This window comes from Rhodococcus sp. AC861 (assembly GCF_979256035.1).
The window spans coordinates 1-113,978 of sequence record NZ_CEEDMW010000007.1 but is presented as its reverse complement, the minus strand read 5'-3'; the positions used below and the strand labels follow the sequence as shown (position 1 = coordinate 113,978).

The 113,978-nt window shown below is 65.6% G+C and carries 105 protein-coding genes and 1 pseudogene (1 of these 106 running past the window's edge); 50 read left to right on the top strand and 56 right to left on the bottom strand.

Features of this window, described 5'->3' with window-relative positions:
- Both AC0IX4_RS20795 and AC0IX4_RS20790 read right to left on the bottom strand, forming a co-directional pair.
- Positions 1–713, bottom strand: the 5' portion of a protein-coding gene (locus tag AC0IX4_RS20795; RefSeq protein ID WP_471830855.1) for an SDR family NAD(P)-dependent oxidoreductase. It extends 157 nt beyond the left edge of the window; 713 of the gene's 870 nt are visible here — the first part of the coding sequence; its start codon is at positions 711–713; its stop codon lies off the left edge, out of view.
- Complete coding sequence (locus tag AC0IX4_RS20790; RefSeq protein WP_471830853.1) at positions 714–1,535, bottom strand: alpha/beta hydrolase; 822 nt, start codon at positions 1,533–1,535, stop codon at positions 714–716. It lies immediately after the preceding gene.
- 230 nt (positions 1,536–1,765) lie between these two features.
- Here AC0IX4_RS20790 and AC0IX4_RS20785 point away from each other — a divergent pair, with 230 nt between their 5' ends.
- The 3 genes from AC0IX4_RS20785 (at position 1,766) to AC0IX4_RS20775 (ending at position 4,968) form a co-directional block, all read left to right on the top strand.
- Positions 1,766–2,794 carry a ferredoxin--NADP reductase gene (locus AC0IX4_RS20785; RefSeq protein WP_056074296.1) on the top strand — a complete coding sequence of 343 codons (1,029 nt, stop codon included), beginning with the start codon at positions 1,766–1,768 and terminating at the stop codon, positions 2,792–2,794.
- 8 nt (positions 2,795–2,802) lie between these two features.
- On the top strand, positions 2,803–3,243 hold the full coding sequence (locus AC0IX4_RS20780) for an SRPBCC family protein (protein WP_471830851.1): 441 nt from the start codon (positions 2,803–2,805) through the stop codon (positions 3,241–3,243).
- Between the two features lie 144 nt (positions 3,244–3,387).
- On the top strand, positions 3,388–4,968 hold the full coding sequence (locus tag AC0IX4_RS20775) for an alpha/beta hydrolase (protein ID WP_471830989.1): 1,581 nt from the start codon (positions 3,388–3,390) through the stop codon (positions 4,966–4,968).
- Here the strand turns inward: AC0IX4_RS20775 and AC0IX4_RS20770 are convergent.
- Genes AC0IX4_RS20770 through AC0IX4_RS20750 form a run of 5 tightly spaced genes read right to left on the bottom strand, consistent with a single transcriptional unit; the run spans position 4,878 to position 9,174 of the window.
- Positions 4,878–5,600 (bottom strand): DUF998 domain-containing protein, encoded by a 723-nt coding sequence (locus AC0IX4_RS20770; protein ID WP_471830849.1) that lies wholly within the window; start codon positions 5,598–5,600, stop codon positions 4,878–4,880. The two genes, AC0IX4_RS20775 and AC0IX4_RS20770, sit on opposite strands and share 91 nt — an antisense overlap.
- 21 nt (positions 5,601–5,621) lie before the next feature.
- Positions 5,622–6,965: a DUF2254 domain-containing protein gene (locus AC0IX4_RS20765; RefSeq protein ID WP_471830848.1), complete on the bottom strand. Its 1,344-nt coding sequence runs from the start codon at positions 6,963–6,965 to the stop codon at positions 5,622–5,624.
- Between the two features lie 33 nt (positions 6,966–6,998).
- Complete coding sequence (locus tag AC0IX4_RS20760; RefSeq protein WP_027504901.1) at positions 6,999–7,400, bottom strand: RidA family protein; 402 nt, start codon at positions 7,398–7,400, stop codon at positions 6,999–7,001.
- Complete coding sequence (locus AC0IX4_RS20755) at positions 7,397–8,161, bottom strand: IclR family transcriptional regulator (protein ID WP_471830846.1); 765 nt, start codon at positions 8,159–8,161, stop codon at positions 7,397–7,399. The genes AC0IX4_RS20760 and AC0IX4_RS20755 overlap by 4 nt, the downstream gene beginning before the upstream one ends.
- The gene (locus tag AC0IX4_RS20750; RefSeq protein WP_471830844.1) at positions 8,158–9,174 is read right to left on the bottom strand and encodes a sugar kinase; all 1,017 of its coding nucleotides are present in this window, start codon (positions 9,172–9,174) and stop codon (positions 8,158–8,160) included. Before AC0IX4_RS20750 ends, AC0IX4_RS20755 begins: the two co-directional genes overlap by 4 nt.
- A 127-nt stretch (positions 9,175–9,301) precedes the next feature.
- Between AC0IX4_RS20750 and AC0IX4_RS20745 the strand changes: the two genes are divergently transcribed.
- Genes AC0IX4_RS20745 through AC0IX4_RS20730 form a run of 4 tightly spaced genes read left to right on the top strand, consistent with a single transcriptional unit; the run spans position 9,302 to position 14,283 of the window.
- Positions 9,302–10,573 carry a type III PLP-dependent enzyme domain-containing protein gene (locus tag AC0IX4_RS20745; RefSeq protein WP_471830842.1) on the top strand — a complete coding sequence of 424 codons (1,272 nt, stop codon included), beginning with the start codon at positions 9,302–9,304 and terminating at the stop codon, positions 10,571–10,573.
- A 2-nt stretch (positions 10,574–10,575) separates the two neighbouring features.
- Positions 10,576–12,186 (top strand): N-acyl-D-amino-acid deacylase family protein, encoded by a 1,611-nt coding sequence (locus AC0IX4_RS20740; RefSeq protein ID WP_471830840.1) that lies wholly within the window; start codon positions 10,576–10,578, stop codon positions 12,184–12,186.
- Positions 12,183–12,815: a bifunctional 4-hydroxy-2-oxoglutarate aldolase/2-dehydro-3-deoxy-phosphogluconate aldolase gene (locus AC0IX4_RS20735; protein ID WP_471830838.1), complete on the top strand. Its 633-nt coding sequence runs from the start codon at positions 12,183–12,185 to the stop codon at positions 12,813–12,815. Before AC0IX4_RS20740 ends, AC0IX4_RS20735 begins: the two co-directional genes overlap by 4 nt.
- A gap of 28 nt (positions 12,816–12,843) precedes the next feature.
- Positions 12,844–14,283: a GntP family permease gene (locus AC0IX4_RS20730; RefSeq protein ID WP_042575601.1), complete on the top strand. Its 1,440-nt coding sequence runs from the start codon at positions 12,844–12,846 to the stop codon at positions 14,281–14,283.
- A gap of 109 nt (positions 14,284–14,392) precedes the next feature.
- Here the strand turns inward: AC0IX4_RS20730 and AC0IX4_RS20725 are convergent, their stop codons facing one another.
- Genes AC0IX4_RS20725 through AC0IX4_RS20710 form a run of 4 tightly spaced genes read right to left on the bottom strand, consistent with a single transcriptional unit; the run spans position 14,393 to position 18,427 of the window.
- On the bottom strand, positions 14,393–15,715 hold the full coding sequence (locus AC0IX4_RS20725) for an LLM class flavin-dependent oxidoreductase (RefSeq protein WP_471830837.1): 1,323 nt from the start codon (positions 15,713–15,715) through the stop codon (positions 14,393–14,395).
- Positions 15,716–15,727: 12 nt separating this feature from the next.
- Positions 15,728–16,552 (bottom strand): ABC transporter permease, encoded by an 825-nt coding sequence (locus AC0IX4_RS20720; RefSeq protein ID WP_471830835.1) that lies wholly within the window; start codon positions 16,550–16,552, stop codon positions 15,728–15,730.
- Positions 16,545–17,348: an ABC transporter ATP-binding protein gene (locus AC0IX4_RS20715; RefSeq protein ID WP_471830834.1), complete on the bottom strand. Its 804-nt coding sequence runs from the start codon at positions 17,346–17,348 to the stop codon at positions 16,545–16,547. Before AC0IX4_RS20715 ends, AC0IX4_RS20720 begins: the two co-directional genes overlap by 8 nt.
- Positions 17,345–18,427: an ABC transporter substrate-binding protein gene (locus AC0IX4_RS20710; RefSeq protein ID WP_471830833.1), complete on the bottom strand. Its 1,083-nt coding sequence runs from the start codon at positions 18,425–18,427 to the stop codon at positions 17,345–17,347. Before AC0IX4_RS20710 ends, AC0IX4_RS20715 begins: the two co-directional genes overlap by 4 nt.
- Before the next feature lie 165 nt (positions 18,428–18,592).
- Here AC0IX4_RS20710 and AC0IX4_RS20705 point away from each other — a divergent pair, with 165 nt between their 5' ends.
- The 4 genes from AC0IX4_RS20705 (at position 18,593) to AC0IX4_RS20690 (ending at position 21,832) form a co-directional block, all read left to right on the top strand.
- A complete protein-coding gene (locus tag AC0IX4_RS20705) occupies positions 18,593–19,249 on the top strand; it encodes a response regulator (protein WP_471830832.1) in 657 nt (218 codons plus the stop codon).
- Positions 19,213–20,430, top strand: coding sequence for a sensor histidine kinase (locus AC0IX4_RS20700; RefSeq protein ID WP_471830831.1), 1,218 nt, complete (start codon positions 19,213–19,215; stop codon positions 20,428–20,430). The genes AC0IX4_RS20705 and AC0IX4_RS20700 overlap by 37 nt, the downstream gene beginning before the upstream one ends.
- A complete protein-coding gene (locus AC0IX4_RS20695) occupies positions 20,427–21,443 on the top strand; it encodes a hypothetical protein (RefSeq protein ID WP_471830830.1) in 1,017 nt (338 codons plus the stop codon). The genes AC0IX4_RS20700 and AC0IX4_RS20695 overlap by 4 nt, the downstream gene beginning before the upstream one ends.
- A 146-nt stretch (positions 21,444–21,589) precedes the next feature.
- Entirely contained in the window at positions 21,590–21,832 is a 243-nt protein-coding gene (locus tag AC0IX4_RS20690) for a response regulator transcription factor (RefSeq protein WP_471830828.1), read from the top strand.
- Between the two features lie 85 nt (positions 21,833–21,917).
- Here the strand turns inward: AC0IX4_RS20690 and AC0IX4_RS20685 are convergent, their stop codons facing one another.
- From AC0IX4_RS20685 to AC0IX4_RS20665, 5 genes are all read right to left on the bottom strand, one after another.
- Positions 21,918–22,685, bottom strand: a complete 768-nt coding sequence (locus AC0IX4_RS20685; RefSeq protein ID WP_471830827.1) for a DeoR/GlpR family DNA-binding transcription regulator — start codon at positions 22,683–22,685, stop codon at positions 21,918–21,920.
- 9 nt (positions 22,686–22,694) lie between these two features.
- Positions 22,695–24,860, bottom strand: a complete 2,166-nt coding sequence (gene pdxA, locus AC0IX4_RS20680) for a 4-hydroxythreonine-4-phosphate dehydrogenase PdxA (protein ID WP_471830826.1) — start codon at positions 24,858–24,860, stop codon at positions 22,695–22,697.
- A gap of 76 nt (positions 24,861–24,936) precedes the next feature.
- Positions 24,937–25,620: an SDR family NAD(P)-dependent oxidoreductase gene (locus AC0IX4_RS20675; RefSeq protein ID WP_471830825.1), complete on the bottom strand. Its 684-nt coding sequence runs from the start codon at positions 25,618–25,620 to the stop codon at positions 24,937–24,939.
- Positions 25,608–26,789, bottom strand: coding sequence for a sialidase family protein (locus tag AC0IX4_RS20670; protein ID WP_471830823.1), 1,182 nt, complete (start codon positions 26,787–26,789; stop codon positions 25,608–25,610). Before AC0IX4_RS20670 ends, AC0IX4_RS20675 begins: the two co-directional genes overlap by 13 nt.
- Before the next feature lie 14 nt (positions 26,790–26,803).
- Complete coding sequence (locus AC0IX4_RS20665) at positions 26,804–28,381, bottom strand: ABC transporter substrate-binding protein (RefSeq protein ID WP_471830821.1); 1,578 nt, start codon at positions 28,379–28,381, stop codon at positions 26,804–26,806.
- 242 nt (positions 28,382–28,623) lie between these two features.
- Here AC0IX4_RS20665 and AC0IX4_RS20660 point away from each other — a divergent pair, with 242 nt between their 5' ends.
- From AC0IX4_RS20660 to AC0IX4_RS20630, 7 genes are all read left to right on the top strand, one after another.
- Entirely contained in the window at positions 28,624–29,658 is a 1,035-nt protein-coding gene (locus AC0IX4_RS20660; protein WP_235579565.1) for an ABC transporter permease, read from the top strand.
- On the top strand, positions 29,659–30,600 hold the full coding sequence (locus AC0IX4_RS20655) for an ABC transporter permease (RefSeq protein WP_042575606.1): 942 nt from the start codon (positions 29,659–29,661) through the stop codon (positions 30,598–30,600).
- A 1-nt stretch (position 30,601) separates the two neighbouring features.
- Entirely contained in the window at positions 30,602–31,429 is an 828-nt protein-coding gene (locus AC0IX4_RS20650; RefSeq protein WP_471830819.1) for an ABC transporter ATP-binding protein, read from the top strand.
- Positions 31,426–32,259 carry an ATP-binding cassette domain-containing protein gene (locus AC0IX4_RS20645; protein ID WP_471830817.1) on the top strand — a complete coding sequence of 278 codons (834 nt, stop codon included), beginning with the start codon at positions 31,426–31,428 and terminating at the stop codon, positions 32,257–32,259. Before AC0IX4_RS20650 ends, AC0IX4_RS20645 begins: the two co-directional genes overlap by 4 nt.
- Positions 32,256–33,218, top strand: coding sequence for an aldo/keto reductase (locus AC0IX4_RS20640; protein ID WP_471830815.1), 963 nt, complete (start codon positions 32,256–32,258; stop codon positions 33,216–33,218). Before AC0IX4_RS20645 ends, AC0IX4_RS20640 begins: the two co-directional genes overlap by 4 nt.
- 10 nt (positions 33,219–33,228) lie before the next feature.
- Complete coding sequence (locus AC0IX4_RS20635; RefSeq protein ID WP_471830813.1) at positions 33,229–33,990, top strand: HpcH/HpaI aldolase family protein; 762 nt, start codon at positions 33,229–33,231, stop codon at positions 33,988–33,990.
- Positions 33,991–34,077: 87 nt separating this feature from the next.
- The gene (locus AC0IX4_RS20630) at positions 34,078–34,503 is read left to right on the top strand and encodes a DUF4262 domain-containing protein (RefSeq protein ID WP_471830812.1); all 426 of its coding nucleotides are present in this window, start codon (positions 34,078–34,080) and stop codon (positions 34,501–34,503) included.
- 39 nt (positions 34,504–34,542) lie between these two features.
- Here the strand turns inward: AC0IX4_RS20630 and AC0IX4_RS20625 are convergent, their stop codons facing one another.
- From AC0IX4_RS20625 to AC0IX4_RS20590, 8 genes are read right to left on the bottom strand one after another with little or no spacing between them, the layout of a single operon-like run.
- Positions 34,543–35,379, bottom strand: a complete 837-nt coding sequence (locus tag AC0IX4_RS20625) for a methylamine utilization protein (protein ID WP_471830810.1) — start codon at positions 35,377–35,379, stop codon at positions 34,543–34,545.
- A 24-nt stretch (positions 35,380–35,403) separates the two neighbouring features.
- On the bottom strand, positions 35,404–35,712 hold the full coding sequence (locus tag AC0IX4_RS20620) for a cupredoxin domain-containing protein (protein WP_042575610.1): 309 nt from the start codon (positions 35,710–35,712) through the stop codon (positions 35,404–35,406).
- Positions 35,709–36,050 (bottom strand): cupredoxin domain-containing protein, encoded by a 342-nt coding sequence (locus tag AC0IX4_RS20615; protein WP_471830808.1) that lies wholly within the window; start codon positions 36,048–36,050, stop codon positions 35,709–35,711. The genes AC0IX4_RS20620 and AC0IX4_RS20615 overlap by 4 nt, the downstream gene beginning before the upstream one ends.
- A gap of 11 nt (positions 36,051–36,061) precedes the next feature.
- Positions 36,062–37,651, bottom strand: coding sequence for a multicopper oxidase family protein (locus AC0IX4_RS20610; protein WP_471830806.1), 1,590 nt, complete (start codon positions 37,649–37,651; stop codon positions 36,062–36,064).
- Positions 37,648–38,958 carry a hypothetical protein gene (locus tag AC0IX4_RS20605; RefSeq protein WP_471830805.1) on the bottom strand — a complete coding sequence of 437 codons (1,311 nt, stop codon included), beginning with the start codon at positions 38,956–38,958 and terminating at the stop codon, positions 37,648–37,650. Before AC0IX4_RS20605 ends, AC0IX4_RS20610 begins: the two co-directional genes overlap by 4 nt.
- The gene (locus tag AC0IX4_RS20600; protein ID WP_471830803.1) at positions 38,955–39,656 is read right to left on the bottom strand and encodes a methylamine dehydrogenase light chain; all 702 of its coding nucleotides are present in this window, start codon (positions 39,654–39,656) and stop codon (positions 38,955–38,957) included. The genes AC0IX4_RS20605 and AC0IX4_RS20600 overlap by 4 nt, the downstream gene beginning before the upstream one ends.
- 35 nt (positions 39,657–39,691) lie before the next feature.
- Positions 39,692–40,306: a thioredoxin domain-containing protein gene (locus AC0IX4_RS20595; protein ID WP_471830801.1), complete on the bottom strand. Its 615-nt coding sequence runs from the start codon at positions 40,304–40,306 to the stop codon at positions 39,692–39,694.
- An 18-nt stretch (positions 40,307–40,324) separates the two neighbouring features.
- Entirely contained in the window at positions 40,325–40,906 is a 582-nt protein-coding gene (locus AC0IX4_RS20590; RefSeq protein ID WP_471830799.1) for a MauE/DoxX family redox-associated membrane protein, read from the bottom strand.
- Positions 40,907–41,232: 326 nt separating this feature from the next.
- On the opposite strand from AC0IX4_RS20590, the gene AC0IX4_RS20585 reads away from it, so the two are divergent.
- Together AC0IX4_RS20585 and AC0IX4_RS20580 are read left to right on the top strand one after the other, a co-directional pair.
- Positions 41,233–42,723, top strand: a complete 1,491-nt coding sequence (locus AC0IX4_RS20585) for an APC family permease (RefSeq protein WP_471830798.1) — start codon at positions 41,233–41,235, stop codon at positions 42,721–42,723.
- 5 nt (positions 42,724–42,728) lie between these two features.
- Positions 42,729–43,481, top strand: a complete 753-nt coding sequence (locus AC0IX4_RS20580) for an IclR family transcriptional regulator (RefSeq protein WP_231568761.1) — start codon at positions 42,729–42,731, stop codon at positions 43,479–43,481.
- 6 nt (positions 43,482–43,487) lie between these two features.
- Here the strand turns inward: AC0IX4_RS20580 and AC0IX4_RS20575 are convergent, their stop codons facing one another.
- Entirely contained in the window at positions 43,488–45,389 is a 1,902-nt protein-coding gene (locus AC0IX4_RS20575; RefSeq protein WP_471830796.1) for a flavin-containing monooxygenase, read from the bottom strand.
- A 174-nt stretch (positions 45,390–45,563) separates the two neighbouring features.
- On the opposite strand from AC0IX4_RS20575, the gene AC0IX4_RS20570 reads away from it, so the two are divergent.
- From AC0IX4_RS20570 to AC0IX4_RS20555, 4 genes are read left to right on the top strand one after another with little or no spacing between them, the layout of a single operon-like run.
- Positions 45,564–46,229: a nitroreductase family protein gene (locus AC0IX4_RS20570; RefSeq protein ID WP_471830795.1), complete on the top strand. Its 666-nt coding sequence runs from the start codon at positions 45,564–45,566 to the stop codon at positions 46,227–46,229.
- Between the two features lie 11 nt (positions 46,230–46,240).
- Positions 46,241–47,803 (top strand): class I adenylate-forming enzyme family protein, encoded by a 1,563-nt coding sequence (locus tag AC0IX4_RS20565; RefSeq protein WP_471830793.1) that lies wholly within the window; start codon positions 46,241–46,243, stop codon positions 47,801–47,803.
- Positions 47,800–48,426, top strand: a complete 627-nt coding sequence (locus AC0IX4_RS20560; RefSeq protein ID WP_471830792.1) for a TetR/AcrR family transcriptional regulator — start codon at positions 47,800–47,802, stop codon at positions 48,424–48,426. Before AC0IX4_RS20565 ends, AC0IX4_RS20560 begins: the two co-directional genes overlap by 4 nt.
- A 56-nt stretch (positions 48,427–48,482) precedes the next feature.
- On the top strand, positions 48,483–48,866 hold the full coding sequence (locus AC0IX4_RS20555; protein WP_042575957.1) for a DUF1801 domain-containing protein: 384 nt from the start codon (positions 48,483–48,485) through the stop codon (positions 48,864–48,866).
- Between the two features lie 17 nt (positions 48,867–48,883).
- Here the strand turns inward: AC0IX4_RS20555 and AC0IX4_RS20550 are convergent, their stop codons facing one another.
- The 7 genes from AC0IX4_RS20550 to AC0IX4_RS20520 form a co-directional block, all read right to left on the bottom strand.
- On the bottom strand, positions 48,884–49,702 hold the full coding sequence (locus AC0IX4_RS20550; RefSeq protein ID WP_328811421.1) for an ABC transporter permease: 819 nt from the start codon (positions 49,700–49,702) through the stop codon (positions 48,884–48,886).
- The gene (locus AC0IX4_RS20545; RefSeq protein WP_042575955.1) at positions 49,702–50,514 is read right to left on the bottom strand and encodes an ABC transporter permease; all 813 of its coding nucleotides are present in this window, start codon (positions 50,512–50,514) and stop codon (positions 49,702–49,704) included. The genes AC0IX4_RS20550 and AC0IX4_RS20545 overlap by 1 nt, the downstream gene beginning before the upstream one ends.
- Entirely contained in the window at positions 50,511–51,320 is an 810-nt protein-coding gene (locus AC0IX4_RS20540) for an ABC transporter ATP-binding protein (RefSeq protein WP_471830790.1), read from the bottom strand. The genes AC0IX4_RS20545 and AC0IX4_RS20540 overlap by 4 nt, the downstream gene beginning before the upstream one ends.
- A gap of 27 nt (positions 51,321–51,347) precedes the next feature.
- A complete protein-coding gene (locus tag AC0IX4_RS20535) occupies positions 51,348–52,364 on the bottom strand; it encodes an ABC transporter substrate-binding protein (RefSeq protein ID WP_307091761.1) in 1,017 nt (338 codons plus the stop codon).
- A 173-nt stretch (positions 52,365–52,537) separates the two neighbouring features.
- The gene (locus AC0IX4_RS20530; RefSeq protein ID WP_231568576.1) at positions 52,538–53,851 is read right to left on the bottom strand and encodes an amidase; all 1,314 of its coding nucleotides are present in this window, start codon (positions 53,849–53,851) and stop codon (positions 52,538–52,540) included.
- Complete coding sequence (locus tag AC0IX4_RS20525) at positions 53,797–55,614, bottom strand: hydantoinase B/oxoprolinase family protein (protein WP_082042838.1); 1,818 nt, start codon at positions 55,612–55,614, stop codon at positions 53,797–53,799. Before AC0IX4_RS20525 ends, AC0IX4_RS20530 begins: the two co-directional genes overlap by 55 nt.
- Positions 55,611–57,692: a hydantoinase/oxoprolinase family protein gene (locus AC0IX4_RS20520; RefSeq protein ID WP_471830789.1), complete on the bottom strand. Its 2,082-nt coding sequence runs from the start codon at positions 57,690–57,692 to the stop codon at positions 55,611–55,613. The genes AC0IX4_RS20525 and AC0IX4_RS20520 overlap by 4 nt, the downstream gene beginning before the upstream one ends.
- Positions 57,693–58,061: 369 nt before the next feature.
- Here AC0IX4_RS20520 and AC0IX4_RS20515 point away from each other — a divergent pair, with 369 nt between their 5' ends.
- The 8 genes from AC0IX4_RS20515 to AC0IX4_RS20480 all read left to right on the top strand — a co-directional run bounded on the left by AC0IX4_RS20515 (position 58,062) and on the right by AC0IX4_RS20480 (position 66,265).
- Positions 58,062–58,796, top strand: a complete 735-nt coding sequence (locus AC0IX4_RS20515; protein ID WP_027504876.1) for a FadR/GntR family transcriptional regulator — start codon at positions 58,062–58,064, stop codon at positions 58,794–58,796.
- Positions 58,797–58,932: 136 nt separating this feature from the next.
- Entirely contained in the window at positions 58,933–59,484 is a 552-nt protein-coding gene (locus AC0IX4_RS20510) for a MaoC family dehydratase (RefSeq protein WP_027504875.1), read from the top strand.
- Positions 59,481–60,695, top strand: coding sequence for a CaiB/BaiF CoA transferase family protein (locus tag AC0IX4_RS20505; RefSeq protein ID WP_042572949.1), 1,215 nt, complete (start codon positions 59,481–59,483; stop codon positions 60,693–60,695). The genes AC0IX4_RS20510 and AC0IX4_RS20505 overlap by 4 nt, the downstream gene beginning before the upstream one ends.
- Complete coding sequence (locus AC0IX4_RS20500) at positions 60,692–62,062, top strand: MmgE/PrpD family protein (RefSeq protein WP_042572948.1); 1,371 nt, start codon at positions 60,692–60,694, stop codon at positions 62,060–62,062. Before AC0IX4_RS20505 ends, AC0IX4_RS20500 begins: the two co-directional genes overlap by 4 nt.
- Before the next feature lie 26 nt (positions 62,063–62,088).
- Positions 62,089–63,252 (top strand): acyl-CoA dehydrogenase family protein, encoded by a 1,164-nt coding sequence (locus AC0IX4_RS20495; protein ID WP_027504872.1) that lies wholly within the window; start codon positions 62,089–62,091, stop codon positions 63,250–63,252.
- Positions 63,249–64,064 carry an HpcH/HpaI aldolase/citrate lyase family protein gene (locus AC0IX4_RS20490; RefSeq protein WP_307091752.1) on the top strand — a complete coding sequence of 272 codons (816 nt, stop codon included), beginning with the start codon at positions 63,249–63,251 and terminating at the stop codon, positions 64,062–64,064. Before AC0IX4_RS20495 ends, AC0IX4_RS20490 begins: the two co-directional genes overlap by 4 nt.
- A gap of 132 nt (positions 64,065–64,196) precedes the next feature.
- Entirely contained in the window at positions 64,197–65,537 is a 1,341-nt protein-coding gene (locus tag AC0IX4_RS20485) for a hypothetical protein (protein WP_471830787.1), read from the top strand.
- Between the two features lie 20 nt (positions 65,538–65,557).
- The gene (locus AC0IX4_RS20480; protein WP_471830786.1) at positions 65,558–66,265 is read left to right on the top strand and encodes an HD domain-containing protein; all 708 of its coding nucleotides are present in this window, start codon (positions 65,558–65,560) and stop codon (positions 66,263–66,265) included.
- Positions 66,266–66,268: 3 nt separating this feature from the next.
- Here the strand turns inward: AC0IX4_RS20480 and AC0IX4_RS20475 are convergent, their stop codons facing one another.
- From AC0IX4_RS20475 to chvE, 6 genes are all read right to left on the bottom strand, one after another.
- Positions 66,269–66,616, bottom strand: coding sequence for a hypothetical protein (locus AC0IX4_RS20475; RefSeq protein ID WP_471830785.1), 348 nt, complete (start codon positions 66,614–66,616; stop codon positions 66,269–66,271).
- Positions 66,613–69,042, bottom strand: coding sequence for an AAA family ATPase (locus AC0IX4_RS20470; protein ID WP_471830784.1), 2,430 nt, complete (start codon positions 69,040–69,042; stop codon positions 66,613–66,615). The genes AC0IX4_RS20475 and AC0IX4_RS20470 overlap by 4 nt, the downstream gene beginning before the upstream one ends.
- A gap of 133 nt (positions 69,043–69,175) precedes the next feature.
- Entirely contained in the window at positions 69,176–70,162 is a 987-nt protein-coding gene (locus AC0IX4_RS20465; protein WP_471830783.1) for a LacI family DNA-binding transcriptional regulator, read from the bottom strand.
- 86 nt (positions 70,163–70,248) lie between these two features.
- Positions 70,249–71,583 carry a multiple monosaccharide ABC transporter permease gene (gene mmsB, locus AC0IX4_RS20460; RefSeq protein WP_042572945.1) on the bottom strand — a complete coding sequence of 445 codons (1,335 nt, stop codon included), beginning with the start codon at positions 71,581–71,583 and terminating at the stop codon, positions 70,249–70,251.
- On the bottom strand, positions 71,580–73,118 hold the full coding sequence (gene mmsA, locus AC0IX4_RS20455; RefSeq protein WP_056074307.1) for a multiple monosaccharide ABC transporter ATP-binding protein: 1,539 nt from the start codon (positions 73,116–73,118) through the stop codon (positions 71,580–71,582). Before mmsA ends, mmsB begins: the two co-directional genes overlap by 4 nt.
- Before the next feature lie 8 nt (positions 73,119–73,126).
- Positions 73,127–74,260 (bottom strand): multiple monosaccharide ABC transporter substrate-binding protein, encoded by a 1,134-nt coding sequence (gene chvE / locus AC0IX4_RS20450; RefSeq protein WP_471830781.1) that lies wholly within the window; start codon positions 74,258–74,260, stop codon positions 73,127–73,129.
- A 290-nt stretch (positions 74,261–74,550) separates the two neighbouring features.
- On the opposite strand from chvE, the gene AC0IX4_RS20445 reads away from it, so the two are divergent.
- Positions 74,551–75,363, top strand: a complete 813-nt coding sequence (locus tag AC0IX4_RS20445; protein ID WP_442971145.1) for an acyl-CoA thioesterase — start codon at positions 74,551–74,553, stop codon at positions 75,361–75,363.
- An 87-nt stretch (positions 75,364–75,450) separates the two neighbouring features.
- Complete coding sequence (locus AC0IX4_RS20440) at positions 75,451–77,076, top strand: long-chain fatty acid--CoA ligase (protein WP_471830779.1); 1,626 nt, start codon at positions 75,451–75,453, stop codon at positions 77,074–77,076.
- An 8-nt stretch (positions 77,077–77,084) separates the two neighbouring features.
- On the opposite strand, the gene AC0IX4_RS20435 is transcribed toward AC0IX4_RS20440, so the two are convergent.
- Positions 77,085–77,837: a hypothetical protein gene (locus AC0IX4_RS20435; protein WP_471830778.1), complete on the bottom strand. Its 753-nt coding sequence runs from the start codon at positions 77,835–77,837 to the stop codon at positions 77,085–77,087.
- Positions 77,834–78,304, bottom strand: a complete 471-nt coding sequence (locus AC0IX4_RS20430; RefSeq protein ID WP_471830777.1) for a 5' nucleotidase, NT5C type — start codon at positions 78,302–78,304, stop codon at positions 77,834–77,836. The genes AC0IX4_RS20435 and AC0IX4_RS20430 overlap by 4 nt, the downstream gene beginning before the upstream one ends.
- A gap of 396 nt (positions 78,305–78,700) precedes the next feature.
- On the opposite strand from AC0IX4_RS20430, the gene AC0IX4_RS20425 reads away from it, so the two are divergent.
- The 3 genes from AC0IX4_RS20425 (at position 78,701) to AC0IX4_RS20415 (ending at position 81,590) form a co-directional block, all read left to right on the top strand.
- Positions 78,701–80,590 (top strand): helicase-related protein, encoded by a 1,890-nt coding sequence (locus AC0IX4_RS20425; RefSeq protein ID WP_471830775.1) that lies wholly within the window; start codon positions 78,701–78,703, stop codon positions 80,588–80,590.
- Between the two features lie 69 nt (positions 80,591–80,659).
- Positions 80,660–81,010 carry a TA system antitoxin ParD family protein gene (locus AC0IX4_RS20420; protein WP_052493090.1) on the top strand — a complete coding sequence of 117 codons (351 nt, stop codon included), beginning with the start codon at positions 80,660–80,662 and terminating at the stop codon, positions 81,008–81,010.
- Between the two features lie 4 nt (positions 81,011–81,014).
- Positions 81,015–81,590 carry a zeta toxin family protein gene (locus AC0IX4_RS20415; RefSeq protein WP_056073380.1) on the top strand — a complete coding sequence of 192 codons (576 nt, stop codon included), beginning with the start codon at positions 81,015–81,017 and terminating at the stop codon, positions 81,588–81,590.
- 4 nt (positions 81,591–81,594) lie between these two features.
- On the opposite strand, the gene AC0IX4_RS20410 is transcribed toward AC0IX4_RS20415, so the two are convergent.
- The 4 genes and pseudogenes from AC0IX4_RS20410 to AC0IX4_RS20395 form a co-directional block, all read right to left on the bottom strand.
- Positions 81,595–82,965 carry a cytochrome P450 gene (locus AC0IX4_RS20410; RefSeq protein ID WP_471830774.1) on the bottom strand — a complete coding sequence of 457 codons (1,371 nt, stop codon included), beginning with the start codon at positions 82,963–82,965 and terminating at the stop codon, positions 81,595–81,597.
- 111 nt (positions 82,966–83,076) lie between these two features.
- Entirely contained in the window at positions 83,077–83,586 is a 510-nt protein-coding gene (locus AC0IX4_RS20405) for a hypothetical protein (protein ID WP_471830773.1), read from the bottom strand.
- A 70-nt stretch (positions 83,587–83,656) separates the two neighbouring features.
- A pseudogene (locus AC0IX4_RS20400) lies at positions 83,657–84,256 on the bottom strand (transposase); the annotation flags it as partial.
- A 94-nt stretch (positions 84,257–84,350) separates the two neighbouring features.
- Entirely contained in the window at positions 84,351–84,662 is a 312-nt protein-coding gene (locus AC0IX4_RS20395) for a putative quinol monooxygenase (RefSeq protein ID WP_042572937.1), read from the bottom strand.
- A 107-nt stretch (positions 84,663–84,769) separates the two neighbouring features.
- On the opposite strand from AC0IX4_RS20395, the gene AC0IX4_RS20390 reads away from it, so the two are divergent.
- A complete protein-coding gene (locus AC0IX4_RS20390) occupies positions 84,770–85,711 on the top strand; it encodes a GlxA family transcriptional regulator (protein ID WP_027504856.1) in 942 nt (313 codons plus the stop codon).
- A gap of 378 nt (positions 85,712–86,089) precedes the next feature.
- Here AC0IX4_RS20390 and AC0IX4_RS20385 read toward each other — a convergent pair whose 3' ends face one another.
- Positions 86,090–86,479 (bottom strand): nuclear transport factor 2 family protein, encoded by a 390-nt coding sequence (locus tag AC0IX4_RS20385; protein ID WP_471830770.1) that lies wholly within the window; start codon positions 86,477–86,479, stop codon positions 86,090–86,092.
- Positions 86,480–86,977: 498 nt separating this feature from the next.
- Between AC0IX4_RS20385 and AC0IX4_RS20380 the strand changes: the two genes are divergently transcribed.
- Positions 86,978–87,661, top strand: coding sequence for a hypothetical protein (locus AC0IX4_RS20380; RefSeq protein ID WP_471830768.1), 684 nt, complete (start codon positions 86,978–86,980; stop codon positions 87,659–87,661).
- A 93-nt stretch (positions 87,662–87,754) separates the two neighbouring features.
- On the opposite strand, the gene AC0IX4_RS20375 is transcribed toward AC0IX4_RS20380, so the two are convergent.
- The 3 genes from AC0IX4_RS20375 to AC0IX4_RS20365 form a co-directional block, all read right to left on the bottom strand.
- Positions 87,755–89,989: an NADP-dependent isocitrate dehydrogenase gene (locus AC0IX4_RS20375; RefSeq protein WP_471830766.1), complete on the bottom strand. Its 2,235-nt coding sequence runs from the start codon at positions 89,987–89,989 to the stop codon at positions 87,755–87,757.
- Positions 89,990–90,163: 174 nt separating this feature from the next.
- Positions 90,164–90,565 carry a type II toxin-antitoxin system VapC family toxin gene (locus AC0IX4_RS20370; RefSeq protein WP_261770176.1) on the bottom strand — a complete coding sequence of 134 codons (402 nt, stop codon included), beginning with the start codon at positions 90,563–90,565 and terminating at the stop codon, positions 90,164–90,166.
- A gap of 307 nt (positions 90,566–90,872) precedes the next feature.
- Positions 90,873–91,355: a hypothetical protein gene (locus AC0IX4_RS20365; RefSeq protein WP_471830764.1), complete on the bottom strand. Its 483-nt coding sequence runs from the start codon at positions 91,353–91,355 to the stop codon at positions 90,873–90,875.
- Between the two features lie 376 nt (positions 91,356–91,731).
- Here AC0IX4_RS20365 and AC0IX4_RS20360 point away from each other — a divergent pair, with 376 nt between their 5' ends.
- The gene (locus tag AC0IX4_RS20360; protein WP_471830763.1) at positions 91,732–93,012 is read left to right on the top strand and encodes a competence/damage-inducible protein A; all 1,281 of its coding nucleotides are present in this window, start codon (positions 91,732–91,734) and stop codon (positions 93,010–93,012) included.
- A 6-nt stretch (positions 93,013–93,018) separates the two neighbouring features.
- Positions 93,019–93,717, top strand: coding sequence for a hypothetical protein (locus tag AC0IX4_RS20355; protein ID WP_471830762.1), 699 nt, complete (start codon positions 93,019–93,021; stop codon positions 93,715–93,717).
- A gap of 62 nt (positions 93,718–93,779) precedes the next feature.
- Here the strand turns inward: AC0IX4_RS20355 and AC0IX4_RS20350 are convergent, their stop codons facing one another.
- Together AC0IX4_RS20350 and AC0IX4_RS20345 are read right to left on the bottom strand one after the other, a co-directional pair.
- Positions 93,780–94,088, bottom strand: coding sequence for a hypothetical protein (locus tag AC0IX4_RS20350; protein ID WP_042572926.1), 309 nt, complete (start codon positions 94,086–94,088; stop codon positions 93,780–93,782).
- An 80-nt stretch (positions 94,089–94,168) separates the two neighbouring features.
- Complete coding sequence (locus AC0IX4_RS20345; protein ID WP_471830761.1) at positions 94,169–95,758, bottom strand: MFS transporter; 1,590 nt, start codon at positions 95,756–95,758, stop codon at positions 94,169–94,171.
- Between the two features lie 118 nt (positions 95,759–95,876).
- Here AC0IX4_RS20345 and AC0IX4_RS20340 point away from each other — a divergent pair, with 118 nt between their 5' ends.
- Genes AC0IX4_RS20340 through AC0IX4_RS20330 form a run of 3 tightly spaced genes read left to right on the top strand, consistent with a single transcriptional unit; the run spans position 95,877 to position 97,085 of the window.
- Positions 95,877–96,473: a TetR/AcrR family transcriptional regulator gene (locus AC0IX4_RS20340; protein WP_471830760.1), complete on the top strand. Its 597-nt coding sequence runs from the start codon at positions 95,877–95,879 to the stop codon at positions 96,471–96,473.
- Between the two features lie 22 nt (positions 96,474–96,495).
- Positions 96,496–96,834, top strand: coding sequence for a DUF2834 domain-containing protein (locus AC0IX4_RS20335; protein WP_471830758.1), 339 nt, complete (start codon positions 96,496–96,498; stop codon positions 96,832–96,834).
- Positions 96,835–96,890: 56 nt separating this feature from the next.
- Positions 96,891–97,085, top strand: a complete 195-nt coding sequence (locus AC0IX4_RS20330; RefSeq protein ID WP_471830757.1) for a hypothetical protein — start codon at positions 96,891–96,893, stop codon at positions 97,083–97,085.
- A gap of 41 nt (positions 97,086–97,126) precedes the next feature.
- On the opposite strand, the gene AC0IX4_RS20325 is transcribed toward AC0IX4_RS20330, so the two are convergent.
- From AC0IX4_RS20325 to AC0IX4_RS20315, 3 genes are read right to left on the bottom strand one after another with little or no spacing between them, the layout of a single operon-like run.
- Positions 97,127–97,942, bottom strand: coding sequence for a sugar phosphate isomerase/epimerase family protein (locus AC0IX4_RS20325; RefSeq protein WP_471830756.1), 816 nt, complete (start codon positions 97,940–97,942; stop codon positions 97,127–97,129).
- On the bottom strand, positions 97,939–99,120 hold the full coding sequence (locus AC0IX4_RS20320) for a dihydrodipicolinate synthase family protein (RefSeq protein WP_471830755.1): 1,182 nt from the start codon (positions 99,118–99,120) through the stop codon (positions 97,939–97,941). The genes AC0IX4_RS20325 and AC0IX4_RS20320 overlap by 4 nt, the downstream gene beginning before the upstream one ends.
- Positions 99,117–100,274 carry a Gfo/Idh/MocA family protein gene (locus tag AC0IX4_RS20315; protein ID WP_471830754.1) on the bottom strand — a complete coding sequence of 386 codons (1,158 nt, stop codon included), beginning with the start codon at positions 100,272–100,274 and terminating at the stop codon, positions 99,117–99,119. Before AC0IX4_RS20315 ends, AC0IX4_RS20320 begins: the two co-directional genes overlap by 4 nt.
- Positions 100,275–100,488: 214 nt before the next feature.
- Here AC0IX4_RS20315 and AC0IX4_RS20310 point away from each other — a divergent pair, with 214 nt between their 5' ends.
- The 5 genes from AC0IX4_RS20310 (at position 100,489) to AC0IX4_RS20290 (ending at position 105,512) form a co-directional block, all read left to right on the top strand.
- Positions 100,489–101,520, top strand: a complete 1,032-nt coding sequence (locus AC0IX4_RS20310; RefSeq protein WP_471830752.1) for a LacI family DNA-binding transcriptional regulator — start codon at positions 100,489–100,491, stop codon at positions 101,518–101,520.
- Between the two features lie 116 nt (positions 101,521–101,636).
- Positions 101,637–102,506, top strand: coding sequence for an ABC transporter permease (locus AC0IX4_RS20305; protein WP_042572922.1), 870 nt, complete (start codon positions 101,637–101,639; stop codon positions 102,504–102,506).
- Between the two features lie 40 nt (positions 102,507–102,546).
- Positions 102,547–103,572 carry an ABC transporter substrate-binding protein gene (locus AC0IX4_RS20300; RefSeq protein WP_027504834.1) on the top strand — a complete coding sequence of 342 codons (1,026 nt, stop codon included), beginning with the start codon at positions 102,547–102,549 and terminating at the stop codon, positions 103,570–103,572.
- Between the two features lie 8 nt (positions 103,573–103,580).
- Positions 103,581–104,390 (top strand): ABC transporter ATP-binding protein, encoded by an 810-nt coding sequence (locus AC0IX4_RS20295; RefSeq protein WP_471830750.1) that lies wholly within the window; start codon positions 103,581–103,583, stop codon positions 104,388–104,390.
- Between the two features lie 216 nt (positions 104,391–104,606).
- Positions 104,607–105,512: a restriction system modified-DNA reader domain-containing protein gene (locus AC0IX4_RS20290; RefSeq protein ID WP_471830749.1), complete on the top strand. Its 906-nt coding sequence runs from the start codon at positions 104,607–104,609 to the stop codon at positions 105,510–105,512.
- 311 nt (positions 105,513–105,823) lie between these two features.
- Here the strand turns inward: AC0IX4_RS20290 and AC0IX4_RS20285 are convergent, their stop codons facing one another.
- From AC0IX4_RS20285 to AC0IX4_RS20275, 3 genes are read right to left on the bottom strand one after another with little or no spacing between them, the layout of a single operon-like run.
- Positions 105,824–109,144 (bottom strand): type I restriction endonuclease subunit R, encoded by a 3,321-nt coding sequence (locus tag AC0IX4_RS20285; protein ID WP_471830748.1) that lies wholly within the window; start codon positions 109,142–109,144, stop codon positions 105,824–105,826.
- On the bottom strand, positions 109,144–110,424 hold the full coding sequence (locus AC0IX4_RS20280) for a restriction endonuclease subunit S (RefSeq protein WP_471830746.1): 1,281 nt from the start codon (positions 110,422–110,424) through the stop codon (positions 109,144–109,146). The genes AC0IX4_RS20285 and AC0IX4_RS20280 overlap by 1 nt, the downstream gene beginning before the upstream one ends.
- The gene (locus tag AC0IX4_RS20275) at positions 110,421–111,971 is read right to left on the bottom strand and encodes a type I restriction-modification system subunit M (RefSeq protein ID WP_471830745.1); all 1,551 of its coding nucleotides are present in this window, start codon (positions 111,969–111,971) and stop codon (positions 110,421–110,423) included. The genes AC0IX4_RS20280 and AC0IX4_RS20275 overlap by 4 nt, the downstream gene beginning before the upstream one ends.
- 1,054 nt (positions 111,972–113,025) lie before the next feature.
- On the opposite strand from AC0IX4_RS20275, the gene AC0IX4_RS20270 reads away from it, so the two are divergent.
- On the top strand, positions 113,026–113,955 hold the full coding sequence (locus AC0IX4_RS20270) for a P-loop NTPase family protein (RefSeq protein WP_471830743.1): 930 nt from the start codon (positions 113,026–113,028) through the stop codon (positions 113,953–113,955).
- Positions 113,956–113,978: the final 23 nt, after the last annotated feature.

Here is a 113,978-nt window from a genome sequence, read left to right as displayed (position 1 = left end):
AGGCGGCCCTTGTCCAGCGCATCGAGGGTGGTCACGGCCACCCGTTCCGGCGTGAACCCGGTCCAGCGCATCAACTTCTGCGCCAGCTCGGAGGATCGTTCGGTGATGCGCCCGTCGACAGCGACGTTGGTCTTGACGAAGGTGGGGCACAGCACCGTCACGCCGACGCCGGAGCCTGACAGTTCGGCGGCAAGAGTTTCCGAGAGGGACATCACGCCCGCCTTGCCGACGTTGTACGGGCCCATCGTCGGGGCCGCGGCGAATCCGGCGGCAGAGGCGACGTTGATGATGCCGCCGCGCCCGGAGGCGCGCATCTGCGGAACGAAGGTCTCGCAGCCGTGCACGACGCCCCACAGGTTGATCCCGAGTGCCCAGTTCCAGTCGTCGAAACCGATGCTGCCGACGGGCTTTCCGCCGATACCGACACCGGCGTTGTTGATCAGCACGGTCGGTGCGCCGCCGAATTCGAGCTCGGCGAACAGCGCGAGATCTTCGACCTGCGATTGCACGGACACGTCGCACTGCACGGCGAATCCCGGGCCGTCGAGCATCCGCACCGTGGCCTCGGCGCGCTCGAGCGAGATGTCGGCGCAGACGACCCGCCCACCGCGACGGGAGAGTTCGACGGCGAACGCGCGGCCGATGCCGCTGCCGGCACCCGTGACGACGGCGTCGGCACCGTGGGTGAGGCGGGGTCTGGTTCGAGTGAACATCTACAGTCTCGTTTCTGATGTGGACGTGACGGCCAAGAGGTCGGCGACGCGGCGGAGCGCTCTGTCGGCTTCGGGTGCGATGCGGGGCAGCGCTTGGAAGACGTGCATCTGGTCGGGCCAGACTTCGAGGGTGCAGTCACCACCTGCGGTGACGAGGATGTCGCGCAGATGCTCGGCGTCCGCGACCAGCATCTCGGCTCCACCGGCCTGAACGATGAAGCGAGGCAGCGTCGTTCCCGCTTCTACGGCAAGCCGGAGGCGCGGCATGTCGGGCTGCTCGTCCCGCGTGTAAAGCGACGTGAGTGCCCTCGCAGCCCTGGCGGAGATCATCGGGTCACGCCGCTGCCGCTCACGGTTCTCCGCGAGCGTGAACGTGAGGTCGATCAGCGGTGAGAACAAGGCAACGGCGCGTGGTTGCGGCAACGACCGGCGCGCGTTGTCCAGGACCAGGTCGAGCGCGAGGTGCCCACCGGCCGAGTCCCCCGCGACCACGATCGAGTCGGCGTCGAATCCGCTCGTCAGCAGCCACCGGTAGGCGGCCTCGACGTCGTCCGCCGCCGCCGGGAAGGGGAACTCCGGCGCCAATCGGTAGTCGACGACGAACACCGGGAGCCCGGTTGCCGCGGACAGCCGCGAGGCGAGTCCGCGGTGAGTGCGCGCCGAGCAGATCGCGTAGGCGCTTCCGTGCAAGTACAGAATCGCGCCGGGCCGACCTGAGCTGCCGGCGTCGACCCATTCCCCGACGACGCCGTCCTCGTCGACGCTGCGCACGGTGGTCCCGGGAGCGAGCCCGCCGCATGCTCGCATCGCGATCTCGACCATGACCCGAGCGACGCGTTCCCCGCCGCGACCGAAGGGGAGTCGGCATGCTAGCGGTCGGAGGGTGAGTGCGGTCGACCGCGCCGCACATCGAGACCGCAGGGATCCGCGGCTCGGGATCGAAGGTGCCGATGTCATGCCGGAAGCGTCACTGACAACCGTGCCATTTGTCAATGGCCTATAGTTCAATGAAACAATCCGTGTTGGTTCATCGAAGGGACCCCGCCGTGACGATCGACTCCGTGGACGTTGCCGTCCACACCGTTCGACTGCAGGTGGACGAGGTGATTCGCGAAACCGCCGACGCCGTCACCCTGGTGTTCTCGACCCCTCTCGACTACCGGCCGGGCCAGTTCCTGACTCTGGAGATCCCGAGTCCGGACGGCGAGCCGGCGGCACGGTGCTACTCGTTGTCCAGCAGTCCGTCCACCAGTGAGCGGGCTGCCATCTCGGTCAAGCGGACCGCCGGCGGGTTCGCGTCCAACTGGATCTGCGACACCGCAGCGGCAGGCATGACGCTGACGTCGCTCCACCCCGCAGGCACCTTCGTGCCGACACGGTGGGACCGTCCACTCGTCCTCGTCGCCGCCGGAAGCGGCATCACCCCGATCATGTCCATCCTGAAGACGGCGTTGACAGCGCACGGAGAACGCGTCGTCCTGCTCTACGCCAATCGCTCCCGCGACTCGGTGATGTTCGCCGACACTCTCGACGAGCTCCTCCGCCGCTTTCCGACGCGGTTGACCGTCGCCCACTGGTACGAGGCGGAGTCGGGACTACCGACCGACGCGGGCCTGCGCGACCTCCTGGACACGTCGGTGGAGAACGCGGACGCGTACCTGTGCGGGCCGGAACCGTTCATGGAGGTCGCTCGCCGCAGCCTCGTGACGTCCGGGGTGTCGCAGGAGAACATCCACCGCGAGGTGTTCGCGTCGCTGACGAGCAATCCGTTCCGCGCGGTAGCCCCGACTCCCACGGGATCCGGCATCGGAACCCCGGTCGAGGCCGAGGTGGAGGGCGAAACGCACTCGTTCCACTGCCCTCCGGATACGGTACTTCTCGACGCGATGCTGAGCGAAGGCATCGACGCGCCGTTCGTCTGCCGCGAAGGCAATTGCGGTGCATGTGCTTTCACCCTCCTGAGCGGTGAGGTGCACATGCACGTCAATGACACGTTGGACGACTACGAGCTGAAGAAGGGAGTCCGACTGGCATGCCAATCAGTGCCCGTATCGGACTCCCTGCGACTGGAAATCGAGTAAGGACAGACATGGCCGTCATCACCAGACACGTCGAGATCGCAGCCTCCGCGGAGGCGACGTTCGACTACCTCTCCTCCCACGAGAACGTTCCGGACTGGATGTTCGGAGTCACCTCGTTCACACCCGTCGGCGAGGTGAAGCGCGCGCTCGGTGACCGCTTCGAGGCCGAGATGAAGCTGGGCCCGAAGACGCTCCGGTCGACAGTGGACATCGTCGAATGGGTTCCGGGATCGGTCATCTCACTGTCCTCGGTGGCAGGTTTCGAGACGAGTTCGCGCTGGATCGTGACCCCTGTCGACGACGATCATTGCGTCGCGGACGTCGAGTTCGGTTACGAGTTCCCCGGCGGACTCACCGGCAAGGCCATGGCAAAGGTGGTCGAGCCGTTCATCAGCCAGGGCATCTCCGTCACGGATCGCACGCTCAGAGCCCGGCTGGAAGCACGCTAGGCCACCTAGACTCTCCTGCACCGGCGTCGGGTTCCCTGTGCCCTCGCACGAGTTGCGGAGGGTGACGTGAGAAGACTCGCGCCGTGGTTGTCGCGCTTCGAGCCGATCGGACTCGTCGTCGGCCTCGTCTTCTACTGCTGGTCGATGTCGCCGTCGCTGCTCCCCCGGCCCTGGTATCTGCAGGCCGTGGCGACGGGACTGTCGGTTGCCTGCGGATACGGCGTCGGCGTCCTGGTGGTGTGGGGTGTCCGCCGGATGGAGCTCACGCGCGAGTGGCCGGATCGCCTGAAGCGCTGGGGGTGGTACGCGATCGCCCTCGCCGCCGTGGTCGTGCTGCCCCTGTTCCTCGTACTGGGAGCGTGGTGGCAGAACATCTCCCGTGACCTGGTGGGTATCGAACCGAGCAGGTCGTGGGACTACGCCGGCGTCTTCGTCGTTGCCGCCATCCTCTTCGTCCTGGTTCTCCTGCTCGCCCGCGGGATCCGATGGGTCACCGACCGGCTGATCACGCTGATCGGTCGGGTTCTGCCCCCTCCCGTCTCGCGCGGTATCGCGGTCGTCGCTGTGGGTGTCGTGCTGGTCTTCGCAGTCGAGGGACTGCTCGCCACCGGGATCGCCCGCATCTCGAACGGCTCTGCTGCGGCGGCGGACACCGGCAGCGCCGAGGGCGTCGTACAACCCACCGCACCGGAGCGTTCGGGCTCGCCCCAGTCGAAAGAGGAGTGGGACAGCCTGGGCAAGGAGGGCCGCACGTTCGTCGCGAGCGGTCCGACGTCGCAGGACATCACCGACCTCACCGGCTCCCCGGCGCTCACACCGATCCGTGTCTACGCCGGACGCAAGTCGGTCGACGCGGACGGCTTGGGCCTCGGGCGGTCGACAGTCGACTCGCTGGCCGAGCGGCTCGTCGCCGAGTTGGATCGCACCGGCGCGTTCGACCGGAAGTACCTGGCTGTCGCCACGACGACCGGCCGCGGGTGGGTCAACAATTCCGTCGCGTCGTCGCTGGAATACCTCACCGGCGGAGACAGTGCGATCGCGGCGATCCAGTACTCGTTCCTGCCCAGCCCGCTGGCGTTCCTGGCCGACCGTGACACCCCGCTCATCGCCGGCCGTGCGGTCTTCGAAGCCGTGTACGAGCGCGTGCGGGAGTTGCCCGAGAACGACCGTCCGAAGTTGCTGGTCTTCGGAGAATCGCTCGGGTCCTACGGAGGACAGGATGCCTTCTCCGGTGTGCAGGACATGTTGGCGCGCACCGACGGAGCGCTGTGGGTGGGGACGCCGAACTTCTCCGAGCAGTGGTCTCGCGTGACCGACTCCCGCGATCCGGGCAGCCCCGAGATCCTGCCGGTGATCTACGGCGGACAGAACGTCCGCTTCGCCGCCGAACCGTCGGATCTCGACGCACCGGGACTGGTCGACTGGGAGAGCCCTCGGGTCGTCTACTGGCAGCACCCCAGCGACCCCATCGTCTGGTGGTCGTTCGACCTGCTGTTCGGCAAGCCCGACTGGTTGAACGAGCCTCGCGGCGTCGACGTCGACAAGGGGATGACCTGGATTCCCCTGGTCACGTTCTGGCAGGTGACGCTCGACATGGCGCTCGCCGCCGAGGTGCCGGAAGGCCACGGTCACGCCTACGGTCCCGATGCCGCCTCGATGTGGGCGTCCGTCCTCGGCGTCGCGGATTCCGCGCTGGTCGAGCGCGTCACCGACGAACTCCGATAGGCACTCGCCCGCACCCACCACGCCACCGAGATCAGGGCGATCACCTCGACGACCACCAGTAGTCGTTCGACGTACCCGAGCGTGACGACGCGATACCACGGCGTGGTCGTCGTCATGCCGATCAGCAGCGCGTACGCGATGGGCAGGACAGCCGCCACGGACAGCAGGCCGAGCGTCATCGTCCGACGTGCGTGGCGTCGCCACTGCGGTGATCGGATCCACGGAGCGGCGAAGGCGATGACTGCCACCGGGATGCTGACGAAGGCCACCGCGGCCCCACCGCGGTGCACGGCGCCGCCGAGGCCGAGCGTTGCGTCGTTGCTCCAGTCCTGCTTCGGCACGGCGACGACTGCGATCAGGCCGACAGTCCACAGGGTCATCGCGACCGCGGCGACCGACGACGCGCGCAGCAACGACTGCCGGACGGCAGCGACGAGAACAGCGCCGGATCCGACGGCGAGGAGCAACACCCCGACCGTGAACACCCATTGCTGCGCCCCCAACCCGTACTCGCTGATGGTGCGGCGCAGATGCGACGGCGACCCGAGCGCGGTGACGACATCGAGGACGACGACCGTCGCGGCGCCGAGCAGGATGGCGAGAAGCCCGAGGGAGGCGAGGCGGGTCTGCACAGGGTCCTTTCGGCAGCGGATCTACGACTCCACTGTGCCTGACGGTGAGCCGGACACGGCGACCGTCAGGAGACGCCCACGCGCGCGGTCGATCTGGTCGAGGCACGAATCCCGCCCGGCCGGATCCGTCATCTCCCGTCTGCACGCCTCGTCGAGGAGGTCGAGGTGGTACCGGACGCGGTCGATCGACGCGGTGTCGGTCGCTGCCGCACCGAGCCGCTCGGCCAACCGGATACCGGCAGCGACCACCATGGGGCTCGCCATCGCGTAGATCCGTACCGCGCCGAGCGCATGGTCGATCAGGTCGACCACGGGCACCCGACGCAGAACGATCCGTACCGTCCCGGCATCGTCGGTCCTGGCACCGCACGGCGGCGGACGGCCGACGAGAGTCACCATCCCGACGGACAGATCGTCGAGAGCGTTGCGCGCCGTGTACGGGTCGTTCGTACCCGAGGACAGAGCCCGCACCGCCATCTCGGCCAGCTGCTCGACGGCGAACTCGATGTCGTGCTGCGGAGTCCTCTCGTCGCCGATCTCGACCGCGGACTCGATCTCGCGCAGGTGTGACGCGGAGGCGGATCCGCTCCACCGTCGTGACTCCGCGATGGCGTCTCCCTCGATCACGTGCTCGCCCGGTCTGCAGAGCAGCACCACGACGGCATCGGCGTCGACGGCCGAGGACAACGCCGCGTCCTCGTCCACGTCGACGACGACACCGGAACGCGGAGCACGCACCGTGTCGACGTGGTCGGGCAGCGTCACGTCGGCATCCGACGCCGCGTCGGCCGGCGGCTCCGTCGGGTAGAGCTCGTCGACAGCGGCGGAGAGTTCGTCCCGCACCCGCGAGGACAGCGTCGCCACCTGGATCGACTGGGCTATGTGGTGGATGAAGTACACCAGGACGCCCACGTCGAGCACCGCGAGGAGCACGGCGACGTTCACCGCGATGTCGGGTACGAAAACGTCCCCGTCCGAGTCGAGCGACCGGATCGAGCGCAGCACCATCAGGGCGTAGAGGAAGGTCGCTCCGAAGATGCCGAGCACCACCTGATTCCCGCGGTCCGCCATGAAGTTCCGCACCAGTCGCGGGCCGTACGTCGAACTGGCCGTCGCGAGAACCGAGATGGTGATGGAGAAGGACGTCGCCGCCACGCCGAGCATCGACCCGCCGATGGCGCCGAGGATGTCCCGGCTGCCACTCGCGCCCACGTGATAGAGCAGCGACCCGCCGATCCCGATGCCCCGATCGAGGAGCCACCGGTCCAGAGCGACCAGGAGTTGAGCCAGGACGACGGCGACGACGCCCAGGACCGCAGGAACGAACCAGAACGTGCCCTGCAGCCGTACCCACCGTCGTCTCATGGGTTCATGGTGCCCTGACGGTGGGTCGACGTGTCAGACCACCGCGATCGCGTCGATCTCGACGAGCATCTCCTCGCGCGGGAGTCCCGTGAAGACCGTTGTGCGAGAGGGCAGGACGTCACCCTTCGTGTGTTCGAGGACGAATGCGCCGTACGCCTCGTTCATGACGGCGAAGTCCTCGCGCTTCGTCAGGTACACCCGCAGCATCACGACGTCGTCGAAGGTCGCACCGCTCGCCTCCACGATGGCCTTGACGTTTGTCAGCGTCCGCGTGGTCTGCGCCGCGACATCGCCGGGGTACAAGTACTCGTTGGTCGCCGGGTCGACGGGTCCCTGCCCGGACACCTGGACGAACGGGCCCTTGCGCACGCCCTGCGAGAAGGTGTGGGCGGGTGCGGGCGCATCGGTCGTGAGGACAGCGATCTTGTCGGTCATGCAGGTTCCTTCGTCGGGGTCGGACTCCAGCCGAGTTCGGCGGAGATGGTCTCGGCCACCGCGCGCACCTGCGGCAGGGTGCCGAGGACGCGGGCGTGGTCGAGCAGCATGTCGGGCACGGACATCGACACCGCGGCGACGATCGAGCCGGTCCCGTCGCGCACCGGCACGCCGATGCAGTTGACGAACGACTCGTGCTCCTCGTGGTCCTCGGCGTATCCCTGACGGGTCACGAGGGCCAGTTCCTCGAGGTAGCGCTCGGGCGTGTCGATGGTGCGGTCGGTGAAGCGGGTGTACTCGATGCGATGGGCGACGCGGACCTGCTCGTCCGCGGGCAGTCCCGAGATCAGGATCTTGCCGACGGCGGTGCAGTGCAACGGTGCCGGGCGTCCGACACGCGAGTACATCCGCACGCTCTGGGTGGCGTCGAACTTGTCGATGTAGACGGCCTCCCCCGACTCGTAGGTCGCGAGGTGGATCGTCTGCTTGGTCTCCGCGTTCAGTGTCACGAGGTACGGCCTCGCCAACGTCCGGATGTCCCGCTGCTCCAACGACCGGTTGGAGAGCTCGAAGAGCGTCGATCCCAGGCGATACCGATGTTCGTGGTCGTGCTGGACGAAGCGCTCCGCCTCCATCGCGCGCAGCAGTCGCAGGACAGTGGTCTTGTGCACGTCGAGGTGGGCGGCCAACTCGTCCAACGATCGCGGACCATCCGCCAGCACCCGGAGCAGGGTGAGCGCGCGGGACACACTCTGACTCATACGGCGATTCCCCTTTCGGCGTCGTAGTCGATGCGCGACCACTCCTCGTCCGAGGATGTCACCAGTGCGTCGAGACGGTGCAGCGGAAGCAGATGGGCCGCGTCGCCGTGCGCGGTGAGAGCGCCAGCCGCGCACAGGTGCCCCAGCCTGATCGCACGCTGCTGATCGTCGCCGCGGAGGACACCGGCCAGGTAACCACCCGCGAACGCGTCTCCCGCACCGATCTTCTCGACCACCGACAACCGCAGAGCCGGGACGTCGACACGCTCGGCGCCGTCGAATCCCACGACCACGTGGGCGTCGTTCTTGATCACGAGGCGGCGCGGCTCGGGGAACAGGGCACGCAGCGCGTCGGGGTCTCCGGTGCCGAACACCTCTTGCGCTTCGTCGGCACCCATCAGCACGATGTCGCTACGCCGGACCTGTTCTCCGAGAACGACATCGGCGCTCCCGGTGGTCCACAGCCGCGGACGGTGGTTGAGGTCGAAACTCAGCAGACCGGGCGACGACGCCAACGCGGCCGCAGCCTCGCGCGCGGTGTCCGACAGGGCGAGCGTGATGCCGCTGACGTGGACGAGGTCGGCCGCCGCGAGCACCGGTGTTGCCCCGACGATGTCGTCGACACACAGCGCACTGGCGGCGGAACCGCTGCGGAAGTACGTCATTCGACTCTCCCCGGCGGGCAGGTCCGACGCGTGACCGCTGCCCGAACCACGTTCCTTGACGTACATGCCGGTGGTGCGGGTCTCGTCGACGATCACCGCCGACGTGTCCACCCCACTCGCGCGCAGCGTCTCCGTCAGGTAGCGGCCGAAGCCGTCGTCACCGACGCGCGAGAGCCAGGACGCGTCGACGTCCAACTGGGCGAGGACCCGGGCGACGTTGGCCTCGGCTCCTCCGGCCGACCGCTCGAACGTGTCCGAGTGTTCGAGGGGGCCGGGCTGCGCGACCATGACGACGAGCCCCTCGCCGACACACGCCACCCGTGGAGTCGCCGCACCGGGTGATCTCACATCAATTCCCTTCGATGTCTTGCGAGTTGTCCCTGTTCGTTGCAGACTAACGACACCGAACACAGTTTGCAATCAGCGTTGCAACATACGCAACGCTACAGCGCCGCATCCGGCGCAGGAGGATTCGATGATCGACAAGGCTGCCGTCGAGGCGCTGCACGACCGCACTCTCGGCCCCGAGTACAAGTCCGTCCCACCTGCCGCGTGGGGTCTGACAGTGCGCGACTATCTGGCGACGGCGCCCACGCTGGCCGACTTCGCGACGCCGGTGGTCACGCTGGATCGCGGCCGCCTCACGTCGAACATCGACGTGATGGCGCGCTGGGCCGATGCGGCCGGCATGCGCCTGGCACCGCACGGCAAGACGACAATGGCGCCGCAGCTGTGGGCGGAACAACTGGAGGCGGGCAGCTGGGGTATCACTTTGGCCACCGGGTGGCAGGTGCAGCTAGCTCGCGCGTTCGGCGTGCAGCGCATCCTTCTCGCCAATGCCCTGATCGACCCGGTGACGCTCCGTTGGATCTCGGCGGACCTCGACGCTCACGACGACGTCGAGTTCGTCTGCTGGGCAGACAGTGTCGACACCGTGGCACGCATGACGGAGATCCTGGGCGCCGTGACACGACCGATCCCGGTGATCGTCGAACTCGGTGGGCCGCACGGCCGCACCGGGGCACGCAGAGTGGACGAGGCACGACGCGTCGCGGCCGCGATCTCCTCGTCGCCGTCGGTCACCCTCGCAGGAGTCGGCGGATACGAGGGCGCGCTGGCCCACGACCGCACACCCGCAGGACTGGACGCCGTGCGCGCCTACCTCGACGAGGTCGCCGCCCTGCACGCCGGTCTCGCCGCCGACGGCCTGTACGAGGGACGAGCGATCGTCACCGCGGGTGGTAGCGCCTACCAGGACCTGGTGGTCGAGCGGCTCTCGTCGGTCGTCGACGAGCACACAGCCGTCGTGCTGCGCTCGGGCGCCTACGTGGTGCACGACGACGGCTTCTACGCCGACATCTCCCCGCTCATCGCCTCCCGCGTCGGCGAGGAGCACCTGTCCTCCGCGATGCACGGCTGGGCGCGGGTGGTGTCGCGTCCGGAACCCGAACTCGCACTGCTCGATGCGGGCAAGCGTGACTTCCCGTTCGACGAGGGGCTGCCGACACCGCAGCGCATCGGCGGCCGGGACGCGGAGGCGGGGCACCACATCTCGGCGCTCAACGATCAGCACGCCTTCCTCCGGACGCCGGGCACGGCCCGCGAAGACGTTCCCGTCGGGACGGTCGCACGGCTCGGCCTGTCGCATCCCTGCACGGCGTTCGACAAATGGCGTCTGCTTCCGGTCGTCGACGACGCCGACGCGGCGAACCCGCGCATCGTCGACCTGATCCACACCTTCTTCTGATCATGGCGGACATCCTCTTTCGCGGCGGTGACGTCGTCGACGGCACCGGGTCCGACCGAGTCCGCGCCGACGTTCTCGTCGACGACCGACGCATCACGCGGGTCGCGGCACCGGCTACCGTCACCGACGCGCAGACCGTCGTCGACGTGCCACGGGGCCACGTCGTCGCACCGGGTTTCATCGACATGCACGCCCACTCCGACCTCGGCCTCCTGACCACACCCGGACACGTTCCGAAGATCACCCAGGGTGTCACCACCGAGGTGCTCGGTCAGGACGGCCTCTCCTACGCGCCCGTCTCCGACGAGACGCTCGCGGTGATCCGCCGTCAGATCTCCGGGTGGAACGGCAATCCCACCGATCTCGACATCACGTGGCGCTCGGTCGCCGAGTATCTGGACCGGCTCGACCGGGGCATCACCCCGAACGCCGCGTACCTGGTGCCGCAAGGAACGCTGCGCTATCTGGCGGTCGGGGCGGATCAGCGTCCTGCGACCGCCGCCGAGGTCGAGCACATGCGAGAGCTGGTGGCACAAGGCATATCCGAGGGCGCAGTCGGCATGTCCAGCGGACTGACCTACACGCCCGGGATGTACGCCGACACGGGCGAACTGCGCGCGCTGTGCGAGGTCGTCGCCGAGTTCGGTGGCTTCTACGCTCCGCACACCCGCTCCTACGGCAAGAACGCTCTCGGCGCATACCGGGAGATGATCGAGCTCTCCCGTGAGACCGGCTGCGCCCTGCACCTGACCCACGCCACCATGAACTTCGGCGAGAACAAGGGCCGCGCCGGCGAATTCCTCGACATGGTCGACGCCGCGATCGCCGACGGGTGCGACATCACGCTCGACACCTATCCCTACCTGCCCGGCGCCACCACCCTGTCCGCGCTGCTGCCCAGCTGGGCGATGTCCGGCGGACCCGACGCGGCGCTGGGCCGTCTCGACGATCCCGACGTGCGGCGCCGCATCACCGACGACGTGAATCGCTACGGCTCGGACGGCTGCCACGGCGTCACGGTGGAATGGGAGACGATCCAGCTCAGCGGCGTCGCGAATGCAGACCTCGACCGCTACGTCGGGAAGACCGTCCTCGACATCGCGACCGAGGAGGGCCGCGCACCCGTCGACGTGTTCTTCGACGTGCTCCAGCGAGATGCGTTGAGCACCACCATCCTCCAACACGTCGGGCACGAGGAGAACGTGCGCGCCATCATGGTGCATCCCCACCACATGGGTGGCAGCGACGCCATCCTGGTGGGCGAGCGTCCGCATCCGCGGGCCTGGGGCACGTTCCCTCGCTACCTCGGCCACTATGTCCGCGACGAGGGTCTGATGTCTCTGGAGGACTGCGTCCATCACCTCACGGGACGGCCCAGTGCACGACTCGGTCTCACCGATCGTGGCCTCGTCCGCGAGGGCCACGCGGCGGATCTGGTGGTCTTCGATCCGGCCACCGTCCGGGACACCGCCACTTTCGACCACCCCAAGCAGCAGGCCGTCGGCATCGCGCACGTTCTCGTCAACGGCTCCTTCGCCGTGCGCGACGGCGTCCCCACCGGGACACTCGCCGGCCGCTCCCTCCGCCGCACCTCTCACGGAAGAACCTCATGACGACCCGATTCGACGACGCACTCGCCACGATCCAGGAGGACCGCGCGCTGGTGGTGGTCCGTGCCCCGTCCATCCCCGATCCCGCCGCGTTGGCGGATGCCCTCGTCGCCGGCGGACTGCGCGCCGTCGAGCTGACCTTCACCACACCGAACGTGCTGGACTGCCTGCGCGCCGCGTCGTCGTCCGGTGCCGTGATGGGTGCGGGCACCGTGATGACGGGTGATCAGGCTCGCGCCGCGATCGACGCGGGTGCACGCTTCCTCGTCACTCCCGGCCTGCGTCCCGACGTCGCCGCGGTCGCTCACGAACGGGACGTTCCCGTCATGATGGGCGCGCTCACGCCCACCGAGATCATGGCGGCGCTCGATCTGGGCGCCGCCGCGGTGAAGGTGTTCCCCGCGAAGCTGTTCGGCCCCAGCTACTTCGGTGATCTCCGCGGTCCGTTTCCCGACGTTCCCCTCGTTCCGTCCGGCGGCGTCAACGCCGACAATGCCGCCGACTACCTCGCCCGCGGCGCCGTCGCCGTCACCGCGGGCACCGACGTCGTTCCACCGGCTGCGGTCGCGGCCGGGCTCTGGGACGACATCACCGCACGCGCCACCTCGTTCGTCCACTCACTCTCCCGCTGACTCTCCACATACTTCGAAAGGCAACCTCATGGGTTCCGTCGTCGACTGGTTGAGGACGTCCACTCCCGGACTCCTCGTTCTGTGCGGTATCGCGATCGCGGTCCTGCTCGTCGTCATCATCAAGGTCAAGCTCGAACCGTTCATCGCCCTCCTCATCGTCGGTCTGGGACTCGCCGTCGCAGCCGGCCTTCCGGTGTCGCAGATCGTGGGTACCGCCATCAAGAGCGGCGACTCGATTCTCGAGACGGGCTTCGGTGGCATCCTCGGCCACATCGCCGTGATCATCGGACTGGGTACCGTTCTCGGTGCCATCCTCGAGAGGTCCGGTGGTGCGCAGGCACTGACCGCCAAGCTTCTCGGCGTCTTCGGTGATCGCGGCGCACCTATCGCGATGGGTCTGCTCGGCCTCATCTTCGGCATCCCCGTCTTCTTCGACATCGGCATCTTCGTTCTCGCCCCGCTCGTCTACGTCGCGGCGCGACAGGGCGGGAAGTCGTTGGTGTTGTATGCACTTCCGATGCTCGCGGGCCTGTCGATGACGCACGCGTTCCTGCCTCCGCACCCCGGCCCCGTCGCGCTGGGCGGCCTGCTCGAGGTCAACCTGGGCTGGCTGATCCTCATGGGCTTCATCTGCGGCATCCCCGGTTTCATCGCGGCCGGTCTCGTGTGGGGCAGCTACATCGGCAAGCGCATCATCGTCGAGGTTCCCGAGGACTTCGTCAACGACGCCGACGACAACGGACCGCACACGTCGGGCGGCACCGCCGTCGAGACGAAGCGACCCGTGGTCACCACTCCCCCGTCCGTCGCGACCATCGGCGCCATCATCGCCGTGCCCCTGGTGCTCATCCTCGGCGCCACGTTCGGCACCATCCTGCTCGACGAGGGCAACCTGCTCCAGGTCCTCACGTTCTTCGGCACCCCCGCGGTCGCTCTGCTCATCGCGGTGCTCATCGCGTTCTACGTCCTGGGTATCCGCCGTGGTTCGACGGTGCAGGAATTGTCCACTCTCACCGGCGAATCGCTCCGCCCGGTCGGCATGCTGCTCCTCGTCGTCGGAGCGGGCGCGTTCTTCGGCAAGGTCATCTCGGCCACCGGAATCGGTACCGCACTCGCGGACACCATGTCCGCGGCGGGACTGCCGATCATCGTGCTCGCGTACATCATCAGCTGTGCGCTGCGTATCGCCCAGGGATCGGCGACCGTCGCCATCGTCACGACCGGTGGCATCGTCGGACCGCTCGTCGCGGCGCAGGACTACTCGCAGATGTCGGTCGCGCTCATCGCCATGGCGATCGCGGCGGGCTCCATCATCCTCAGCCACGTGAACGACGGTGGGTTCTGGATCATCGCCAAGTTCTTCAACCTCACCGTCAAGCAGACGCTGCAGACGTGGACCGTGTTGGAAACCGTGCTGTCGGTCGTCAGCTTCGCCGTGGCAGGGGTGTTGTTCGCGATCGTCAGCTGAGCGCCGTGCGGCCGCGTCGTGGACCGGTGCACGTACAGCCACACTATCGTCCGGAAATGCACCGGATCGCGACATCGGTCGCGCTCCGGTGCATTGTCGTGCATCCCGGTCAGACCCGGCTGGTCGACCTCAGCGGCGCCAGACCGTAGTGACCTCGCAGCGTGGTCTGCGTGTACTCGGTACGGAACAGTCCACGGCGCTGCAGGATCGGGACGACCTGGTCGACGAACACATCGAGACCTTCCGGCAGATACGGCGGCATGATGTTGAACCCGTCCGCGGCACCGCCCTCGAACCACAGCGCGATGTCGTCGGCGAGCTGTTCCGGCGTTCCGGCGAACGTGCGGTGTCCCCGGCCGCCGCCGAGCAACCCGATCAACTGCCGAACCGTCAGGTCCTGCGTTTCCGCGAGGTTCTTCACCAACTGGTATCGACTCTTGTTGCCCTGGATCTCCTCGATGGGCGGCAGCGTCGGCAACAGGTCGTCGAGCGACGTCACCGGGATCTCCACCCCGAGCATGCGGGAGAGCTGCTTCAGCGAATACTCCGGAGAGATGAGGTCGGTGAACTCGGCTTCGAGCACTCGCGCCTCCGCTTCCGTCGACGCGAGATACGGCACCACCCCGGGCAGGATCTTGACGTCGTCCGGCGAACGCCCGTATGCAGCAAGGCGTGACTTCAGGTCGACGTAGAACTCCTGCCCTTCCGCGAGCGTCCGCTGCGCCGTGAACACCGCCTCGGCATAGCGGGCGGCGAAGTCCTTGCCGCTCTCCGACGAGCCCGCCTGCACCAACAGCGGCCGTCCCTGGACGGAACGTGGTGAGTTGAGAGGGCCCTTGACGCGGAAGCGTTTTCCGACATGGTCGATCGCGCGTACCTTGTCGGCGTCGGCGAAGGTGCCGGACTCCTCGTCGAGCACCACCGCGTCGTCGTCCCAGCTGCGCCACAGCTTGTCGGCGACGTCGACGAATTCCGCGGCGCGGTCGTATCGGCCCGCGTGGTCGGGAATGGCGTCGAAGCCGAAGTTGGCGGCCTCGTCCTCACCACCGGAAGTGACGATGTTCCACCCGGCCCGGCCGCCGCTGATGTGATCGAGCGAGGTGAACTTGCGGGCCAGCGTGAACGGGTCGCCGTACCCGGTCGACGCAGTGGCGATGAGCCCCACTCGCTGCGTCACCGTTGCCATCGCGGTCAGCAGCGTGACGGGTTCGAAGATCGCGGGCGCATTGTTGGCGATGCGTGGTCCGGCGGAGAGAGTGTCGGCGAAGAAGACCGAATCGAGAAGTCCGCGTTCGGCAGTACGGGCGAGTTCCTGGAAGTGAGTCACGTCCAACACGCGATGCGCGTCGGTACGTGGGTGTCGCCAGGCCGCCTCGTGATGGCCGACGCCCATGAGGAACGCGTTGAGGTGAAGGTGCCTGTTCTCGGGCATGGAAATCTCCTGTCAGGTGGTGGGGCGCCAGCGCGAGAAGCGGCGCTCGACGGCAACGATGACGCCGTTGAAGGCGAGTCCGATCAGCGAGATCGCGACGATGCCGGCGTACATGTTCGGGATCTGGAAGTTCATCTGCGACGCCGTGATCAGATAGCCGAGTCCTGCTTTCGCGCCGACCATCTCGGCGGCGATCAGGACGAGGATGGACGACGCCGCGGCCATGCGGATACCGGTGAAGATGGTGGGTACGGCAGCCGGCAGAACCACTTTCCGGAAGAGCGCCAGCGGCTTCAGACCCATGGAGCGGGCGGACGTGATCAGCAATGGTTCGACGGTGCGGACACCTGAGATCGTGTTCAGCAGGATCGGGAAGGTGCTCGCGTACAGCACGAGGGCGATCTTCGATGTCTCCCCGATTCCGAGGATCAGGATGAACACGGGGAGCAGCGCGAGCGCGGCGGTGTTGCGGAAGAGTTCGAGGATCGGACCCAGGAACTCGGCCACCGGTTTGTACCAGGCGATCACCACCCCCAGCGGGACTGCGACGACCAAGGCGATACCGAAGCCCGTGACCGCGCGACCCAGGCTGGCCGAGACATGTTCCCACAGTTGGCCGTTGATGACGAGCTCGGCGAAAGCGGAGGCCACCGTCGAGAAGGGCGGGAGGAAGACGGCGTCGACCAGGCCCACACGCGGCGCCACTTCCCACAGCGCGAGGAACGCGGCGATCGCGACCAGTGGCCGCACGAACCTCCAGGCTGCCGCGAACGGACGCCGACGACCGCGATCGATGACCGGCGTCGCTGTCGCCGGGGTCGTGAGCAGATCAACCATGGGACGCTCCTACTGTGTCGGCCTGTGCGCGTTCGGTTTCGGAATGCAGCAGCGTCCACACGTGATGGCGGAGAGCTCTGTAGGACGCCTCCGACCTGATGTCCGGGACACTGCGATCGAGCGAGACATCGACGACGGTCTTGATGCGTCCCGGCCGCGACGTCAGCACGGCAACGCGTTGACCGAGGTAGATGGCCTCGTCGATACCGTGGGTGATGAACACGATGGTCTTGCCGGTCGCCTTCCAAATGCGCAGGAGTTCGTCCTGGAGTGACTCACGTGTCTGCGCGTCGAGAGCTGCGAACGGCTCGTCCATCAGCAGCACCTCCGGGTCGAAGGCCAGGCTCCGCGCGATGGCGACACGCTGCTTCATGCCACCGGACAGCTCGTGCGGGTACCGATCGGCAAAGGCAGTGAGTCCGACGAGTTCGAGATAGTGGTCGGCTACGTCCTGTCTGTCCGTCTTGTTCAGGCCCTTCGCCTCGAGGCCGAATTCGACGTTGCGCCGGGCCGTGCGCCACGGGAACAGCGCGTACTGCTGGAAGACGATGCCGCGGTCGAGCCCGGGACCGTCGATCTCCCTGCCGTCGAGCAGGATCCGGCCACGAGTCGGCGAGCTGAGTCCACCCAGCATGTCGAGCAGCGTCGACTTCCCGCAGCCACTGGGTCCGACGAGGACCAGGAACTCACCGGTCCGTACCTCCAGGTCGATACCGTCGACCGCGGTGACGGTGTCCTTCGAGCCTCGTGACGTGAACTCCTTGCCGACACCCTCCAACACCAGCTTGGCGGTCATTTCGCAGCCGCCAGGGGCTGACCGTCGGCGTCGCTGTCGACCGGATAGGAGCCGTTGGAGTACGGGTTGAACTCGTTCGTGTAGATATCGCTCGCGGTGATGTCGTCACTCAGTCCTTCGTTGCGTGTGAGCCAGTCGATCCAGATGCTGAACTCCTTGTCGGCGATCACCCCGCCCGGAGCGACGCTCGAGCTCTTCCAGTACCCGACCAGGTCGGGATTCTCGTTGCGGCCTCGCCCGGCGATGATCGACCGGTATTCGGCGATGACGTCCTCCCGCGGCGTGGTTTGCGTCCAGCGGATCGCTCGGGCGACACCCTGGACGAAGTCGGCCGTTGCCTCCTTGTTCTGCGCGATGAAGTCCTTCCGCAGCACGTACGTCCCGTACGAGAATGTGCCGTACAGGGATTCGTCGGTGAACAACTCGCGCAGTCCGCCACGTTCGGTCGCTGTCTGGCGGAACACCGAACCGAGGGTGCCGACGTCGATCTGGCCCTGGCGCAGCGCCTGCTCGGTGTTCACCGGAGGCACGACGGTCAGTTCGACCTGGGCGATCTCGTCCTTCGACAAGCCCTGCTGTGCAAGCCATTCCCGGATGATGAACTCGGCGTGGGCCCCGAGCGTGTTCATCGCGACCTTCTTGCCGATCAGGTCGCGCGCTGTGCGGATGGGGCTGTCCTCGAGGACGTAGAAGCCGTTGAACGTGTCCTTGTCGGCGCCGTAGTACGAGATAACCGACTGGATGGGCGCATCCGCTGCGGCCAGTTTGACGATGGCGCCGTTGAACGCACCACCGAACTCCGTCTCACCGGTCGCGGCCGACTGGATGTCCTGAGGCCCGCTGGTCGTGTCACCTACCCAGTCGAGCGACACCTTGTCGAAATAACCGCGGCGCTCGGCGAGTTCGGGGAATGTCACCTGGCTCGCGGATCCCTGATACCGCAGAACCGTTCGTCCGTCGGATGTCGTCGCCACGTCGGAGGATCCCGCACACGCCACCATCGTCGACGCACCCACGACAAGGGCGGCCACCACCGATACTGCGCGAACCATACTGCGGTGCAGGGGAACTCTCGACATGCCTACTGATCTCCTCGTGATGGCAATGGCCGGAACCGGCCGATGCGAGGAAACCTATGTCAGACGTATCGGACACAGTCACCCTTACGATCAGAGTGATTCTGTGGCGCTGTTCGACGGACTGGGTGACAATGTCGCCATGATTGCTCAGCGGGGGTGGGGCAGGTGACGGGAGCGCGGCCGTGGCGGATCGGTGTCGTCGACGACCACGAGTCCGTCGTCGAGGGGCTCAGGTCGATCATCGACGAGGGCGAGGACATGGAGTTCGCCGCCGGGTCCGACACCGTGCACGGGCTCCTGCAGCTCGACACCAGCCTGGATCTCGTCGTCCTGGATCTGCGACTCTGTGACGGTTCGTCCCCCACGACCAACGTGGAGACCCTTCGCGACGCCGGCGTCAACACGCTCGTCTACACATCCGGTGACGAGGCGTACCTCGTCCAACTTGCCGCCGCTGCGGGCGTACTCGGCGTTCTCCGCAAGTCCGCACGTAAGAAGGAGATCCACGAGGCGGTGCGTGCCGCGGCGGCCGGGCACCAGGTGGCCACGATGGATTGGGCCGCGGCGATCGATTCCGACCCGGACTTCGTCGATCTGTCACCTCGGCTGCGACAGGTTCTCCAGCTCTACGCGGCCGGCGAACCGACGGTGCGTGTGGCGCGCGAAACAGGGCTCTCCCCGGATACCGTGACCGACTACGTCGACCGCATACGCCGCAAATACCGCGAGGTCGGACGTCCGGCGCCGACGAAGATCGACCTGTACAAACGAGCGATCGAGGATGGATGGCTGCCGATTCCGCGTCGCTTCCGACGCAGCTGAGCTCTCCCCACCCGTTCGAGCAGGCCGCGGGTGCCCGGATCGTGCAGCAGTTCACGCTGTTCGCGGGCGTCGGTTATCTGTTCTTCCTTCTCGTCACCCTGCCCTCCATCGTCCAGTCCCTCGACGTCATGGCCTGGTGGTGGACCGCCCTGGCAATGGTCTCCGTGTACGGAACAGGCGTGACCACCGGCATACTCGCGGTCCGTCGCGCCTCGACGGGTCGTCTGCGCACCGCCGCCTCCACCAGCGCCGTGGGATACGCGCTCGCGCTGGCGTTGTGGCCTCTCGGCTGGAACGGCAACCTTCTCGACTCGAACGCCATCTGGATCCAGGCGCTCGTCGGTCTGCCGGCACTCACCGCGGCCGCAGCATGGCGACCCGTGTGGCCGTTCGTCTACCTGACGGCCGTGGTCTTCGCGGTGAGCGCCATCAATCATGCGGTGCGAATTCCCGGCCGTGATGATCCCGTGGTCGTCGACGCAGCGTGGACGCTCGCGTTCTGCCTGGTGCCGGTCGCCGCGTCGGTCATGGGCATCCACTCGGCGCGGGTACTAGACGCCACCCGCGACTCCGCCTTCGCGACGGCCGGTGACGCCGCCGCCCTCGAAGCCCGAGCGCTGGAGAGGAACCGACTCGACGCCCTGACCCACGACGGCGTGATGACCACTCTCCTCACCGCGGCGCGGCAGGGCCGGACGCCGTCTGTGGCTCGGCAAGCTGTGAACACCCTGGCCGAGATGCGGACGCTCGCGCAGGGCGACACCGACCCGATCGCCACTCTCGACGCCCACTCCGTTCTGGCGCGGCTACGACACTCCGTCGCCGACGTGGACCCGGCCATCCCGCCGCAGGCAGCGATCACCGCCGACGACGAGTCGAGGTACCCGGCGGACGTCGTGAGCACGCTGGCATCGGCGGCCTCGGAAGCGTTGCGGAACAGTGTCCGACATGCCGGTCGCGACGCCGTGCGACGCGTGGACATCTCCGTCTCGGACGACCACCTCGCCATGACGGTTGCGGACGACGGCATCGGATTCGATCCGGCGTCGGTGCCGGCCCACCGACTCGGACTGGCCGTGAGTGTGCGCGGACGGATGACTCTGCTCCCCGGCGGCACAGCAGAGGTGGAATCCGCGCCCGCGTCGGGCACCTCGGTCCGGCTCGAATGGACGCGACCATGAGCGCGGGAGACATCCGCGGAGTCCTCGGACTCCACACGCGATGGGCTCGGGTGATCGTCACCCTCTATGTCGGAGTGCTCGTCCTGGTCACGGTGCAGACCTCGCGTGGCGCGTCGTCGTGGTGGCCTCTCGCTGCCGGAACCATCATTCTGGCGCTGGCGACAATCGGACTGATCTCGTTCGCGGGCGATCCACTTCCTCGCCTCCCCACCGTGCTGGTGGCGGCGGCCGGTCCGCTCGCCTCCGCGTGTCATCTGGTGGCGCTCCCCGCACCCTTCCTCACTCCGCTACAGGCGTGGACCCACGGTGCGGGGGCAACGCTGTTCTGCTTTCTGTGTGTGCGAGGACGACCGGGTGCCGCATGGGCGGGCTTTGTCGGGACAGCGGCGACATACGGCTTCTGGGGGTTCTCAACCGATCAGGGTTTCGTCGCCGGGGCGATCTACGTCTTCCCCGACGCCGGCGTGTTGTTGATGTCGACGTTCCTGTCACTCACCCTGCGCCCCAACAGCAATTCGATTCTCGTGCTGCGTGAATCGGCGCAGCGTCGTGCCGCCGCGGTCACGGCATCCCAGGCCGCGATGGACGAGCGCGACACCCGGTTGCGCCATCTCGACCGGCTCGCGCGCCCACTCCTCGAACGCATCGCCCACGGACCCGAGCTGACCGACGCGGAACGGAAATCCTGCGAACTTCTCGAGGCGCATCTGCGCGATCGTCTCCGAGCCCCGGCGTTGTCCGACCCCCGCATCGACGACGCAGCACGTGTCGCGCGGAGTCGCGGCGTCGAAGTCATGCTGATCGACGACCACGGCATGGACGACACCGCCGACACGGCCCAGCAATGGGTGCGCGACTCCGTCGTCGACACACTGCGACGTGCAGAGGTCGGAGACGTCAGGGTGCGCATTCATCCTCGCGGCCGGGACGTGATGGCATCCATTTTCGTCGACGACCAGAACGGCCCCCGACGGACCGACTTCGACATCAGCGGACGCAGGACCGGCGACTAGTTCGCTCGGCGAACGGTGCCCCCGATATGCGGGTCCCCCGAAGACGCGGCTACCGCATCGCCCGAACAAAAACGTACGGTCTTTCCAGAAATGTCGACGATGACGGCGGCATGGCGAACGCAGGGGGCCATTCGATGCAGGCAGTAATGACCGACGAACTAGTGAGACCAGCACTCAGCGCACGAGAGATCGAGGTCCTGCGCGCCTGGATCATCAGCGACTCGAAGACGACCGTCGCCCGCACCCTCTACATCTCCCCCGCCACCGTCGGCACCCACATATCCCGCATCCGCGAGAAGTACGACGCCGTCGGCCGCCCCGCCGGCTCCAAGGCGTCCCTCGTCGCGCGGGCGTTGCAGGACGGGCATGTGACGTTGGGCGAACTCTGAGCCGGGGGTTGTTCTGCTCCTCTCGAGCTCATGTGACGCGGGATCCCGCGAATTCTGGTGCCGAGAGGAGCAGAAACTCCACCGGTCAGACCACGACGACGGTGACCCCGGCATCGCGGAAGGGCTGCATCTGCTCCTCGGTCGCACTGGCGTCCGTGACCAGGGTGACGCCCTCGGGCAGGGGCGCCCAGGCGTGGAACGGACGCTGACCCAGCTTCGCCGCGTGCGCAAGCACGTAGACCGTGCCGGCGCGTTCGATCATCAACTCCTTGAGCCGCGTCTGCTCCAGCTCGGCCTCGCAGATGCCGCGGTCGGCGGTGACCGCGTCCGCACCGAGGAAGGCGCGGTCGAACGACACCCGTGCCAAAGACGCCTCGGCCAGCGGTCCGACGAATCCCTGCGACAGGTGACGCAGCGTGCCGCCCAGGCACTCGACACGCACGTCGTCGGCATCCGCCAGCGCTTCGAGCGCGGTGAGACCCGCAGCGATGACCGTGAGTCCGGTGGAGTCACGGAGGTACTCGCCCATGGCACCGACGGTGGTGCCGGCGTCGAGCAGCACCGTCTCGCCCGGGTTCACCTCTCCCGCAGCCCACTTCGCGATCGCACGCTTGGCGTCGAAGCCCTCGACCGCACGCTGGCGCAGTGACGACTCGGGGTGCGGATCGAGCGCGATCGCGCCCCCGTACGTGCGCGCGAGAAGGCCCTCGGCGGTCAGCTGCGACAGGTCCCGACGAATGGTCGAGGCCGTCACGCCGAACTGCGCCGACAGATCCTCCACGCTCGCCAGACCACTCGTCTTGGCCAGTCGGACGATCTCCGCGCGCCGCGCCTGTGACTCCCTGAGCGCCATACCCGAAACCTAGCCGACGTCGGCGGTGCTGGTCGCCAGTTCGGCGGCCTGTCGCAGCGCTTCCACCATGCTGCCGGCCTCGGCGATACCCTTCCCCGCGATGTCGAACGCGGTGCCGTGATCCACAGAGGTGCGGATGACGGGCAGTCCCACCGTGATGTTCACGCCGGCCTCGATACCGAGAACCTTGACAGGTCCGTGGCCCTGGTCGTGGTACATCGCGACGATGAGGTCGTAGTCACCGCGACCCGCGAGGAAGAACGCAGTGTCCGCGGGCAGAGGTCCGACGGCGTCGATCCCGTCGGCCTGCAGCTTCTCGACGGCCGGGACGATCTTCTGATCCTCCTCGCCGTACCCGAACAGGCCGTTCTCGCCGGCGTGCGGGTTGATGCCGCACAGGCCGATCTTCGGGTTGCTGTTCCCCGATCGCACCAGCGCCTCGTACCCGCGGCGGACGGTGCGCTCGACGAGTCCCGGCTCGATCTTCGCGACGGCGTCGAGCAGTCCGATGTGGGTGGTCACGTGGATGACCTTGAGCTTGGGCGTCGAGAGCATCATCGACACCTCCTCGGTACCGGTGAGGTGCGCGAGCAGCTCGGTGTGGCCCGGGAAGATGTGTCCGGCGGCGTGCAGCGCCTCCTTGTTGAGCGGTGCGGTGCAGATGGCCTGGACGTCGCCCGCCACGGCGAGTTCCGCTGCGACACGGATGTATTCGTAGGCAGCATGCCCCGCCACTGCGGACAGCTCACCCCATGCCAGATCCGCGGGCAGCAACCCGAGGTCGACGACGTTGATGCGCCCGCTGGTGAACTCGGCGTCCGCGATGCGCTCGATCGAGACGATGTCGCACTGCACACCCAGGACGTCGGCGGCAAGGCGAAGACGCGCGGCGTCACCGATGACGACGGGCCGGCACCATCCCGCCACCTTCGCGTCGAGCACGGCGGGGACGATGACCTCGGGGCCGATACCCGCGCCGTCGCCCATCGTCAGGGCCACGACGGGCAGGTCGAGAGTCTGGAGATCGGTCGATGTCATGGCTGTGTCCTTCGGTCGGAGCGTGGTGTCCGGCGAGCCGCCGGTGAGGTAGGAATGGATGGCGGACAGGCTGTCTCGATCACCGAAACTTCCCGGCCGCGTGACGACGCGTCGGCCCCGCGGGTCGACGGACACGACGGCGCCGTAATGCACGTGCCCGAGCGGGCGCAGGGTGTCGATGCCGAGCGCGGTGATGACGGCCCGTGCCGTCTCACCGCCGGTGAGCGCGAGGTCGACCGACAGTCCGTCGGTGCCGGCTCGGACGTACTCGGCCAGGGCGACGGACAGGTCACGGGTTCGTGCGACGTCCACGGAGCCGGTCACGGTAAGCGCGACCGAGCCGTCGCGCAGGGCGGAGGAGAGCTCCCGTGCGTCGGCGAGGCCGGCAAGCACATCACCCGCGTCCACGGCCAGCAGTCGCACGCCGTCCTCGGCGAGACGCCGCACCTGATCGACGGCCACCGAGGATGCGGTGCCCACGACGACGAGCACGGGATCGCCCGTACGCGAGACGGAGTGAGGCGTCGCAGTACCACCGAGATTCCGGGCGACAGCCGCGGCAAGCGCCGAGGTGCCCACCAGGATCACGTCGGGTCGCTCCGCCACTGCCGCCACCACCGCGTCGAGATCGGCATCGGACTCGATGTCGCACACGACGACCCCGGCCGTGGCGGAGAGCGCGTCGATGCTGACGAGCGGAGCATCGAGCATGTGCGGCAACGATTCCGGCGGCGCCTCGGATTCGGCATGCCACAGGTCGGTGTCGGCGAGCCGCACACCGTCGACGTGGAGTACGCCGTCGCGGACGACCCGGTTCAGCAGCGGGAGGCCGCCGGCGACTACCACCGGCCCGCGCTCGGACAGGGCGCGCACCGTGGCTGCGACGTTGCCCCGCAGCAACGAGTCGATTTTCGCGAGAACCCGGCCGCCCGACGGGACGGAGCGCAGCGCGGACGACACCAGCAGTTCCGTCTGCTCGGCGGCCATCGCTCGGGTGTCGAGATCCACGACGGAGACTGCCGCGGAACCGATCACGGCGTCGAGAGTCAAAGACACGTCGGGCGTGCGGTCGAGGAACACCCCGGCCACCTCGGCGGCGCCGGAGAGGTCGTCGGCCAGTACGACGAGTGAGGTCATCCTCGTACCGCCCTTCCTCTTGTTGCGCGAACCACGCATACAACTGTAGCCCAGTTGCGTGTTTCGCGCAGGTGGTTCACAACGACGCTCCCGCGCACTGCACGATCGCCTGTCCGGTGATGTTGCGACCGAGAGGGCCGAGCAGGAAGCCGATGAGCCCCGCGACCTCCGACGGGTCGATGAAGGCTCCGAGGGGCGGGAGCTTGGGCGGAGTGTGCGCGCGGGACGGATCCCCCAGCATGGCGGTGTCCGTGGGTCCTGGCGCGACGACGTTGACGGTGATGCCGCGGGACACCAGTTCTATGGCCCACGACCGTGCCATGCCCGTCAGCGCGGACTTCGTGGCGACGTACTGGCTCTTGCCGGCATTACCGGTCATGGTGCGACTTCCGACGAGGACGACGCGGGCACCGGGCTCCAGAGCATCGACCACGCCGTTCACCAGGACCTCGGCCGCGGCGACATGGACCTGCCACATGTCGCGGAGGTCGTCGACGTTCAGCGACCCGAGCGGTGCCGAACGCTGCAGTCCCGCAGCGTGAACGACGGCATCGACCGCGGAGAGGCCCGACGCGACCGATGCCACCGCGTCCAGATCGCCCAGGTCGGCCTCGACCCACGTCAGGTTGTCGTGCTCGAGCTGTGGCGTCCGACGACCCAGCCCGGTGACGCGCCACCCGTCGTCGAGAAGCGAGAGTGCTGTGGCCGCACCGATTCCCGAGCTGACGCCCGTGACGACGGCGTGCTTCACGACAGCCACTCCGGCTGCACCTCGCAGTACTCGATGGCCTGACGGAAGCGCGTGAAGGCCACGTGCAGCGTCGGACCGTCGGCCACGATGGACGGGTACGAGAACTCGCGGTTCAATCCGTCGCGGGAGTTGTTCGACAGGCAGTACCCGTCGCCCTCCTCCAGGTTTCGGCGCACCGGCCAGGTGACACCGCGATCGGATGAGATCGCCAGGGCCATCGGCGCTCGGGGTGCGCCCCAGAAGGCGTGCCGCGGGTCGCCGTCGTCCAGAGGCGAGTCTTCCTCGACCGTTTCCTGCTTGTCCGCGATGCCGTGATCGTCGATCTCGTCGTACAGCGACAGTCGGCGCGCCGTGGCGTCCTCACGACTGGACTCGTTGTACACCAGGGCGAGTCGATCGTCGGCCAGCACGACGAACTGCACCGACGAATTGTTGTTGGGCAGCTCGGTGGGGACGGGAGCGCTCCACGTGTCACCGTCGTCGTCGGAGACGGAACGGTAGACGTGGTCCGCCCAGCGGCTGCGGTAGAGGGCGACGAGCTGACCGTCGGACACCCGGCCGATGTTCATGTGGACGCACCCGATGCTGTCGGGAACGACCACCTCGCGCCACGTGGCACCGTCGTCGTCCGACACCATGACGCCGGAGTAATCGCGGTCGCCCACCCACTTGCGTCCCTCGATGCGGACACAGTGGAAGACGGGCAACAGAATTCGGCCGGACGGCAGCGTGACCATGGGCTGGCGCACGAACACGCCACCGGCCTCGGTCTCCGGGATCAGGACGTCGGTCTCGCCCCAGGTGCGCCCGCCGTCCGGCGAGATCCGCCGCAGCACCCGTGCGGTGTCCTGGTTGCCGGCGTGCTGCGAGGTCCACAGCAGCCAGATCTCACCGGACTCACGCACGTTCAGCACGGGATTCTGCTCCGACCGCGTCCCGTCGTCCGACAGCCGGATCGGCTGCGACCACTCGTCGCCGTCCCGTCGGCAGAACCACACGCTGATGTCCGGAACGCCTTCCTGTGTGCCGGCGAACCAGACGCATGCAAGCGAACCGTCCGGCAGCACAGCCAGATTGGCCGCGTGGTTCTGCACCTCGGGCGGGGTCAACAGCGCATCACGGCGCCCGGGCTCGGCGGTGGGGCGGACGATGCCGTCGGCATCCAGTGTGGTGGTCACGGGGATCTCCTCGATCAACTGACGAGTGTCGCGGCGGACAGGTTGTAGGAGTTGGTGGGACGCAGGGTCACATCCTGGATGCGTTCGCGACGCGCCATCACCGACTTGGGAACGAAGGACCACAGGCAGGGCACGGTGTCCCAGATCTGGCGCTGTGCATCGGCGAGAAGCTGAGTGCGTCGGGTCTCGTCGACCTCCTCGGACGCACGCGCGATGGCCGCGGCGATCTCGGGGAACATGTACCCGTGGTAGGTGTCTCGGGTCTGCTCCTTCTCCGGGGTGCCGGCGTACATACCCTGCATGATGGTGATCGCCAGTCCTGTCGGACTCGGGAATCCGTTGCCCAGGACGTCCCAGTCGCCCGCCTTGCCCTGACGCCACTGCATGATGTCGCCGCCGGGCTCGAACTGCTGCAACGTGGTGCGGACGCCGATCGCCGAGAACATCTGGACGACCGACTCCATGATGTCGGTGTCGGCAGCGAACTCGCCCGACTCCCAGATGATCTTGAGTTCCAGATCGGAGATGCCGAGAGCGTCGAGCTCGCCACGCGCCCGCGCCGGGTCGTACGTGTACTCCCCGGTCTCGATGGCGCCGTCGAGGATCGCGGGGATGACGCCCTTGGACGCGGTCGCCGATCCCTGCATCACCTGGTCGATCAGCGCCGGCCCGTTGATGGCGTACGTCAGCGCGCGGCGCACCCGAGCATCGGCGAGCGGATGGTCGGCAGGCTTGCGGAAGTTGTAGAAGAGCTGATTGAGCCGCACGCCGTCGACACGATCGACCACGACGTTCGACAGGCCCTCGAGCTGGTCCGCCGCGTCGGGCGTGATGGAATCGATGACGTCCACCTCGCCGCTGCGCAGCGTGACGACGCGCGAGGACTCCTCGGGGACGAAGCGCACGCGCACCGTCTCGATGTTCGGCGCCGGGCCCCAGTAGGAGGTGTTGCGTTCGAGCGTGTAGTTGCCGGTACCGCGATCGGCCGACGTGACGACGTACGGGCCGGAGCCGAGACCGGTCTGCAGTTCCTCGGGCTTGTTGTCCGCGGCCGGCGTGATGAGGATGTTGGACATCAGGTAATCGAGCACGGGGACGGGCTTGGTGGTCAGCAACGAGAAGCTGGTGTCGTCCATCTGCTCGACCGTTGGCCACTCCGGGAAGAAGCCGCCGACGAACGATCCGTCGACCTCGCTGTACATCCGGATGGCCGTCGCGACGTCCTGCACCTGAACGGGCGAGCCGTCTGAGTACACGGCGCCCTGACGCAGGTGCACGAACCAGCGGGTGGGCTCGACCAGATCGAAGCGGTCGGCGAGGACGAGCTGCGGCTTCAGGTTCGCGTCGATCTCGGTGAGGGCCTGGCGCACGCCGCGCTGCACCGTGAGGGCGGCGTCGAATTGGTTGAGCTTGTTGTCCAGGCTCACCAGCGACCGGTTGAGCGCCAGACTCACCGTGGTCGGGCCCGGTGTGCCGGTAGGCGTGGCGCACGCACTGGCACCCGCGCCCAACACCACGCCACCACCGAGCAGCATCCCGCCGCGCAGGAGATTGCGACGGGAGAACTGCTGGTTGAACGGTGATCTGGTCATCGTCGACCTCTCTTCGAACTTCGAGCGTCATGAGGGGCTGCGGGTCAGGAGCGGAGCTGCACTGTGACCGCAAGCACACCTGGACTGTACGCAGGTCTGCACACAACACGCAACTACGAATTGCTACTTGCGTGATTCGCGCACAAGTGTCATTGTGAGCTGAGTTACATCGAAGCCCGCGCTCGTGACCAGCCAGCGCAGAGGCATCTCCCGAAAGGTCGTTCGATGCACACCACGAACACATGCGCAGTCCGACGGACGGTGACCCGGTGACCGCCGGCATGATCACGCCCGCCGACGCGCCGGCCGCCGAACCCGCGAAGACGAAGTCGAAGTCCGCGGGCACTGCGCGCTACATCGTCAAGCGGCTCGGTCAGAGCGCGCTCGCGATCTTCCTGACGCTCACTACGGTGTTCGTGCTGATACGTCTCGCACCCGGCGACCCCGCCTACGCGATGGCGGGCCCGCTGGCTTCCAGCGAGGACATCGAGCGGATCCGTCAGAGCATGGGGCTGGACCAGTCGATCATTACGCAGTACCTGAAGTACCTGCAGGGACTGCTGCAGCTCGACCTCGGGACGTCGTACTCGTTCCAGGCGCCCGCCTTCGACGTGGTGCTCGATCGACTGCCCTACACACTGACGCTCACGGTCGCCTCGATCGGCTTGACGACGCTTCTGGCCATCCCGCTCGGTGTCTGGATGGCACGCCGCGCGGACACCCGCCGCGAACTGGGCGCCAACGTCGTCACGATCGCCGGACAGTCGATGCCCGACTTCTGGACGGGCCTGATGCTCATCACCATCTTCGCTGTGGTGATCCCGATCTTCCCGGCCGCCGGCTTCGCCACGTGGTCGTCGCTCGTCCTGCCCATGGTCACCGTCGCCATCCTGCAGATCGCCCTGATCTCCCGCATGGTGCGTCGGGAGATGGTCGGCGCCTTCGGGTCCCAGTACGCGACGGTGGCCCGCGCGCGCGGTGTGTCGGAGCGGAAACTCATCTGGCGCTACGCATTGCGCAATTCGTCCATCCCGGTCCTGACCGCCCTCGGCACGCGCTTCGCGTCGATGCTCAACGGTGTCGTGGTGGTCGAGGTCGTGTTCGCCTGGCCCGGTGTCGGATCGCTCGTCGTCCGCGCACTCGAGACCCGCGACTACCCCCTCATCCAGGCCACCGTGCTCGTCACCGCGGTGCTCGCCGTCCTCGTCCAGCTCCTCGTCGACCTCTGCTACCCGCTTCTGGACCCCCGCGTCCGCCTGGGGAAGGGAACGTCCTAGATGACCACAACACTCGAGCCCCCGCAGGCGGAGCGCCCGTCGGCGGTCACCGCGAAGGACATCGCCAAGGCAGGCTCCACTCGGCGCGCCCGCGACAGCCGACTGAAGATCTGGGTGGGCAGCGTCTGCGCACTCGTCGTGATCCTCCCCGTCGCGTTCGCTCGTGTTCTGCCGCTGCAAGATCCGGACGCCACCGACCTCGGTGCCCGCCGTCTCGCACCGCTTACCGACGGCCACCTGTTCGGAACCGATCAGCTCGGACGCGACCTTCTCGCCCGCGTTCTCTACGGCGGCCAGGTGTCACTGCTCGTCGGCATCCTCGCCGTGCTGGTCTCCGGACTCATCGGCCTGACCCTCGGCTCCATGGCCGGTTACTTCGGCGGCTGGGTCGACACTGTCATCAGCCGACTGCTCGAAGCGCAGCTGTCCCTGCCGCTGCTCATGATGCTGCTCCTCGTCGTCGCCCTCTTCGGGCCGTCCATCCCGGTCATCACGTTCGTCATCGCGATCGCGCAGTGGCCCGAAATCGCCCGCCTGACGCGCTCTCTGGTGCTCGTGGAGCGCGAGAAGCCCTACGTCGCCGCGTCGCGGGTACTCGGCCTCGGCAAGGTCGCCATCCTCACGCGCCACATCATCCCGAACGTCATCAAGCAGACCTCGCTGGTGGTGCTGCTCCTCCTCGCGCAGGCGGTGCTCCTCGAGTCCGCCCTGAGCTACCTCGGCGCCGGACCGCAGCGACCGTTCGCCACGTGGGGCCGCATCATCTCCGACGGCCAGGACTACATCACGACGTCGTGGTGGCTGGTCACCCTGCCGGGCCTCGTCATCGTGCTCCTCGTCATCGGCGTCAACCTCCTCGGCGACGGTCTGCGCGACCGTCCCGCCGGCTCGGGCCTCAAGGCTCTGCTGGGGCGCTTCGCCATCTCGGGAAAGAAGGCCTGACATGACCGAGTCACTGCTCACCGTCGACGAACTGCAGATCGAGCTGGTCACCGACAACGGCATCGTCCGCGCCGTCGACGGGGTCTCCTTCGACATCGCGCCGGGCGAGACCGTCTGCATCATCGGCGAGTCCGGCTCCGGCAAGTCGACCACCGCCATGGGGATCCTCGGGCTGCTGCCCGACGATCTCGCGGTCCTCTCCGGCCGCGCACGCTGGAAAGGGACCGACATCCTCGGCGACGACAAAGCGCTGCGGAAGGTCCGAGGAGCGGACATCGCCCTCATTCCCCAGGACCCGATGACGGCCCTCTCCCCCGTTCACACGGTGGGGTCGCAGCTGCGAGAAGCCATCCACCACAGCGGTGTCCGCGGCAAGTCCGCGCAGACCACCCGCGCCGTCGAGCTGCTCGATCAGGTCCACATCGTCAACCCGGCGGACCAGCTGAACAGGTACCCGCACCAGTTGTCGGGCGGCATGTTGCAGCGTGTCCTCATCGCATGCGCCCTGGCTGCAGATCCCGACCTCATCGTCGCCGACGAACCCACCAGCGCACTCGACGTCACCGTCCAGGCCAGCATCCTCGACCTCATGCTCGAACTGCAGGAGCGCACCGGCATCGGCATGCTGCTCATCACCCACGACCTGGGTGTGGCCCGGCTGATGTCCGACCGGATCCACGTCATGAAGTCGGGACGTTTCGTCGAGAGCGGCGACGCCCAGTCGATGGTTCGCAATCCCCAGAACGCCTACACCAAGAAGCTTCTCGACGCGGTCCCCCAGCTGGGCACCTGGTCGGGCGCACCCGCCGATCAAGGAGTCCCGGCATGAGCCTGTTGACCGTCGACGACCTGGTCGTCGAGTATCCCGTCTCCACCGGCACCTTCCGCGCCGTCGACGGCGTCAGCTTCAGCGTCGACAAGGGCGAGACCCTCGCGATCGTCGGCGAGTCCGGCTGCGGGAAGTCGACCATCGCCAAGTCGATCGTCCGGCTGCTGACACCGACGTCGGGGCGGATCCTCGTCGACGGGGTCGACATCGCCCGGATGAAGGAGCGGGCCCTCAAGCCCTTCCGCTCGCGCGTGCAGATGGTCTTCCAGGATCCGTACGGTTCGCTGGATCCGCATCTCACGGCCGTCGACATCGTCGGTGAGCCGCTGCGCCTCAAAGGTGTTCGCTCCAAGGCGGACCGGGCCCGACGTGCCGCCGAGCTGATCGACCAGGTCCAGCTGCCGGCGTCGTCCCTGCACCGCCGACCGGGCGAGTTCTCGGGGGGCCAGCGTCAGCGCATCGGCATCGCGCGTGCCCTGGCGTCCGAACCCGAGATCCTCGTGTGCGACGAGGCCACCAGTGCGCTCGACGTGTCGGTGCAGGCGCAGGTGCTCGACCTGCTGCGCACCATCCAGCACGACACCGGCATCACGTACGTCTTCATCTCGCACAACCTCGGCGTGGTGCGGGAGATCAGCGACAACGTGGTCGTGATGCGCAAGGGCGGCGTGGTCGAGAGCGGCTCCACCACAGACGTTCTGACCAACCCGCAGCACCCGTATACGGCAGCACTCCGCGCCGCGGCACTCGACCCCTCCACGATGGAGGGCGTCAAGCCGCGCTACGTTCTGTCGGGTCGACCGGCACCTACCTCTGGAGTTCCCGCATGATGTTCGGCTCCCTGTCTTTCGGCCCGATGGTGCTGGGCACCATGACCTTCGGTGACACGGTCGACCTCGAGGGGTCGCGCGCTCTGCTCGACACCGCACTCGACGCCGGCATCACCCACATCGACACCGCCAACGGATATGCGGGCGGCGAGTCCGAACGCATCCTCGCGCAGTTGCTCGCCGGTCGACGCGACGAGGTCACCCTCGCCACCAAGGGCGGCATGTTCCTCGGTGACGCCGACGGCCACTCGCCCCTGTCGCCGGAGGGGCTGCGGCTCGGACTCGAGGCCAGCCTGCGCCGGCTCGGCACCGACCACGTCGACCTCTTCTACCTGCACCAGCCCGACCGCGCGTCGTCGCTCGAGGACACCCTCGGGACCGTCGCCAAGTTGGTGGCAGAAGGCAAGGTGGGGGCGCTCGGCGTCTCGAATTTCGCTGCTTGGCAGATCGCCGAGGTGAATCGCGTGTGCGACGAGGTGGGTGCGCCGCGACCCGTCGTCGCGCAGCAGCTCTACAACTTGCTGGCCCGCCGCGTCGAGGAGGAGTACGCCGAGTTCGCGGCCGTCAGCGGCATCACCACGATGGTCTACAACCCGTTGGGCGGCGGCCTCCTCACCGGCAAGCACTCGTTCGACGAAGCGCCCGGCGAGGGACGGTTCGGCGACTCGCGCCTGGCCGAGATGTACCGCGAACGGTACTGGAATACCCAGATCTTCGACGCGATCACGCGCCTGTCCGCGGTGGCGTCGGACGCCGGCATGCCGCTCACCGAGCTCGCCCTGCGCTGGTTGCGATCGAAGCCCCTCACCGGACCGATTCTGTTGGGCGGCTCCAAGACCAGCCACCTGCAGGCCAACATCGACGCCCTGGGCCGCGGTCCGTTGACCGACGACGTCGTCTCCGCGTGCGACGAGGTCGGTGCGGCACTGCGCGGTCCCATGCCTGCCTACAACCGATAGGAAACCCTTCATGTCTGCCGCCGATTTCGCCCGTCGCATCCGTTCCCGTGAACGGGCACTGGGCTACTGGTCCGTCATCGACTCCCCCGTCTCCACCGAGTGGCTCGCCCACGTCGGGTGGGACTACATCTGCCTCGATCTGCAGCACGGCCTCATCGGTTACGACGGGATGTTGCGCGGCCTCACCGCCATCGACGCGGCGCAGGGCCCGGCCGGACTCGTGCGGGTCGAGTCCAACGACCAGACCTACATCGGCAAGGCGCTCGACGCCGGTGCGCGCGGCGTCATCGTGCCGCTGATCGACACCGCCGAGGACGCCGCCCGCGCCGTCTCCTACGTGCGCTATCCCCCTGCCGGCGTGCGCTCGTACGGCCCGATGCGCTCACAGCTGCGCGTCGGCCCCCTGCCCGCCGACGCGAACGACGGTGTCGTGGTGCTCGCGATGATCGAGACGCCCGACGGCCTCGAGAACGTCGAGGCCATCTGCGCCGTGCCCGGACTCGACGGCGTGTACGTCGGACCGTCGGACCTGCGCATCGCCGTCGGTGGCGCCTCCCCCTCGGACAGCTCCGTGGACGACGTGTTCGACGCTGCTGTGGTGCGAGTGCAGGAAGCTGCCGCCGCTGCAGGTATCGCGGCCGGCATCCACACCCCCTCCGGCGAGGTCGCAGCGAAGCGCCTGGCGCAGGGCTACACCTTCGCGACCGTAGCCTCGGACCTCACCCACCTCAAGGCCGTGTCCGAGGGGCACCTGAAGGCAGCGCGGGGCTAGTAGTCGGCGCTTCTGTCGGACCACCGCGCTACCTTCTCCCTCCGCATCGACTTCCGGGGGGAATTTATGTGCAACGGGTGCATTTCTGTGCCAGACATCAAGAAGAAAATCGCTCGCCATGGGTGGGCGGTGACGGCGGTCGCGGGTTCAGGACACGAACACCCCGACTTCGCCTATACGACGGGGCTCACGGAACGCTCACTGCCGGAGCTGATCGTTTACGGACTTCCGCTACACCTCTCGGGCAGCCTGCTCAACGACATGGCGACGCAGATGGTGGCGGGGTTCGGGTTGACGTCGGGGATCATGATCCACAGTGCGTCGGGTGAGGAGCCCGACATCGTCGTCATCCAGGTCGTCACCACGTCGGACATGGTGGTCACCGACGCCCTGTATACCAATTTCACTGCACTTCAACTGGTGTGGCCGGATCTGGACGGCCACTTCCCGTGGGAGCCCAAGTACTCGATCTGCGAACACCAGCAGCCGCTCATGGGCGTGGGGTGGGTCTGATCGGTGCGGCCGACGATTCCCGTCGGCCGCACCGACCGATCACAGGGCTGCGATGCCTGCGTAGACAGCGAGTCCCACCAGGACCGCTCCTGTGAGGGCCTGGACCCGACGGTCGACGAGGCACATCAACGACAGGAAGCCGGGCATCGATCCACCGCGTCGGGTGTGCAGGATCGCGAGCGCACTGGGCATGCACCGACCGAGGGAGACTGCGACGAAGACCGCGGCGCCCAGGGTCGGCGAGCCGACCGCGGCAACCCCCAGCGCCATCAGGTAGTAGGCACTGGACCTGATGTAGATCAGGAAGCCGGGGCCGATGATCGCGCCGAACAGCAGCGACACCTTCCACGGTTCCATGCTCCGACGGAGGTGGCGCGGAAGTTGCTGTCGACGCATCGGAGTCGGCATACGGAGGACGCCGAGTTCGTGCAGTCCGTACAGCAGTGCAAGCGTTGCCCATACGCCGAGAAGGAGGCCCACCGGCACTGAACCGAGCGCCAGATGTCCGAGAACGCCGACTGCGACACCGGTCACCGAACCCGTGGCTACCGATCCCAGCGCATGCCACCCCAACCGTCGCATCGGAGTCGACGACCCCGCGCGGCCGGGCTGTTTGGGGGCCACGACGACGCCGGCGACGGACATGCCGCACGTCGACCAGTTGGCGGCCAGAGCGGTGACGGCGCCTGCGCCGACCACTGTTCCGGTCAGACCCACCGAGGGACTGGGTGCCGTTACGAGTGCCGCGCCTGCGCCCACGGCTGCCAACGCCGCAGTCAGGCCGGCACGTGTGCGGACCCCGACGGATCCGGTCAGTGTCGGACGCATCTGCGGCATGTCATGTTGCAGCGCAGTGTGGTCGATGATGGTGGTCATGGTGCCTCCAGTTCTTCGGTCACGTCAGCCGACGTGGATGGTTCCTGACATGTAGGGATGGATGGAGCAGTGGTACTCGACGTCCCCGGCCTCCTCGAAGGTGAACCGGAAGGTGCTGTCGCCGTTGACACCACTGTCGAACACGCCGTCGGCATGGACCTCGTGCAGCAGACCCCCGTCGTCGAACGTCCACTCGACGGTGCCGCCCACCGGGATGTGCACCTCCCGCGGTTCGAACCTGATGTTGCTGATCAGCACTGTCGCGTCGACATCGGGCTCCGACGTGCAGCCCACGGCCAGAAGCAGAACGGCAACAGCGACAACGGTTCTCACTCTTCGACGATCACTGTTCCGAGCATCATCGGGTGCGGAGTGCAGTGGTAGTCGAAGGTCCCGGCTTCGTCGAAGGTGTAGGAATAGTCGCCCTCGGTCAGAAGCTCGCTCGTGAACAGGCCGCTACTGTCCTCCACGACGTCGTGCGGCAATCCGTTGTCTGCGAATACCCACTGCACCGTCTCACCCTTCTTGATGGTGACCGACGCGGGGTTGTAGCTCATGTTCTCCACCGTGACCGTCGCAGCCGGCGCCGCACTCCCCTCCTCCTCGCTGCTGCAGGCGGTGAGCCCGAGAAGTGCCGACAGGGTCGCGAGAAGTACCAGAAATCTCTTCATGACTGTGCCTCTCATCTGATGTACATCATGTTCGCGGTCATACCCGCTTCGAAGTGATAGGCGTTGTGGCAATGGAACATCCACTCCCCCGGGTTGTCCGCGTCGAACTCGATCGCCAGGGAGGTGCCGGGGAGGACGTTGACCGTGTCGCGGCGCAAGCCGCCGTAGTCGGGTATCGAAAAGGTGTGTCCGTGCGTGTGCATCGGGTGCCACATCGTGGAGGTGTTGGTCATCGTGATGCGCACGCGCTCGCCCTGCTTCATGACGAGCTTGCCCGCATCGGCTCCGGCCATCGCCCACACGTAGCGGTCGCCCGCCTGCAGCAGATCGACCCGGTAGTCGCGGTCCACCGGCTTCGGGGACAGAACGACACTCTCGGCCGGACGGAGATCACTCTCGAGAACGAGCTGCCGCGACAACTCGGGGATAGTTCCACCCACATCGGGGTTCGCGAGAGGCGCCGCGTCGGTGCTCCGGAGAACTGTCGACGCGTATCCCGGTCGGCCTTCGACCGCGGCGACGACGGGCCACGCACCGGAGGCAACGGTCACCATGACGTCGTAGCGCTGCGCCATGCCGATCAGGATGGCGTCCGTCTCGGTGGGCACCACGTCGTAACCGTCCACTGCCACCACGGTCAGCCGGTGACCGGCGACGGCGAATCTATAGGGCGTCTCGGCACCCGCGTTGATGATGCGCAGTCGCAACCGGGATCCCGGCGCGGCCTCGATCACCGCCGGATCGTTCGGAGGTCGGCCGTTGACGAGGTGCATCGGGTAGGCGATGTGCTGGGTCATACCGCCGAGGACGGCGGAGTCGCCGTGTCCGCCCGAGGTCAGTGACGTCGCCACCGCCGCGTCGTCGGCACCGATGGGAGCCGGCATGGCTGCGCCTCCGCCGTGGCCGGCATGTCCGCCGCTGAGAGCGGGGTTGAGAGCGGCCATCACGGCGTCGGGTGTCGTTCCCATCCCGTCGACCCAGTCGTCCAGCACGAGAACGGCATCCGCGTCGGCACCCGATGCATCGTTCGGATCTTCGACGATCAGAGCACCGAACAACCCGCGGTCGGCCTGCAGTCCCGAGTGCGAGTGATACCAGTAGGTTCCGGGATCAGGCGCGACGAAGGAATAGTCGAACGTAGATCCCGACGCGATGGCCGCCTGCGTCACCGGTGGCACACCGTCCATGTCGTTGCGGACGCGGATGCCGTGCCAATGGATGCTGGTGTCGGCGGGGACACCGTTGCTGACCGACGCGGTCAGAGTGTCTCCCGCGCTCAGCCGCAGTTCCGGCGCAACGGCACCGGCGCCGTAGGTCCACGTGTTCACCAGTCGGCCGCCGAGGTCGACGGTCGAGAGACCCGCGGCGAGTGCGAACGAGGCGGTCCGGCCTGTCGACGACCGCGCTGCCTCGGCCGCCGCAACCTCCGGGTCCGTGGGCGAGATGTAGTCGAGCTTCTCGCCGGAGCCGGATGCAGATCCGGAATCGGAACTGCATCCGGCCACACCGAGTGCGCCGATTCCTGCCAGGCCTACGCCGGCTGTCGCCAAGGACAGGAACCGTCGGCGATCGAGCATCGACCGGGGTGCCGGTCGAGTCATTCGATCACCTCGGGAGTGATGAGCGTCGTCACCGCGTTCACGTTGCCGTCGAGGTCGACGGACGAGACCTGCTCGCCGCTGGTGGCATCGAAGCCGACCAGCTTCTGCGGAGCTTCACCATCGACTTCCGCGCCGTCGCCCAGCACGTAGAAGGTACGACCGTCCACGCTGTACGCCATGGAGGTGAAGCTCTCGATCCCGATGTCCGCCAACGAGTACGACCGAACAGGTGCGAGGTTCGCGGCGTCGAACACCACCACCTTGGCCACCGAACCGCCACGTGCGGAGTCCGGGTGAACGATGCTGTCGGTGTACGTGACGGCGAGACGAGTCCCGTCGGCATTGATGACATTCTCGGAGAACCGGCCCGACGGATCACCGGCGTTGCCGACGGGAGTGACGGGTGCGGTCGGAAGGCCGTCGGAGAAGTCGAACACGAAGACGTCACCGTTCTCGCTCACGAGCAAAGCCTTCGACGCGTCGGCAGCGAACGTCGTCTTGCGGGCGCTGACGAAGTCGTCGGGCAGGACCTTCTCGCGGCCCACCTCGGTGGGCACTCCGTCGTCACCGATGTTGATGTGCAGCAACTCTCGGGTGTCTTCGCACACGCTGTAGAGATCGTGACCGACCATCCACGTGAACGGTCCACACCCCACGATGCGAAGAGCGCCGCTTTCCGTGCCCGCTTCCAGGTCGACCACCCTGATTCCGTAGAGGCCGTCGTCCCAGCTGACGAAATACTTGCCGTCCGAGGTGACGGCGTTCGAGCCTTCGCGCGAATGCACTCGGGCTACATCGGGAAGGACGGCTTCCTTCGGTTCGAGCAGGTTGCCGGAGTACGTACTGACGACGAAATCCGCAGCGCCGCGGGATCCACGCGGGCGCCAGACCTCGGCCGCGAGAACGGCAGGGTCACTGGGGGTCTCGCCGACGAAGCCGTGTACGACGGGATCCCAGATACCGGGGCCGACAGTGACACGGGTAGTGATGTCGCCGGACGCCGGATCGATGGCGTTGACCGTCATCTCGAGTTTGCCGAAGCCGCCCTCGATACCCAGAATCTGGTCGGCGCCGATCGGCGTGATCTCCCCGACGTGCAGCGGTTCGGGGATCTCGCCGGTGATTTCCTGGTCCTCGGTTCCGAGCCCGATACCGTCGCCCGGCGCCGTGAACTCGACGCTGGGATAGGTCACGTCGGTCGACGACGCGGCGTCCTCGGTGTCGTCGCTCGAGGAACTGCACGACGTCACGGCGAGCAGAGCGGCCAGGGGCGCTGCGACGAGCAGCGCGGAACGTGGTCGCCTCACGAGCCCGCACCCACCTTGGGCCGTGCCGCCGGACGTGCCTGGCAGTCGGCGCCGACGATCGGCGCCATGGTGCACGTGTACGCCTGGGATTCGTCCGATACGCACCAGATGATCTCCTGGTCGTAGCTGCCGCTGACCGGGTTGTACATCGTCGCCTGCATGTCCGGTTCGCCGCAGAAGGCGTTGGAGCAGCTCGGTGCACCGCAGCAGTCGTAGTAGGCGATCAGGTAGGTTTTGTCGTCGGCCGGGTTGGTACAGCACCCCACCCAGAACTCCGCACCGGGCTTGGACCCCGGGGCGCAAGTGGTGAGTCCACCGCCTTCACATGCAGCACAGGATGTTCCGTCCATACTGCACCACCGCCAGTAGTCGCATTCGGCCGGATTGGATCCGGTGTACTCGGGCACCTGCGGTTCCGGGGTGGGCGCCGCGGGAGTTTCCTGGGCGTAGGCACGCGAGACGGGAAGCGAGCTCACGACGGCGACTCCCGAGGCTCCCAGCGTCCAGCGGCCGATCCTCGAGATCATCGATCGGCGCGACACGCGTTCGGACAGTCTGCGGCCGGACCTGCTGGCGAAACTCCCGCCTCGTCCTGCCATCCACTCCGCCTGCTCGGCGACGGTGTTCTCGTCGACAGGGAAGCGCTGCTCGGTGCCGGCCGCGGACTGGGGATCGTGTGGGTGCGAGTGTTGGTCCATGTGCTCTCCGCTCGAGAAGTGGGGGTGGGAAATGGTCAGGCAACGCCCGCGCGGTTCAAGGCGGCGCGGGTGTGGAGGTGCTGGAGCGACGGGGTGTCGGATTCGAGTGCGTTGAGCAGACTTTCGACCTGGGCCATGTGGTTGCAGAGGCCCTTGGCCTTGATCTTCCCGTGCTGGTCGAGCATCACTCCGAAAGGTGTGGTGCCCACCTGGTACGCGATGCCGACGTCGCGGCCGTCGACGTAGCTCATCTCCGAGCCGATGCCTGCGCCGGCGAGGAACTCGGCGTGCTCCGCGGGGGTGCCGTCCGAGATCATCACGATGTCCAGGTCGCCTTCGCCCTTGGCCATCGACTTCATGCCCGGGAGAAGGGATTTGCACGTCGAGCATCCAGGTGCCGTGAAGAGGAGCAGCTGCGGACGGTCTCTGTGTCCGCCGACGCTGACAGTCCGACCGACGTGGTCGGTGAGCCCGTGGAAGGTCGGCCCGACCTGTTCGATCTTGGGCCCCGTGTCCATCATGCGAGCCCCCAGTGGACCGAGCCGCACCTGGACGCGGCCGATCTCCCGAGCGAGACCCAGAATCATCAACAGCAGGACGGCAACGGCAACGGTCAGGACGAGAACCATGGTGACGAGGAAGACGGTCATCGAAGAGCCTTTCGGAAATCAGTAACGGCTGACGGACGAGGTGGCGCGGAACTCGATCGCCGCGTTGGTGAGGTAGTCGTCGATAGGGCGACGGCCGAAGGACATGACGGACCTGGCATACATCGCGACGCACACCATGCCCACGACGAAGAGTCCGACGGCTGCACCGACGACACGGTCGACGACACCGAGCTGGGGCGTCGCCGTCACCACTGCCGCGGCGAAGGCGAACCCGGCGGCCCGCGCGGCGTGCCACCACCCGATGTGCGGGATTTCGTCGCCGCCGGCGGCGAAGGCGAAGCACCCGCAGTCGAGGTCCCGGCGACCACGCGCCAGGTTGACTGCCAGTCCCGCGAAGAACGCCGCGAACAACGCTGCGGCGGCGAGACCACTGAGGAACGGTGCGATTCCGAGAACCAGCACGCACCCCACTGCCACCTCGGCTGCGGGCAATGTCCTGCCGACGACGGTCGCGGCCGCGTCGGGAAGCAGTCGGTAGCCCTTGACAGCGCGTACCGTCCTGCCGTCGTCCTTCAGTTTCGGAACTCCGGCGACGAGGAGAATCCCGCCGACGATGCTCGACAGCGCGGCCCAGAGCATCGCTGCCCCCTCTCGTCCGTGTCGACGCCGTCCCGTCGATCGGTCCGGCTGAGAAAGAGCATGAAAGGCGGATGCGTCGGAATCGCTGCGTGTGCGTTACGTGCTGCGCTGCTCGACATGGACCCCGAGTTCTCGCGTAAGGGCAGCTCAGAGCTCCGTCACGCGCGGTCGTGTGGACGACGTCACCTGGCGAGCGCCGGCGATCCGCGACTTTGACGACCGATTCCCACTTGGCGCACCCACCGCTGTCATCACGGAAACATGAAGGAAACGGTCGAGTCGTACAGTGCGTTTTCCTGATGCCCGACGACCCGAAGGACTGATCGATGAACACCAGCTCGCTTCGGGCCGCGCTCGATCAGGCCGCCGCAGCGGATCACTCGTCCACTCCTGTGTACTCGCCGTTGAGTGCACTCGGACGGCGCCGGCTGACTCCGATCGACTTGTTGGGTCAGTCCCTGTCCACGATGGCGCCCGCCACGTGCATGGTGTTCATCGCGCTGTGGATGTCGACGGTCGGCGCCGGAGTCGGTGGACTGCTCGCGATCATCGGCGCCACTCTGGTCATGGCACTCGTCGCCTTGTGCATCCGCCAGTTCACTGTGCGACTCGCCGCGTCGGGGTCGCTCTACAGCTTCGTCGCGCACGGACTCGGACGGCGTGCGACGTTGACGACGGCCGCGGCCCTGCTGGTCGGATATCTGGGTGTGTCGATCTCCGTGTTGTCCAACGCCGGCGACAACCTGATGCGCGTGGCCGACGTGACGGGTGTCGGCCTCGGCGGCGACTACACACTCGCGGCGTGCGCAGCGATCGCCGTCGTCGTGGCGCTCATCGCCGTTCGGGGCGTCCGATTCGCCACACGGACGATCCTCGTCATCGAGTTGTGCACTCTCGCAGTGATCGTCGTGCTGCTGTTCCGTGCACCTGTCGCCGTAGACGTGTCGACGCAGTGGTCGGCCCCTGTCGGATTCGCCCTGTTCCTTGCGATGCAGACGGTCCTCAGCCTCGCAGGCTTCGAGAGCGCGGCATTCTTCGGTCCGGAAGCACGGACTCCGCTGCGCTCGGTGTCCCGCGCCGTCCTCCTGTCTCCGATTCTGGTGGGAGTGCTGTACGTCTTCGCCGGATGGGCGGGAATGACAGGCCACGCGGGCACTCTGCTGAACGCCTATTTCGGCGGCGTCGATTCGGGCGCCGGCTCGCTGCTGGTCGTCGCCGTGAATGTCGGTGTGTGCTCGTCGTGGATAGCCTCCACGCTCGGATTCGCCCAGGCCGGTTCACGACTCGTGTTCTCGATGAGTGTCGAGCGCATCGTTCCTGGCGTCTTCCGACATGTTCACGCTCGATGGAAGACGCCCTACGCGGCGGTCATGGTGTTCGTCGGAGCGTCGATGATCGGCGCCTTGTTCCACGACCCCGACGAGGTGGCGAGCAGATACGACGTGGTGGTCGAGGTCGCGCTCATCCTGGGATACACGATGGTCGCGTTCGCCGCGGTCAACTTCCTGGCGCGGATCGGCGAACACACGACGTGGACCCGGCTGTGCGGTGCCTTCGCGGCCGGCGCGGGAACCAGCCTTCTTCTGTTCGTCGTGGTCCAGTCCCTCGATACCTGGTTCTACGTGGCGTGGTTCGTGATTCTCGGCGGCTCGGGAACGGCGTGGTACGCGATCCTGGAGCGTTGGCGACCGGCCAGCATCAGGTCGATCGGGGTGTTCGACAGTATCGAAACTGCCGATCTCTTACCGGGGTCCGCAGAGCTGGCCGTCGATGCGGACGGCAGGCCCGTCCTGAGCGCTCCTCGTCACGGGCGGTAGCGGTGGTGACGCAACGCAACGACGCACAGGAGCGCACAGGCTTCGGCGGTCAACAACCCAAGGCCGTGCAGAAGGCCCTCGCGATGCTCGAGGCCGTGGCATACCTGGGCCCCGGTGCGACCGCCAAACAGATTGCGGGACACACGCATGTCCCACCGGCAACCGCGTATCGCATGTTGAACTTCCTGGTTGCCGACGGCTTTCTGGTGCGCGTTCCGGACCTGTCGGGCTTCGCGCTCGGAAGGCGGACCTCGGAACTCGCCTACGCTGCCACCACATCTGCGCCCACCCGGACGGTCGCCGACGTTCTAGGCGCCATGCGGACCGAGACCCGATACGGCCTCTACGTCGCGTCGTTCCGCGGCGGGGCTCTGCGCATGGTGGACACCGACCCCGATCACGAGCCAGTGTCCGCCTCCACGATCATGCGGAACCCTCACGCCCACGCCGTCGGAAAGCTGATGTTGGCGTACTACCCTCGGACGCGGGAGCCGTTGCGCGCCATCACCTCGCACACCCTGGTCGACGACGTCGACCTCCGCGCTGATCTCTCGACGGTTCTCGCTACGGACATCGCCGTCGAGAGCGACGAATCACGTATCGGACGAGCGGCGTTGGCGGTGCCCCTGCGAGATGCGCACTCCGATGTCGTCGGCGCTCTGTGCCTGCAGGGGGCGTCGGGCAGATTCACACGGGACAGTCGGGATCTCGTCGACTTCCTGCGTGCGGGAGCCGAGGAGCTCCACGGGTTGATCTAGCCTCGATCAGGAGGACACCCGCTGCTCGACCACGTAGTCGTCGAGGTCGGCTTCGCGTGTCATCTGCCAGTAGTCGACGATCCTCCAGGGCAACGTGGAGACCACGCGGCCGGCGTCGTTGCGGTACCAGTTGTCCATCCCCTCGTGGGTCCAGATCATGCGGGAGTGCGCGTCGTCGTGCCGCCGGACGTAGTCCTGCTCCACCTCGTGCTTCACCTCGACCACGTCGATGCTCTGCTCGGTCATCGTGGACAACAGGTCGATGATGTAGCGAACCTGGCATTCGGCGATCGTGATGTAGCTGCCGCCATGTCCCAGAACGGTTCCCGGTCCGCAGGTGATGAACAGGTTCGGGTAGTCGGGCACCGTGATTCCGAGGTAGGCGTGGGCGTCCTCGGGCCCCCACGCCTCGCGGATCGACCGTCCCGATCGGCCCCGGACGTCGATGGGGGTGAGCAGCTTGTGAGTCTCGAATCCGGTCGCGAGGATGACGACGTCGACCTCGGCCGCGGTGCCGAAGCGTCCTCTGACATGGCGGGAGTCGATGGAGGTCACCGACTCCGCGACCAGCGTGACGTTGTCGCGTGTCAGGGCCGCGTACCAGCCGTTGTCCAACAGCATCCGCTTGCCGAAGGGTGGGTAGTCGGGCAGCGCCTTGTCGATCAGGTCCGGCCTGCCGGCGAGCTCCTTCTCGATGTACCGCGTGAAGACGCGGCGGTGCGCATCGTTGACCGCGTTCACCGACGCCGATGGGTGCTCCCAGTCGGGATCGACCTGCAGTGAGGGATGGACGCGGTCGTTGAAGTTCCACGCGAGTCGTGCCCGATACCAGAGCCGGTAGAGCGGGACGGTGTCCATCAGGAAGTTGACGTCGTCGTCGATGGGCTCGAAGTAGACATCGCTCGACGCGACCCACTGCGGCGACCGCTGGAAGACGGTCGCGTGCGCCACGATCGGCGCGATCGCCGGAAGTACCTGCATCGCACTGGCTCCGCTGCCGACGATGGCAACGCGTTTGCCCGTCAGGTCGAGATCGGCCGGCCACTGAGCAGTGTGGAAGATGGGGCCCTCGAACGTCTCCAGCCCCGGGATGGGCGGCACCTTCGGCTTGTTCAGCTGGCCGGTCGCCGTGATGACGACCGAGGCGGTGAGGACTTCGCCGGTCGTCGTCTCGACTCTCCAATACCGCTGATCCGCATCCCACTGCGCCGTCGACACCTCGGTATCGAATCGGATCCGCTCGTTCAGATCATGCTGCGAGGCAACATCTCTGAGGTACTGCCAGACTTCGTCACGCTTGCCGAAGTGCGACGTCCAGGCACTGGGCGCGAACGAGTACGAGTACAGGTGGCTCGGGGTGTCGACACCGGCACCGGGGTAGGTGTTCTCGAACCATCCACCCCCGACATCGGAGTTCTTCTCCAGCACCACGTGCTCGATCCCCGCCTCGCGCAGCCGGATCGCTGCCAACATTCCGGAGACACCCGCGCCGATGACGATGACGGACAGATTCGTTGCGGCGGAATGCCGGGGTTCCGGCCGGGCGAACCCCATGTCCTCGGCGATCATCTCGGCGAATTCCGCAGGCACGGGTTCACCGACGGCCGCACTGATCATCTCGACCAACTGCTCGCCCGACGGTGTGGGGACTGCCACCGGAGCGCCGTCGGACCACGCGACGATCGCGTCGACGGCCGCGGTACGGATCTCGTCCGCGATATCGGGGCCGAATCCGCCGCTGTCGTTGTCGTCCATGCCCCGGCTGCGCGTCGGGCGGTACGGCGCTACGAGCCAGCGCCGGTCGCCTGTCAGTTGGTAGAGCACCGCGACAAGGCTGGGCATGTTCGCGGACTCGACCGCGCGACCTACTCGCGACCGGTCGATGACGGGTGTTTCGGACGTCGACACGTGCCCTCCCTCGGCGGTCCATCCGGGACCTTCCTCGAACTAACCACAGTTAGGCAACAGTCGGCAAGAGGTCCCGATGACTCGGACGATCTGCCCGAGAAGTCTTGACAATGTGTCCTGCGCCACAGCATGCTGCGATATACAACCTAACGGTGGATAGGCGAAGGGACTCTCATGGAACTGGTCGAGGCAATGCGCACCACAGGAACGTGTCGGCGATACAAGAGCGACCCGGTGCCGGACGAGGTCTTCCGCAGTGCCTTCGACCACGCCCGCTTCGGACCCCAGGGCGGCAATCGCCAGCCGGTGCGCTGGATCGTCGTCCGCGACGCTGCCCGTAAGCAGGCCCTGCAGGATCTCTATCTGCCGATGTGGGACGCATACTTCTCCGGCATCACGGGCGGCACCGTCGCCGTCGGTGCACTCCCGAAGACCGTGCAGGATGCCGACTACTTCGCCCGCCATCTCGCGGAGGTCCCCGCAATCGTCGTCGTGTGCGCGGCGCTCGACGGACTTCACCCCACCGACCACGAACTCGGCCGACTGTCCGTCGTCGGCGGAGCGTCCATCTACCCCACCGTGCAGAACCTCTGCCTGAGCCTGCGCGATAAGGGCGTCGCCACAGCCGTGACCACACTGCTGTGTCACGAGGAGCCCGCGATCCGCGAGATGCTCGCCATTCCCGACGACTACATCACCGCGGCTCACATCGCCGTCGGCTACCCGGAGAAGAAGTTCCCCACGAAGCTCACCCGCAGCCCCGTGGAGGAGATCGTTGCGCTGGAGTCGTTCTCGCAGCCCATGTTCACCGACACTCTGTCCACCGCTCCGGCGATCTGACAAGGACTCTCGTGCCCGGACTCGCCCCGCAGCATCGTTCACTCACCGGCCGCGCCACTATCGGAGATCAGCTTCGACGGCACGCACGGACCCAGCCCGACAAGACGGCCTTCATCAGCTACGACGCCGACGGAGCGCGACAGGTCACCACCTACGGTCAGCTGGACAGCCGCGCCAACCAGTTCGCGAACCTGCTCCTCGACATGGGCGTGGGTCCGGGCGATCGCGTGGCGTCCATGGCACGCAACAGTATCGACGTCGTCGTTGCGTACTACGGCTCGCTCAAGGTCGGGGCCGCCTTCACCGGAATCAACGTCCTCTACCGTGCGCCCGAGGTGCGGCACCAGCTCGAACACGCAGAACCCACGGTCGTGGTAGCAAGTTCCGAATTCGGTGACATCGTGAGAAGCGTTCTGCCGGAGGACACGACGCTGATCCTGTTCGGGGAAGAGTACGCACGCCTGACCGCCGAGACGCCGGACAGCGAGCCGGTCGTCGAGATGGACGAGAACGACATCGCGATGGTCATCTACACATCGGGGACGGAAGCTGCGCCGAAGGGCGTGATGATTCCTCATCGCAACTTCCTGATCTCGACTGCTCCGGCATGGAGTTGGGGGCTGCGGACCGGTCCGGAGGACACGTGGCTCTTCGTCATGCCGTTCCACACCATTGCCGGCCTGGGATCCATGACGACATTGACGCTGATGGGCGCGACACTCGTTCTTCCCGCGACCGCCGACCCCACGACGTCGCTTCGGATCATTGCCGACGAGAAAATTTCCGTCATCGCGCAGACCCCGACGTTCTACTTCGCCCTCGCACGCGAATCCACGTTCGGTTCCGACTCGGTCGGTCAGGTCCGCCGGTGCCTCACCTACGGCGGCCAGGTATCGCCGAACACCATCTCCGCGTGGGCGTCTGCCGCGCCCGAGGCCATCTGGGGAACCTACTGGGGGCAGTCCGAACTGTCCCAACTCGGCTCGGTGGGATGGTTCAGTACTCTCGACGACATCCCGGAAGGCGACGCCTCCTGGATCGGCAAGCCGGTCACGCACCTCGAGGTCAAGGTCGTCGACCCGGACGGACAGGAATGCGAGATCGGCGAGTTGGTCTGCCGCACACCGTCGGTGATGCTCGGCTACTTCAAGGACGAGGCGAGGACGGCCGAGGTCTTCCGCGGCGGGTGGGTGCATACGGGCGACATGGTGCGTGTCGACGCCGCGGGGAACCTCTTCTTCTACGATCGCATGAAGGACATGATCAAGTCGGGGGGTATGAACGTGTCGAGCCAGGAGGTGGAGCGCGTCATCCACGCCCATCCGCAGGTGGCGCGGGCAGCTGTTGTCGGCATGCCGGATCCTTACTGGTCCGAAGCGGTCACCGCGTTCGTCATCGCAGCGGAGGGAACGACGCCCGATCCCGACGCCATCATCGAGTTCTGCCGCACCGAGCTGGCGTCGTACAAGGCGCCGAAATCGGTACACGTGGTCCGCGAACTTCCGGTCGATGCGCAGGGCAAGATCCTCAAGCGCGAGCTCCGCGCCATGGCCGTCGTCGAGGATCCTGTGTGAGCACGCCCGACGACGGACTCGACGCACCGCGGGCCATCCGTAGCCGTCGCCGCAAGACCGACATCGCGTCCACGGCCGCCCAGATCTTCGCCCGTGACGGATATGCCAACGTCGGCATGCGGGACATCGCCGACGCCGTCGGCATCCGCGGCGCAAGCCTGTATCACCACTTCACGTCGAAGGAAGAGATCCTCTTCGCCATCTGCCTGACGGTGACTCAGGAGCCGGCAGACGACACGTTGCCGCTCCTCGACGCCCCCGGCACGCCGACCGAACGCCTGTCGAGTCTGGTCAGGGCCCATCTGCGGCACCTCACACGGCGGCGCGTCGAGTACATCGTCGGCCTGCACGAACTGGCATCGCTGATCCCGGAACACAGAGCCACGATCGAGGACTATCGCCGCCGATACCAGCGTCGAGTGCGCGACGTCATTGCGGCAGGGATGCGGACCGGCGAATTCACCGTGCCCGACGCCCGCCTCGCCGCGTTCGCGATGGTGGACATGCTCAACGGCATCAGCGCTTGGTACCACGAGGACGGTGACATGAGCATCGACGACATCGCCGATGCCTACGTCGATCTGGCCGTCGGACGGCTGCTCGGGGGAACTCCACACACCTGAGGGCCGAAACTGCTCAACGGCCCTAGTCTGTCTTCCAGACCGGACGAAGGAGCGACGTGGAACCCAGCGACGAGATCGACGCACTGATCGCCCGACACCCCGATTGGCGCGGTGCCGCCCTGGCGGAAGCACGACGGGTAATTCTGTCGGTGGACGACGGCATCATCGAGGGCTGGAAGTACATGGGCTCCCCCGCCTGGGATCTCGACGGGCCACTCATCGTCGGCGACATCTTCAAAGCGAAAGTGAAGCTCGGCTTCCAGTACGGGGCATCGCTCGACGACCCGGAGGGCATCTTCAATGGTGAGCTCGGCGGGAAGCAGCGGCGCTCGTACGAACTCTTCGAAGGTGACGTCGTCGACGCGGAGGCATTGGCCGGGTTGGTCCGTGCGGCGATCGAGCGGAACCGGAACAAGAAGGCCGAGTCGCGCAAAAGATAGCCCCCGCAGCCCTATACTCAGCCCCCGTACTTGGACGTCACCCGGTTCTCGAACCACTGCAACGCCATGGTGGGCGGCAGCGCCATCACCAGAATCAGCACCACGGTTCCCATGATGTTCTCCATGCGGATCAGGCTGACGTTGCGTAGCAGTTCGTACCCGATGCCGCTCGATGCCGAGAACATCTCGGCGAGAAGTAGACCCAGGAACGCCAGACCGAAAGTCATGCGCATACCCGTCGCGAGCGAGGGCAGCACCGACGGAACGACGATCTGCCGCACCAGCCGTGGCCAACTCACCTGCAGAGACGCGGCCATCTTCAGGTGGATCCGCTGCACGGACGCCGTGCTCTCCACGGCGACCAGGAACATGGGAATGAAGGCCGCGTAGAACGCGAAGCCCGCGCGACTCAGCTCCCCGATACCCAGGAACGACAGGAAGATCGGGTAGAGCACGATCTTCGGGATGCTGTTGATCGCATAGAAGATCGGGACCACCGTGCGGGCCCAGAACGGGGTGAGCCCGAGCGCGAGGCCGAGGAGCGACCCGACGATCGTGCTGCCCAGGAAGGCGAGCACCAGGATGCGGAGCGAGTCGAGCACGTTTGCACGGAAGTCCGGATTCCCGAGATCGGCGACCAAGGATCGCATCGCCTCGAGCGGCGTCGGGAAGATCAGACTGTCGGCGACGACAGCCGACACCCACCAGATCACCACGGCGAGCACTGCCACCACGAGCGGCGGCACCACACGACGTGCGGTGTGCACACCTCGACGCCGGGGCGCTACGGCCGGCGCGGCGATGGTCGGGGGCAGAGTGGCCACGGAGCGACTCATCAGCGACGCCTCCAATCGAATCGGTTGAGGGCGGCGGAGATGCCGAACGTCGCGATCAGGGCGATGGCCGCGACCACGAGGATGCCTGCGTACATGTCGGCGATATCGAAGCTGTCGTACGCGATGGAGATGAAATGCCCGAGACCCTGTGTCGACAGGATGAACTCGCTGGCGAGCACCGAGATGATCGCGTAGGAGAGCCCCAACTTGAGGCCTGTCACGATGTTGGGCAACGCGTACGGCAAGAGAATCGACCGAAAGTACTGCCAGCGGCTGAGCATCAGCGTGGTGCCCAGTTTGGTGACGATGGGCGACACGGCGTTGAAGCCAGTTCGCGCGTTGAGGGCCACGACACCGAACGCGAAGATGGTCGACAGAATGGCGATGGGTGCGACGCCGGCACCGAACAGCACCACCATGATCGGGTAGAGCGCGAAGGTGGGCACCGCGTAGTACACGTTCAGGTATGGCTGGAACGCTCTGTCCCACAACTCGAATCGCCACAGAACGTAGGCCGCGGCCACCCCGAACACGGAACTGAGCACGAACGCGACCACGATGATGCCGAGCGTCCGCCCCAGAGCGTCGACGAGGAAGTCCGTCTCGGTCAGCAGTCGGAGGGCGGTGAAGAACATGTCGGACACCGGAACGATGTCGAGGGGGGACGCGAAGAATCGTGCCGCGATATCGACGGCCACCAATGCAGCGACCAGGATGACCACGGTCCACCCCCACGCCGGTAACCCCAGTGACGTGGCGGGTGCCGGCCGCAGATAACCGGGAACGACGGAGCTGCGTTCGGTGGTGCTCACGGCTCGATGCTCATCGTCTTCTTGGCCTCGTCCCGCAGCGTCGACCAGATGCGCTCGTGCAACGCGACGGCATCGGGACTGGCCAGCACGTCCTCGGACCGGGGCCGCGGCAGATCGATCGGTACCTCGTCGATGAATCGGCCCGGGCGGGCGCTCATCACGAGCACGCGGTCGGAAAGCAGCACGGCCTCCTGGATGCTGTGCGTGATGAACAGGACTCCGCAGGTGAGCTTCTCGACGATCTTCAACAGCTCGTAGGACATCACGAGCCGGGTCTGCTCGTCGAGAGCGCCGAAGGGCTCGTCGGCGAGAATGAGATCTGGCTCCATCGACAGGCACCGTGCGATGGCGACGCGCTGTCGCATACCGCCCGACAGCTGCGTCGGGTAGTGTTCGCCGAATCGCGCGAGCCCGACGGTCGCGAGCAGCTCGTCCGCGCGCTCGCGGCGCTCCTTCTTGCCGACTCCCCGCACTTCGAGTGCGAAGGCGACGTTGTCGCGAATGGTGCGCCACGGCAACGTCGCGGACTCCTGGAAGATCACTGCTGTCTTGGTGCGCGGTCCACTCATCGGCTGGTCGTCGATGGTCACCGTACCGCTGTCATGATCCTGTAAGCCTGCGAAGATCTCGAGAAGTGTCGACTTCCCGCATCCACTCGGACCGACGATCGACACGAACTCACCGCGCCCGATGGTCAGGTCGATCTCGTGCAGGGCGGTCACGTCACCGAAGTGTCGGGAGACCGAGGAGGCGATGGCTATGGCCGACGACGTCTCGGGTCGGGGTCTGGTCGCAGCGTGGGTCACGTCGATACCTTCTTCTCGAGGAGCAGGTCAGGCGGGGCAGTCGCCGGGAACGTCGTCGTCGACGTCGGGGGCGAGGAACTCGGGATCGAACAGGGTGCAGAAATCGGGCACACGGTCGCTGCCCGACGCGTCCACACCCGACTGGGCGGCCTCGACGGATGCCGTGTCGAATCCGCCGCCCCAGGTGTCCACGGACGAGGCACGTTCGACGACGGCGGTGGCCGACTCGACGTCGAATCCTGTGTATTCCGCATAGATTCGGGCGGCTGCGACGGGGTCTGCCTTGATCGAGGCGACCGCGTCGGTGTACCCGTGGTTGATCGCGCGGACGACGCCGGGGTTGCTCGCGGCGTAGTCCTTGGTCGTGGTGATGGTCGACTGCAGGAATCTCTTCATGTAGTCGGGGCTGCTGACGATGAGCTTGAAGTCCTCCGGCCGCTGTTCGGCGACGATGGACGGAATCAGGGCGATGTCGACGGAACCCGCTTCGAGCAGGGCCAACCCCTCCCCGATTCCACCCGACGACACGCGCTCGATCCGCGCAGGATCCGCTCCGGCGAGGGAGGGCAACAATCGGGTGAGTGCGTCCGACGCGGAGTTCGGTCGCGTGTACGCCCACCTTCGGACGTCGTCGATCGAGTCGACCGCCGAGTTCGACGCCAGCGCATAGAAATTCATCGGATACGGACCCTGGGTACCGCCACCCACGATGCGCAGCTCGGACCCACCGGCGTCGGCCTGCACGATGGAGGGGTAGCTGACCTCACCGATGGGGATGTTGCCGTCGAGGAGGGTGCGCATGGTCGCGCTGCCGCCCTTGCCCGGAACGATGTTCTCGACGATGACGCCGTACTTCTCGAACAGTCCCTGCTTCTGTGCGACGAGCCACGGGATGCTGTAGATCTCGGCGGCAGCCGACACCGTCACGTCGATGGTGACGGGGTTCGCGGGGTCTGCGTCGCGGCCCGGTCCCGAACTGCAGGCGGTCAGTCCGACGGTCAGTCCGAGTACCGCCAGGAGCGGCGCGACTCTGCGTCTGTACATCTGTTCCTCGCTGGCTGGTCGATGTAGTGACGGACCACGAGAGGCGTCTCCGACGCCTGATCCGTTCGGTTGCAGTGCGGTTGGTGATCCACGCAACACCGACTTTACGGGATACATACGATGATTGACAGCGTTCGTGGTGATTTGTCACCCGCGATTCCGACAATTACCGCTCAATCATCTGATGTATGACGGCCAGGGCGTCGCTCGTGCCAATCGGTCGCGCCCTGATACCGCACCCCGGCCTCGAAGAGCACACTCTCTCGACCTCGCGCAGCGGTGAGCTGAGCACCGACCGGCATCCCCGACAGTGGGTGGAACCCCACCGGCAGCGCGAGAGTCGGTCCGTCGTGCAACGACCACGGATAGGTGAACTGACCCATCCGTCGAGACAGGGCAACCACGCCGTCACCGCCGGCGAGGGGCGGCACGTCCACGGGCATCGTCGGGGTCAGCACCAGGTCGACGTCCTCGAGGACCGGACGCAGCAGGGCTCGGAACCGTTCGCCCGCCTCGTGCGCCGCGGCGCGATCCTCGTCGGTGATGCCGAGCCCCAGCATGATTCGTTCTCTGGTCGCCGCCTGGAACAGGGACGGTTGCGTACGCAGCCTCGCTCGATGGTGACGCGCGAGATCGCTGTAGACGATCGTGTAGACGATGTCCTGGGCGTCGGCCGCGAAGGGCAGCGACACGGGAACGATCGTCACGTCCAGCTCGGCGAACAGGCTCACGGCGTTTCGGACGGTACGGGCCACACCCTCGTCCACGTCGGCGCAGATGAACACGTCCGGCACTCCGACACGGACTGTGCCCGTGACGTTCTCGGTCGAGCGGGAGGACAGTGCGTCGAACAGGGCGGCCACCTCCCCGACCGTGCGCGCCATCGGGCCCACCGTGTCGAACTCCTCGCTGACCGGGTGAACACCGGCCGTGCTGATCGACCCTCTACTCGGACGCAGGCCGGTGACACCGCATGCGGCGGCGGGGAGTCGGACCGAACCGCCGGTGTCGGTACCCAGCGCGGCGTCCACGATTCCGGCCGCGACGGCGATACCTGAGCCTCCGCTGGAGCCACCCGGAACCCGGCCGAGGTCCCACGGGTTACGTGACGGCCCCGCGGCCGAGTTCTGCGAGGTCACGCCGACGGCGAACTCGGCCATGTTCAGTTTCGCGGTCACCCGAGCGCCGGCCGCACGTAGGCGTGTCACCACGTCCGCGTCGTGGTCCGCCCGGTGGTCGGCGAAGTAGGCCGAGGCACAGGTGGTCTCGATGCCGGAGACATCGATGTTGTCCTTGACCCCGACGGTTTTCCCGGAGAGAGGCCCCTCGCCGGCCGGGGGTGCATCGATCCATCGGATGACACTCCCCAACCGAAGGTCGAGAGCGAGCGGGGACAGGTCCGGTGTCTCACCGGCCTGTCCCCCACTCTCGGTCAGGCTGCGCTCCGCGCTCGCAGCTCCGCCGTCGCGTCCTCGTCGACGGTCCACGATGCGGTGTTCACGACCACACCGTAATCGCGTCGCGCGTCCTCCTCGGTGAGGTACTCGTCCCAGACGTCGCTCAACACCTGGAACGGGTCCCGCTCGAAGGGATCGCCGAAGCCGCCACCGGACGGGAGCTTGATTTCCAGGGTCTCACCGGCACGGATCGTCTCCTGGGTCACCTTGGAGTAGAGCACCTCCTCGCGGTCGGTCCCGGCGTTACGAGTGAACGCACCCGAGACGCCCTGGTGCCCACCGAGTGCTCCCGCCGGCGGATCCGAGCGGTTGTCCGCCTCGGAGCCCAGGAACGTGTCGGTCTCCATCAACCACTTGCGCACGCTGCCGATACCGCCACGCCACTTGCCGGGAGCCGGTGCCTCGTCGCGCAGCTCGTATCGCAGCGCCCGCATGGCGTGGTTGAGCTCGAGCTCCTCGATGGGGTTGTTGCGGGTGTTGGCCATCAGCGCGTCGACGGCGTCCATGCCGTCCTTGCCGTTGCGGCCGCCGTACGACCCCTCGTTGATCTCGATGTACACCCAGTACGACTCGCCGTCGGGCGCGATTCCGGAGTACGCGATGGCACACAGCGCCGCGGACGATCCTGCGATCGCATGGTCCGGAAGGACCGGTGCGAGAGCGAGATTGATCGAGTCGAACACCCGGTTCACCTGAGAGAAACGCGCGAAGCACGACGCCGGGAAGTCCGGGTTGAAGATGGTGCCCTCGGGTGCGTACGCCTTGACGGGTCGGAAGCAGCCGTCGTTCTGCGGAACGAAGTCCTCGGTGAGGTCCTCGTCCAACAGAATGGTCCGGATCGCCGAGACCGCGACCGGGAGGACCGACCCCTCGAATGGGACGTTGAAGGCGGTGGGGACCTGACTGTTCGAGCCGGTGAGGTCGATCAGGATGTCCTCCCCCTCGACCTGCACGCGTACGGCCACCTTCAGCGGCTCGTCGCGGTTCTTGCCGTCGTCGTCGAGGTAGCCGATCGGTGCCTCGTAGCTGCCGTCGGGAATCTCGCGGATCTTGGCACGCAGCATGGACTCCGAGTAGTCCATCCACCGTTCGCCCGCACTCATGACGGTGTCGAGACCGTACTTCTCGAGCAGCTCCGTGAAGCGCTTCTCGCCGATCCGCGAGCACGCGATCAGGGCCTCGAGGTCGCCACGGTTCTGCTCGGGGGTGCGGACGTTGTCGAGAATGTGCTGGATGAGGTAGTCGTTGCGGACGCCCGCCTGGTAGATCTTCATCGAGTCCATGAGCTTGCCCTCGGCCCACACGTCGACGACGTCCATGCACAGTCCGGGGAAGTTGCCGCCCACGTCGGAGACGTGGCCGGTGCAGCCCGCGAAGCCGATGTGTTCGCCCTGCCAGAAGATCGGGATGATGACGCCGTAGTCCGGCGAGTGTGCGGCGCCGTGGTACGGATGGTTGTGCAGGATCACGTCACCCGGCTCGTACGTTCCCGCAAGCCTGCGGTTGACACCCCGAATGTAGGCGGGGATCGAACCGCAGTGCATCGGTGTGGAATCCGACTCGCACAGCTCACGCCCATTGATGTCGAAGATGCCGGCGCCGAGGTCCTCCGACTCGCGGATGAGGCTGGAGTACGCCATCCTGTAGAGCACCTGGGCCATCTCCTTGGCCATCGACTGCAGGGCACCGCCGATCACCCGGAGCGTGATCGGATCGACCTCCACGTCGTTCCACGTGCGCGTGGAGTCACCCGCCAACGAAACTCCGGTGGTGGGCATCAGCGTCTTGCTCATGCGAGGTTCCTCTCGATGATGATGTGGCCGACGGCGTCGACGGTGGCGTGCTGATTCATTCCGACGATGGTGGTCGAGTCGAACTGCTCGACGATGGCGGGTCCGTCGAACCTGTTGCCCGCCAGCAGGAGAGATCGCTCGTACACCGGGGTCTCGACCCATTCGGGCTTCGCGGTGTCGTCTTTCCAGAAGAGCGCGCGGGCCGTGGTCTTGATCGCGGCGGAGGCGTCGGCGGTGCCCTTCTCGATGTCGGCGATGCGCACGTGAGGCACCGCACCGACGCCCGTGACACGGACGTTGATCAGCTGCACGGGCTTGTCGTCGAAGCGCTGGGAGTACGTGCGCCCGTGCGCCTCGTGAAAGGCCTCGGCCGTCGTCTTCACCCAGACGTCGTCGATCTCGCCGTCGGGTGCCTGCACGCGGAGCTCGTACCCTTGCCCCACGTAGCGGCAGTCGACGCTGCGCTCGAGCGAGATGTTCTCCGGTGCAACCCCGTCCGCCCGCAACTGGGCCACTGCCTGCTCGGACAGCCGCTCGACCTGCTGACGCAGCAGCTCGATGTCCGGGTCGGCCGACGAGGTCCACACCGTGGTGGGCTCCTCGTAGCGGATGTCGGTGGTGAGCAGACCGACCGCCGACGTGATGCCGGGGTGGCCGGGCACGATGACGCGCGGGATACCGAGCTGATCGGCGATCTGCCACGCGAACAGCGGCCCTGCTCCACCTTCCGCGATGAGGGAGAAGTCGCGGGGGTCGTACCCCTTGCGCACCGAGTGCAGGCTGATGGCTTCCGTCATGGAGTGCGCGAGGATCTTGAAGATGCCCATCGCCGCCTCGTCGAGAGGCGCGTCCAGCATGTCGGCGATGTGGGTCTGGATGGCGGTGCGGGCGAGTTCCGGCTGAACCCGCATGGTGCCGGACAGGAAACTGTTCTCGCGCAGCCACCCCATCATGACCATCGCGTCGGTCGAGGTCGGCTCGGTACCGCCGTGGCCGTAGCACGCAGGTCCGGGAACGGCACCGGCGCTGCGCGGTCCGACGCGGAACATGCCGCCGTCGTCGACCACCGCGATGGAGCCACCGCCGGCGCCGATGGTGTCGACCTCCGCCATCGGCACCATCGCGTGGTAATCGCCGATGCGAGTGTCCAGGAGGTGCTTCATCCGCAGTGCGCCGTCGGGCGCCACTCCCACGTCCGCCGAGGTGCCGCCGACGTCGAGGGTGATGACGCTCGGGAAGCCCGACGCCTTGCCGATGGCGCAGCCGCCGAGGAGACCGGCGACCACGCCGCTGGTCAGCAGTGACACGGGGATCTCACTGGCGCTCCGGGAGGTGACCAGTCCGCCGGCGGAGGTCATGAGGTGCACGTCCTCGCCGACCTGTGCCGCGCTCGCCTTCTGTGCGAGGTTCTCGATGTACTGCGACGTCTTCGGCCCGATGAACGCATTGAGCGCGGCGGTGGAGAAGCGCTCGTACTCGCGGTACTGCGGAGCGACCTCACTGGACAGCGACACGAAGACGCCGGGGAACTCCTCGGCGATGATCGCCTTGACCCGCTGCTCGTGGGTCGGGTTGCGGTACGAGTGCAGAAAGGCGACGGCGATGGCGTCGACGCCTCGCTCGCGCAGGAGCCGAACCTGTTCCCGCACAGCATCTTCGTCCAGGGGTGTCAGGACCGCGCCGGAGGCGTCGATACGCTCCGGAACGACGCGCCGGTTCCGCCGCGGTACCAGTTGCCACTTCTGCCACGGCAGATCCTGGTAGTTGGAGTAGTTGAGGGGTCGCTTCTTGCGTGCGATGTGCAGGAGGTCGCGGAACCCCTCCGTCGTGATCATTCCGACGTCGCACCCGTTGTGCTCGAGGACGATGTTGGTGGCCACCGTCGTGCCGTGGAAGAACATGTCGATCTCGGCCGGGTCGATTCCAGCCCGCTCGGCCAGGACAGCGATGCCGTCCATCGTGCCGATCGAGGGATCGTGGTTGGTCGACGGCGTCTTGTGCACCACCACGGTGCCGTCGTCGTCCCACAACACGAGGTCGGTGAAGGTTCCACCGACGTCGACTCCGATTCGTTTCATGTGCCATCCAATTCTGTCGGCTCTCACGTGGGGAGCAGGAGTGGGACGACCGGGACGCGTCGCTGCAGTCCGGGAGTCCGTGCGGGGTCTCTGTACACCCTGCGAAGGTGACCCGAGTCATAGTGCGCCACCCCGTGCCCGAAAGCAATACCTCTGATGTTTCGGGCAGGTGAAGCGTTGTCACGCACCCTTCGGGCCAGTTCGACGGCATTCGACACCCTAAACAGCCGATGTATCACCGAGGTGACCATCTTCCGATGCCACTGCTCACCGCAGTCGCTCGCGCTACGCTCGTGCTGTTCCGCCACCGTCGCCCCACGTGATCGCCCGTCGTCACGAGCCGGACGACCGACCGAGAGGCCCGCCTCAGTGCCCGAATCCTCGACCGCCGATCCGAGCGCCAAGAGCACGCCGGCCTACGCCGCACTCGCGACACGACTGCGCGACCGCATCCTGTCGGGCGAACTGCAGCCGGGTGAGCGCCTCCCCAGCGATACGGAACTGACGGCGGAGTTCGGCGTCGGCCGGAGCACCATCCGCGAAGCCCTACGGTCGTTGGCGAGCCAGAATTTGATCCTCACCACTCGCGGCGTCACGGGCGGCAGCTTCGTGGCGGTGCCCAGCGTCGGCCACATCAGCGAGCACCTCGAAACCGGTGTCGCGCTCATGACCACGGCCGATGCCGTCACTGTCGACCAGCTGATGGAGGTACGCAACCTCATGGAGGTGCCTGCGGCGGGCATGGCCGCCTTCCGCCGCACCGAGGACCACCTCGATCAACTGCGCGCCTCGATCTTCGATCCCACCGACGCCCAGGGGCCGGAGACCTTCGTCAAGAACCAGGAGTTCCACCTCGTCCTGCTGCGCGCTGCGCAGAATCCCCTGCTCGAACTCATCACGGCACCGGTGTTCCGGGTGCTGTCGAAGCGATTCGGTCGTGATCACGCGCCGGAGGGCTTCTGGCAGTGCGTCGACCATGACCATCGGGCGATTCTCGACGTCGTCGCCGCGGGCGACTCGATGTCCGCGATGGACATGATGCGTCGCCACCTCGACCATCTGGGCGGCTCCTACCGACAGATGGACAAGCTGCGCACCCAGTAGCACCAAACATCTGCTCTTTCCTCAGAATCGACCGCATCGGATCCTGCAGATCCGGTCAGATCTACCCCTTGACGGTCTAATCATCTGATGTTTATGGTTCAGGTGCAGGCTTCGCCGACCGACACAGGGAGACACCGTGGCAGTCCATCCGGCCGTTCTAGGGCGCTTCTTCGAGGATTACGTGGTGGGTGACGTCTACCAGCACCCTCTGGGACGCACCGTCTCGCAGGCCGACAACACGTGGATCACGCTGCTGTCGATGAACACGAACCAGAACCACTTCAACGCACATCTCGCGGCGCAGAACCCGATCACCGAGGGGCGCGTCATCGTGAACTCGGGCTTCACGGTTGCGGTGATTCTCGGCATCTCCGTACTCGACATGAGCCAGAACGCGATCTCCAATCTCGCGTTCACCGACATCAAGATGTCTCATCCCGTGTACGAGGGCGACACGCTGTACGCCGAAAGCATCTGCACGGGCCTGCGACTCTCCGAGTCCCGCCCCTATGCCGGCATCGTCTCGATGATCACCCGTGGCCTCAATCAGGATGGCGTGGAGGTCATCTCGTGGAAGCGCTCCGTCATGGTGGCGACGCGAGAGAGCGGCATCGGCCAGAACTACTTCCCGGAGGCGCAGAGCGGTCCGCTGCAGCTGCCGTCCGACACGAAAGGCGACGCACGATGAAACCACTCGAGGATGTCCGCATCATCTCGCTGGAACAGTACGGCGCAGGCCCGTTCGGCAGTCTTCACCTCGCCGACCTCGGTGCCGACGTCATCAAGATCGAGGACCCCAACGTCGGCGGTGACGTCGGCCGGTACGTGCCGCCGTTCAACGAGGGCGAGGACTCGCTCTTCTTCGAGACGTTCAACCGCAACAAACGCAGTCTGTCGCTCGATCTCTCCACACCCGCCGGGCGCTCCGTCTTCGAGGACCTCGTGAAGTCCAGCGACGCAGTCTATTCGAACCTGCGCGGTGACGTTCCCGCCAAGATCGGCATCACGTACGACGATCTCAAGCACCTCAACCCCGCTATCGTCTGCTGCAGCCTGACCGGGTTCGGTATGACCGGTCCGCGCGCGAAGGAACCAGGTTACGACTACATCCTGCAGGGACTCGCGGGCTGGATGAGCGTCACCGGTGATCCCGACGGCCCACCCACCAAATCCGGTCTCTCGCTGGTGGACTACTCGGGCGGGTTCGTCGCCGCGATCAGCCTGCTCTCCGGTCTGCACGCCGCGCGGCGTGACGGTGTCGGCGGGGACTGCGACGTGTCGCTGTACGACACCGCGATGTCGCTGTTGACGTACCCCGCGACGTGGCATCTCAACGCGGGTTTCGAGCCGGTGCGAACCAAGAATTCGGCCCACCCGTCGCTGGTCCCGTTCCAGGCCTTCGAGGCCACGGACGGCTGGCTCATCGTCGGCTGCGCCAAGGAGAAGTTCTGGGAACGGCTCGTCGTCGCCATCGGCCGACCCGATCTCGGCGCCGATCCTCGCTTCGCAAGCTTTTCCCTGCGGGGGCAGAACAAGGACGTTCTGCTGCCGATGTTGGAGGACGTGTTCGCGACCGACACCGTCGCACATTGGTTGTCGCTGCTGGGCCCGGCAGGCGTTCCGTCCGGACCGATCAACGACGTGGCGCACGCGCTCACCGAACCCCACACGCTCGCACGCAATCTCATCGTCGAGACCGAGCACCCGGTGTACGACACGGTGCGCCAACTCGCCTCCCCCGTCAACTTCGGGCCGCAGCGTCCCGAATACCGACGTGCACCGCAGCGCGGGGAGAACCTCGAGGAGATTGTGGCCGAACTCGGCTACGACGAGGAGACCATCGCCACCCTGCGCCGTAGCGGCGCCTTCGGCGAGGTGACGGCCGAGGCACACGCGTGACCTCGACCGTGCTGACCGAGTGGGCGACGGGAGTGACACTCGACGATGTGCCGCCGGCCGTGCGGCACGCGACCGCTCGTCACCTGCTCGATTCGGTGGGTACCGCGGTGGCCGCGCAGCGTCTGGGCCACGGACGCGCCGCCTGGACCGTCGCCGACGGTCTCGGCGGCCCTCCCGAGGCCCGCCCGTTGACGGGGAACCGAGCACTGTCCGCACCCGCCGCCGCCCTGGCCACCGGCGTTCTGGTGCACGCGCTCGACTTTGACGACACGCACGCTGGCGCGCTGGTCCACGCCACCGCCGTCACCCTGCCGGCAGCCTTCGCCGTCGGCCAGCAGACCCACGCCACCGGTGCCGAGGTACTCACCGCCGCGACACTCGGCCTCGAGACGGCCTGCCGGCTGGGCGCTGTCAGTCCCCACGGTTTCCACGCTCGGGGAATCCACGCGACCGCGGCGGTGGGCCCGCTCGCTACGGCCGTCGTCGCCGGTCGACTCGGAAAGTTCGACAGCCAGACCCTGGTCAACGCTCTCGGCATCGCTGGATCGTCGAGCTCAGGCCTGCTCGAATTCCTCGACACCGATGCCGACACCAAAGCGCTGCACCCTGGCACGGCCAGCTTCAACGGCATCCTGGCCACCCGCCTCGCAGCCGCCGGCGCCACCGGACCGGGCTCCGTGTTGGAAGGGCGACGGGGTATCTATGCGGCACTCACCGATCGACCCGTCGACCTGACCGTTCTGACCGACGATCTCGGAACCCGCTGGGAAGCACTGGGGATCGGCATCAAGCCGTACCCCAGTTGCCAGCTGATGCACGTCACCCTCGACGCGGTGTCCGCCGCTGTCGCGGGCCACGACATCCACATCGACGACATCCGTGACATCGAGGTGCTGGTCCACCCGGACTCCACCCCGTTCGTGTGCGGACCCAACACGGGCGTCGCCTCCCCGCGCAGCACGTACGACGGCAAGTTCGATCTGCCGTGGAGCGTGGCCGCGTTGCTGCGCGACGGCGTGGTCGACGTATCCACCTACACCGACGCGTCGATCGCCCGAGCCGACGTGCTGACAACGGCGCGCACGGTCCGCGTCGTCGAACGTCCCACCGACGGGCCCGCGGCCGCCGCTCCCGGACACGCCACCATCACCCTCGCCGACGGCCGTGTGCTCGTGGGAGACGTCGGCGGAAGTCGCGGCAGTAGCGCATTCCCACTCGACGACGCGGCACTGCGGGAGAAGTTTCTCGGCAACTGCGGCCACGACGCTCGTGCGGACGAACTCGCCGATCGCGTTCTCGGACTCGCCGACGAACACGACCTCTCCGCCGTGCTCGATCTCGCCGCAGCCATCGCGCCCGCCCCCTGACCCTCGCCTGGAAGAAGGACACCACCATGGATTTCACGTACGACGAACAGCAGACGGCGTTCCGTAAGGCATTGCGCACCTTCGTGGACAAGGAGATCGTCCCGGTCGCCAACGAGTGGGAAAAGACCGGCCGCTACCCCACCGAGATCGTCGACCACATGAAGGCCATGGGCCTGTTCGGAATCACGACACCGGAGGAATACGGCGGCCTCGAACTCGACAAGGTCTCCTTCACTCTCGTCTACGAAGAGTTGGCCCGAGGGTGGATGGGCATCGCCGGCATCGTCGGCAGCCACAACCTCTCGTGCTGGATGATCGCCAAGCACGGCACCGATGAGCAGAAGCAGTCTCTGCTCCCGAAGCTGGCCACCGGTGAGTGGCGCACCGGCGTCGGCCTCACCGAGCCAGGTGCGGGCACCGACCTGCAGGGCATCAAGACCACCGCCAAGCGCGACGGCGACCACTACGTCGTGAACGGCGCGAAGACGTGGATCACCAACGCGCGGCATGCGAACGTCCTGCCCGTGCTGGTGAAGACCGACACCTCCGCCACCCCTCCCCACAAGGGCATGAGCCTGCTGCTCATCGACACCACCAGTGAAGGTTTCGAGGTCCAGCGTGACATGGGAAAGCTCGGTTACAAGGGCACCGAGTCGTGTGAGATCAGCTTCGACAACGTCCGGGTGCCGGTCGACGCACTCCTCGGCGGCGTCGAGGGCCGTGGACTGCAGCAGGCGTTGTCCGGACTCGAGATCGGCCGACTCAACATCGCGGGTCGCAGTGTGGGAATCGCGCAGGCGGCCTACGACGCCGCGCTGCAGTACGCGAAGGAGCGCACCGCCTTCGGGCAGCCCATCGCCGAGTTCCAGGCGATCCAGTTGAAGATCGCCGACATCGCCACGCAGCTGCAGGCGGCCAGACTCATGACCTACTGGGCTGCATCGCAGGCGGATTCGGGCAAGCGCGTCGACATGGAGGCGGGCATGGCCAAGTACTTCGCGTCGGAGGCCGCCATCACCGCCAGCCTCGAGGCCATGCGCATTCACGGCGGCTACGGCTACTCGACCGAGTTCGTCGTCGAGCGTCTCTACCGCGACGCGCCGCTCATGGCCATCGGAGAGGGAACCAACGACATCATGCGCACCGTCATCGCGAAGTCGTTGGTCGCGGGATCGAGCGTGATCGGGTGAGTGCGGCGCTCACCTACCTCTACGTCCCCGGCGACATGCCGGCCCGCTTCGACAAAGCGCTCGCCTCGGGTGCGGAGGCCGTCGTGCTCGATCTGGAGGATGCAGTCGCTCTGCGGGACAAGGACTCCGCACGCGCGGAGGTCGCCGCCTGGGTCGCTGCGTGCGAGCCCGGTGACGTCGAGGTCTGGGTGCGCGTCAACCCGGGCCCGCTGCAGGAAGCCGACATTCGCGCGGTGGCACATCCCCGGCTGACCGGGGTGTGGCTCCCCAAGGTCGGATCACCCGAGGAGATCGCGATCGCCGATCGGGTGCTCGCCGACGTGTGTCCGCACGCCGCGGTGTCGCCGTTGCTCGAGACGGGTGCCTCGCTGTTCGACGCGCTCGCCATCGCGCGAGGACCCCGTGTGCGCTTCCTGCAGATCGGTGAGGCCGATCTCGCCGTCGACCTCGGTATCGACGGCGAATCGGACCCCAGCGCGCTGCTGTTCGCGCGGTCACAGGTGGTCGCGGCCAGCGCCGCCGCAGGCCTCCTCCCCCCGCTGGGGGCCGTGTCCCGCAACTTCCGCGACCTCGACGCGTTCACCGCGGACACGCAGTCACTGTCGCGTCTCGGCTTCGTGGGCCGCGCGTGCATCCACCCGGCCCAGGTCCCGGCGGCGCGCGCGGTGTTCGAGCCCACGCCCGAGGACGTCACCCGAGCACGCGCCGTGCTCTCGGCCCTCGAGTCCGGTGGGGCCGGGGTCGACCAGGACGGCCACCTCATCGACGAAGCAGTCGCGAAGCGGGCACGGCGGGTGATGGAGCGCGCGTAGAGGACGAGTGGGTTCGGGCCCGAAACATGTCGGTGCCCTGCTGTACACAGTGAGTAGGCAGACGGATGATTCCTGCCGGCGACGCTCGGTTCTCCGACGTCGAGCTAGCTGTTCGCACAGAATCGAGAACCCATGGACCACGACAGTCGCGGCTTGGGCGGTATCCCCGCCGGCAATCCCGGTTTCACTATCGCAGTCGAGATCGACCGACCCTTCGACCAGATCGAACCGGACGAATATCTCCGGCTGCTGCACCTGGTCGGTGACGACGCGGCCAGGATCGACCGTTCCCTGCTCGGTCACGCACGCGTCGTCCTCGACGTACCCGGTAGCGGATGGTGGGTCTCAGGGCAGGCCGCTCTCCATGCTGTCGACAGGCTCGCGAAGGAGTGGACCGTCCTCGGTGTCGAGACGAGCAGATCGGACCTCTGGTCCACTAACCCCCACATGGCCGACAGTCGCCTACCCCGCACTCGCCGACTGCCGGCGAGTGAGGGCACTCGGTACACCGTCATCATCGAGGTCGAGCCATTCGATGCCGATCACGGCGCTATCGAGCTCGCCCGGCACTTCCCGTTCGGCGAGCGCGCCGACGCCGTCGTCGCCGAGAACGGACTCGACCACATCATCGTGTCGAGGCGCGACCGCGACGTGTCCTGGGCCTGCCAGCTCACGGCAAAATCCTTGCACTCCATCAGCGGTGAGTGGTCCATCACGCGCATCAGAGCAGTCGAGACCGCGGTGTGGAAACGGGAGCACTCTCGTCCGCGCGTCGACAGGCGACCGACTGCAATCCCACAGTGGCAGTACGCACTCCGCATCGACGGCACCAGATGCGTCGTCGTCACCGACAAGGATGTCGACCTGGACAACTGGTACGCGAAGTACACCAACTCGGACGGCATGTCGGGCGTCGAGCAGTTCTTCCACGGCCCCGCCTGGTTGACCGACGACGGTATCGCGAACCTTCGCAGGAACGGCGACGCCATCGACGCATGGATAGCTCCCCTGCCCAGCGGTGGCCTACTCGACAACATCACCGACGGATACGGCCGAGTTCTGCCCGTCGACGATTCCGACGGCACCGCAGCATGGTTGATGGAATCGATGTACGACAAGCCCGCCGGACTGATCATCGAACTCGGTCCCAACGACTACGATCCCGACGACGAGGGGGACGTCTTCAACGCGCAGATCCACGTCCTCGACGACGGTGTGTACATGGTGCGCCGATCGCGAGCCGTTCTCCAGCGACTCCGACTGGCCGACCATGGTGTCGAGGGGTTGGAACTGGATCACTGGCATCACGACGATCATTTCGACGACTGCACGGACGGCTACCTGTTCACCCGTGACACGCAGCTGATCGCCAACGCGTGCGTCGCGTGGTTCCGACAGAACGGTGTCACGGACAAGCGCAGTTCCCTGGGATGCTCGTACGAATTCGTCGACCATCTCCCCCGCACTTCCTGACCTCCGACCGAAAGGACACCATGCCGTCGACGTCCGACGCCATCACCCGTGCTGTGCAGAACGTGCCGCTGAAAGACATGGATCCATCGCTACTCGCCCACGCCATTCGCTACGAGGTAGGTGGCCGCGGACTCGACACCTCCTCTCTGCAGGACGCGCTCGCTGTCGCGTCGTACGCACACCTGACGCAACGACGTACTGCGCGCGGCGATCAGATCAACGACCCCTACATCACGCATCCGTCTCGGAATGTGCTGCGACTGAGCAGGTACGGATGCTCGCAGCTCGATGTTCTGGTGGCTACGGCCCTTCACGACACCGTCGAAGACCAGTCCGACCGCATTGTCGAGGTGCTGGGCGGCTTGACTGCACTCGGCGCTATCGAGACCCACTTCGGCGCGGAAGTCGCCAGACTTGTCGATGCCGTGACCACCCCGCCGAAGAACGGCCAGGATCGCGCAACGCAGTACGCCGAGCACATCACGACCGTGATCCGCGACCCGAAGGTATTCCTGGTCAAGGTGTCCGACTTCGTCGACAACGCCGGCAGCCTGAAGTACCTCGCAGATGACGCGAAGCGGACCAAGCTGCTGCGCAAGTACGCGCCGCTCGTCAAGATCTTCGAGACTGCCGCCACCGAGCACGGCGAGGCGCTCGGTCTCACGGCGGACGGGATGCAGGATCTGCGCGGTCACCTGGAGTCGATCAGGGAACAGACCAGTGGCTGATGCTCACGCGTCGACCAGGAACCCGGCGACAGATTCGCACAGATTGCGCACCTCGGTAACGGTGGGCGACAACTCGTAGGCGTGGTGATGGCACGCCTGAGACAGGCGGCCCCAGGCATAGTCGAGTGTGCGTACCGATTCATCCTCGGGCGCAAGCGCATACAACACGATCAGCTTCACTCTCATGCTGGCATGCACGACACCCTCGTCGACCGCTGAGCAGCGCGTCTCCACGATCGACTCGAGCGCCTGCCGGGCGAGTACTGCTGCGAGCCGGGCATTCTGGCCGGTAACCGGTTCCTCCTCGAGAAGTCGCCGGGAGTACCCGAGCAATTCCGCGGGCGCCGTCACTGCACTGCCAGGAGTTCGTCGACAAGTTTATTCAGATCGCTCGCGTGCGACTTCGTCGGGATGGAGCCGGCGCCGTGCACACCCTTGTTGGCGTAGTGCAGCGAGCCGCCTCTCCACTCTCGGTAGGACAGCCACGCACCGATCTCCTGGTCGGACTTCCCCATCGCCAGCGCGATCCGGCCTCTGGTCTTCTGAGTCTCGGACCACGTGCGCTCCAGATCGACCCATGCGGTGCCGTCGGCAGTCCGGGTCCTGACGTAGCGATCCCACGCTGCCGCTTCGATCGCCAAGCGGAAGATCGCTTGCACTGCGCGGCGCTTGACCTCGTCGGGTAGCCGTTCGTCTCGCACCGTGGCGTGAACGTCGGCGACGTAACGCTGCGCAGGTGTGTCGGCCTCGGCCAGCCGGACCGAGGATTTCGCCTCGCGCGTCACCTCCACAAGTCGGGCGCCGATGGACCGTCGGCGCAACGCAGCCGGCAGTCGATCGTCGTGAGAGAAGACCACGACCTGGCGTGTGGCTGCGAGGTCGACGAGAACGTCGACGAATCCGTCGATCTTGGCCGGGTCCATCGCCTGGATGGGGTCGTCGAGAACCAGGAAGCGGAACGGGCTTCCCTCGGTGGTCGCACGCGGAATGAACAGCGCCAACGTCAGAGCGTGCAGTTCGCCCTGACTCATCACGGACAGGGCCCCCGTCGACTGACCGTCGACCGACGCCTCGATGGTGGCCTTACGCCGAGTCGCGCGGCCTTCCAAAGTGATTCGACCGATATCGACGTTGGACTCCTGCCGCAGCATCGACCAGATGCGACGGGCCTGATCGCCGATGGGCGCCAAGCGCTCGTCGCGCAGGACATCGATGTGACCCGTGAGCCACGACCTCGCGGCGTCGACGCGGGTGAGCTGTTCCTCGACTGCGCGCGCCTCGCGCTCGAGGTCGACCCATCGGGCCAGCTGTTCCGCGAGGGGCGTCCACTCGGTCTCCAACTGGGCGAGTGCCTGCGCTGCCTGCTCTCGCACCCCGGCTGCGGCGTCGATGAGCACCGGCAGAGATGCTGTGACGTGGTCGCCCAGAGACGTCGCGTCAGAGGGCACGGTCCGCGCTGTGTCACGAGCGGCCCGGTAGACCTCGAGGTCCAGTCCACCTGCGTCATCGTCTGCAGGCGGTGCGGAGAGGGCCAGGTCTCGCAGAGAGCGCGCTGCTGCATCGAAATCCGACTTCGCGTCGCGGTATCGCTGGGTGTCCGTTCGACCCGCCTCGAGTGTGAGTCGCGAACGCTCGGCCCAGGCGTCGTCCAAGGTCCCCTCACCACACACGGGACATGGGCGACCGTCGCCGCCGGGATGCAGTTCCAGGGCGGCGGACAACAAGTCGAGCAACCGTTCCTGCGTGTCAGCCACCACGCCGGTCACGGCTGACAGAGCGTCTCGGGCGGTGTCGAATCGCGCCACCGCGTGCTCGGTCTCGCCGATCTCCACTGTCTGCAGTGTGGCTAGACGCCGCAGGGCCGCCACGACCGTCGACGACGCAGCCTCGGAACCTGTCGCGATGCCCGCGACGACGTCGAGGTCGGGCTTGTGCTTGCGGAGCTGTTGGAACGCCGCAGCGGCACGTTCATCGCTCGACGCTTCGACTGCCACCTTGACCGACTTCTTCGACTGGGTCGCTGCGGTGCGCGGCTTCTTCAGCTCGCCGTGCCTCTCGGCCAAGCGCTTCTCTGCAGCCGCCACCGCGTCGAGCCCCAGTAGTTTCGCGATGGCGTCGTAGAGGGCCGACGGTTCTTGTTCGAACATCCGGCCGACCTCGTCGTACGACAGGATCGGTCGATGGGAATCGAGTGCGTCCCGCCACCCCAGGGTGTCCGTTCCGGTCGACCTCGCCGCCTTTTTCTCCTGCACCCAGAATGCGGCATCGTCGAGCTCCGCCCCAGCGGGCCAGTCGACACCGACCGTGGTCTCGGGTCGCCCGTCGATGGTCAGCCCCACACGGATCGACGCCTCGCCGCCGTGGTGCATGTTACGCCAGGACGAGGCCCACACGACGCTCTTCTTGTTCGCACTCCAGCGGTACGACTTGCTGGTGAGAGCGAACTCCAGTGCTTCCGCGAAACTCGACTTGCCGGATCCGTTCCGTCCCGACACCACCGTGATGCCAGGCCCGGGTACCAGGGACAATCTCGACGTCGGACCGATGCCCCTGAACCCGGTCACCTCGATGGAGGACACGAATGCCCCGACGGGACCGTCCTGGGACGCGGGTGAGTCCGGCTGCAGCGCCTCGTGTTCCACGGTTCCGTGAAGTTCACTGGCGAGCTCGGCGTCGCCCTCCAGTGCCGCGAGAACGACGTACGCGATCTCGTCGGTGACAGACACGTCGTCCGTCAGGGCCTGAGTCACTGTGTTGATCAGTTCTGTGTCCGTCACGGTCACGATCTGTGGCACTCCCTCGTACGCTCGACGCCGCCTGTGGAGCGCGACGAGTCAAAACGTACCCGGCGGTTCCGACAGCGCGCGTCGTTTCGGATCGGACGGGCAGGACCGCGACAGTGCTCCCCGCTCACCCCGCGGGCGTAGCCGTACTCGCTCTGGTCACCAACCTGGGCGCGATGCTGAAGCGCCGTGTACTTCTAGTGCCGGACTCGATCTGCGCGAGCAGGATCTCGACGCTCCGGATCCCCACTTCGCCGAACTCCTGACGGATCGTGGTCAAGGGAGGCGAGTAGAACTCGGCATCGGGCACGTCGTCGAAGCCCACCACGCTGACGTCGCGCGGAACGCTTCGGCCGGCAGCATCGAGAGCGCGCAGGACCCCGAGGGCCATCGAGTCGTTCCCCGCGAACACTGCGGTGACACCCGCGATCTGCGCCAGGACAGTGCCGGCGGCGCATCCCGATTTGGCGGTCCAATCCCCGTTCAGGATCGGCGGCGGATCGATACCCCTGTCCTCGTGGGCCATTCGCCAGCCGCTCACCCGGTCGGCTGCCTCGTACCAGCCGAGCGGACCTGCCACGTGCCACACCTCGCGGTGCCCGAGCTCCAACAGGTGCGACGTGGCTTCTCGCGCTCCCGCGACCTGGTCGACGGACACCACGGCCAGTTCCCCGGCGGGCGAGCCCTCCACCGCGACGAGCGGAAGGTCCCCTGCCAAGCCGGCGATATCGTTGTTGTCGGTTCGAAGAGGCGCGATCACGACGACGCCGTCGACACCTTGCTTCTGCAATCGGCGGACGCAGGCATTGATCGCGTCCTCGTCGAGCGACGTAGGGACGCCCACGAGTACCGAGTAACCGGCTTGTCGGGCAGCACGTTCGACGCTGTACAGCGTCGAGACCGGTCCGTGCAGAGCATGACCGGTCCCGACGATGCCGATAGTCCGATTGCTGCCGGTCACTAATGCACGAGCAGCGGTGTTGGGCCGATACCCGAGTTGTGTGATCGCCTGGTTGACCCGAGTTCTCGTTGCTTCGGTGACATTCGGGTGACCGTTGATCACGCGGGACACGGTCTGGTGGGACACGCCTGCGAGTCGGGCCACGTCTGTCATGGCCGGTCCACGTGTCGGCGTCATCGTCCCCCCGTTCGCTCGATGGTCGTACCTGATCTCAGCACGCCCGAGCGCTTCCTGCCTGTCTAGTTGGGCGTGGAGGGTGGCACGGTGACGGCCGGGCCGGGTGCGGACGGGGTGGTGCCGCCCAGCATCTCAGCCGGAACCGGGAGACCCATGTAATTCGACGGTGCCGGTTTCTCGGCCTTGTCCGGTTTACCGCCTCGACCGCTGGCGGCGCGACGCTTCGTCCAGATGTCGAATGCGACAGCGGCGAGGAGCACCAGTCCCTTGACCAATTGGACTCGCTCACTGGGCGATCCGATAAGGGACATTCCGCTGTTGATGACGGCGATGATCAGTCCGCCGGTCAGAGCGCCGACGATGCGACCGACACCGCCCTGCACGGCTGCACCACCGATGAAGGCGGCCGCGATGGCGTCGAGCTCGAATCCGTTACCGGCGGTGGGGCCGGCCTGGTTGAGTCGGCCGGCGAAGATGATGCCGGCAAGGGCGGACAGCACACCCATGTTGACGAAGAGCCAGAACGTGACCGGCTTGACCTTGATGCCCGACAGCGACGCGGCGTGGATGTTTCCGCCGATGGCGTAGACGTGGCGACCGAACACCGTTCGACCGGCCAGCGTGGAGTACCCCATGACGAGCACCGCGAGGAGGATCAGGACGTACGGCAGGTTCTTGAAGCGGGCCAGCTGAACAGCGATGGCCAGCACGAGAAGTCCGGCGAAGGTGACCTTGGCGATGAACAGCGGCAACGCATCGACGACCTGGCCGTACTTCTGCCGTCCCGTGCGGGTCCGCCACTGGCTGAACACGATTCCGGCGATGGCAGCGATGGCGACCAGCAGCGTGAAGATGTCGGCGCCGCCCAGGGGTCCGAGGCCGACGTTGCCCAGGAATCCCGGGAGGAAGCCGTTGGACAATGTCCGCACCGGACCGGGGAACGGCCCGATGCCCTGGTTGCCCAGCACGATGAGGGTGACAGCTCGGAAAACGAGCATGCCGGCCAGCGTGACGATGAACGCGGGGATGCCGAAGTACGCGACCCAGTAGCCCTGCCACGCTCCGATCAAGCCGCCCACGACGAGCGTGATCAGCACCGCCAGCGGCCATGGCACGTTCTGTTGAACCATGAGGACACCCGCGATGGCGCCGGTGGCCGCGACCACCGATCCCACGGACAGGTCGATGTGGCCGGCGATGATGATGACGACCATGCCGATGGCCAGAATCAGGATGTAGGAGTTCTGCACCACCATGTTGCTGATGTTCTGCGGCACCAGGAGTTGGCCACCGGTGAGCGCGGTGAACAGCAGGATGATCAACGCGAAGGCGATGAAGATCCCGCTCTGGCGGAGGTTTCGCGTGAGCAGCCCCCGGACGGTCGACAGCTGATTCATCGAAGTACTCCTGTTCCACGGGTCATGAGATGCATGAGAGATTCCTGCGTCGCGTCCTCCCGAGTCACCTCACCGGTGATGCGGCCTGCGGACAGCGCGTAGATCCGATCGCACAGCCCCAACAGTTCGGGCAGCTCGGACGAGATCACGAGAACGGCCTTTCCTGCGTCGGCGAGGCTGTTGATGATCGAATAGATTTCGAACTTGGCGCCGACGTCGATTCCTCGCGTCGGCTCGTCGAGAATGAGCACGTCCGGATCACTGAAGATCCACTTGCTCAACACGACCTTCTGCTGGTTGCCACCGGACAGCTTGCCGACGACGGCTTCCACGTTGGGAGCCTTGATGTTCATGCTCTTGCGGAAGCCCTCGGCAACCTCGTACTCGTGGTTGTCGTCGACGAATCCGTGTGCGACCAACTTGTCCAGGGCCGCGGTGGAGATGTTGCGCTTGATGTCGTCGATCAGGTTGAGGCCGTAGCGCTTGCGATCCTCCGTCGCGTACGCGAGTCCGTGCTCGATCGCGTCGTTGACGGACTTGACGTGAATCTCTTTGCCGTACTTGTACAACCGTCCGGAAATGTCCGTGCCGTAGCTGCGTCCGAAGACGCTCATGGCCAGTTCCGTGCGGCCGGCGCCCATCAGCCCGGCGAGACCGACGATCTCCCCGCGGCGGAGCGTCAGATTCGCCTTGTCCACGACGGTCCGACCGTGCTGGGTGGGGCTGTGCACGGTCCAGTCCTCGATCCGCAGCACCTCCTCGCCCACCGTGGATTCGTGCGGCGGGAAGCGGTGCTCGAGATCGCGGCCGACCATGAGCGAGATGATGCGATCCTCGGTGACATCCGGGTTGCGCATGTCCAGCGTCTCGATGGTCCGACCGTCCCGGATGATCGTGGTCCGGTCGGCGATGGCCGCGATCTCGTTGAGCTTGTGCGAGATGATCACGCACGTGATGCCCTCGTCCCGCAGACCGCGGAGCAATTCGAGGAGGTGGGTGGAATCCGAATCGTTCAGTGCTGCGGTCGGTTCGTCGAGGATCAGCAGTGTCACGTCCTTGGACAGTGCCTTCGCTATCTCGACGAGTTGCTGCTTGCCGACACCGAGGTCGTTGACGACGGTGACCGGGTTCTCCCGCAGCCCTACACGGTTCAGTAGGGCTGCGGCCTCGGAGTTGGTGCGGTTCCAGTCGATGAACCCGCGCTTGGACCGCTCGTTGCCGAGGAAAATGTTCTCGGCAATGGACAGATGCGGACTCAGCGCGAGTTCCTGGTGGATGATGACGATGCCCTTGGCTTCGCTGCTCCGGATGTCGGAGAACTCGCAGGCCTGACCGTCGAACACGATGTCGCCGTCGAATGTGTCATGGGGATACACACCCGACAGAACCTTCATGAGCGTGGACTTTCCTGCGCCGTTCTCGCCGCAGATCGCGTGAATTTCGCCGCGCTCCACGGTCAAGGTGACATCCTGCAGTGCTTTCACGCCCGGGAACGTCTTGGTGATCCCGCGCATTTCCAAGATCTGGCTCGTCATCGCCGAACTCACTTCAATTGATCCTCGGTGTAGTAGCCGCCGTCGACGAGAAGCTTCTCGTAGTTGTCCTTGTAGACGATCTCGGGCTGCAGCAGGTAGGCGGGAACGACCTTCTCACCGTTGTCGTAATCGGTCGTGTTGTTGGTCTCGGGGGTCTGGCCCTCGAGAACTGCCTGTGCCATCTGGATGGTGACCGCCGCCAATTCGCGGGTGTCCTTGTAGATGGTGGCGTACTGCTCACCGGCGATGATCGACTTGACCGACGGAACCTCTGCGTCCTGACCGGTGACGATCGGGTAAGGCTGACCGGCGGTTCCGTATCCGTTGCTCTTGAGCGCGGACAGGATTCCGATGGACAGGCCGTCGTAGGGCGAGAGCACGCCCTGAACCTTCTGGCCCGACGAGTACGTCTTGGTCAGCAGGTCTTCCATGCGCTTCTGAGCGGTCGCCGGGTCCCAACGAAGGGTTGCGGCCGTCTCGAAGTCGGACTCACCGCTGCCGATCTTCAGGGTTCCCTTGTCCAGGTACGGCTTCAGGGTCTCCATGGCACCGTCGAAGAAGAAGGTGGCGTTGTTGTCGTCGGGCGAACCGGCGAAGACCTCGATGTTGAACGGGCCGGCGGGGGCATCGGCCTTGTCGGTGCCGTCCTCGTTCTTCAGGCCCAGGCCGACCAGCAGGGACGTGGCCTGGTCGACGCCGACCTTGTAGTTGTCGAAGGTGGCGTAGTAGTCGACGTTCGGCGAGTTGCGGATCAGGCGGTCGTACGCGATGACGCCGATGCCGTTGTCCTTGGCTTCCTGCAGCTGCGTGGTGATGGCGGTGCCGTCCACGGAGGCGACGATCAGCAGCTTCGCGCCCTGGGTGATCTGGTTCTCGATCTGGTTGACCTGGGTGGGGATGTCGTTCTCTGCGTACTGCAGGTCGACCTTGTAGCCCTTCGACTCGAGCGCGCTCTTGAGGTTGTCGCCGTCGGCGATCCATCGAGCGGACGACTTGGTCGGCATGGTGACACCGATCAGAGCGCCGGCCGTGTCCCCTCCGGTCGTCGGAGCGTCAGCGTCCTTGGTGCTCGATCCGCAGGCCGACACCGTGATCGCGATGGCGACCGCGGCAGCAGCTACGGGTAGATATCGGAACTTCATCGTGTCTCCCTGGTGGTGGTGGTCGTTCATGGTCGGCGCGCGTCCGACCCGCTTCGAGCTCCGAGGTGTTCGTCATGCCACGTCGCGTACGCATGAACGCCTGTGGTCCGAGTCACACCGCTTGAAGAGTGTGAGCGATAACAGAACCGTTGTCAACGTGCTCCCCGAACTGGGCAGACGCTGTTGTTAGCGTTAACACGTCGGCGTTCGCCTCGCAGAGTTTTCGGAGGGAGTTTCGGCTCGATCGCCGGGCTGCGAGTTATGCTTCCTCGCATAACTACGGAGTGAGGATCACCATGAGCCACGCGGGACACCATGTCTTCGACGACGCCCTGTCGCTGGAGAACCTCGGCGACGGACTCTATCGAGGCCATACGTCGAAGCCCTACAACAACATGGTCGGCCCGTTCGGCGGCGTCACCGCGGCGACGCTGATCCGCGCCGTCGAGATGCACCCCGCCCGACTGGGTGACCCTGTCTCCCTCACAGTGAACTTCGCCGGGCCCGTCGCCGAGGGCGCTTTCGAGATTTCGGCCCGCGCCGTGCGCACCAATCGCAGCAACCAGCACTGGTACCTCGAACTGAGCCAGGACGGAACGGTTGCCACGACGGCCACCGCCGTCTTCGGTACCCGACGGGAAACCTGGGACTCGCTCGAGTCCTCTCCTCCCTCCGTACCCGCGCCCTCCGACGTCGAGTCCGTCGATTTCCCGGAGTTCATCGCCTGGGCGAACAACTACGACATGCGCTTCACCGCCGGCGCGTTGACGGAGACGGAAGCGGCCGATTCCGTGGCGACGCTGTGGGTTCGCGACTCCCCTCCCCGCCCGCTGGACTTCACCTCACTCACGTCGATGAGCGACATCTTCTACCCCCGCGTCTTCCAGCGTCGAGGAAAGTACGTCGCCGCCGGCACGATCTCGCTGACGGTCCACTACTTCGCTACCGCAGACGATCTGGCGGCCCAGTCCGACGACTTCGTCCTCGCCACAGCCCATGCCCGACGCTTCCACAAGGGCTACTTCGATCAGACGGCCGAGTTGTGGAGCACCACCGGCACTCTGCTCGCCACCGGTCACCAGGTCGTCTACTACAAGGACTGATATCGGACACCTGCCGGTCCGCAGTGTGCACAATGTGACGCAGGGCACGTTGCTTGCGCGCCGCGCGGATCGACCAGCAGGAGAGTCATGAAGAGCACCATGCAGGACACGCCGATGTCCATCGGCCAGCTCGTCCGATACGGAACATCCATTCACGCGTCGGCACAGATCACGACGTGGAGCGAGACCGGTCCGTCCACCGTCACGTTCGCCGACTTGGGGCGACGGGCCGCGCAGCTCGCACATGGCCTCCGAGCACTCGGTATCGACGGCGATCAGCGCGTCGCCACCTTCATGTGGAACAACTCGCAACACATGGAGGCCTACATGGCCGTGCCGGCCATGGGTGCCGTGTTGCACACGTTGAACATTCGCCTGTTCCCCGAGCAGCTCACCTACATCGTCGAACACGCCGAGGACAGCGTCATCATCGCCGACGCCAGCCTGCTCCCCCTGCTGACGCCGTTGCTGCCGACCATGTCGACGGTCCGCCATCTCATCGTCGTGGGCGCCGACCCCACTCAGGTGCAGGCCCCCGAGGGCATCGAGGTGCTCGGCTACGAGGACGTCCTCGCCGGCAACCCGGAAGAGTTCGACTGGCCGGAGCTCGACGAACGTTCGGCTGCCGCAATGTGTTACACCTCCGGAACGACCGGAGATCCGAAGGGCGTCGTCTACTCGCACAGGTCGATCTGGCTGCATTCGATGCAGGTCTGCATGACCGATGCGATGGCACTCGCTCAGTCCGACACGGTCTTGGCCATCGTGCCGATGTTCCACGCCATGTCCTGGGGACTGCCGTACGCCGCGCTGATGGTGGGGGCGTCGCTCATCATGCCGGACCGCTTCCTGCAGCCTGCGCCGCTCGCCGAGATGATGACCACTCTGAAGCCGACCGCCGCGGCCGCTGTTCCGACGATCTGGCAGGCACTTCTGGTCCACCTCGAGGACCACCCGGCGGACCTGTCGAGCCTGCGCGACGTCACCGTGGGCGGCAGCGCGTGCCCGCCGAGTCTTCTGCGGGCCTTCCACGAGAAGTACGGCATCCACATCTCGCAGGCGTGGGGCATGACGGAGACCTCCCCTCTCGGAACGTCGGGTCGTCCCGACGTCGGCTTGTCGCCGGAAGACGAATTCGACCTGCGCTGCACCCAGGGACGTTTCGTCTCCGCGGTGCGAGCGCGGCTGGTCGACGACTCCGGTGCCGTGTTGCCCTGGGACGGGAAGCATGTCGGCGAACTCGAAGTGCGGGGGCCGTGGATCACCGGCAGCTACTACAAGGTCGACTCGGCGGACAAGTTCGACGACGGGTGGCTGCGGACGGGCGACGTCGGCACGATTTCCGAGGGTGGGTACCTCACCTTGACGGACCGGTCCAAGGACATCATCAAGTCCGGCGGCGAGTGGATCTCGTCGGTCGAACTCGAGAACCACGTAATGGAACATCCGGCCGTGCGTGAGGCCGCCGTCATCGGCGTGCCCGACCCGAAATGGGACGAGCGGCCACTGGTCGCCGTCGTCGTCCGCGACGGTCAGACCGTGACCGCGGACGAGCTGCGCGACTTCCTCGACGGACGAGTTGCGCACTGGCAGTTGCCCGAACGATGGACCTTCATCGACGAGGTACCCAAGACGAGCGTCGGCAAGTTCGACAAGAAGCGGCTGCGAGGGTCACATGCGGACGGTGCGTTGGAGGTCGTCGAGGTCGGCTGACGTGAGCGTCAGACGCGGGACACCAGGAGCTCCGTCGACCCCTCGAAGGCACTCCCCGGTCGAGCTGCGGGTGGGGCGTAGTTGAAGCGGTATCTGGTCGGCTCACTCAGGCGAGTCCGCGCCCACTCTTCCGTCAGGGGCTGGACGGGGAAGGTAGATACGATCTGGGCCGTCGAACTCGTCACCAGTCCGTACACGACTGCGGTCGAACCGCTTCGGGGATCCGCGACGTAGACGGTGCGCATCGAGTTTCCACTGTCGATCACCTCGTCGAAAGCAAGGACGGCGCGTGCGGTTCGACGTGGGTCGGCCAGTGCCGGCAGCACTGTCGACGCGACACGCTCCATCATCGGCGTCTCGGATGCCGTCGGGTGAAGGTACGTGGGTTCCTTGCCGAACGCGATGGCCAGGTCGTTCGTAAGCCACCTCTGACGCTTCAATCCGTACGGGGTGACCACCGTCGACAGCAGGTAGCCGTAGGTGTGCATGAGTCCCGCATGGCCGATGGGGAATTCGTAACCACCGGGCAGGCCTCGATGGAGCCAGGCAAAGGTTGCCTCGTCGAACACCGGTGCTTGTACGTTGTCGTCGATCACCGTCGACGACGTCCACTGGGCCAACTGTTCGGCGTCGTGCTGCGATGCAAGGACCTGCCTCATCAGCCACGGGGTGGGTGCGGTCGACTCATTCAGGTCGCCCGTCCTGCTGAGCATCTCTGCGCTGACCGACAATTGTGCGAACAGACCCTTCTCGACGGTCATGCCAGCGGGAGCAGGTATTTCGTGACCTGGGCCCAGGTCTTGAAGTTCTCGGTACCGAAGGGAATCAACTCACCCTCGAATTCCTTCGCACCGTTTGCACCTCGATCGTCCACCAGAAAATCTCCCCGGTTGAGATTCTTGTGGTGAGAGAGGATGAGGCGCTTGTAGGCCACCGATCCCGTTTCGTATCCCAAGTGCCACTGCACCCACTTGACCTTGTCGTGCCACGCCTGGGCGTTCTTCCACGGAGCGGTGGACAAGATGTACGTATCGAAATGCTCCGCGAGCAGCGTGTATGCGTCCAAAGCACCGTCGATCGGATCCATGAGCGAGAAGATGCGCGGAACCTCGTCCAGGTCGTTCTCGAGCCCGACGATCTCGGAGGGGTGGAGTCGGTCGATCCCGGATTGAAAATCGACCAGCGTGTTGTCGAGGTCGACGTACAGGATTTTCTTCTGTTCAGGCATGCGTCTCCCGATTGAAAAGAGCGATGGGGTTGCCGTCCGAGTGGAGTCAACATCAACATAGCAGTGCGTACTGACACGGATGTGAAGTCGATTGTTCACTCACACATTCCGCTAATTGATATTTGCACTGACTTTGTCACACCGGATAAACCGGCCATTGGGCCCACCGCGCCCCTGGCGTGCTGAGCAACGCAAGGACCGAGGTAGGCCCCTACACCGGGCCATATCCAACCTTATGGCCACAGGGTTGGATACGGCGCGGTCGTATCAAACCTTGTCGACGGTGTCGGACGTCGATGCCACTCTCGGCAGTGCCAGGTTCCCACGGCACAGGACCCCACTCCCGCCGACGACCCTTGTCGTGACCACCAGTTGCGATCGGAGAGGATGTTCCCGATGCCACCACGTAGACGCTCCACCACGACTCGCACTGTGAAGGCTGGGCAGAGCAGTGCAGCCCGCAAGTTCGCCGGCACCGCGAAGAAGCCGACCAAGCGCCGCGCACCCGCGAAGAAGACCGCAGCTCCCGACCTGCGCGTGCCCGACGCCGGTGAGCGCGTGTGGGTGCTCGACGTTCCCTTCGAGGACCGCTCCGCCGCGAGTGCTGCGGGAGCCCGCTGGTACCCCGGCCCACGAGTGTTCGCGTACTACGGCACCGAGTTGCCCGAGTACCTGCAGCCGTACGAGTCGATGCCGTACAGCCTGCAGCGGTGGCTCGAGGACGACGCCAACGAGACCTGGCGCCCCGAGACAGTGCATGCCCGTTCGCTGTTGCCCCGCGACACCCAGCTCGAATCGGTGCACCGGCAGCTCACTGCCCTCGAGGAGGGCTTCCCCTACTTCGCACAGATGGACTCCACCGGCTTGGGCAAGACCCTGTCAGTGTGCGAGGCGGTGCGGCAGATGTCTGCTGCCGAGATCGGCACCGTCCTGGTCGTCGCACCGAAGGGAGCACTACCGGGGTGGCGTCGGACGATCGCGGACAGTGAGGCCGATATCGAGCCCTCCGACCGCAAGCGCTGGCTTCTGGTCACGTACCAGTCGACGAAGAAGCTCCTGTCGGTCCCACCGGACACCGATCTGGGGAAACGCAAACGGACACAGAACAAGCGAACGATCACACTCGGCGAACTGCGTTTCGAGATCGACGTCGTCATCGCCGACGAGTGCCATGCGTTGATGAACATCGAATCGCAGCAGTCGCAGATCGTGTGGCGCTACCAGGAAGCCGCGCGGTCGGTGGTGTGGATGTCCGCGACCCCCGGTTACCAGCCGCTGCACTTCGCGTACATGGCGCGCGCGATCGAGCAGTCACGCGGCGTCGAAATCGTGGGCGACGACGACCAGCTCGGTTACGCCCTCACCGTGAAGTGGGCCAACTTCCTCGAAGAGTCCGGCTTCGCGATCAAGGCCGGCAAGGCGTCGACAGGGCTGGCCACGTGGCGCTGGGAGCCGGAGGATGCTGCCCGTCGCGAGCGCGATATCGCCGCCGTGCACGGGTGGTTGTCGGGAGGTGCTGTGCCGTGGTCGATCTCGCGACCGTCCCCGCCCACACCACGTGAACCGCTCGGGCAAGAACTGACCGCCGCGCAGAAGCGGCTGTACAACTCTGCATGGGTCGACTACCGCAAGGAGGTCGGTCTGCCGATGTGGAAGGTGTCCGGCGGCAAACGGGTGCTGCAGAAGAATCCGAGTGTTCGCGCTGCAACGCTGCGGTTCCGCCAGAAGTGTTCGCACCTCCGCATTCCCGCGTCCGCCGACCAAGTGCGCACGTGGGTGAAGGCCGGCAACCAGGTGTTCGTGTCGATGTTCTACCGCGAGTCCGTCGCCGCTCTCGCCGACGACTTGCGCGACGGCGGGCTTGCAGTTGCGGTGGTCGACGGCAGCATGAGCAGTCCGGAGCAAGAGGCCGCGATCCGGCGCTTCCAGACGGGCGCCGCCACCGTCATCGTGTCCACCACGACGAGCGCCATCAACCTGCACACCAACGAGATGCTGCTGCCCGAAGGCACGACGTCCACTCTCGCGCCCCGGGTGACGCTGATCCATGACCCCCGGTGGACACCCATCGACATCCGCCAGATCGAGGGTCGAGCGAACCGCATCGACAAGGACCACAACCACACGACGTCCACCTGTTATTACGGCTACGCCGAGGGGACCGTCGAGGAGGAGATGGTGCTGACCGGAGTGGAGCGAATAGCCGACCTGGGATCGATCGTCGGGCAGGCTGATCTGATCGATCCGGAAGCGTTCCTGGCGGCTCGGGTTACTGCTGACAGCTAGTCATCATCCGGCAGTACATAGCTGTGGCAGATTGCTACACTAGGTGCACGACAACGAACGGAGCAGCTCATGGGTACGACGTCATCGCTACGGGTCGACGATGAACTGTATGCATCGGCGAAGCTGGTCGGCAGTGCGTCGAGCCGGAGCGCAGCCCAACAGATTGCACACTGGGCACTGGTCGGGCGTGAGATCGAGGCCTCACATCACATAGCCTCACGCGACATCGCCGGGGTTTTGGCAGGTCGGCAGAACTACGACGCGCTCACCCCGCGAGAGCAGGCAGTCGTACGCGCGGAATGGTCCGAGCGAATCGACGCGATGTCAGAAGGCCTGGATCTGCGCAGCGAATTCGAGGCAGAAGGACGGGCCTTCGTCGAATGCGACGAAGACGGCGCTGTGATCGAGCATCGTCCCTGACGGAATGACCCGCGACCCGGTCCTGCACCTGCTTGCCGGCCCGAACGGCGCCGGCAAGAGCACCTTCTTTGCTCGGGTGCTGGCGCCCGTCACTCATCTTCCCTTCGTCAACGCCGACGAGATCGCTACCGAGAACTGGCCCGGTGACGAACAAGCGCACGCGTACGACGCATCGAGGTTGGCCGCCGAACAGCGGGTGGCCTTACTCGCACAGGCCGCGTCGTTCGTCACCGAGACAGTCTTCTCGCATCCGTCGAAGCTCGATCTGATCGAGACGGCGAACGAGGCCGGGTACCTCGTCACACTTCATATCGTCGCCATTCCGGTCGACCTGGCCGTAGCCCGCGTCGTCAACCGCGTCGAGATCGGCGGTCATTCCGTGCCCGAGGCAAAGGTCCGTGAGCGATACGTGCGCCTGTGGCCCTTGGTTCGATCCGCGATCGATGTCGTCGAAAATGCCCGCGTCTACGACAATACCAACGCAAGCAACCCCTTTCGCGTTATCGCTCGTTACGACCATGGTCGACTGGTTGGGGACCCGTCATGGCCGTCGTGGGCTCCCGCCGCACTGATGACCTGACACCTCAGCCACGCAGCGACACGTGCAGACCATGCTCGGATGCCGTGTGGATCGGATAGGCGTTGTCCGGGTGCGTCGTGTCCACCGCAGCGTCCGGGTGCGCCTGAAGGAAGTCGTGCACGAACACCGCGATCATCGACGACGCGAACGACTTGCCAGGGCACGATCTCGGACCCTTCCCGAAGGGGATCACCAGCGGGGCCACGTGATCCGTCGCGTGGGCGTTCAGTATCCGGTTCGGATCGAATGTCGGGCCGTACACCGCGTGCACGGCATGAATGTTCGGCATCACCAGCGTATTACGGTGCAGATCGATAGTGCCGTCACCGAGAGCGATCCGGCAGTCGTCGATCACCCGCCCGTTGAACACGGACCCCGGGGTGTCGATGCGCAACGCTTCCATCACGCACGCACGGACCACTGCAGAATCGCCCAACGACTCGACGGGCACAGCCGAGAAGGCGTCCTTCCACTGCGTGTTGGCGGGATCGAGCAGATGCTTCAGCGTGGCGAGAATGGCCGTGCGCGTCGTGTCGACGCCGGCAATGAAGGACGTCGTGGTGTCGTCACGGACCATGGTCGACGAGAACCCCGAGATGCCGTGCAACCGCCTGATGTGGCGGGCGATGGTGTCGTCGAGCGGCATATCCGCCAGAACCGAGGCGTGCTGCAGAAGCATCCGAGTGTTGATCCGCATCCACCGCTGCTCTTGCGAGAACGTCCACCGTTGCAGCCGTGGCTCGACTCTCATGGCGTAGGTGTTCGCACAGCGTCGAAGGCGTAAGAAGTTGTCGTACATCGCATCTGCCAACGGCAGCGCCCCATGGGCGCCGCTCTCGTCGACGTAGTCGATCAACGTCGACGCCGCGTCACCCCACACTGCCTCTGCCACAGCAGTGCGCACGCACTCGGTGACGATCGGCCGCAGGTCGATGCTGCCGTCGTCCGCACGAACATGCGTCGGCAGTGCGTGCGTCATCGTTGCACGGGCGGACCCGGCGCTCGTCGCCACGATCATGTTGCGTTTGCGGTCACGGAAACGAGGCTGTTGCGCCGAGGAGAATGTCAGCGCTTCGGGACTCAGCTGACCGAACGAATACTGCGCGGCGGTGTCACGATCGATATGCACACCGGCGATCTTCGGATTGACGATTGCTTCGATGGCCCGGCGCGACACCGCATACAGCTGCACTCGACTGCCACGCCAGGTACCGATGAAGTCGGAGTCTCGATCGTCGACGAACAGGTAGTCACGCGACAGCTTCTTCCCGAACGCGTCGGACACCCTCCGCTCCGATGACAACGGCAACGGTCCGCCGACGAAACGGATCCCCTGCCGTTGGTAGCTGGCGCGCTGAGCGAATACCGACGCCACGCCACCACGCTCCTCGACAGGGCCGGCTCTGCCACGAACCGGACTCAGCGTGACAGTAGTGCCCAGCAGGTCACTGCGCTTGGGATGGTTCACAACGAGCGGCGGTCAACCTCACGGGACTGTCAGAAGACCGAGCCCCGGAAACAATGTCTCGGAGAACGGCGCGGGGAACTGGCGGCTCTGCGTCACCACAACAGCGACCTGACCGGGTCCGGTATCTGCGACGACGTCGAGCGGGAGCCCTCGGGCGCCAGCGTTCGGATCGACGGCCGAGAGGTCCTCGGAGGCCCAGTGGCGGAAGTCGACGGCGCCGGACGCTCCTGTCGAAAGATTGCGCCACTGCACCGTCATCCACCGGTAGTTGTACTGGTAGTAGTACGGCTTGATATCGGCGGCGGAGAACCGGACTGAGCCCGGCCGCTCCCCCACCGTGGCCTTGATCGGCGTGGTCTGGATGAGCCCGCCGGGCACGCTGACCGGGCCGATCTCCAGACCCGTCACGATGGGCACCTGCAAGATCGAGGTCTGGGGTGCAGCGGATGCCGTTCCCGCACCCACCCCCAGGAACACCGGGATCGCGAGTGCCAAGGCCACTGCCGCTCGACGCGTTGTCTGTCGCATGGTCATCACTCTGGCACCGTCAGGCAGAAAAAGACCGATCGTTTTGTGACTGTTACCGAGTCTTGATGGCTCATCCCAATCGGGGGTGTACGAGTTGGGGTCTGAAGCCGCCGGTCTCGAGCAGGCTTCGGGCGATGTAGTTGGTCAGGTTGCGGAACCCGAGTGCGGAGCCGCGCAGGTGTTCGAGCCGTCCGTTGAGCGCCTCGGTCGGCCCGTTGCTGGTGCCGGGTCGTTCGAAGTAGGCGAGCACGTCGGCGGCTCGCTTCTTCAGGGTCCGGCCCAGGGTGGTGAGCTCGGTGAGCACCTTGGGGACGCCGGCGCTGAGGTCGGTGATCAGCTTCTCCATGAGCTCGCGGCCACGTTGTCGGTCCTCGTGGCGATAGGCGGCGATCATGCGCTGGTAGACACCCCAGGTCGCCTCGACCTCGACGTGAGCGTCATCAACGAACAGCGCGCGTAGCCTGTCGCTCTGCTTGTCGGTAAGCAGGTCCGCGCCGGTGTGCAGCGTGCGCCGCGACTTGTAGAGCGGGTCGTCCCTGAACCCACGGTGCCCGTGGATCGCGAGTTGGACCCGGCGCCGACACCTGTCGAGGGTGTCACCGGCCAGGCGCACGACGTGGAAGGGATCCATCATCGTGACCGCGTCCGGGATCTCCTCTGGCCTCCTCGTGATCGGCCCATCGGGGATCGTCAACGTGGTGCGGGTGTCGAGGCGATCGGGTCCGACGGCTCGGCGGGGCGCGATCGTCTCGTGTGTTGGCGGACTACGGGAGCTTGGACGCGAGGACGTCGGCCGCCAGGATCTCGGGTGCTGCGCCGAGGAGGTGCTGGTTGGCCATCAGGGCTGCGACGATGGCGCCGTTGGCGTGGGCGTCGCGAGCGGCCTCGTCGGGGAATGCATCGAAGATCCAGAAGGTGTCGGCGTGGGTCCTAGCCGCGAACCAGACAATCGTTCCTACTTCTTCGTTGGCGAGTGCGACAGCGCCGGTGAGCAGATCGGCGAGCGCGTCGTGCTGTCCATCGGCCGCGACGATCTTGGCGACGAAGGCATACGGAAGTGATGCGGGTGTGGACATGAGGGGTTCTCCTTGAAGTCGGGGTTCTTCGTGGGGCGAGTTCAGCGTATGACGAGCGAGGGCCGGTGGGGAGTGGCGTATACGACAGTATTGCTATTGTTCGCGCCATGCGTATCGGACTGATCGCGATCGACGGCTGCTTCGGTTCGGCTGTCGCGTCGGTCATCGACATCGTGCGGGTGGCCGACGGAGCCCGGGGCGATGTCGACCCGCGGATCGACCCGATCGAACTCGCCATCCTCGGACCGAAACGGCGAGTGACCACGACGGCATCGATGACCCTGTCGGTAGACCACCCGCTGTCGGAGTCCGGAGAGTTCGACGTGGTCGTCGTCCCTGCGCTTGGAACCCTCACGGCCGCCGCTACCAACGACGCCCTCCAGAGCCGAGATGCACGTTCGGTCATCGCCTCACTCGGGCGCCTCGACGACGCGACCACCCGGATCGCCGCGGCGTGCACCGGTGTGTTCGCCGTCGCCGAGACTGGACGGATGCATCATCGGCGGGCGACGACCAGCTGGTTCTTGGGGCCGGAGTTCCTGAAGCGCTATCCGACCGTCGCCCTCGATCTCGACACCATGGTCGTGGTCGACGGGAACCTCGTCACCGCCGGCGCCGCGTTCGCCCACATCGACCTCGCGCTCTCACTCGTGCGATCGATCAGCCCCGACCTGGCCCAACATGTCGCCAAGCTCCTCATCATCGACGAGCGTCCGTCGCAGGCGGCCTTCGTCGCCTACGAACATCTCCGGCACGAGGACCCGATCGTCGTCGAGTTCGAACGCTTCGTGCGCGCCCGCCTGGACGAACCGTTCAACGTCGCCTTCGTCGCGCAGTCGCTCGGCACCAGCCGGCGCACCCTCGAACGACGAGTCCGTGCGGCGCTCAACCTCACTCCGCTCGGCTTCGTCCAACGGCTTCGCATCGAACGAGCTCGGCACCTCTCAGCAACCACGGACCTCACCTCCGCCGAGATCGCGCTACGGGTCGGCTACGCGAACGCCGAGACTCTGCGCTCCCTCCTGCGCAGGGAGCGACGCCGTTCCTGACCTATCGCCATGCCTGTAGCCGGTGTCCTAGCGCTCGGTTGGAACCACCTCTCAGCACGTCGCGTCGACGCTCCTGCGTCGCCCCTGGACGACCCACTCGACACGCCCGCAGCACAGGCCATGTGACGTGCCCCGGCTTCCCGGACGGTCGGGGTTGGGTGGCTGTGATGTCGCTGCGTTCTCGTCGAGGGGGTCAGCAGACCCGATCAGGGTCGATTGGGATGAGCCGCGAAGGCGGTCAGGTCAGGGCGGCCGAAGCCGGCCGGCGGGGTAGCGTCGGACACGTCGAGGTCTTTCGGATGGATGGCGTAGGAACCTCCATCGTCGGGAGACCTCGACGTCTATCTGCGGACCGACGCGCCCGGCCGACCTACACCGTCATCTGGGAAGAGCCGTCTTGATGTCTGCCGACCGCTTGCGGGCGACTGCTTGGATTGGAGTTCCCTGATGAAACAGCAGCGTCCACCCAGCATCTACCCTGCGCCACAACGAGCTTCGGCGCGCGTGCCGACCCGCATGCCTGGTCTCGTACGTCACGAGAACCATGTCGTCGGCGACCCTTCGGCCGTTGAAGTTCGCGCTCTCGATGGGCTCCGCCTCGGGCGCGTCGATCAGCGCTGCAATCATCTCGCGCCGCGTCCACAGCCGACCCGACGCGCCGATCTCCTCGAACGACGGGTCGAGCAGTCGGTCGAGTTCAGTCTGCGATGAGCGCGTCGCCGGATCGAGTAGTGCCTTCTCCAGACCGATCACGTGCTCCATCGTCATGTCTCCCACCTCATGATCGTGGACTATGAACCCCGGTTTCCGGGGCCAGATTTCCACTATCAGGTCCTGTCGTACGCCGGCCGTACTCTCCGGGCACACGATCCTGGGGGGGACCTGATGAGTAAGAGCCAACGTAGGGCCAAGGCCGAAAAGCGCACGGCGCAAAGACGGCCGGCATTGTGCTGGCACGACGTGCTGAAACGTTTCGCCGAATGGTTGGTGCGGTCAGGCTGCACCACAGACCCGTTGGCGGCATATTCGACGGCGATGGCAGTCGACCGATCCAGGCGCGAACACGACATCCTGGTCGCGGGATCCGACATACCACTGGAGTTGTTCGACACAGACGTGTACGCCGACGACTGCGGACACACACCGTGGTCACCCGACGACACTGTCGATGCGCTCGATCTCTTCGCGAGGTTCTTTGTAGAAGAACGTGTTTCGACGACACAGACAAACGACCTCGCGGAGATGGTCGGGGTTTCCCCGCCACGCATGGCACCGGTCCCGCGACGTCGCTCGGCACCCCTCGGTCCGACCACCCTGACGTCTCACGTCCGGCGGGTTGCTGCCTGGTGCGAAGACAACGGCAGCGTTCCCGACCCCTGCTTCGCACACCCGCGCTCGAGCAGGCAGCTTCGAGACGCCCTCGGCCCGACCGGTGAAGGCGACACCCTCAGCGAGCTGCTGTCGACGGTGACGTACCAGGTGGTTATCGCGACCGCGTTGGGAGTGGGCGTCCTGCGCAACGAGGATCGAACACTTCGAGCAGGAGACGCGTTCGATCACTGGCTCTCGGCACCGAGCGAGGAGTGGCGACGCCGAAGTCTCGTCGAGGCCTATATCGCGTGCCTGGAACCCGTTGTCGCACCAGACGGAGCCTCGTTGCAGCGCGAGATGACCGCAGCATGCGCCGCACTATGGTTCATCCTCGTTCGTTCCCTGGTCGACGACCCGGCACATGACGGCGAAGCTTTCGACACGGGCATCGACACCGACGTCGAGAAAGTCAGCGCGTGGGTGTTCGTGCGACTGGCCACCATGGTCGACCTCGGACTGATCGTCCCTGTGAACGGACAGTTGTGCGTCCCGGACTCCCACGCGTCGGCTCTCCTAGAGGCGCTCGATGGTGGTCGTCTCAATACGTCGACGTCGGCGGATGTCGAGGGTCGATCCTGATCGTGGACTTCAGACCCCGGTATCCGGGGTCTGAAGTCCACAAACAACTCTGGCCCATGCACGTCACGCGTGCATGGGCCAGATGGTCGAGAACTACTTGGTCGCAGACTCCAGAGCCTGATTGAACGTCTTGCTCGGACGCATGATCGACGTCGCCTTCTCGGGATCCGGGTAGTAGTACCCGCCGATGTCGACGGGCTCACCCTGCGCGTCGCCGAGCTCCTTGACGATGGCCTCTTCCTGATCGGCCAGCGTCTTGGCGAGCGGCGCGAAGTGCTTCGCCAGCTCCTCGTCCTCGGTCTGGTTCGCCAGCTCCTGCGCCCAGAACTTGGCGAGGTAGAACTGGCTGCCGCGGTTGTCGAGCTCGCCGGTGGTGCGCGACGGGCCCTTGTTCTCTTCGAGCAGCTTGCCGGTCGCGGCATCGAGGGCCTTGCCCAGGACGTTCGCCTTGCCACCGGTCTTCTTGCCCAGGTCCTCGAGGCTCACGGCCAGCGCGAGGAACTCACCGAGCGAGTCCCAACGGAGGTGGTTCTCTTCGATGAGCTGCTTGACGTGCTTCGGCGCGGATCCGCCGGCGCCCGTCTCGTACAGTCCGCCGCCGGCCATCAGAGGAACGATGGACAGCATCTTGGCGCTGGTGCCGAGCTCGAGGATCGGGAACAGGTCCGTGAGGTAATCGCGGAGGATGTTGCCGGTCGCGGAGATCGTGTCCAGGCCGCGGACGACGCGCTCGAGCGTGTACCGCATCGCGCGGACCTGCGACATGATCTGGATGTCGAGGCCCTCGGTGTCGTGATCCTTCAGGTACGTGCGCACCTTCTTGATCAGCTCGTTCTCGTGGGGGCGGTACGGGTCGAGCCAGAAGAGCACCGGCATCCCCGAGTCGCGCGCACGGTTCACAGCGAGCTTGACCCAGTCCTGGATCGGCGCGTCCTTGACGATGCAGAGGCGCCAGATGTCGCCCTTCTCCACGTTCTGCGTGAGCATGACCTCGCCGGTCGCCACGTCGACGATGTTCGCGACGGCGTCCTCTTCGATCTCGAAGGTCTTGTCGTGCGAGCCGTACTCCTCGGCCTTCTGCGCCATGAGGCCGACGTTGGGAACGGTGCCCATGGTCGTCGGGTCGAACTGGCCGTTCGTCTTGCAGAAGTTCACCATCTCCTGGTAGATGCGGGAGAAGGTCGACTCCGGGTTGACCGCCTTCGTGTCCTTGGGACGACCGTCGGCTCCCCACATCTTGCCGCCGGCGCGAATCATCGCGGGCATGGAGGCGTCGACGATGACGTCGCTGGGCGAGTGGAAGTTGGAGATGCCGCGTGCCGAGTCGACCATGGCCAGCTCGGGACGATGCTCGTGGCACTTGTGCAGGTCCTCGACGATCTCGTCCCGCTTCGACGCCGGAAGGGTGTCGATCTTGCTGTAGAGATCGGAGAGGCCGTTGTTGACGTTGACGCCGAGCTCCTCGAAGAGCTCGTTGTGCTTGGCGAAGGCGTCCTTGTAGAAGACGCGCACCGCGTGACCGAAGACGATCGGGTGCGAGACCCGCATCATCGTGGCCTTGACGTGCAGGGAGAACATGACGCCGGTCTCGTAGGCGTCCTGCATCTGCTCTTCGTAGAACTTGTCCAGAGCCTTGGCGCTCATGAACATGCTGTCGATGACGTCGCCGTCGGTCAGTGAGACCTTCGGCTTCAGGACGACGGTCTTGCCGCTCTTCGTCTCCAGTTCCATCCGGACGTCGCGGTCGCCCTCGACGGTCATCGACTTCTCACCGTGGTAGAAATCGCCCTCGCGCATGTGCGCGACATGCGTGCGCGACGCCGGCGACCACTCGGTCATGCTGTGCGGGTGCTTGCGCGCGTACTCCTTCACGGCCTTCGGCGCGCGGCGGTCGGAGTTGCCCTCACGGAGGACGGGGTTGACGGCGCTACCGAGGCACTTGGTGTAGCGGTCGCGGATCTCCCGCTCCTCGTCCGTCTTCGGGTTGCCCGGGAAGTCGGGGATCTTGTAGCCCTTGTCCTGCAGTTCCTTGATCGCGGCGTGCAGCTGCGGTACCGAGGCACTGATGTTGGGGAGCTTGATGATGTTCGTGTCGGGCAGCTGCGTCAGCTTGCCCAGCTCGGCCAAGTTGTCCGGCACCCGCTGGTCCTCGTCCAGGTAATCGGGGAACTCGGCGAGGATGCGACTGGCAACGGAGATGTCGCTCGACTCCACCTCGATCCCGGCTGCGCTGGCGAAAGTGCGGATGACCGGCAGGAACGCGTGAGTCGCCAGCATGGGCGCCTCGTCGGTCAGGGTGTAGATGATGGTCGGCTTTTTCTCAGTCATTGCAGGTCTTGCCTCGTTTTCCGTCTGCTCGACGTCGTCTGTCCTTGTGGGCTCGGAGACAACTTTAGTCGTGCAGGGCTGTGTTGTGGCGACCCCGGTAGGACCGGCCGCGTGTGCGCTGCGGCATAGCTGACCAGCGTGGAAGGCGGAGGCCGAAGCTACTGATCGGTAACGTCAACTCGCGTCGGGCGGAGTGTCGATCTGTACGAGATGGTCGATTCCCTGGAAGTCCGACGGGTTCCGCGTGAGAAGCCGTGCACCATGCGCATGCGCGGTCGCTGCGATCATGAGATCGAGAGCGCGGGCTCGAGGGCGCCGGCCGGTCGAGCGCACCACCGAGGCGAGATTGCCGAAGCTGCCCGCCACTCGGGCATCGACGGCGAGTGGTTCGAACCTGCGTTCCACGGCGATCAACCGTTGCAACCTCAGAGCGCGCGCCTGCAGATCGGAGGCGACGAGTACTCCGAAGTGCAACTTGGCCAGAGTGATCGCGCTGATCGCGAGTTCACCGTCGATCTCGTCCAATCGATTCCCGATGACGACGCTCGTGTCGAGAATCGTTCTCAGCGAGTCCATGGATCCTGAACCGTGTCGTTCTTCTCGGCGAGATCATCAGCCAACGTGTGGTCGGTCGGAGTATCGAAGACGTCCTCGATGTCGGAGTAGCGATTCCATTGCTTCTTCGAGACAGGACCGAGCACCGCTCCAGGACGTCCGGAGACAGTGGTCAGGAGCGTCTCCCCCGCTTCGGCGCGGTTACGTAGTCGGAAGCGTGCTGCCGGAGTTCCTTCAACCCGATGGTGTCCATGACACATGGGTAGCACTTCTGCTACCCAACCTCGAAGATACTCGCAGAATGCAAGACAGCAGGCAACGATGGGAGTCAGAACTCCTTGTCCGACGCGGACTCAACAGCGCCGGCGAGTTCGGTGAACGAACACCTGACGGGGTCACGCGACAAGAGGCTTCCCAACACAACGGACCTTTGCTCTCCGAACGCAGAGTTCACGTGCTGTGTGGACATTACGTAGAAGTCCCATTGGTCCATGTCGAGTGGATCGGCGGTGGACCGATCAACCTGCTTGAAAACGCAAAAGACGTAGACGTCGGCTTGCCGCTTCCGTTCGCCGGAGATTGTGTTCGTCTCCGCGTCCCAACCGTTCGTCGGCTGGATCCCGAAGCTGATTGTCGACAACTTCTCCTGCCTCCAACTCTGGAGATAAGCGGAGGACTTCACCTCGACGCGAACTCCCCCTTCGGTCACCAGGTCAGAAGCATCCCACTCGACTCGGACTCCATTGGCTACGCACCCGAGAGCGAGTCCGACGATGTACTCGGCGAGAACACCGCGCTGGGCGTTACCCATCAGATCTGAGAATGCCCAACGCCAGAACTGACGGAGGTCCGATCCAATCGATTGACCATGCTGCGTGAAAGGCTCGTCACCGGTTTTCGGTGTCGCCACGAATGGGTCAGGGCGGTTCATGAGTTCGGCTCGGTCACTCGGTCATCACATCATCTTCGAAGTTGCAGAGGCCAGCGTTTGTACTCGTCTGCCGCCCACGACACGTCAGCCGCGGCCGATTCGCGATCACGTGAGGGTTCGGCGGCCGTAGCTCAACCTCCCGGGGTGCGCACTCATGCTCTAGGCGCTTATGAGAGGCATCGGGCCCGTGCAGTTGGTCGAATCTGGCGTCATGGCCCCCGACCGGACCTGACCTCGGCAGCCGTAGTGTCGAACCATGGCAGTGCGCGCGGGTGTGGTGGTCACGGGTAGCGAAGTTCTGGCCGGGCGGGTCAGCGACCGCAACGGCCCCTGGGTTGCTCGGCAACTCCTGCAGATGGGAGTCGACGTCGCCCATCTGACTGTCTGCGGTGATCGGCCGGCCGATCTGACTGCCCAAGTCCAGTTCCTCGCCGACCAGCACGTCGACCTCATCATCACGACCGGCGGCCTCGGCCCGACTGCGGACGACCTCACCGTCGAGACCGTCGCCGCACTCTACGGCCGGGAGCTGCACCTCGACGTCGAACTCGAAGGCCGCATAACGGCCATCGTCGAGCGCTGGCGCAGTCGGCTCGGCAGCGTCGCCGATTCTGAGCCGCTGCGAGTCGGCGTACGCAAGCAGGCGATGGTTCCCGCCGGGGCACAGTCCATCCCGCCGACGGGCACGGCACCGGGCGTGGCGATGGCCGACGACTCGGGCACCCTACCCACGGTCCTCATCCTTCCGGGACCGCCGTCCGAACTGCAGTCGATGTGGCCGGAAGCGATTGTGAGCGCACCCGTCGCCGCGGTGCTCGCGCAGAGGACGTCGGTCACAGAGGACACCATCCGGGCCTATGGCTTGTCCGAGGCCGACCTGGCCGCGACCTTGCGCACTGCCGAGAGTTCGATTAGCGAGTTCGGCGATCTGGCGATCACCACGTGCCTGTCGCGCGGCGAACTCGAGATGGTCACCCGCTACGAGGAGTCCGCGGCCGCCGCCTACTCCGACGTGTTGGCGCTCATCGAGCAACACCATGGCGCGCAGATCTTCTCGACCGACGGTTCCACCATCGACGACATCGTGGCAGCTCGATCCGGTGGCCGCCGCATCGCGACGGCGGAATCGTGCACCGGCGGCATGATCGCCGCACGGCTCACCGATCGGGCAGGCTCGTCGGCCTACGTGGTCGGGGGTGTGGTGTCGTACGCCAACGAAGTGAAGATCGGCTCACTCGACGTTCCCGCCGCCATGATCGAGGAGCACGGCGCTGTCAGTGAGCCCGTGGCGGCTCGCATGGCCGAAGGGGCGCTGCACCGCGTCGGTGCCGACGTCGCCGTCTCGACCAGCGGTGTCGCGGGGCCGGGTGGAGGAACGGAGAGCAAGCCCGTGGGCACGGTGTGCTTCGGCATCGCTGCCACGGGCCGACCGACCGTCACCCGGACGCTGCGGCTACCCGGTGATCGTGCGAGTGTCCGGGCGCTCTCGGTCACCGTCGCGATGCACATGCTCGCGGATGCACTGAGCGACGCCTGAGCGTCGATGGACACCACCCCGGCACTCCCCCGCTGGCAGTTCGCGTCGGATGATCTCCTCACGCGCTATGTCGTGGTCACCGACGAGGACATGCGCGGCTGGTCCATCCACACCCATCATGTGGACGGCACACCTGACACGTCTCTGTTCAACGAGCAGCCGGGGCTTGTCGACGACACCGGTCGGGTGTTCTTTCACGACGACGGGCCGACGCAGGTGTGGGCCGCAGAGATCGATGCCGCAGCGCTGCTGATCAGTCTCGAAACGCCGACAGGCCTACTGCTCGAGGTCGACGAGTGGGACGCGATGACCGCGTGGCTCGTCGAGTCGATGCAGGACGAACCCGCCGGGCTCGTCATCGATCTCGGTCCCAACACCGACATCCCCGACGACGAGCTCGACGACATCGAACTCATCACCGCGCAGCTGCACCGCCTCGACGACGGGGTTGTGATGGTGCGCCGGTCGCGCCGCATCCTGCACACGCTCCGCTTCGCGGACCATTCCGTGCAGGGACTGGTTCTCGACCGATGGCACCACGACGCTCACTTCGACGACTGCACCGACGGGCACCTGTTCAGCCGCGACCTCGCGCTCGCGGCTGGCGCGTGCGTCGCGTGGGTGCGTGATGCGGGTGGGGTGGAGGCCGCCGATCGGCTCGGGTGTTCGTTCGACTTCGCAGACGAGCTACCTCGACAGGCATGATGCCCTGCAGTCGACGCCTATCTATCTCTGCGCGCAGTCGAGGGCCTGACGCTGACCGCGAGTCATCCACGTCCTGTGATGCGCAGTCCCCGCCACCCCGCCGCAGCGGACGCCACGGCCCCGGCTGCTCCCCCGATCACCGGATAACTCCACCAGGGAACCGGAAGCGCGTTCCACCATCCAGAGCCGGCGTGGTCGAGCGTCAGGGTGGTCGAGTAGCTCCTCGTCATCTCGACACCGCGCAACGGCACGTAGGCGCCGTCGTAGATCACCTCGCTCTGATCACGATAAAGTGCGAACCCCTCGACACCCAGGAAAACCAAGCCGATCACGACGCCCGCAAGGGCGCCCCACAGAACGAGAATGCGCACGCAGCACCCTAACCGGCGTCACGCCGTGCGCGCCTTTCTACGCCGCGGCGGTCGCACCTCGACAGTAGGAACGGCTCGAGTCAGCCCATGTGAACCGGGGTGTCGCCGGCCGGCAGGTCCGTCTTGCGGGCACGAACCAACACCAGCACGATCGGCGTTATCAGGATGACCATGATCGCCGCTGCCGCGAACGCGTGCGCGTATCCGGAGACCTCCGCGGAGAACATGTAGTCGATCGTGGAGTTGATGAAATTGCGGATCGGTTCCGGCAGGGCAGCGAGCTCGGAATCGGACGGCATGGTCTGCGACGCCAGAGCCTCCGGGGGCACTCCGGCGGGCGGCACTGGCGCGATGTTCGACGACAGGTAGGACGACTTGGCGGACGTGTAGATCGTGGTGAAGACGGCGGTTCCCAGGGCTCCACCGATCTGCAGGGCCGCGTTGACGAGTGCGCTGGCAGCGCCGGCGTCGTGATCGGCGACCCCGATGAGTGCCACGTTCTGCATCGGCACCATGAGTAGACCCAGCCCTAGCCCGAGGAGCACGACTCCGGGCAGCACGTGCGTCCAGTACGAGGTGTCGACGCCGATCTGCGTGAGCAGAACCAGACCGATGGCCGAGATGACGGGGCCGGCAGCCATCAACGGCTTCGGTCCCACGCGAGGCATCAATGCGGACGCTGCGGCGGCGGTGATCATGATGCCGCCGGTCATGGGGAGGGAGGCGACTCCGGCCACGACGGGGCTGAACCCGAGCACGATCTGGAAGTAGAACGTCAGGTACAAGGTGCCGCCGAGAAGGGCGGCGCCGATGATGGCAGAACCGAGGTAGGCGGACCCACGGTCTCGATCCAGCAGGACGCCGAGCGGCAGAAGCGGATTGGCCGAGCGGGACTCGACGACGACGAACGCGGCCAGTAGAACGATGCCCAGCGCGATGAAGCTGAGGGTTGAGACGTTGGACCAGCCGTCTTCAGCCTCGGTGAACCCGTAGACGAGTGAGCCGAGCCCGAGGGCGACCAGAATCGCGCCGGGAACGTCGTACCGCGTGTCGCCCTCAGCCTTGCTCTCCTTGACCAAAGGGATAGCGGCGGCGGCCGCGAAGATCGCGACGGGAACATTGACCAGCAGGCACCAGCGCCAGTTGGCGTACTCGGTGAGCACGCCGCCGAGCAGCAGGCCTACGGCAGCGCCACCACCGGCGATGGCACCGAAGACACCGAACGCCTTGGCTCGTTCCTTCTCGTCGGTGAACGTGGTGGTCAGGATGGCCAGCGCAGCGGGGGCGAGCAGGGCGGCGAAGACGCCCTGGCCGGCGCGGGCGATGAAGAGCTGGTAGCCCTCCTGCGCCAGGCCACCGATGGCCGAGGCGATCGCGAATCCCGCCATGCCGACGAGGAAGGACCGCTTGCGGCCCCAGTAGTCGGCGATGCGGCCACCGAGCAGCAGCAACGCACCGAACGCGAGCGCGTAGGCGGTGATGACCCACGCGCGGCTGCTGTCGCTGATGCCCAGGTCTTCCTGCGCCTGCGGCAGAGCGATGTTGACGATGGTCGCGTCCAGCACGATCGTCAGCTGAGTGATGGCGACGATGCACAGCACGAGCCAACGACGCTCGTAGTTCGGATTGGCGTCGTTCTCTGACGACACGATGTCGGGCGTGCTGGTCACGGGCGTGCCTCGGTCCTGGGAGAGGTAAGCGGTGGAATGTCTGTTCGACGATTCGAAAATGTACCGTCGCGGTCAGACACGGTCAAACGAACTAGTTGGTTGGCGTAGGATTCGGCCTGTGAAGTCGGACACCCCCATCTCCCCCGCCGCCTCTGACACGCGTGAACGAATCCTCGATGCCGCACGCCGCGAGTTCGCCGAGCACGGCCTCGCCGGCGCTCGCGTCGACCGGATCGCACTGGCGTCTCGCTCCAGCAAAGAGCGCCTGTACGCGTACTACGGCGACAAGGAGCGGCTGTTCGGCGCGGTACTGGACCTTGGTTTCCGGCGATTCGTCGAGTCCGTGCACTTCACCCCACGCGATCTACCCGGGTACTCCATGGATGCCTTCACCCGCCTCGCGAGTGAGAAGGACGAGCACAGGATGCTGCTCTGGGCGCAGTTGCAGGGCCATCTCCCCGCGAGCGAACACGCCGAGGTGATGAGTGAGCGTGTTCGCGAGGTCGAGCAGGCTCAGCGCGACGGATACGTCGACTCCCATTGGAGTGCAACCGATCTGATGACGTTGATTTTCGGTGTGCTGTTCAGCTGGTTCACCACACCGGACCTCGACCAGCAAGCCCATCGGCGGTGGGACGACGACGAGATCGCGCGGCATCGTCTCGTCGTCGGCGAGGCGGTCAGGAGATTGGCGGAGCCGCGGGTAGAGCGGTGATCACCCCGATCGAAGGAGCCCCGTGACCGTGTCCGAGGAGCGCCGCCTGATAGCTATTGCCGCAGTGGCCGGCGTCGCTCAGAACGCCATCGCGATCCCCTACGTCCGAGAGCACGGCACCCGCTCGGTGGCAGACTTCTTCGTCGGCAAGATCTGGTCGACGGTGCCCGGAAAGTTCGCGATGGTCGATCTGATTCTCGTCGTCGTCGCGTTCCACGCGTGGGCGCTGCCGAAGTCGGGTCGACTCGGAATCCGCCGATGGTGGTGGGCAACGCTATTCATGACCGTTACCGTGGGGATCGGCACCGCGATCCCCTTCTTCCTCGCTGGACGGGCTCGGGCGTTCCGACTGGCGACCTGACGGGGTTCCCGCGCGGGAAGACCGTGCGCCCGCTGCACAGCATTCCGCGTAGAAACTTGTCCTCGACAGATGACACCAACGACGCGCGTATCGACGACTGCACCGACGGGTGCCTGATGATCGCCTCGACCGGCATTGCCGCGGGGTTGCCGCTGTACACCACAAACCCCAACGCCTACATCGGACTGGACGAGCTGTTGCAGGTTGTCCCCGTCGCGCGCCCCGCGACTCCGAACCAGCGCAGGCAGTGACGGGTGGTCGACGAGGCGGCGGACCCCCGCTGCACCCACGTTCACCCCATCGCCACCAGATCCCGGTACCGATCCACCATCGTCCCGATCACCTGATCCCCATCCGCCGCCCAGACAGCCGCGTTGAAGATCTCCACCTCCACATCACCGCGGTAGCCGGCCTCCTCGACCCACCGCCCGATGGTGGCGAAGTCGATCACCCCGTCGCCCATCATCCCGCGGGACAGGAGGGGGTCGGCTTCCATCGGGACGAGCCAGTCGCACACCTGGTACGAGCTGATGCGGCCCCGCTCTCCCGCGATCTTGATCTGCGCCTCGAGGTCGGGGTCCCACCACACATGAAACGTGTCGACGACGACGCCCACCGCCTCCACCGGATGCGGCTCCGCCATGGCCAGCGCCTGACCCAGCGTCGAGATCACCGCCCGATCGGCCACGAACATCGGGTGCAGCGGCTCCAACGCTATTCGCACACCGCGCTCCAGCGCGTACGGCACCAACTCGGCGAGCCTCTCGGACACCCGTGCCCGCGCACCGATCAGATCACGGTCCGGGATTCCGCCCATCACCATCACCAGCTCGGGAGCCCCGAGCTCGGCCGCCTCGTCGAGCGCCCGTCGGTTGTCGTCGAGCCCGTCGTCGTCGATGGCCGTGAGAAATCCGCCGCGGCACAGGGTCGACACGCGCAGCCCAGCATCGGAGACCATCTTCGCCGACTCCGTGACCCCGGCTTCCTGCACACGGTCACGCCACGGCCCGATAGCGCCGAGCCCCGCTCGCGCCGCACCCTCCACAGCTTCCTTCAAGGTCCAGTTGTTCACCGTCTTGGTGTTGAGAGACAGGCGCTCGAGACTCATGCCGACACCCCGTTCAGCTCCAGGTACACGCCCATCCGGTGCACGGCCAAGGCCGGGTCTGCCAGCAGCCCAGCACGATCCGCCAGGACAAACAAATGCGTCAAGTGCTCCACACTGCGACCCGACGCCAACCCGCCGACCATCGAGAAGCCGGGCTGCTTCCCGTTCAACCACGACAGGAACGCGATGCCGGTCTTGTAGTAGTAGGTGGGTGCCGCGAAGATGTGTCGACCCAGTCCCTGCGTCGACCGCAGGATTTCCTCGGCCCGGGCTGTATTGCCGCGATCGAGCTCCTGCAACGCCGTGGACGCCGCGGGGTAGATGCCGGCGAAGATGCCGAGCAGCGCATCGGAGTGATATTCACCGTCGCCCATGATGAGCTCCGGATAGTTGAAGTCGTCCCCGGTGTACAGACGCACTCCGTCGGGCAGAGCTGCGCGCAGGGCGATCTCATGCTGAGCGTCTAGCAGCGACACCTTCACACCGTCGACCTTGGCGGCGTGCGCGTCGATCAGACCACGGAACGTTGCGGTCGCCTCGTCCACGGACGCGCTTCCCCAATAACCCTCGAGCGCAGGGTCGAACACCGTTCCGAGCCAATGCAACACGACGGGCTCGCCGACCTCGTCGAGCAGCGTCGAGTAGACAGACAGGTAGTCGTCGGGTGATGACGCCACCCGCGCCAGCGCACGCGAGGCCATGATGATCACCTTCGCGCCCGACTCCCGCACCACGGCGATCTGCTCACGGTAGGCGTCGAGGACACGGTCGAGACCGCCCCGACCCGACGGCAGCGTCGTCAGGTCGAGCTGGTCCGTCCCGGCCCCGCAGGCGAGTAGCCCACCGACCCGTGCAGCCTCGGCACCCGATCGTCGGATCAGCTCGGCGGTGGCCGCCCAGTCGAGACCCATGCCGCGCTGCGCGGTGTCCATGGCGTCGGCGACTCCGAGCCCGTAGGACCACAGCTCGTGCCGGTAGGCGAGGGTGGCGTCCCAGTCGATGTCGGCCGGTGCGCCGGGGGTGTTGTCACCCGTCGTACGCGGAATGACATGTGCTGCCGCATAGGCGATGCGCGAGGTGATCGGGGAGGTGGGCTTCGTCCACTCACCAGGCTCCCCCAACTGATACGCGCCGTGGCCCGGTAGAGCGATGGTCAGGCGCGAGTCGACGGCGGTCACAGCGAGATCTCCGGCACGTCGAGGCGGCGGCCCTCCGTGGAACTGCGCAGGCCGAGCTCCGCCAGCTGGACACCTCGCGCGGCGGACAGCAGGCCGTAGCGGTGCGGACGCTCGGCGATGACGTCGCGCAGGAACTCCTCCCACTGCAGCTTGAAGCCGTTGTCCAGATCGGCGTTGGCCGGGACGTCGAGCCACTGGTCGCGGAAGGGCTCGGTGACGGGCAGGTCGGGGTTCCACACGGGCTTCGGAGTGTGCGAACGATGCTGGGCGACGCAGTTGCGCAGTCCCGCCACTGCGGAGCCGTGAGTGCCGTCCACCTGGAACTCGACCAGCTCGTCGCGGAACACTCGCACAGCCCACGACGAGTTGATCTGCGCGACAACCCCGTTCTGCATCTCGAAGATGCCGTACGCGGCGTCGTCGGCGGTGGCGGCGTACTCGTTGCCCTGCTCGTCCCACCGCGTCGGAATGTGGGTGGTGGCCTTGGCGGTGACGGTCTCGACCTTGCCGAGGATGCCCTCGAGCACGTAGTTCCAGTGGCAGAACATGTCGACGACAATGCCGCCGCCGTCCTCGGCGCGGTAGTTCCAGCTGGGCCGCTGTGCAGGTTGGCCGTCGCCCTCGAAGACCCAGTAGCCGAACTCGCCACGCAGCGAGAGGATGCGTCCGAAGAAGCCCTCGTCGACCAGTCGCTTCAGCTTCACCAGCCCGGGAAGGTAGAGCTTGTCGTGGACGACGCCGGCCGTGACGCCCGCGTTCTGCCCGATGCGGGCCAGTTCGATGGCCTGGGTCAGCGTCTCGGCAGTCGGCTTCTCCGTGAAGATGTGCTTGCCGGCCTTCATCGCCGACGACAGTGCCTCTGCGCGACGCGAGGTCACCTGGGCGTCGAAGTAGATGTCGATCGACGCATCGTCGATGACCGACTGGGCGTCGGTGGTGTACTCGGCGATGCTGTGCTGAGCGCAAAGTTCCTGCAGCTTCGCCTCGTTGCGACCGACGAGCACCGGCTCGACCTGGACGCGCGAGCCGTCCGCGAGCAGCAAACCGCCGGCGTCACGGATCGGGAGGATGGAACGCAGAAGGTGCTGACGGTAGCCCATGCGACCGGTGACGCCGTTCATGGCGATGCGCAGGGTTCGGTTGGGGTGAGACATCGAATGGCCTTTCTGACTGCTCGGCAGCCAGGTCTGAAGAGTGCACGACCGAGGGAGTTGAGGCGCGCGAGGGCCTCGGGAGACGGTGCGGCGGAAAGTCCTGCACGCGTCGAGGGGCAAGTCAGCTTCGGAATGCGCTTTCCAAGCTATGCTGTCGAGGTCGATCGGTCAACAGGCACCGGCAGACCGCAACGATTTCGTGGGGGTGGCGAGCATGGCGGCAGTGCGATTGCGTGACGTGGCAGCAGCGGCCGGCGTCTCCCAGGCCACGGCATCACGGGTTCTCAATGGCTCGTCGAGAGTGCCCGGTGAGGGTGTGGCCGACCGAGTACGCGCCGCCGCAGCCGATCTCGGCTACATCGCAAATGCCCAGGCCCAGGCCTTGGCACGCTCGTCGACCGGGCTGATCGGTCTCGTCGTGCACGACGTCGCCGACCCCTACTTCTCCTCCATCGTCCGCGGCGTGCAAAACGAGGCGCGTGATGCCGGAAAACTCGTGCTGCTGGCGAGCACCGAGCGCGACTTCGCCATCGAGCGGCAGTCGGTGAGTACGTTCATCTCCCACCGTGCCGACGCCATCATCCTGGCCGGGTCGAGGCAGAGCGGCGACCTCGACCGCGCCCTGGAACGGGAATTCGAGGCCTATCGGGACAACGGCGGCCGCGTCGTCGTCATCGGCCAGCCCATGCCGTTCGGCGCGGCCGTCGAGCCCGAAAACCACTCGGCATCAGCAGTATTGGCTGAGGCACTGTACGAGCACGGCCATCGGCGCTTCGCCATCATCGGCGGCCCTGGCAACATCCGCACGTCCGCGGACCGTCGCAACGGATTTGTCGAAGCATTGTGCCGCCACGGCATCACTCCGGAGATCGAGGTGGCCGGCGACTTCTCCCGCGACGGCGGATACAGCGCAGCCCGACGCCTCGCCGCAGCCTTGGAACTGACGCCCGGTCACGGCACTCCCCCGTGCGTTTTCGCCGTCACCGACGTCATGGCCATCGGAGCCATCGCCGCGTGGCGTGAGCTGGGTCTGAGCGTCCCCGACGACGTCTGCGTCGCGGGTTTCGACGACATCCCCACCCTGCGGGATCACGTTCCGAGCTTGTCGACGGTCGCACTGTCGCTCGTCGACATCGGCGAGCGCGCCGTGCAGCTCGCGCTCGACCCGTCCGACCGCGCCCTCGACGCGCACGAGTACGCACCGGGAACGGTCGTCCTGCGCGCGAGCAGCGACCTGAGCAGGTAGTTGTCCGTTTTCCTTGACACTGTGGGCGCGATCACATTAGATTCGGCCGCAGCTTCGGAAAGCGCATTCCAGCGGGAGTAGTCGGACCCGCACCACTACTAGCCTTAGGACTCCTCATGGCGGTAACAACGTCGGTCGAGGCCCCACTCGCTGCACGGTCGGCACCGCATCCCGCGCCGACGCGTCGTCGACGGTTTCCCTCGTTCCGCAACACCTGGTCCGGCTTGTGGCGGCCTCTCGCTCTCGTGGCTGCGCTCGTCGTCGCGTGGTGGGCGGTCACGACCACCGAACTGGTTGCGCCCTACATCCTTCCGTCCCCCGGTGACACCTGGTCGACGATGGTGGACAACGCGTCCTACCTCGCCGGACACACCTGGGTGACCACCTACGAGACCATCGCGGGCTTCGTCATCGCCGGCCTGGTCGGCATCGCCGTCGCGGTGGTGATGATCTATTCGTCGTCGATCGAGAAGACGATGTACCCGCTGATCCTCTTCGCTCAGGTCATCCCGAAGATCGCCATCGCACCACTGTTCGTCGTGTGGCTCGGCTTCGGCGCCAGCCCCAAGATCCTGGTCGCCGTCCTCATGGCCTTCTTTCCCATCGTCATCGCCGGCATGGCGGGCCTGCGATCCGTCGACCCGGAGATCCTCGAACTCACGTCCACGATGGGTGCGAGCAAGTGGAAGACGTTCTGCAAGGTGCGCTTCCCCGCCTCGCTGCCGCAGCTGATGTCCGGCCTCAAGATCGCTGCGACGCTCGCCGTGACCGGTGCGGTGGTCGGTGAGTTCGTCGGCGCCAACGAGGGACTCGGCTACGTGATCCTCCAGGCGAACGGAAACATCGACACCGCAATGCTGTTCGCCGCTCTCATCATCATGTCTCTGCTCGGCATCCTGCTGTTCCTCGTCATCGAGATCGCCGAGAAGTTCCTCATCCCCTGGCATGCATCGCGCCGCTCCACTGCGTCCGTCGGCGCAGTGTGACCCGGCTGCCTCACCCACACCTCCTCGAAAGAAGACTTCCATGAAGCTCAAGACTGCCCTCGTGGCTGCGGTAGCCGCGTCCCTCGCTCTCGCCGGATGTGGCGGCGGCGGTGGCGGTGCGGAGAAGGCTCCCGGAGCCGACGGCGAGACCACCGCGACGTCGCTGATGCTCAATTGGTACCCCTACGGCGAGCACGCACCGTTCTACTACGGCGTGCAGGAGGGGATCTTCGCCAAGCACGGCATCGACCTCACCATCACCGCGGGCCAGGGCTCGACCAAGACCGCCCAGGCCGCCGGCTCGAACCAGACGGACTTCGGCTGGGCCGACTCCGCCGCCGTCATGTCGAACATCGACAAGGGCGTGAAGGTGAAGAGCCTGGGCGTCTTCCTGCAGACGACGCCGTCCGCCGTCCAGGTCTACGCCGACGGTCCCATCCAGACCACGGCCGATCTCGCCGGCAAGACCATCGCCGTCTCCGCCGGTGACGCACCCACCACGACGTTCCCGATCTTCCTCGACCGCGCCGGCGTCCCCGAGGACCAGGTGCAGCAGCAGAGCCTCGACTCCGCGGGCAAGATCGCCGCGATGCTGTCCGGCCAGGTCGACGGCCTCATCGGCTTCGCGCACGACCAGGGGCCGAACATCGCGAACAAGTCGGGCCGCGAGATGCGCTACCTCCGCTACTCCGACGAAGGCCTGAACTTCTTCAGCAACGGCCTGATCGCCAACACCTCCACCATCGAGAGCTCCCCGGAACTGGTGCAGGCCATGGTCGACGCCACCACCGAGTCCTTCGAGGCCGCCATCGCCAACCCCGAAGAAGCCGTGAAGGCCATGGTGGGCAAGGACCCGCAGACTCCGCCGGAGTCGGTGCTGCTGCAGCAGTGGCAGGAGACCATCCCGCTGCTCACCACCGCCAACACCGAGGGCCAGGCACCGGGCGTCAACGCCGAGGAGGACTGGACCAACACCATCTCGATCCTCGGTGACGCCGGGCTGACGGAGGTCGGAGCCGAGCCGTCGAAGTACTGGGACTCCTCCTTCACCTCCAGCAAGGAATGAACGACGACATGAGCGCCATCACCCACGAACGCCCCACCACCGTCACCGACACCGCCGTCTCGGTCGACAACCTCACCGTCCAGTTCTCGTCCAAGCGTGGCGACGTCACCGCATTGTCCGACGTCGACCTGAAGGTCGGCAGGGGCGAGTTCGTCTCCATCGCCGGCCCGTCGGGCTGTGGCAAGTCCACACTGCTCAAGGTGGTCGCCGGTCTGACCGGCGCCTCCCGCGGGTCTGTCGAGCTGGCCGGCCGCGAGGTGAAGGGACCACAGCGCAACATCGGCTACGTCTTCCAGCGCGCCGCGTTGCTGGAGTGGCGCACCGTCCGCAAGAACATCCTGCTCCAGGGCGAGATGCGTGGCATGAACAAGAAGGCCGCCGCAGCGAAGGCCGACCAGCTGATCGAGATGACCGGCCTGACGGGCTTCGAGGGAGCACTCCCCCACGAACTGTCCGGCGGCATGCAGCAACGCGTCTCGCTGTGCCGGGCGCTGCTGCACGAGCCAGAGGTGCTGCTGATGGACGAACCCTTCGGCGCCCTCGACGCCCTCACCCGCGAGAAGATGAACGTCGAACTTCACCGTATCTGGCGCGAGACCGGGACGACGGTCATGCTGGTCACCCACTCCGTCGCCGAGGCCGTCTACCTCGCCAACCGGGTGGTCGTCATGAGCCCGCGGCCGGGGCGGATCGTGGATATCCTCGATGTGGACCTCCCGGTGCACCGGGAGTACAGCGCGACGATGGAGAAGCCGGAGTTCATCTCCGTCGCCAACACGGTGAGGGATCTGCTGGGGGCTACGACGGGGGCGGACTGAGTTTCACGGATGAGAGGCACGACGGTCGCATTGGGGCATGCTGCGCAAGCAGCCCAAAACCGACTGCGCCCATCGTTTGCACACGCCGTCCGTCCTACAGGTACCAAAATCTTGCTATCAACTACCGCTTGTCCTCGCAACTTCGTGAACCCGAACGGCGACCCCGATTCAGGTCCTTATGGCAGCATCGACCCAAAGATGACGTGAGGAGCAGACATGCCCATTTTTGATCTGACCGGCGGCGGCTTGATTCCCATTCGGCGTCAGGCCGTCGGTCCCGGGGTCTACGAGAAGGAGATCGAAGAGCTTCTGTGGAACAACCTGGAGGAAATCTCCGGTGACAATCTGTTCCGTGTTGCGCGCCAACCGACATTGCCGAACAAGAATCGGCCGGACGTAATCGCCCTCGACGCCACGGGCCGTGTCGTTGTGATCGAGGTGAAACGCAACGTCGACCGTGAACAACTTGCTCAAGCCCTCGAGTATGCGGGATGGGCTAGAAACAGCAACCTCGACGAGTTGGCCGGCATGTACCACGGGGGCCCCGGACTGTTCTGGGATGACTGGAACGAGTTCGTCGATAGTGACACGGTTGTCAGGGTTAATCCCGACGCGCGAGTGTTACTGGTCGCACGAGACTTCGACACCCGCACCGCAGAGGCTATGTCTTTCCTCACCTCACATAACGTGCCGATCGCCGTCATTCGGGTTGCGTTCTATACCGACGACTCATCGCGCCGGTTCCTCAATGTCGAGCCGGAGACCGAGCCGGAAGTGTCTCACCTCATCGCGCCCACCTCTGGTCGCGCCAATGCGCACGATGCAGCTCACGGCGGACTTGACTTCAGGGAAGTGTCACTGTCTCAGGTGGTCGAATGGCTGGGCGGCCCCGCGCAATTAACCTGGGATCGGCCGAAGAAGGGAACGAGCTACTCTGCGACATTGGATGCCGATGGGCAGATCAGTCTCCCCGACGGCCGCAATTTCTACAGCCCATCAGGAGCCGCTATTGCAGCTGCCGATATCGTTTCATACGACGGCTGGTACGCGTGGAGGACGTCGGACGGTACATCACTGAACCAAATCCGCCATCTCATCGCCGATGCTGCCTCAGACAACTGATCGCCCTCGGAGGCAGCATTCACGTTCGAGGCAGGAGCCCGATTGCCGACCAACACTTAATTCGACTCGACGGATTATCGCGCCACTATATCCACTGACATAACTTCTGGGATAGTGTGTCTCATTCACCGTGAGCCATAATCCCCGCGATTAGTTATCGACGAAACCTGGGAGTTCCGCCTGAATCGTCGAGACTAGGTCACGAGTGTAATAATTTCACCTCTGATTACCGTCCAACTTAGTGCTGGCCATCATTTCAAGTAGAAACACGACAGTCGCCGACTTATACGGGCTCGCGTGCCTGATACGCCCTACCGCGAGTCAAAAGCGCCTAGTTGCGCCGCCACCTGCGCAGCGAAGCGAGGGTCAACATGGATGCGTGCAACCACGTCGTCGGCGATTCTGCTCACGTCCAAAGGACCGTCGAAGGCAACCGGCTGGGCCGACCACTGGAAGTCGACTTTGGGTGAGTACGCACTCTCGCCGTCATCCCCATAAGCCGTGAGGACGTGATCAAGGACCAGCTGCACCTTGGAGGTGAAGATCCGAGGCGTATAGGGCACCTCGGGTAGCTCACGGTCGAGGACCCGCCGAATAGTGCTGTCGACATCATTCTTTACATCAACTTTGCGACGCCAGTCCTGGACCAATTTGTCGTGCAGACGATCCAACACCTTCTTCGCGCTGGCCTTGACCGTATCTCGCTCCTCGTCAGTAAGCACTGGATCAGGCTGGGTCAGCAGGTCGAAGATCGCTAGCTCTTCCTCGGTCAAGCCTTCACGTGCCGAGCGCTCTTCTTCGACCGTTAGTGTTTTGGAGAGTTCGATTAGTCGGCGAAGGTACTCATCGGTGTTCACGCTGCCTGCGTTGTAATCACTGATTAACTTCTCGATTCGCTCAACTAGCTCATAGCGAGTCGGGTTACGAGAGGCCGCCGCGATGGACTGCTGTCGCAGCAGTTGAGCCAGCCTGTCGGTTTCTGCTCGTTTCCGGCCGGCGATCCTGGCTGCTAGGCCCTCGAAATCGATCTGCGACAGATCGATCAGCGGATCTGGCTTGGTTCCCTCGGCAGCGGCCCGGATTACGTACTCCTCGGCACCAACAGATCTGTCGAGTAGGGCATCAACTGCGTCCGTAACGGTGCCCAGGTCGGCCTTGGGTGGACGCGAGACCTCAGCGATGCGTTCCGCGAGAACTCTGACAGCGGCGACGTTGCGCTGATGGGCAGCGGCTTTGGGATTCGGAAGAAGGGCCTTGAAGAGCTTCCGAACTTGCCGGGCGCGCTGCTGGAACTCGGTTCGAGTCTCTTCGTCGACAAGGAGTGCTTCGACAGCGGCGTGACGTCTAGCGATGTGGTCGAAACCTTCGGCGTCGCGCATCGCGACAAGGTCAACGCCCAAACCGGTACAGAAGGTAACCAGTTCACTAACCGCCGCGCCTAACTCCCCCGCAAGTGCATCGATGATCTCGATCGGCGATTCGCCCGCGTCCGCGGCCCCGTAGATCGCCAGCGCCTTCTCCAGATTCCGGAAAACCCCGACGTAGTCGACGATCAGCCCATTGTCTTTCTCCGGGAAGACTCGGTTGGCGCGAGCGATGGTCTGCATAAGCGTGTGGTTGCGCATCGGCCGGTCGAGGTAGATCGACGAGACGCTAGGCGCATCGAAACCGGTCATCCACATCGCACACACGAACACCAGCCGCAACGGGTCTTTGTAGTCCTTGAACTTCTCGGCCAGGTCCTCGCGGTTCATCCGCTCCCGATGCGGCCGGATGTCCAGGCCGAGGTCGTCCAACATTTTTAGCTCGTTCTGGCTCTGCGAGACTACGACCGCCATGTCGGTCGTTTCCATCAACTCGATGCGAGAGGCCAACCACGGTCGCTCAAGTTCGGGCAGTGCATCGTGCTGAATCCTCAAGTCAGAAAGATGGTCCGCCCAGGCCGCCTTGACGAGGTTGTACATCCGCACGGCGGCAGCCTTGTCGAGCCCAACATACATTGCCTTGCCGCTGAACCCACGACCCACGAAGTGAGCGACGAGGTCCTTGGCAATGGTGTTCAGACGCTCTGGGCGGGTTAGCAGCGTGTACTGCGTGCCAAACGCACGCGCCAACTGGCCCTCGGCGTCCTCGTCGAGTTCCGCTTCCTCCAGCAGGGCGTTGAGCTCCTCTGAAAAGTTCGAGTTCACCAACTGCAACTCTGGGATGCGATTCTCGTAGTAGAGCGGGACTGTCGCACCGTCATCGATCGCATCGCGAAAGTTATAAATGCTGACGTAGTCTCCGAACTGCTCTTTGGTGGCCTGATCTTCGCCGGCAATCAACGGGGTTCCTGTGAAGCCCATCATGGACGCATTCGGCAACGCGGTGCGCATGTTCAGCGCGAGGGTGTCGTACTGGCTGCGATGTGCTTCGTCGGTGATGACGATGACATCTGACCGAGAAGACAGGACCGACATCTGCCGCTCCTCCAGAGCTCTAGAGGGCTGGAACTTCTGGATTAGCGTGAACACATACCGGTGATCGGCAGCCAGCAGTTCACGCAAGTGCGCCACCGACTCTGCGTGCACCCGCGCCTCGGGCGAAATTGCCCCTGCATCGGCGAATTCGCCGTGCAACTGAGTGTCGAGCTCTTTGCGGTCTGTCACCATGACAAAAGTCCACTTGCCAGCCACCTGACGCAGCACCTTTTGGGAGAACCACAGCATCGACAGAGACTTGCCCGAACCCTGGGTGTGCCAGAAAACGCCGAGTCTCTTGTCCTGCTCGGCACGAGCTCGGTGCAGGTTATCAATCGCAGCATTCACCCCATGGAATTGGTGCGACCGCGCCATGACCTTAATCAGCCCACCGGGGCGCGCCATGTACGCGACGAAGTTCGCAAGAAGATCGAGCAGCGCAACAGGGTCGCAAGTGCCACGCAGCGCGGTCTCCAGGGCAATCGCGCCGCGCGTCCCCTGGGCGTCGATTACCTTCCAATCGTTGAAGAACTCGTACGGCGAGTACGTCGACCCGACCTTGGCCTGGCTGCCGTTCGACAACAGCACGAAACAGTTTGGCGTGAAAAGCTGCGGGATAGTGTCGCGATAGTCAGTCAGGTTGTTATCGTATGCCGCTTTGACCGACTCATTCGGCTCCTTGAACTCCATGAGCACTAACGGGATTCCGTTGACGAACAGCGCCACATCCAGCCGCCGACTATGCAGGTTGCCCTTGACCCAAAACTGCTGAACGGCCAGCAAGTCGTTGTTAAGCGGCGCAGCAAGGTCGATGAAGCGCAGCATCTCAACCTGCTTCTCGCCGCGGTCGTCGGCCCACTCTGTCCGGTAACCGTCACGCAGCAGCCCATGGACCTCCCGGTTAGCCCTAACCCGGTCCATGACGGAGCGGTCCTTGGTCAGCACATCGATCGCCTCGTTTATTGAGGTGTCGGGTACATGCTCAGGGTTAAGCTTGCGCATCGCGAATCGCAGACGATGGCTGAGCACAACGTCACGTCGGGAGTCACGGCCCAGCGTGCCTTCGGGACCCAGGGACTCCTGGAAGGCATCTAACGGGGTCCAACCCAGCTCAGTCAGAAGCTCGATGCTCGGCTTTTCGACGTACAAGTACTCCGGGCCCGTGGGAGACATCACGCCACCGTGCTATCGCCGGTTGAGCCCGTCGGAATCAGCGCATCCAGGTCAAGCGTCGACACATCGATTTGCCCTGCCACCAGCTTCGGCAAGAGCGTGTCGCGAAGAACTAAAAGATTACGAATCTGCTGCTCAAGGACATGGACTTGCTCCTCAAGCGGCTCAAGCACGTCTCGATACGCGTAAAGGATTCGCTGCGCAGGAACGATGAACGGAAAACTCTTGAACGATCCCTTGGTGATCTCTTTGAAGGTGGCACCGGTGCCGAGTGCTGCAAGCTCGTCCGCTTTTGAGTCTAGCCACTCGTAGATGAATCCCGACATCCATCGCTCATCCGGGAGAATAACGATGAAACCCTGGTTGGTTGTCGCCTCGGTAGTTGCGATTGCTAAAACGCCCAGTGTCGCGCGACTGGTCATCATGACAGATCCAGCGGGGAAGAGCCGGGCCGAGCTATTAGCAACGCCTAATTCGGTAATGCGTACTTCGGGCGGGGCCGCATACCGCCATCCGGCCCGTGTTAGGTCGGTGGGCGTGTACCAGGACACTGATCCGTCATTCCAATAGGAAGGCTCCTTCTTGGAAGGGGTTCCTCCCCCAATGAAATCTAACTCGGCACCGCACGTGCTGATTGCCCAACCCTCAGGAATCGGCCCGAGAGCGGAGTCAACGAGCGGCACCTCACTGTGTCCGGGGTAGCGGAACTTCACGAACCACTCGCGGTAGATGGACCGCGCCATCTTCTCCAACACCTCCACCCGCCGCCGGTTGTTCTTAATCAGGTCGTCGACAGAATCGAGGATGGCCCCAGCCGTGGCTTGGCCTGGCCTATCGATGAGCGGCACCTCAAGAGCTCTGAGTTCAGGTTGTCGTATGCCGCTCACCGTGGTTCCGCTCGAGCGCCGTCCCAGGGCAGCCTGCGCCTGCGGCGATCGCAAGTAGTGAAACATGAAACTTGGATCGACTCGATCAGAGTCAGGTCGAAGAAGAATCACACGCTGCGCCAGAGCAATGCGAGCATCTTCTCCCACACGAGCGACCTCTCCCAGCGGCGCTTCAGTGGTAATCAAGATGTCGCCGCTCTCCGGCCAACCCCGTCGCATCCACGCGTCGTAGTCGTCTTCTGCGATGTACTCGCGCGGTCGCGCCAGAATGACGCCCCCCTTGATCACCTTGGCCGTAATCAAGGGAACCCCTGTGCTGGTCTTCCGAGGTGTCTTGCCGCGGTAGTCGATCAGGGTCGTGATCAGTTCACCGACCGTGGATACTTCACTCATGCGTCGAGAATTCCTTGTACAGCGGAATTGACCTTTGAGCGGAGGACGTCAGCCTCGTCGCTCAGCATCGTAAACTCCTCGTACAGAGCTTCGAGATCTCCGATGAAGTCGACGTCGCTCTCGTCCACTGCCGCCGTCCCCGTGTACCGGCCGGGGTTAAGACTCCAGCCCTGTACCCCGATCTCGGCACGGGTTGTGACCTTACAAAGCCCACCCACGTCGACGTACTTACCGTCGGGGAAGCTCTCCTTGACTAGAACATCGCTGCCCAAGCTCGTCTCAATATCTTCGCCGCGGTAAAGGCGGACGACATTGGCGAGAAACTCGACCTGCGCGGGTGCGAAGTCGCGGTGGGCGCGGTCGATCTGCCTGAAGGTATGCCGGGCGTCGAGGAACAACACCGTATCCTCGCGCGGTGTGCCGGCCTTTGCCTTGTCGAGGAACCACAGTGTCACTGGCAGGGTGACGGTGTAGAAGAAGTTTGAACTGATCGCGACCATAACGTCGACGGTCCCGGACTCGATGAGCTGTTTGCGGATTGCCTTCTCGGAGTGGCCAGCATCGCCAGCAGAGTTGGCCATGACAAATCCGGCGCGGCCTTTCGATGAGAGGGCCGCATAGAACTGCTGTATCCACAAGAAGTTGCCATTGTCGGCCCTTGGCAGTCCGAACGGAAACCGCTTGTCGCCGGCCAACTGCTCCTTCTTAATCTTGTCGACATTGAAGGGCGGGTTGGCCATCACGTAGTCGAAAGCACCCACAGCGTTGTGCGGATCCTCGTAGTAACTGTTGGCCTGGCGGATGTCGCCGGAAAGCCCGTGAAGGGCGAGGTTCATCTTGGCGAGTGGAACGGTGTCTTCAGTCTTCTCCGCGCCGAAGACGGAGAGCTTGCGGCTGGCCGAATCGTGGTGACGTTCGACGAACTTCGCGCACTGCACGAACATGCCGCCCGAGCCGCATGCGGGGTCGAACACACGGCCCTGGAATGGCTGCAGGATCTCGACGATGAGGCGGACGATCGAGTATGGCGTGAAGTATTCCCCGCCGCCCTTGCCTTCCTGCGCCGCAAAGTTGGATAAAAAGTCCTCGTAGATAAAACCGAAGGCGTCGCCTTCAAGCTGCGTTGGCAGCGGAGCGAAGAGTCGCAGCAGATCGATCAGTGTCGAGCGCTCGAGCTTCTGATAACCGCGCGGCAAGATGTCCTTGAGTTCGGGATTGGCTGACTCGATGGCCTTTATCGCCTCGTCGGTGGCCTTGCCGACATCTTCCCCCTCGGGAAGGTCCACCAAGCTAGAGAGGCGTGACTCGTGAGGAACATACAGAACTGATTTTGCCTTGTAATCGGCGATAGTCGCCGGATTGCGCGCGCTGGACCTGGCCTCGACCTCACCCCGGACAACCTCGAACCGGTTCTCGGCGTATGCGAGGAACACCAGGCCCAGCACTGGGTCGCGGTACTGGCCGGGTGTGAGCTTAGAGTTCGCTCGCAACTCATCGGCAGCGGCCCAGAGCGTAGCCCGCACCTGAGCAAGGTCAGTTGTCTTCACCGGAACAGGATACCCGCGAGACGCAATCCGTCAGGCCCGCTTTGACACTTCTGTGCGTGCTAGCCTAAGAATCAGACACGGTCAACGCATTCGGCCTTTGGATCGTAAAGCTACGGCTAAACCGTCCTGGGCTCCGGTCGGGACTCTGCTCTCACCAGTAGATTGTCGGCGCCGGTCGAAGATCAGCCGGCCGATCGCAACGGGTGCCTACGCTCCTCGTGGAAGTCGACACTCTACTTCGCCAACTAATGTGACGGTTACAAGGTCTCCGAGCAGCTCAAGAGGCGGCTCAAGGACGGCGACGCCGAGTCCATACGTTCCGCGGTACGTGCCTTGACCCGGCTCGACCCCACCGCGGCTTCGGGTATCGGCAAGGTCGACCTGGGCAACGGCAAACTTCGCGCCCTTGCCCGACAGACAGTCGACGCCAGCTGGTGGCAACTGCTCTGGATGCCAGCGTCGCTGCCCTATCTCGAGCCGAGCGGCCCTTAAGCCGAGCCCTGGGCGCAAGGGGATCACGAAACGGCTGGTGTTTTCCTCAAGGTCAGCGATGCCTACGGCGATTGCAAGCCTGGTGAGCCAACGCGCCGCTCGGCCGCTTCGCTTCATTCTACGCGCGAGGGCGGCTCGCACACCGGACGAAGCGGCCCGCGAAGTCTCCTCAACTACAGCGTCATGGGCGGACGGGCCGAATCGATGACCACCCTGGCGTCTTTCTGGCCGATGCCCGGGCTCGCGAGTAGTGCTGACCCGCTGGCTGCGGCGCAGTCCGAGCGCGCGCCCGTGTCTCGCGCCGCCATCGAGGCGACGCTCACGCGGGAGCTACGGTCAGGAACCACCAAGTACGTTGTGGCCGAGGCTGCTCGTGTCGCGCTCACGCTCTCGGATTCACTCCCGCCGACCTTGCTGAACGGCGGACCAACTGGTCGTAAGCAGATCATCGAAGCCCTCGGCACCAGTTCGTTCACCAATCCCGATGACATCTCTGGTCAGCGCGGCCTTGCCACACTCGTCGACGAGGCTCTGCATTTGGCGCGAGGGTTCCGACGTCGAGATGGCATCTGTAGCAACAACCGTCGCCGCACTCGCGGCCCACAGTCCGGGCAACATCGCATGGCGTGCACTGCATCGGCTCGTGGCGGACCACCCAGCCGTGACCGATGAAGGCGTATGGAGTGCCGCGGCGACTGTCGCGGCCGGCTTCCGGACCTTGTTCAACCGACCCGGCACCATCGTGTTGCTGGAGCAGCTGCACGACAGCGGCGCGTATTGGCAGAAAGTGCTTCGCTATTGCGCGGCAGGAAACCTGCAAGCGGTCATGGACGAGTATCTCCACCACCTCGTCAGCGAGACTCGAATCGAGCTGGATGATGGAGCGTTGATGGAGATCGCGGAAACCGTCACGACTGTGTTGACATTGCCACCGTCGATCTACCGCGCATTCGACCCGGATCGACCCGACGACCCCATTCGCATGACAAGCCGCTTCGCGCTTCGCTACGGGGGCGGCAACACTGATGAAAACGTACGCCAGCCCGACATACGACGATCGTTCAACAGCCCCTTCTGGCCGTTCGTGTTAGCGAGTACAAGCGTCGGGCAGGAGGGGATTGATTTCCACTGGTGGTGCTCGGCGATCACACACTGGAACACCCCAGCAAATCCCGTCGACTTCGAACAGCGCGAGGGACGCATCGACCGCTTCGGTGGCCACGCAGTCAGACGCAATCTCGCTTACCGTCACGGCGCTGACATGCTCTCAGCACGCGACCCTTGGCGCGAGGCTTACACACTGGGTGAAGACGAGCAAGCGAATCTCGGCGACTTCGCACCCCACTGGGTGTATCCGGGGCCGGCGAAGATCGAGCGGCACTTGCTGCCGTATCCGCTCAGTGTGGACCTGGCCCGACTGGAGCGACTGAAGAGTGATCTAGCTGTAATGGCCAGGGACGTTGTGGACGGCGTGGCGACAACAGATAGGTGAGGACCTCCGGTATCGGTGTGGTT

Bases quoted from the DNA above. Each gene is read 5' to 3' on its own strand.
- AC0IX4_RS20725 (WP_471830837.1), bottom strand. From the start codon at position 15,715: ATGCCCGAGAACAGGCACCTTCACCTCAACGCGTTCCTCATGGGCGTC.
- AC0IX4_RS20365 (WP_471830764.1), bottom strand. From the start codon at position 91,355: ATGGGTAACGCCCAGCGCGGTGTTCTCGCCGAGTACATCGTCGGACTC.
- AC0IX4_RS20740 (WP_471830840.1), top strand. From the start codon at position 10,576: ATGGCGGACATCCTCTTTCGCGGCGGTGACGTCGTCGACGGCACCGGG.
- AC0IX4_RS20745 (WP_471830842.1), top strand. From the start codon at position 9,302: ATGATCGACAAGGCTGCCGTCGAGGCGCTGCACGACCGCACTCTCGGC.
- AC0IX4_RS20685 (WP_471830827.1), bottom strand. From the start codon at position 22,685: ATGGCGCTCAGGGAGTCACAGGCGCGGCGCGCGGAGATCGTCCGACTG.
- AC0IX4_RS20625 (WP_471830810.1), bottom strand. From the start codon at position 35,379: ATGACCACCATCATCGACCACACTGCGCTGCAACATGACATGCCGCAG.
- AC0IX4_RS20300 (WP_027504834.1), top strand. From the start codon at position 102,547: ATGAAGCTCAAGACTGCCCTCGTGGCTGCGGTAGCCGCGTCCCTCGCT.
- AC0IX4_RS20520 (WP_471830789.1), bottom strand. From the start codon at position 57,692: ATGAAACGAATCGGAGTCGACGTCGGTGGAACCTTCACCGACCTCGTG.
- AC0IX4_RS20430 (WP_471830777.1), bottom strand. From the start codon at position 78,304: ATGCCTGAACAGAAGAAAATCCTGTACGTCGACCTCGACAACACGCTG.
- AC0IX4_RS20635 (WP_471830813.1), top strand. From the start codon at position 33,229: ATGTCTGCCGCCGATTTCGCCCGTCGCATCCGTTCCCGTGAACGGGCA.
- AC0IX4_RS20385 (WP_471830770.1), bottom strand. From the start codon at position 86,479: ATGACGATGGAGCACGTGATCGGTCTGGAGAAGGCACTACTCGATCCG.
- AC0IX4_RS20325 (WP_471830756.1), bottom strand. From the start codon at position 97,942: ATGAGTCTCGAGCGCCTGTCTCTCAACACCAAGACGGTGAACAACTGG.
- AC0IX4_RS20550 (WP_328811421.1), bottom strand. From the start codon at position 49,702: ATGAGTCGCTCCGTGGCCACTCTGCCCCCGACCATCGCCGCGCCGGCC.
- AC0IX4_RS20735 (WP_471830838.1), top strand. From the start codon at position 12,183: ATGACGACCCGATTCGACGACGCACTCGCCACGATCCAGGAGGACCGC.
- AC0IX4_RS20415 (WP_056073380.1), top strand. From the start codon at position 81,015: ATGACCCGCGACCCGGTCCTGCACCTGCTTGCCGGCCCGAACGGCGCC.
- AC0IX4_RS20640 (WP_471830815.1), top strand. From the start codon at position 32,256: ATGATGTTCGGCTCCCTGTCTTTCGGCCCGATGGTGCTGGGCACCATG.
- AC0IX4_RS20590 (WP_471830799.1), bottom strand. From the start codon at position 40,906: ATGCTCTGGGCCGCGCTGTCGAGCATCGTCGGCGGGATTCTCCTCGTC.
- AC0IX4_RS20485 (WP_471830787.1), top strand. From the start codon at position 64,197: ATGGACCACGACAGTCGCGGCTTGGGCGGTATCCCCGCCGGCAATCCC.
- AC0IX4_RS20280 (WP_471830746.1), bottom strand. From the start codon at position 110,424: ATGAGTGAAGTATCCACGGTCGGTGAACTGATCACGACCCTGATCGAC.
- AC0IX4_RS20655 (WP_042575606.1), top strand. From the start codon at position 29,659: ATGACCACAACACTCGAGCCCCCGCAGGCGGAGCGCCCGTCGGCGGTC.
- AC0IX4_RS20755 (WP_471830846.1), bottom strand. From the start codon at position 8,161: ATGAGTCAGAGTGTGTCCCGCGCGCTCACCCTGCTCCGGGTGCTGGCG.
- chvE (WP_471830781.1), bottom strand. From the start codon at position 74,260: ATGAAGTTCCGATATCTACCCGTAGCTGCTGCCGCGGTCGCCATCGCG.
- AC0IX4_RS20615 (WP_471830808.1), bottom strand. From the start codon at position 36,050: ATGAAGAGATTTCTGGTACTTCTCGCGACCCTGTCGGCACTTCTCGGG.
- AC0IX4_RS20440 (WP_471830779.1), top strand. From the start codon at position 75,451: ATGAAGAGCACCATGCAGGACACGCCGATGTCCATCGGCCAGCTCGTC.
- AC0IX4_RS20570 (WP_471830795.1), top strand. From the start codon at position 45,564: ATGGAACTGGTCGAGGCAATGCGCACCACAGGAACGTGTCGGCGATAC.
- AC0IX4_RS20690 (WP_471830828.1), top strand. From the start codon at position 21,590: ATGACCGACGAACTAGTGAGACCAGCACTCAGCGCACGAGAGATCGAG.
- AC0IX4_RS20360 (WP_471830763.1), top strand. From the start codon at position 91,732: ATGGCAGTGCGCGCGGGTGTGGTGGTCACGGGTAGCGAAGTTCTGGCC.
- AC0IX4_RS20695 (WP_471830830.1), top strand. From the start codon at position 20,427: ATGAGCGCGGGAGACATCCGCGGAGTCCTCGGACTCCACACGCGATGG.
- AC0IX4_RS20775 (WP_471830989.1), top strand. From the start codon at position 3,388: ATGTCGCCGTCGCTGCTCCCCCGGCCCTGGTATCTGCAGGCCGTGGCG.
- AC0IX4_RS20425 (WP_471830775.1), top strand. From the start codon at position 78,701: ATGCCACCACGTAGACGCTCCACCACGACTCGCACTGTGAAGGCTGGG.
- AC0IX4_RS20700 (WP_471830831.1), top strand. From the start codon at position 19,213: ATGGCTGCCGATTCCGCGTCGCTTCCGACGCAGCTGAGCTCTCCCCAC.
- AC0IX4_RS20390 (WP_027504856.1), top strand. From the start codon at position 84,770: ATGCGTATCGGACTGATCGCGATCGACGGCTGCTTCGGTTCGGCTGTC.
- AC0IX4_RS20790 (WP_471830853.1), bottom strand. From the start codon at position 1,535: ATGGTCGAGATCGCGATGCGAGCATGCGGCGGGCTCGCTCCCGGGACC.
- AC0IX4_RS20480 (WP_471830786.1), top strand. From the start codon at position 65,558: ATGCCGTCGACGTCCGACGCCATCACCCGTGCTGTGCAGAACGTGCCG.
- AC0IX4_RS20405 (WP_471830773.1), bottom strand. From the start codon at position 83,586: ATGCGACAGACAACGCGTCGAGCGGCAGTGGCCTTGGCACTCGCGATC.
- AC0IX4_RS20600 (WP_471830803.1), bottom strand. From the start codon at position 39,656: ATGGACCAACACTCGCACCCACACGATCCCCAGTCCGCGGCCGGCACC.
- AC0IX4_RS20710 (WP_471830833.1), bottom strand. From the start codon at position 18,427: ATGTCGAGAGTTCCCCTGCACCGCAGTATGGTTCGCGCAGTATCGGTG.
- AC0IX4_RS20760 (WP_027504901.1), bottom strand. From the start codon at position 7,400: ATGACCGACAAGATCGCTGTCCTCACGACCGATGCGCCCGCACCCGCC.
- AC0IX4_RS20375 (WP_471830766.1), bottom strand. From the start codon at position 89,989: ATGACTGAGAAAAAGCCGACCATCATCTACACCCTGACCGACGAGGCG.
- AC0IX4_RS20730 (WP_042575601.1), top strand. From the start codon at position 12,844: ATGGGTTCCGTCGTCGACTGGTTGAGGACGTCCACTCCCGGACTCCTC.
- AC0IX4_RS20645 (WP_471830817.1), top strand. From the start codon at position 31,426: ATGAGCCTGTTGACCGTCGACGACCTGGTCGTCGAGTATCCCGTCTCC.
- AC0IX4_RS20295 (WP_471830750.1), top strand. From the start codon at position 103,581: ATGAGCGCCATCACCCACGAACGCCCCACCACCGTCACCGACACCGCC.
- AC0IX4_RS20305 (WP_042572922.1), top strand. From the start codon at position 101,637: ATGGCGGTAACAACGTCGGTCGAGGCCCCACTCGCTGCACGGTCGGCA.
- AC0IX4_RS20290 (WP_471830749.1), top strand. From the start codon at position 104,607: ATGCCCATTTTTGATCTGACCGGCGGCGGCTTGATTCCCATTCGGCGT.
- AC0IX4_RS20665 (WP_471830821.1), bottom strand. From the start codon at position 28,381: ATGACCAGATCACCGTTCAACCAGCAGTTCTCCCGTCGCAATCTCCTG.
- AC0IX4_RS20380 (WP_471830768.1), top strand. From the start codon at position 86,978: ATGGCACCGGTCCCGCGACGTCGCTCGGCACCCCTCGGTCCGACCACC.
- AC0IX4_RS20355 (WP_471830762.1), top strand. From the start codon at position 93,019: ATGGACACCACCCCGGCACTCCCCCGCTGGCAGTTCGCGTCGGATGAT.
- AC0IX4_RS20720 (WP_471830835.1), bottom strand. From the start codon at position 16,552: ATGGTTGATCTGCTCACGACCCCGGCGACAGCGACGCCGGTCATCGAT.
- pdxA (WP_471830826.1), bottom strand. From the start codon at position 24,860: ATGACCTCACTCGTCGTACTGGCCGACGACCTCTCCGGCGCCGCCGAG.
- AC0IX4_RS20495 (WP_027504872.1), top strand. From the start codon at position 62,089: ATGGATTTCACGTACGACGAACAGCAGACGGCGTTCCGTAAGGCATTG.
- mmsB (WP_042572945.1), bottom strand. From the start codon at position 71,583: ATGAATCAGCTGTCGACCGTCCGGGGGCTGCTCACGCGAAACCTCCGC.
- AC0IX4_RS20650 (WP_471830819.1), top strand. From the start codon at position 30,602: ATGACCGAGTCACTGCTCACCGTCGACGAACTGCAGATCGAGCTGGTC.
- AC0IX4_RS20525 (WP_082042838.1), bottom strand. From the start codon at position 55,614: ATGAGCAAGACGCTGATGCCCACCACCGGAGTTTCGTTGGCGGGTGAC.
- AC0IX4_RS20505 (WP_042572949.1), top strand. From the start codon at position 59,481: ATGAAACCACTCGAGGATGTCCGCATCATCTCGCTGGAACAGTACGGC.
- AC0IX4_RS20660 (WP_235579565.1), top strand. From the start codon at position 28,624: ATGCGCAGTCCGACGGACGGTGACCCGGTGACCGCCGGCATGATCACG.
- AC0IX4_RS20535 (WP_307091761.1), bottom strand. From the start codon at position 52,364: ATGTACAGACGCAGAGTCGCGCCGCTCCTGGCGGTACTCGGACTGACC.
- mmsA (WP_056074307.1), bottom strand. From the start codon at position 73,118: ATGACGAGCCAGATCTTGGAAATGCGCGGGATCACCAAGACGTTCCCG.
- AC0IX4_RS20370 (WP_261770176.1), bottom strand. From the start codon at position 90,565: ATGGACTCGCTGAGAACGATTCTCGACACGAGCGTCGTCATCGGGAAT.
- AC0IX4_RS20780 (WP_471830851.1), top strand. From the start codon at position 2,803: ATGGCCGTCATCACCAGACACGTCGAGATCGCAGCCTCCGCGGAGGCG.
- AC0IX4_RS20420 (WP_052493090.1), top strand. From the start codon at position 80,660: ATGGGTACGACGTCATCGCTACGGGTCGACGATGAACTGTATGCATCG.
- AC0IX4_RS20610 (WP_471830806.1), bottom strand. From the start codon at position 37,651: ATGACTCGACCGGCACCCCGGTCGATGCTCGATCGCCGACGGTTCCTG.
- AC0IX4_RS20465 (WP_471830783.1), bottom strand. From the start codon at position 70,162: ATGACAGACGTGGCCCGACTCGCAGGCGTGTCCCACCAGACCGTGTCC.
- AC0IX4_RS20765 (WP_471830848.1), bottom strand. From the start codon at position 6,965: ATGAGACGACGGTGGGTACGGCTGCAGGGCACGTTCTGGTTCGTTCCT.
- AC0IX4_RS20585 (WP_471830798.1), top strand. From the start codon at position 41,233: ATGAACACCAGCTCGCTTCGGGCCGCGCTCGATCAGGCCGCCGCAGCG.
- AC0IX4_RS20310 (WP_471830752.1), top strand. From the start codon at position 100,489: ATGGCGGCAGTGCGATTGCGTGACGTGGCAGCAGCGGCCGGCGTCTCC.
- AC0IX4_RS20395 (WP_042572937.1), bottom strand. From the start codon at position 84,662: ATGTCCACACCCGCATCACTTCCGTATGCCTTCGTCGCCAAGATCGTC.
- AC0IX4_RS20315 (WP_471830754.1), bottom strand. From the start codon at position 100,274: ATGTCTCACCCCAACCGAACCCTGCGCATCGCCATGAACGGCGTCACC.
- AC0IX4_RS20435 (WP_471830778.1), bottom strand. From the start codon at position 77,837: ATGACCGTCGAGAAGGGTCTGTTCGCACAATTGTCGGTCAGCGCAGAG.
- AC0IX4_RS20715 (WP_471830834.1), bottom strand. From the start codon at position 17,348: ATGACCGCCAAGCTGGTGTTGGAGGGTGTCGGCAAGGAGTTCACGTCA.
- AC0IX4_RS20270 (WP_471830743.1), top strand. From the start codon at position 113,026: ATGGCATCTGTAGCAACAACCGTCGCCGCACTCGCGGCCCACAGTCCG.
- AC0IX4_RS20285 (WP_471830748.1), bottom strand. From the start codon at position 109,144: ATGTCTCCCACGGGCCCGGAGTACTTGTACGTCGAAAAGCCGAGCATC.
- AC0IX4_RS20595 (WP_471830801.1), bottom strand. From the start codon at position 40,306: ATGACCGTCTTCCTCGTCACCATGGTTCTCGTCCTGACCGTTGCCGTT.